Annotated in this window: 80 protein-coding genes, 1 tRNA gene, 4 pseudogenes, 3 riboswitches and 1 other annotated feature (1 of these 89 cut by a window edge); of the genes and pseudogenes, 69 read left to right on the top strand and 16 right to left on the bottom strand. The window is 31.3% G+C overall.

Translation table 11 applies throughout. From position 1 onward, the window contains the following. Window positions 1-95 (top strand): annotated as a pseudogene (locus V7Q02_RS15880) (IS982 family transposase); the annotation flags it as partial. Between the two features lie 189 nt (window positions 96-284). On the opposite strand, the gene V7Q02_RS02205 reads toward V7Q02_RS15880, so the two are convergent. Next, a complete protein-coding gene (locus V7Q02_RS02205; RefSeq protein WP_333859328.1) occupies window positions 285-2,078 on the bottom strand; it encodes a methyl-accepting chemotaxis protein in 1,794 nt (597 codons plus the stop codon). Window positions 2,079-2,249: 171 nt separating this feature from the next. Continuing rightward, a riboswitch (cyclic di-GMP riboswitch) is annotated at window positions 2,250-2,334 on the bottom strand. Window positions 2,335-3,548: 1,214 nt separating this feature from the next. After that, a complete protein-coding gene (locus V7Q02_RS02200) occupies window positions 3,549-3,725 on the bottom strand; it encodes a hypothetical protein (protein WP_333859327.1) in 177 nt (58 codons plus the stop codon). A gap of 337 nt (window positions 3,726-4,062) precedes the next feature. On the opposite strand from V7Q02_RS02200, the gene V7Q02_RS02195 reads away from it, so the two are divergent. The 4 genes from V7Q02_RS02195 (at window position 4,063) to V7Q02_RS02180 (ending at window position 9,906) form a co-directional block, all read left to right on the top strand. Next, window positions 4,063-6,042 (top strand): sigma-54-dependent Fis family transcriptional regulator, encoded by a 1,980-nt coding sequence (locus V7Q02_RS02195; RefSeq protein ID WP_333859326.1) that lies wholly within the window; start codon window positions 4,063-4,065, stop codon window positions 6,040-6,042. A gap of 398 nt (window positions 6,043-6,440) precedes the next feature. Further along, window positions 6,441-8,408, top strand: coding sequence for an oxidoreductase (locus V7Q02_RS02190; RefSeq protein ID WP_333859325.1), 1,968 nt, complete (start codon window positions 6,441-6,443; stop codon window positions 8,406-8,408). 21 nt (window positions 8,409-8,429) lie between these two features. After that, on the top strand, window positions 8,430-9,602 hold the full coding sequence (locus tag V7Q02_RS02185; RefSeq protein WP_333859323.1) for an iron-containing alcohol dehydrogenase: 1,173 nt from the start codon (window positions 8,430-8,432) through the stop codon (window positions 9,600-9,602). Next, window positions 9,592-9,906 (top strand): Fur family transcriptional regulator, encoded by a 315-nt coding sequence (locus tag V7Q02_RS02180; protein ID WP_333859322.1) that lies wholly within the window; start codon window positions 9,592-9,594, stop codon window positions 9,904-9,906. Before V7Q02_RS02185 ends, V7Q02_RS02180 begins: the two co-directional genes overlap by 11 nt. A gap of 36 nt (window positions 9,907-9,942) precedes the next feature. Here V7Q02_RS02180 and V7Q02_RS02175 read toward each other — a convergent pair whose 3' ends face one another. Then, the gene (locus tag V7Q02_RS02175; protein ID WP_333859320.1) at window positions 9,943-10,113 is read right to left on the bottom strand and encodes a hypothetical protein; all 171 of its coding nucleotides are present in this window, start codon (window positions 10,111-10,113) and stop codon (window positions 9,943-9,945) included. Window positions 10,114-10,298: 185 nt separating this feature from the next. Continuing rightward, window positions 10,299-10,550, bottom strand: a pseudogene (locus V7Q02_RS15875) (LmrA/YxaF family transcription factor); the annotation flags it as partial. A gap of 330 nt (window positions 10,551-10,880) precedes the next feature. Here V7Q02_RS15875 and V7Q02_RS02165 point away from each other — a divergent pair. After that, entirely contained in the window at window positions 10,881-11,078 is a 198-nt protein-coding gene (locus V7Q02_RS02165) for an alpha/beta-type small acid-soluble spore protein (protein WP_333859318.1), read from the top strand. A gap of 244 nt (window positions 11,079-11,322) precedes the next feature. Further along, window positions 11,323-11,916 (top strand): superoxide dismutase, encoded by a 594-nt coding sequence (locus V7Q02_RS02160; protein ID WP_333859317.1) that lies wholly within the window; start codon window positions 11,323-11,325, stop codon window positions 11,914-11,916. Between the two features lie 257 nt (window positions 11,917-12,173). Here V7Q02_RS02160 and V7Q02_RS02155 read toward each other — a convergent pair whose 3' ends face one another. Both V7Q02_RS02155 and V7Q02_RS02150 read right to left on the bottom strand, forming a co-directional pair. Next, window positions 12,174-14,183 carry a methyl-accepting chemotaxis protein gene (locus V7Q02_RS02155; RefSeq protein WP_333859316.1) on the bottom strand — a complete coding sequence of 670 codons (2,010 nt, stop codon included), beginning with the start codon at window positions 14,181-14,183 and terminating at the stop codon, window positions 12,174-12,176. An 84-nt stretch (window positions 14,184-14,267) separates the two neighbouring features. Beyond that, window positions 14,268-14,351, bottom strand: a riboswitch (cyclic di-GMP riboswitch). A 158-nt stretch (window positions 14,352-14,509) separates the two neighbouring features. Next, window positions 14,510-15,550 carry a PocR ligand-binding domain-containing protein gene (locus V7Q02_RS02150; RefSeq protein WP_333859315.1) on the bottom strand — a complete coding sequence of 347 codons (1,041 nt, stop codon included), beginning with the start codon at window positions 15,548-15,550 and terminating at the stop codon, window positions 14,510-14,512. Between the two features lie 732 nt (window positions 15,551-16,282). Then, a riboswitch (cobalamin riboswitch) is annotated at window positions 16,283-16,469 on the top strand. Between the two features lie 163 nt (window positions 16,470-16,632). Here V7Q02_RS02150 and V7Q02_RS02145 point away from each other — a divergent pair. The 4 genes from V7Q02_RS02145 to V7Q02_RS02130 are packed head-to-tail and all read left to right on the top strand — an operon-like array spanning window position 16,633 to window position 19,310. Continuing rightward, window positions 16,633-17,373, top strand: a complete 741-nt coding sequence (locus V7Q02_RS02145; RefSeq protein ID WP_333859314.1) for an energy-coupling factor ABC transporter permease — start codon at window positions 16,633-16,635, stop codon at window positions 17,371-17,373. A gap of 4 nt (window positions 17,374-17,377) precedes the next feature. Further along, window positions 17,378-17,695 (top strand): energy-coupling factor ABC transporter substrate-binding protein, encoded by a 318-nt coding sequence (locus V7Q02_RS02140; protein WP_333859313.1) that lies wholly within the window; start codon window positions 17,378-17,380, stop codon window positions 17,693-17,695. Then, window positions 17,692-18,480, top strand: coding sequence for a cobalt ECF transporter T component CbiQ (cbiQ, locus tag V7Q02_RS02135; protein WP_333859312.1), 789 nt, complete (start codon window positions 17,692-17,694; stop codon window positions 18,478-18,480). Before V7Q02_RS02140 ends, cbiQ begins: the two co-directional genes overlap by 4 nt. Further along, entirely contained in the window at window positions 18,477-19,310 is an 834-nt protein-coding gene (locus V7Q02_RS02130; protein WP_333859311.1) for an energy-coupling factor ABC transporter ATP-binding protein, read from the top strand. Before cbiQ ends, V7Q02_RS02130 begins: the two co-directional genes overlap by 4 nt. A 74-nt stretch (window positions 19,311-19,384) precedes the next feature. On the opposite strand, the gene V7Q02_RS02125 is transcribed toward V7Q02_RS02130, so the two are convergent. Beyond that, complete coding sequence (locus V7Q02_RS02125) at window positions 19,385-20,557, bottom strand: iron-containing alcohol dehydrogenase (RefSeq protein ID WP_333859310.1); 1,173 nt, start codon at window positions 20,555-20,557, stop codon at window positions 19,385-19,387. Between the two features lie 201 nt (window positions 20,558-20,758). Here V7Q02_RS02125 and V7Q02_RS02120 point away from each other — a divergent pair. The 4 genes and pseudogenes from V7Q02_RS02120 (at window position 20,759) to V7Q02_RS02105 (ending at window position 24,451) form a co-directional block, all read left to right on the top strand. Beyond that, window positions 20,759-21,869 (top strand): annotated as a pseudogene (locus V7Q02_RS02120) (NAD(P)-binding protein). A 51-nt stretch (window positions 21,870-21,920) separates the two neighbouring features. Then, entirely contained in the window at window positions 21,921-22,829 is a 909-nt protein-coding gene (locus V7Q02_RS02115) for a DMT family transporter (protein WP_333859333.1), read from the top strand. Between the two features lie 508 nt (window positions 22,830-23,337). Next, complete coding sequence (locus tag V7Q02_RS02110) at window positions 23,338-24,006, top strand: TMEM165/GDT1 family protein (RefSeq protein ID WP_333859309.1); 669 nt, start codon at window positions 23,338-23,340, stop codon at window positions 24,004-24,006. 268 nt (window positions 24,007-24,274) lie between these two features. After that, complete coding sequence (locus tag V7Q02_RS02105; RefSeq protein WP_333859308.1) at window positions 24,275-24,451, top strand: hypothetical protein; 177 nt, start codon at window positions 24,275-24,277, stop codon at window positions 24,449-24,451. A gap of 50 nt (window positions 24,452-24,501) precedes the next feature. Here the strand turns inward: V7Q02_RS02105 and V7Q02_RS02100 are convergent, their stop codons facing one another. Further along, window positions 24,502-24,921, bottom strand: a complete 420-nt coding sequence (locus V7Q02_RS02100; RefSeq protein ID WP_333859307.1) for a hypothetical protein — start codon at window positions 24,919-24,921, stop codon at window positions 24,502-24,504. A 220-nt stretch (window positions 24,922-25,141) separates the two neighbouring features. Here V7Q02_RS02100 and eutP point away from each other — a divergent pair, with 220 nt between their 5' ends. The 5 genes from eutP (at window position 25,142) to V7Q02_RS02075 (ending at window position 28,609) form a co-directional block, all read left to right on the top strand. Beyond that, the gene (gene eutP / locus V7Q02_RS02095) at window positions 25,142-25,588 is read left to right on the top strand and encodes a EutP/PduV family microcompartment system protein (protein ID WP_333859306.1); all 447 of its coding nucleotides are present in this window, start codon (window positions 25,142-25,144) and stop codon (window positions 25,586-25,588) included. 195 nt (window positions 25,589-25,783) lie between these two features. Then, a complete protein-coding gene (locus V7Q02_RS02090; protein WP_333859305.1) occupies window positions 25,784-26,770 on the top strand; it encodes a type I phosphomannose isomerase catalytic subunit in 987 nt (328 codons plus the stop codon). A 104-nt stretch (window positions 26,771-26,874) separates the two neighbouring features. Then, window positions 26,875-27,423, top strand: coding sequence for an NADH peroxidase (locus V7Q02_RS02085; RefSeq protein ID WP_333859304.1), 549 nt, complete (start codon window positions 26,875-26,877; stop codon window positions 27,421-27,423). 327 nt (window positions 27,424-27,750) lie between these two features. Further along, window positions 27,751-28,128, top strand: coding sequence for a BMC domain-containing protein (locus tag V7Q02_RS02080; RefSeq protein WP_333859303.1), 378 nt, complete (start codon window positions 27,751-27,753; stop codon window positions 28,126-28,128). Between the two features lie 10 nt (window positions 28,129-28,138). Beyond that, complete coding sequence (locus V7Q02_RS02075; RefSeq protein ID WP_333859302.1) at window positions 28,139-28,609, top strand: EutP/PduV family microcompartment system protein; 471 nt, start codon at window positions 28,139-28,141, stop codon at window positions 28,607-28,609. A 281-nt stretch (window positions 28,610-28,890) separates the two neighbouring features. On the opposite strand, the gene V7Q02_RS02070 is transcribed toward V7Q02_RS02075, so the two are convergent. Beyond that, window positions 28,891-30,255: an Ig-like domain-containing protein gene (locus V7Q02_RS02070; RefSeq protein ID WP_333859301.1), complete on the bottom strand. Its 1,365-nt coding sequence runs from the start codon at window positions 30,253-30,255 to the stop codon at window positions 28,891-28,893. Between the two features lie 209 nt (window positions 30,256-30,464). Here V7Q02_RS02070 and V7Q02_RS02065 point away from each other — a divergent pair, with 209 nt between their 5' ends. The 5 genes from V7Q02_RS02065 to nth all read left to right on the top strand — a co-directional run bounded on the left by V7Q02_RS02065 (window position 30,465) and on the right by nth (window position 34,838). Next, on the top strand, window positions 30,465-31,292 hold the full coding sequence (locus V7Q02_RS02065) for a YihY/virulence factor BrkB family protein (protein ID WP_333859300.1): 828 nt from the start codon (window positions 30,465-30,467) through the stop codon (window positions 31,290-31,292). 115 nt (window positions 31,293-31,407) lie between these two features. Next, window positions 31,408-31,641 (top strand) — a binding site (T-box leader). An 89-nt stretch (window positions 31,642-31,730) separates the two neighbouring features. Continuing rightward, complete coding sequence (cysK, locus tag V7Q02_RS02060; RefSeq protein WP_333859299.1) at window positions 31,731-32,642, top strand: cysteine synthase A; 912 nt, start codon at window positions 31,731-31,733, stop codon at window positions 32,640-32,642. Between the two features lie 55 nt (window positions 32,643-32,697). After that, entirely contained in the window at window positions 32,698-33,291 is a 594-nt protein-coding gene (gene epsC, locus V7Q02_RS02055) for a serine O-acetyltransferase EpsC (protein ID WP_333859297.1), read from the top strand. Window positions 33,292-33,462: 171 nt separating this feature from the next. Then, window positions 33,463-34,182, top strand: coding sequence for a lysophospholipid acyltransferase family protein (locus V7Q02_RS02050; RefSeq protein ID WP_333859296.1), 720 nt, complete (start codon window positions 33,463-33,465; stop codon window positions 34,180-34,182). Then, window positions 34,179-34,838, top strand: a complete 660-nt coding sequence (gene nth, locus V7Q02_RS02045) for an endonuclease III (RefSeq protein WP_333859294.1) — start codon at window positions 34,179-34,181, stop codon at window positions 34,836-34,838. Before V7Q02_RS02050 ends, nth begins: the two co-directional genes overlap by 4 nt. 48 nt (window positions 34,839-34,886) lie before the next feature. Here nth and V7Q02_RS02040 read toward each other — a convergent pair whose 3' ends face one another. Continuing rightward, entirely contained in the window at window positions 34,887-36,119 is a 1,233-nt protein-coding gene (locus V7Q02_RS02040) for a competence/damage-inducible protein A (protein ID WP_333859293.1), read from the bottom strand. Window positions 36,120-36,300: 181 nt separating this feature from the next. Here V7Q02_RS02040 and V7Q02_RS02035 point away from each other — a divergent pair, with 181 nt between their 5' ends. From V7Q02_RS02035 to V7Q02_RS02020, 4 genes and pseudogenes are all read left to right on the top strand, one after another. Further along, window positions 36,301-37,458, top strand: coding sequence for a VanW family protein (locus V7Q02_RS02035; RefSeq protein ID WP_333859292.1), 1,158 nt, complete (start codon window positions 36,301-36,303; stop codon window positions 37,456-37,458). Between the two features lie 106 nt (window positions 37,459-37,564). After that, a tRNA-Leu gene (locus V7Q02_RS02030) sits at window positions 37,565-37,649 on the top strand. A 175-nt stretch (window positions 37,650-37,824) separates the two neighbouring features. Further along, window positions 37,825-38,113: pseudogene (locus V7Q02_RS02025) on the top strand (response regulator); the annotation flags it as partial. Window positions 38,114-38,664: 551 nt separating this feature from the next. Continuing rightward, entirely contained in the window at window positions 38,665-40,029 is a 1,365-nt protein-coding gene (locus tag V7Q02_RS02020) for an APC family permease (protein ID WP_333859291.1), read from the top strand. A gap of 77 nt (window positions 40,030-40,106) precedes the next feature. Here the strand turns inward: V7Q02_RS02020 and V7Q02_RS02015 are convergent, their stop codons facing one another. Beyond that, on the bottom strand, window positions 40,107-40,682 hold the full coding sequence (locus tag V7Q02_RS02015) for a phosphatase PAP2 family protein (RefSeq protein WP_333859290.1): 576 nt from the start codon (window positions 40,680-40,682) through the stop codon (window positions 40,107-40,109). Window positions 40,683-40,817: 135 nt separating this feature from the next. Further along, window positions 40,818-41,090, bottom strand: coding sequence for a DUF1294 domain-containing protein (locus tag V7Q02_RS02010; RefSeq protein WP_333859289.1), 273 nt, complete (start codon window positions 41,088-41,090; stop codon window positions 40,818-40,820). An 815-nt stretch (window positions 41,091-41,905) separates the two neighbouring features. Here V7Q02_RS02010 and V7Q02_RS02005 point away from each other — a divergent pair. From V7Q02_RS02005 to V7Q02_RS01980, 6 genes are all read left to right on the top strand, one after another. After that, on the top strand, window positions 41,906-42,583 hold the full coding sequence (locus V7Q02_RS02005) for a response regulator transcription factor (RefSeq protein WP_333859288.1): 678 nt from the start codon (window positions 41,906-41,908) through the stop codon (window positions 42,581-42,583). Next, on the top strand, window positions 42,580-43,620 hold the full coding sequence (locus V7Q02_RS02000) for a sensor histidine kinase (RefSeq protein ID WP_333859287.1): 1,041 nt from the start codon (window positions 42,580-42,582) through the stop codon (window positions 43,618-43,620). The genes V7Q02_RS02005 and V7Q02_RS02000 overlap by 4 nt, the downstream gene beginning before the upstream one ends. Before the next feature lie 166 nt (window positions 43,621-43,786). Next, on the top strand, window positions 43,787-44,452 hold the full coding sequence (locus V7Q02_RS01995; RefSeq protein WP_333859286.1) for an ABC transporter ATP-binding protein: 666 nt from the start codon (window positions 43,787-43,789) through the stop codon (window positions 44,450-44,452). A 12-nt stretch (window positions 44,453-44,464) separates the two neighbouring features. Beyond that, window positions 44,465-46,951 (top strand): ABC transporter permease, encoded by a 2,487-nt coding sequence (locus tag V7Q02_RS01990; RefSeq protein WP_333859285.1) that lies wholly within the window; start codon window positions 44,465-44,467, stop codon window positions 46,949-46,951. A gap of 253 nt (window positions 46,952-47,204) precedes the next feature. Next, window positions 47,205-47,603: a hypothetical protein gene (locus tag V7Q02_RS01985; protein ID WP_333859284.1), complete on the top strand. Its 399-nt coding sequence runs from the start codon at window positions 47,205-47,207 to the stop codon at window positions 47,601-47,603. A 371-nt stretch (window positions 47,604-47,974) separates the two neighbouring features. Next, a complete protein-coding gene (locus V7Q02_RS01980; protein ID WP_333859283.1) occupies window positions 47,975-48,862 on the top strand; it encodes a DMT family transporter in 888 nt (295 codons plus the stop codon). A 22-nt stretch (window positions 48,863-48,884) separates the two neighbouring features. Here V7Q02_RS01980 and V7Q02_RS01975 read toward each other — a convergent pair whose 3' ends face one another. After that, a complete protein-coding gene (locus tag V7Q02_RS01975; protein WP_333859282.1) occupies window positions 48,885-49,466 on the bottom strand; it encodes a 5' nucleotidase, NT5C type in 582 nt (193 codons plus the stop codon). Window positions 49,467-49,707: 241 nt separating this feature from the next. Between V7Q02_RS01975 and V7Q02_RS01970 the strand changes: the two genes are divergently transcribed. The 19 genes from V7Q02_RS01970 to V7Q02_RS01880 all read left to right on the top strand — a co-directional run bounded on the left by V7Q02_RS01970 (window position 49,708) and on the right by V7Q02_RS01880 (window position 67,918). After that, window positions 49,708-50,415 carry an N-acetylmuramoyl-L-alanine amidase family protein gene (locus V7Q02_RS01970; protein ID WP_333859281.1) on the top strand — a complete coding sequence of 236 codons (708 nt, stop codon included), beginning with the start codon at window positions 49,708-49,710 and terminating at the stop codon, window positions 50,413-50,415. 79 nt (window positions 50,416-50,494) lie between these two features. Further along, entirely contained in the window at window positions 50,495-51,505 is a 1,011-nt protein-coding gene (gene splB / locus V7Q02_RS01965) for a spore photoproduct lyase (RefSeq protein WP_333859280.1), read from the top strand. Between the two features lie 96 nt (window positions 51,506-51,601). Then, complete coding sequence (locus V7Q02_RS01960) at window positions 51,602-52,069, top strand: tRNA (cytidine(34)-2'-O)-methyltransferase (protein WP_333859279.1); 468 nt, start codon at window positions 51,602-51,604, stop codon at window positions 52,067-52,069. A gap of 54 nt (window positions 52,070-52,123) precedes the next feature. Next, window positions 52,124-52,963 (top strand): DegV family protein, encoded by an 840-nt coding sequence (locus tag V7Q02_RS01955; protein WP_333859278.1) that lies wholly within the window; start codon window positions 52,124-52,126, stop codon window positions 52,961-52,963. A gap of 166 nt (window positions 52,964-53,129) precedes the next feature. Further along, window positions 53,130-54,137, top strand: coding sequence for a type I glyceraldehyde-3-phosphate dehydrogenase (gene gap, locus V7Q02_RS01950; protein ID WP_333859277.1), 1,008 nt, complete (start codon window positions 53,130-53,132; stop codon window positions 54,135-54,137). Window positions 54,138-54,256: 119 nt separating this feature from the next. Next, window positions 54,257-55,453: a phosphoglycerate kinase gene (locus V7Q02_RS01945; RefSeq protein WP_333859276.1), complete on the top strand. Its 1,197-nt coding sequence runs from the start codon at window positions 54,257-54,259 to the stop codon at window positions 55,451-55,453. A gap of 22 nt (window positions 55,454-55,475) precedes the next feature. Then, entirely contained in the window at window positions 55,476-56,222 is a 747-nt protein-coding gene (gene tpiA, locus V7Q02_RS01940) for a triose-phosphate isomerase (RefSeq protein WP_333859275.1), read from the top strand. A gap of 18 nt (window positions 56,223-56,240) precedes the next feature. Next, window positions 56,241-57,770: a 2,3-bisphosphoglycerate-independent phosphoglycerate mutase gene (gene gpmI / locus V7Q02_RS01935; RefSeq protein ID WP_333859274.1), complete on the top strand. Its 1,530-nt coding sequence runs from the start codon at window positions 56,241-56,243 to the stop codon at window positions 57,768-57,770. Between the two features lie 93 nt (window positions 57,771-57,863). Continuing rightward, on the top strand, window positions 57,864-59,156 hold the full coding sequence (gene eno, locus V7Q02_RS01930) for a phosphopyruvate hydratase (protein WP_333859273.1): 1,293 nt from the start codon (window positions 57,864-57,866) through the stop codon (window positions 59,154-59,156). A 180-nt stretch (window positions 59,157-59,336) separates the two neighbouring features. Beyond that, window positions 59,337-59,570 (top strand): preprotein translocase subunit SecG, encoded by a 234-nt coding sequence (gene secG / locus V7Q02_RS01925; RefSeq protein WP_333859272.1) that lies wholly within the window; start codon window positions 59,337-59,339, stop codon window positions 59,568-59,570. 231 nt (window positions 59,571-59,801) lie between these two features. Beyond that, window positions 59,802-61,910 carry a ribonuclease R gene (gene rnr / locus V7Q02_RS01920; protein ID WP_333859271.1) on the top strand — a complete coding sequence of 703 codons (2,109 nt, stop codon included), beginning with the start codon at window positions 59,802-59,804 and terminating at the stop codon, window positions 61,908-61,910. A 142-nt stretch (window positions 61,911-62,052) separates the two neighbouring features. Then, window positions 62,053-62,526 carry an SsrA-binding protein SmpB gene (gene smpB, locus V7Q02_RS01915; RefSeq protein WP_333859270.1) on the top strand — a complete coding sequence of 158 codons (474 nt, stop codon included), beginning with the start codon at window positions 62,053-62,055 and terminating at the stop codon, window positions 62,524-62,526. An 81-nt stretch (window positions 62,527-62,607) separates the two neighbouring features. Next, window positions 62,608-62,958, top strand: a complete 351-nt coding sequence (locus tag V7Q02_RS01910; RefSeq protein WP_333859269.1) for a hypothetical protein — start codon at window positions 62,608-62,610, stop codon at window positions 62,956-62,958. 300 nt (window positions 62,959-63,258) lie between these two features. Continuing rightward, complete coding sequence (locus tag V7Q02_RS01905) at window positions 63,259-64,488, top strand: ammonium transporter (protein ID WP_333859268.1); 1,230 nt, start codon at window positions 63,259-63,261, stop codon at window positions 64,486-64,488. A 252-nt stretch (window positions 64,489-64,740) separates the two neighbouring features. Continuing rightward, window positions 64,741-65,109 carry a P-II family nitrogen regulator gene (locus V7Q02_RS01900; protein WP_333859267.1) on the top strand — a complete coding sequence of 123 codons (369 nt, stop codon included), beginning with the start codon at window positions 64,741-64,743 and terminating at the stop codon, window positions 65,107-65,109. 133 nt (window positions 65,110-65,242) lie between these two features. Next, a complete protein-coding gene (locus V7Q02_RS01895) occupies window positions 65,243-65,572 on the top strand; it encodes a hypothetical protein (protein WP_333859266.1) in 330 nt (109 codons plus the stop codon). A gap of 211 nt (window positions 65,573-65,783) precedes the next feature. Beyond that, window positions 65,784-65,927, top strand: a complete 144-nt coding sequence (locus V7Q02_RS01890) for an AgrD family cyclic lactone autoinducer peptide (protein WP_333859264.1) — start codon at window positions 65,784-65,786, stop codon at window positions 65,925-65,927. A gap of 103 nt (window positions 65,928-66,030) precedes the next feature. After that, window positions 66,031-67,359: a sensor histidine kinase gene (locus V7Q02_RS01885; protein WP_333859263.1), complete on the top strand. Its 1,329-nt coding sequence runs from the start codon at window positions 66,031-66,033 to the stop codon at window positions 67,357-67,359. Continuing rightward, on the top strand, window positions 67,352-67,918 hold the full coding sequence (locus V7Q02_RS01880) for an accessory gene regulator B family protein (RefSeq protein WP_333859262.1): 567 nt from the start codon (window positions 67,352-67,354) through the stop codon (window positions 67,916-67,918). The genes V7Q02_RS01885 and V7Q02_RS01880 overlap by 8 nt, the downstream gene beginning before the upstream one ends. Before the next feature lie 115 nt (window positions 67,919-68,033). Here the strand turns inward: V7Q02_RS01880 and V7Q02_RS01875 are convergent, their stop codons facing one another. After that, complete coding sequence (locus V7Q02_RS01875) at window positions 68,034-68,660, bottom strand: flavodoxin family protein (RefSeq protein WP_333859260.1); 627 nt, start codon at window positions 68,658-68,660, stop codon at window positions 68,034-68,036. 229 nt (window positions 68,661-68,889) lie between these two features. Here V7Q02_RS01875 and V7Q02_RS01870 point away from each other — a divergent pair, with 229 nt between their 5' ends. Further along, a complete protein-coding gene (locus V7Q02_RS01870; RefSeq protein ID WP_333859259.1) occupies window positions 68,890-69,249 on the top strand; it encodes a DUF4064 domain-containing protein in 360 nt (119 codons plus the stop codon). Between the two features lie 181 nt (window positions 69,250-69,430). Next, window positions 69,431-69,613 carry an aspartyl-phosphate phosphatase Spo0E family protein gene (locus tag V7Q02_RS01865; RefSeq protein ID WP_333859258.1) on the top strand — a complete coding sequence of 61 codons (183 nt, stop codon included), beginning with the start codon at window positions 69,431-69,433 and terminating at the stop codon, window positions 69,611-69,613. 32 nt (window positions 69,614-69,645) lie between these two features. Here the strand turns inward: V7Q02_RS01865 and galU are convergent, their stop codons facing one another. Together galU and mntR are read right to left on the bottom strand one after the other, a co-directional pair. Next, window positions 69,646-70,527, bottom strand: a complete 882-nt coding sequence (gene galU / locus V7Q02_RS01860) for a UTP--glucose-1-phosphate uridylyltransferase GalU (protein WP_333859257.1) — start codon at window positions 70,525-70,527, stop codon at window positions 69,646-69,648. A gap of 137 nt (window positions 70,528-70,664) precedes the next feature. After that, window positions 70,665-71,153: a transcriptional regulator MntR gene (mntR, locus tag V7Q02_RS01855; RefSeq protein WP_333859256.1), complete on the bottom strand. Its 489-nt coding sequence runs from the start codon at window positions 71,151-71,153 to the stop codon at window positions 70,665-70,667. A gap of 284 nt (window positions 71,154-71,437) precedes the next feature. On the opposite strand from mntR, the gene pyrB reads away from it, so the two are divergent. From pyrB to lon, 13 genes are all read left to right on the top strand, one after another. Further along, window positions 71,438-72,358: an aspartate carbamoyltransferase gene (gene pyrB / locus V7Q02_RS01850; RefSeq protein ID WP_333859255.1), complete on the top strand. Its 921-nt coding sequence runs from the start codon at window positions 71,438-71,440 to the stop codon at window positions 72,356-72,358. A gap of 13 nt (window positions 72,359-72,371) precedes the next feature. Beyond that, the gene (locus V7Q02_RS01845; RefSeq protein WP_333859254.1) at window positions 72,372-72,803 is read left to right on the top strand and encodes an aspartate carbamoyltransferase regulatory subunit; all 432 of its coding nucleotides are present in this window, start codon (window positions 72,372-72,374) and stop codon (window positions 72,801-72,803) included. A gap of 29 nt (window positions 72,804-72,832) precedes the next feature. Then, window positions 72,833-74,014, top strand: coding sequence for a dihydroorotase (locus V7Q02_RS01840; protein WP_333859253.1), 1,182 nt, complete (start codon window positions 72,833-72,835; stop codon window positions 74,012-74,014). A 25-nt stretch (window positions 74,015-74,039) separates the two neighbouring features. After that, on the top strand, window positions 74,040-74,906 hold the full coding sequence (pyrF, locus tag V7Q02_RS01835) for an orotidine-5'-phosphate decarboxylase (protein ID WP_333859252.1): 867 nt from the start codon (window positions 74,040-74,042) through the stop codon (window positions 74,904-74,906). A gap of 44 nt (window positions 74,907-74,950) precedes the next feature. After that, window positions 74,951-75,730 (top strand): dihydroorotate dehydrogenase electron transfer subunit, encoded by a 780-nt coding sequence (locus V7Q02_RS01830; protein WP_333859251.1) that lies wholly within the window; start codon window positions 74,951-74,953, stop codon window positions 75,728-75,730. A 40-nt stretch (window positions 75,731-75,770) separates the two neighbouring features. Continuing rightward, entirely contained in the window at window positions 75,771-76,661 is an 891-nt protein-coding gene (locus tag V7Q02_RS01825; RefSeq protein WP_373844639.1) for a dihydroorotate dehydrogenase, read from the top strand. A 16-nt stretch (window positions 76,662-76,677) separates the two neighbouring features. Further along, complete coding sequence (gene pyrE, locus V7Q02_RS01820) at window positions 76,678-77,250, top strand: orotate phosphoribosyltransferase (protein WP_333859250.1); 573 nt, start codon at window positions 76,678-76,680, stop codon at window positions 77,248-77,250. A gap of 495 nt (window positions 77,251-77,745) precedes the next feature. Further along, window positions 77,746-78,534, top strand: coding sequence for a hypothetical protein (locus V7Q02_RS01815; RefSeq protein WP_333859249.1), 789 nt, complete (start codon window positions 77,746-77,748; stop codon window positions 78,532-78,534). Window positions 78,535-78,572: 38 nt separating this feature from the next. Continuing rightward, window positions 78,573-79,361: a sugar phosphate isomerase/epimerase family protein gene (locus tag V7Q02_RS01810; protein WP_333859248.1), complete on the top strand. Its 789-nt coding sequence runs from the start codon at window positions 78,573-78,575 to the stop codon at window positions 79,359-79,361. Window positions 79,362-79,586: 225 nt separating this feature from the next. Continuing rightward, window positions 79,587-80,879, top strand: coding sequence for a trigger factor (gene tig / locus V7Q02_RS01805; RefSeq protein WP_333859247.1), 1,293 nt, complete (start codon window positions 79,587-79,589; stop codon window positions 80,877-80,879). Between the two features lie 147 nt (window positions 80,880-81,026). Beyond that, complete coding sequence (gene clpP, locus V7Q02_RS01800; protein ID WP_333859246.1) at window positions 81,027-81,611, top strand: ATP-dependent Clp endopeptidase proteolytic subunit ClpP; 585 nt, start codon at window positions 81,027-81,029, stop codon at window positions 81,609-81,611. A 19-nt stretch (window positions 81,612-81,630) separates the two neighbouring features. Next, entirely contained in the window at window positions 81,631-82,923 is a 1,293-nt protein-coding gene (gene clpX / locus V7Q02_RS01795; protein WP_333859245.1) for an ATP-dependent Clp protease ATP-binding subunit ClpX, read from the top strand. Between the two features lie 118 nt (window positions 82,924-83,041). Beyond that, a protein-coding gene (gene lon / locus V7Q02_RS01790; RefSeq protein ID WP_333859244.1) for an endopeptidase La crosses the window boundary here: on the top strand, window positions 83,042-83,508 show its 5' portion. 1,858 nt of this gene lie beyond the right edge of the window; 467 of the gene's 2,325 nt are visible here — the first part of the coding sequence; its start codon is at window positions 83,042-83,044; its stop codon lies off the right edge, out of view.

Raw genomic sequence — 83,508 nt, 5'->3', positions numbered from 1 at the left:
TGCAGGAAGCATTGGTTCCACTACTATTATATATGACAAAGTTTAGAAATGGCAAATGTACAGGAATTTCTTTTATTGATTCCACCACTTTAAGTTAATATAGTTTCAGGTTTAATTGTATACAGCTTTCTTCCTAAAAAACTATCATTAAAGTTATACAAACACACTATTTTAGCTTAATTGAAGTAATTTGGAATAAAATGAAATTCATTAATGAGTATACTTTTTTGCATTTCGCTTATGATAAAATTAACCATAGATAACATGAAATTTTCGAACTTATGTTAATTTAATTTAAATTTTAACATAAGGTTATTTAAATGTTCAACGCTCTCTTTTAAATTATTCGTTTCATTTTTTACACCACTTGCATTATTTTCTATTTTTGATATTTTATCTGCAACCTTATTTGTTTTTATTGTTCCTTCATTATTTGCACTTGCTATTTCATTAATTGATTCTGATACAGTCTTTATAGATGCCAGAAGTTGTTCTGAAGTTGCACTTAAATCTGATATTAGATTATTAATATATAACGCATCCTTATCGTAATTTTCTCCAATTGAAACTGAATTCTTATAATTCTCCAAAACTTTTGTTTCAATATATGTCAAAGTATCTTTAGAAATATTTGTAAGATTATTTACAGCTTCAAATACTATATCGATAGTATTCTGTATTTCATTTACAGTTATTTGAGAATTTTCTGCTAATTTTCTTATTTCTTCGGCTACAACTGCAAAACCCTTTCCTACTTCTCCTGCTCTTGCAGATTCAATACTTGCATTTAAAGCTAACAAGTTAGTTTGAGAAGATATGTCAGAAATTGCACTAGTTAAAATTTTAATTTTTTCCACTTCTTTTATTTTATCTAATGCTTTATCCATTGTCTCTTTAATTTTTAAACATGTATCATTTGCTTCATCTTGAAGTATTATGGAATTTTCTTTTAATGCAATTGCTTTAGCATGTATTTTATCTGCTGATACAGCTCCCTCTTGTGCTTTATTAGCTATATTTTCCACTGCAAGCTCTATTTCTCCTGAAATAGTATTTATTTCTTCTGTTGATGATGATGTTTTTTCAGAAGTTGTAGATAAGTCTTTAATTATCACTGATATTTCCTGTATTTGTGAATTTAAAGAGTATAAATCTTCATTAACAACGTTAATACTGCTGTGAACACTTTTGGATTCTAAAATAACTCCATCGATGAAAGTTTTAACTTGTGATGACATCTCGTTTAATGTATTAGCTAATAAACCAATTTCATCCTTAGAATTAGAATTTAATTCGATTTTTTGTATTCTAATTTGACCATTTTCATCTTTTTTAAAAGCTTCTACTAATTTAACAATAGGATCAGATATTCTTTTACTTAGAATCATGGAAATTAAAAATATTATAATTAATAAAATAATGTTGAAAATAATTGTAATGGTTGTGCTTCTATTTAAATTACCATTAAGTTCTGATTCCTTTGAATCAACAGCCAAATTGATATCGTCAACATAATTCCCCGTACTTATAATCCAATTCCAAGGCTTGAACAACTTAGAATAAGCTCTTTTAGGAGTTACTTTGTTAGTTCCGGTTTCCTGTGGTTTAGCCCACATAAAATTTGTATATCCAGAATTTTTATTATTTACAGATGCACGTATGATTTCTTTTATTAGTTCAACACCATTTGGATCTTTAATGTTAATTCGATTTTTTCCCTCTTGTTCGGGTTGTATAGGATGTGCTTCAAGTATTCCGTTTACATTGTCAATCCAAAAGTAACCATCTTTATTATATCTCAAATTTTTAATGGCTTTCTTAGCTTCTTCCTGTGCTTCTTTTTCACTGACTCTTCCTTCTTTATACAAATTATAATATGTATTTATCACGCTTATTGCTGTTTCAACTTCACTTTTTATCATTTTATCATAACCATCAAATAATGTTTCATGTAAAGTTGATATTTCATTTTTATTTAACTGAATAAGTTTCATTATATTGTAGCTTCCGGTAAATATGATAAATAACGAGGAAGTAATTAAAAATGTTAATAAAATTTTATATCTTATTTTCTTCATACATTAATTCCACCTACCTTAATAATTTTAAGCAGTTATCTGCTGTTAATTCTTCTAATATATAGTATTAATTTATTATTTGACATAGTACTTAAAGCTCACTATGTTTTTAACGTAAATCACTTTTATAATGTTGGAAATAAAAGCCAATAGAATTTGTTCAAACTAACAAATTCTATTGGCCGGTTGCACTATTAGCTCCAAATTCCTAGAGTGCCCAAATAAAAAGGAATGTTTCATTGCTTCCAATTATTATATTTCATTATTTGAATAGTACTATTTCTAAAAATAATTTTATAAACTATCCCATGCTTATTTATCTCTACTTTTAAACTTAGATTCTGATTTTTTACAATCCATTTAATGTTTAGAAAAAAGAAAGCTATATTTTCTTATTATACATAATTATCTTCTTAAATTTAATGGAAAATATCATGTTCTTACACAGATTTTTGTTAGATTTTATTGCATGGAAAATTAGTATATCAAAATTCCTCTTAATTCCAAGAGAAATTTACTGATTTATATTAAATATTTTATTAACAAATGTAAAATCCCCAAGATCAGACTCTTACTTACTAATATTCAATCCCTTTTATTAGTACACTGGAATACCTGTAGAAGGGCATAGGCTTCTTTTAATAAGCTACTGTAATATTGTCGGTATAAAATAAGAGCTTATCCCTAAATAGTTTCTGGTATGATACGATAATAAAGAAAAGGAGATAGGGAGAGTTATACAAATGATACAAAAGCAATCATGGGAGATAACAGATAAGTTTTGAGAAAAAGTACTGAACTCTATAGTTACAGAGCGTCCAGAACCTACAGCTAAAAATCACCAAAACCTTTGTGCGGACAATGGATATACTGGAGAGCCAGCTTTAGAAATTATAGTTCTTAGAGGCTATATTCCTCATGTAGTTTCCAGAAGACAAGAAAAAAAGAATATGGAGAAAAAAGAGATAGGAAAAATATTTTTGTTCATAAAATAATGAAATTTGTTACAGATAGTTAAACGATATGACATTAAACTGTAATAAATACTATATATAATTATAAGTGTCCTAAGGAAATAACCTTAGAGGAAATGAAAAATAATGTGTGTTTACATATAATAAAGAAAGTAATGGTAATTACCAAAGGAGTGTCTGTAGTTGCAGGACACTTAAAATCCAAATGCAACTGCCATGGGATAGTATAAGTTTATACTCCTTTAAAATAATGTTGTATAAAAATAGGAACTCGTCATTTAGAGTGCTTATTTTTTACAATTTTATGGATTTTAAAAAACTTTTCAATAGTGGTATTAATACTTTTGATATATCTATTTCAATGAATTTAGAAATACCTTAAAAAGTGTCAAATTGATAAAAAAGCTGTTAAAGAGTATAAAAAACAGGTAGATGAATTTAATAAAAAGATATAAACCAGGTTCATGTTATTAATAAAAAAGAACCTGATGAAGTTTTATATAAATAATATAATTAATATAATCATAGGGATAGCTGTACATAAAATTAATACTATAGGTGGGATGTCATCTTCAGGCATAGTATCGGTAACTTTATCTAAACTTTCAGGTGGCTGTATTATGTCATTATTGTTTTCTGTTTGTTTTTCCTCTATAGAATCTAAGCCTATCATAAATATACCCCCTTATAATGATTTTATATTTGGATACTCCTAGTAAATAAATATTTAAGCATACGTTTACATTAATGCCTGTACTTTAGCAGGAAGTTGATATAATTTATCTGAAGGCTGCCATTGCTAATACCTCATCTTCTTCAAAGTGTGAGGATGAGCACTGATACCCAATGGATAAGTTCTTTATATAATATAATATGAAATTATTGATATTTTGTGAATATTCTTTATATAATTGACATCAAAAATCCACAATGCTATACTTTGAGAAAAGTATAGCATTGTGGATTTTTTATTATGATGAAGAAATTATTTTGTGAAAGGAGAATTCCTTATGGATAATTATGTTACTTCATTTGATAACAATACATTATATAAGAATGAAAAGGTATGGCTTGATCTACTGGAAAATAAGATAGTTGATAGACATATATTGAGAAATGATATTGCTGCTTCTTGGGAACGATGTATAAATTCTCAGGTTGATCCCCTAAAACGGAATAGTGGTAGTATAATTTATGACTTAAGGGATATACTGGAGCAGGAAAAAAATAATTTACTCTTTAAGATAGCAGAACCATTTATGAAAAATTTATATGAGGTCATAGAACCTCTAGGATTTATTGCTATGTTGGGAAATGAAGACGGTATAAATATTGACATGGGAGGCAATAAAAAAATGATGGCTATTGCTGAAAAAATCAATGCGGTAAAAGGAGCATCCTTTGAAGAAAAATATATTGGTACAAATGCAGCCAGCATATGTGCTGTTGAAAAGAGAGTTACCCAAGTTACTTATTATGAACACTATAAGGCAAATATGCATAATTGGTGTTGCTCCTCAATTCCTATTTTTAATAAAGATAGTGATATCGTAGCGGTACTTAATATCTCTAATATGGATATCAGTAAGCATACACCTTTGATAACCAGTTTAATAACTTCTACTGCAAGATTAATTGAAATGAAATTTAAATTATATAATACTAATGATATATATAATCAAAATTATTGGTTTTTAAAAGAATCCATGAAAAAGAATCCTCGAGCCATGTTATTTCTGGGCAATGATGGATGCATCAATCATATTAATGAAAATGCAGTTGAAATGTTGGGTGTATCCACAAAAGATAGTATAGGAAGGTCTCTTTCCCAGGTACTCGATAAAAAGTATATTAAAAATGATAAAATGGATGTGGGGATTAATGTAAAAAATATCATACTTGAAGATAGAAATAAGAATAAAACATACCTTAAATTGAGCAAAATTTTGTCATCAGATAATTATCATTCAGGCTATGTGGGTATTATTGAACAACCTGTAAAAAATAATAAAAATTATCATAAGGCCAAATATAGATTTGAAGATATAAAATATAATTGTAGTAAAATGGAGAAAGAGATTAAAAAGGCTAAAAGAGCTGCTTGCAATGATATGATCGTTTTTATCAATGGGGAAAGTGGCACCGGAAAAGAACTTTTCGCACAGGCAATTCATAATTATGGAAAACGATGTAATGAACCATTTATAGCAGTTAACTGTGGTGCATTGCCAAGAGAGCTTATTCAAAGCGAGCTTTTTGGATATGCAAAAGGTGCTTTTACTGGAGCGAAAAAAGAAGGACAGATTGGTAAGTTTCAATTAGCTCAAAAGGGTACTATTTTTCTCGATGAAATTGGGGACATGCCCATGGAGTTACAGGCAAATTTATTGAGAATACTTCAGGAAAAAACGGTTACTCCGCTTGGCAGTAATGAAATCATAGAGTTAGATGTACGTGTTATTGCAGCCACTAATAAAAATTTATTATTAGAAGTGGAGAAAGGCAATTTCAGAGAAGACTTATATTATAGAATATCAGGCATTAATATTGATATTCCTCCTTTAAGAGAAAGGGGAAAAGATATAGAAGAATTATTTTATAAATTTCTGGATAAATATGCAGATGATATTTGTGAGTATAAAAATATAAAAGTTACTGATAAATTTATAAAAGCCTTATATGAATATAAATGGCCTGGTAATGTGAGAGAATTAGAAAATATGGTTATATTGGTATTAAATAATTTAGAAGACTCCTGTATAAGGATAGAGGATCTTCCTGTAAAAATATCAAAGTGTATTAAATTGGAAGATCATGCTGAAGAAGAAAGTGATAATGTGTGTTTAAAATCTTTAAATAGTATGGAGATGGATAATATAGAGCAAACTTTAAAAAAATGCAATAATAATATTTCAAAATCGGCAAGATTACTTGGTATAACCAGAGCTACATTATATAGAAAAATTCACAAATACAAAATAAAAATCTAATGGATTTAGATAAAAAAAATTACTTGATAAGAAAGCAATTGACCTTATCCTAGAAATAACTTGAAGAAGGTGTATCTTATCAATACATTCAACTAATATAACGGAATTGTTGTATCAGTATAATACAGTTAATTGTGTTATTTAATTATTGGTATATCATAATGATACATATTCATTAATAGAAAATTGAATAATATTAGTTATTACAAAAGACTTGTGTTGAAAATCACAAGTTTTTTTGTTTCAAACAATGAATTATATAAAATATATTTATCAGATATATTTAAACTATAGATTGCAATTATATGTTTTATAAGTAAAAGTGCAATGTATACTGGCATAGGTTTTGCTTTAAAATATAGCATATGAAATAAATATTTAACTAGGAGGAAATTGTCATGTATGAAAATTTATTTAAAACAGGGAAAATTGGTTCTCTGGAAATAAAAAATAGAGTTGTCATGGAACCTATGGGAAATTTTTATGCCAATGAAGATGGAACGGTATCTGAAAAAGATATTGCCTTTTATGCAGAAAGGGCAAAAGGTGGAGTAGGTCTTATAATTACTGAAGTTGTAAGTGTGAATGGCGAAAATGGCAGGGCGAATAGCCGAAATTTGTTTCTTTCAAAAGATATGCATATACCTGGATATAAAAAATTAGTGGAAGAAATCCATAAGTACGGATCGAAAATTTTTGTGGAACTCTATCATCCAGGGAGACAGGGAGTTTCAGCAGTAAATGGTAATAAACCTATGTTGGCACCAAGTGCCATTGAATGTAAATGTGTTCATCAGCCGGTAAGGGCTATGACTACAGAAGAAGCAGAAGAGTTGGTACAGGATTTTATAAATGCTGCAGTAAGAGCAAAAAAAGCTGGAATTGATGGTGTGGAACTGCATGCTGCCCACGGGTATTTAATAAATCAGTTTTTAAGTCCCTATACAAACAAAAGAAGTGACAAGTATGGAGGAAGTTTTGAAAACAGGGTTAGATTTCTTGAAGAAATAATACTTGGAATTAGAGAAAAGTGTGGAAAAGAATATCCTTTAATTGTCCGTTTGTCTGTGGATGAATTTTTAAGGTTTACCAATATTCAAGAGAAGGGAATAGAACTAAAAGATGGAATTGAAATTGTTAAATATCTGGAGAAGCTTGGCATAGATGCTATTGATGTCAGTGCTGGTATATATGAAACTATGAACACAGCCTGGGAGCCATCTTCCTTTAAACAGGGATGGAAAAAAAACTTAGCTGCATCAGTTAAAAAAGAGGTTAGTATTCCTGTATTTTCTACTGCAGTTATAAGGGATCCAGGCTATGCAGATAACATGATTGCAGAGGGCATATGCGATTTTGTAGGATCTGCAAGACAACATGTAGCAGACCCTGAGTGGGTTAATAAAACAAGACAGGGGGATACAGACAAAATAAGAAAATGTATATCCTGCCTAACCTGTATGGAATCACTTATGTCATCAGATATGACAGGAATACCTATGCAGTGTGCCGTTAACATACAGGCAGGGGATGAACTTAAATATTCAAATTTTAAAGAAGATGGAAATGGAAGAATTGTTGTGATTATAGGGGCCGGGCCTTCGGGTCTTGAAGCTGGAAGAGTATTTGCTCTTAGAAAATTCAAACCAGTTCTGTTCGAACAGAAAAGCCAAATTGGAGGCCAATTGGAATATGCCAATAAACCACCTGAGAAAGATAAAATTACATGGCTTATAGATTATTATAAAAAGCAGTGTAATGATTTAGGTATAGAAATAAGATTAAATAAAAAACCAACAATAGATGAAATAAAGGAGTTGAATCCATATGCAGTGTTTATAGCAGAAGGTTCTACTCCGATAATGCCAAAATCCATTGAAGGTATTAATGGGAAAAATGTATTTTCTACTACAGAAATATTGACTGGCAGTGTGAAAATCTATAATAAGAAAGTAAGTGTGGTTGGCTCGGGAATGACAGGACTTGAAACAGCACATTTATTAGCATCTATGGGAAATGAAGTGACAATATTTGAGATGGCAGAAGACATTGGACCAGGGTTATTTTTTCAGAATCTTATAGATATTCAAGAAAAATTAATGAAATTGAATATAAAACAGTATACAGACCATAAGTTATCAAGAATTTTTGAAAATATTGCAGAATTTGAAGTTGTAAATGAAGGCTCAATTAAGAAATATGACTTCGATTATATAGTAATATCTCTGGGAACACAATCTAATACTTATTTAAAAGATGAATTGAATACAAATTTTAAAATTGTAGAACTTCTGGGAGATTCAAGAAAACCTGGAAGAATCAGAAAAGCTGTAGAAAGTGGGTTTTTAGCAGCATATAATCTATAAAAATTAAGGAGGAAATATAAAATGAGTAAGTATTCAATAACAAATCCAGTGATTTATGGGATAGGAGCAATAAATAGTTTAGGGAAGGAAATAAATAAACTGGTATGTAAAAAAATTATGGTTGTAACAGATGAAGGAGTATCTAAGTCAGGTGTTTTAGATAAGGTAAAGAAAATTCTTGAGACTTCAAATATTGAATATATTGTATATGATAAGGTAATAGAAGATCCGCCGGATTATATAATTAATGAAGGAGGACAATTGGCCAAAGATGAAAAAATAGATGGTATTGTAGCAGTAGGTGGAGGAAGTTCCATGGATGCAGCCAAGGGAATCAATGTATTGTTTAATAATGAGCTTCCTGTTTCAAAATATTTTGGTAATCCCTTTTATAATAAAGGGCTTCCGCTTGTGATGGTGGCAACCACTGCGGGCACAGGAAGTGAAAATACATCCATAGGGGTTATTACAGATACAGAAAATAATAATAAAAATTCTGTTATTGCAACACAGACTCTTGCAATTTTAGATCCAGAACTTACACTTACGGTACCCAGGAAATATACCATAGCAACTGGAATGGATGCATTTTCTCATGCGGTGGAAGCACTTACCGCAAAAGAACCCAATCCTCATTCTGATGTTTTGGCTATTGATGCAATCAAAAAGGTTGTAAAGAGTCTACCTGTTTGTGTAGAGAATGGAAATGATTTAGATGCAAGAAGTGATCTTCTTATAGCAAGTAATTTTGCAGGAATTGCATTTAATGATGCTTTAGTTCATCTTGGACATTCTATTGCCCATTCTATTGGTGCAAAATTTCATGTAGTACATGGAATTGCCTGTGCACTGGCAGAACCGGAAGTGATGAAATACGCTTCAAAATTTGAATCAGATAGAGTTAAAATCATAGGAGAAGCTATGGGGTTGAAGTTTTTAGGTGAAGAAACAGATGAAGAGATAGGAGAAAAAGTGGCTTCTGGCATAAGAGAATTTTCCCAAAAAATTGGAGTTAAATCTATAAAAGAATTAGGAATTAAGAGAGAAGAGTTAATAGGTATTGCAAATATGGTAATAAGTGATGTTACTATTGGGTTTGCACCAAAACCAATTACGGAAAAAGAAGCGGAAAAAATACTTGCCAATATATTTGACAATTATAATTTTGGAGAGAATTGTTTTTATGAAAGATGAATTTCAATATAACAAAAATTTAAAAGAGAAATTTCAAAGAGCTGGATATAAGTATACGAAGCAGCGTCAACAAGTTATGGAGGTTATATTAGAGCACCGGCAATTGCATTTAAGTAGTGATGATACTCGGGCTCATCATCATTTAATATGCTCTAAATGTGGAGGTGTTATAGCTCTTTGTGGTAATCTATTAGTAGAACTAGAAAATCAAATTTGTAGTAAATATAATTTTCATATAAAAAATAGGTGCTTCAAATTTTATGGAAAATGTAAAAAATGCCGTCAACAATCAGAAAATAAATAAGGTTTTGTAAAGAATATATAATATTGCCATGATATTTTAATTTTTTGTTTTACGCAGTAATGACAGAGAAGCAATAAATGCAATTGCAATAATTATAGCTGCTGCAGTTATTGAGTAGCTGAATCCATTATATAGTGCTTCAATTTGAACATGGGCAACAGTTGAAGGATCAGTACTGTTGAGATAATTATTTTTACCGCTTGTCATAAGACCTATAAATAATGGGGTACCAATACAATCATTGAGAAGCCCATGGTTGATAGTAGTATAGATAAATAATCTATTTTAGATTTTGTTATTTCTATTGCATTCTTAAGATAAAGGATATCGTATAGTTTTTATATTGAATTTTTTCTTCTTCATTAGTTTCACAGCTCTTTCTTTAGACTGGTCTATATATTTTGTATAAAAATTATTTCATTAAATGATCTATCAGTTAAATATAATGTTTTTATTAAAATGTTAATTTGTCTGCTTACTGCTAAAAGTGGAAAAGTATATTTTTTGGTGACTGCTGTGGTTATTGCTCCTTCAATCATTAATTGAATTACCATACCCAATTCTCTGGCAGTTTCTTTGGAAAATCCGCTTTCAATCAGTTTTTCAGCATATATATTTTCTAATGTTATAAAGGATTTTTTGCAAGCTTCTCTTAATAGTTAACTTGACAGATAAGTTTCTAAGGCCATTAAGCGTATAGATACATTCTCTAATTTTCCTTCTTCGTCCAAAGCCGCCACCATATCCTTTATAACATTTTCTATGGACAGGGTTGGATCTGAATATTTTTTTAATCCTGTTTTTATTTTGTTCTGTTACTGCGACATTATGATAAAAAATTTTAAAAAAGGTATATAATTTATTTACACAAATATTCTTCCACATATTCATCCAATTACCTAGAGTATTTTTTGTAGAAATGTACAAACTTTAAATGTAAGCAGTAAATATTACTATAAAAAGGAGTGTTCGTTGTGGCATATAACAGTAATAAATTAGTAGTACCAGAAGCGAGAGATGCTTTAAATCAATTTAAAATGGAATCAGCAAAAGAAGTAGGAGTAAATTTAAAAAATGGTTACAATGGAGATCTTACTTCTAGGGAAGCTGGTTCTATAGGTGGAAACATGGTTAAGAAAATGGTTGAAGCTTATGAGCAGGGTTTAAAATAATATGAAGTTTTTAAGATTCATACTTTATTTTCAAAGTCATAAAAACTATTATTGATAATAGAAACTCCAGTTTAGATTTTAAGCTGGAGTTTTTAATATATTTACTGAATTATAAATATATCTGAATTTAAAAATATATGATTTTTTTGGCTAATTATGTATATAATAGTGTTGACAATAATCTTTAGTTGTTATAAAATATTATTATAAAATAATACTTTAACATGGAAAGGGGAAATTAAAAATGAGTCACGTTTTACCAGAATTGCCTTATGATTATAATGCATTGGAACCATATTACGATGAGCAAACAGTAAGATTACATCACGATATACATCATAAAGGATATGTAGATGGTCTAAATACAGCTGAGGCTAAACTTAAGGAAGCAAGAGAAAATGGAGATTATTCACTTGTTAAACATTGGGAAAAAGAATTGGCTTTTCACGGCAGTGGTCACATACTACATAAGATTTTTTGGGAAAATATGAAGCCAAATGGCGGAGGCGCTCCTTCAGGTGAAGTATCTGAAAAGATTAATGAATCTTTTGGAAGTTTTAAAGCATTTAAAGATCAATTTACAAAAGCAGCTGTTGCAGTAGAAGGTTCTGGTTGGTGTGCTCTTGTATGGAATAATATATTTAATAAGTTAGAGATATTGCAGATTGAAAAACATCAGAATTTAACCCAATGGGGCAGTACACCTATACTTGTAGTTGACGTATGGGAACATGCTTATTATTTGAAGTATCAAAATAAGAGAGCAGATTTTGTTAATAATTGGTGGAATCTTATTAATTGGGAAGATGTAAATAAAAAGTTATTAGAAGTTAAATAAGAGATAAAAATATGTTGAGAACTAAATTTTAGAGGTGGAAATTATAATGAAAAGTTATTTTAAATGTATTAATGTTGGTGTAGATTAAGATTTGTATTAATATAAGGTACATCAACATCCGTCCATAAGTATGATAAAGTAAAGTTTTTAACTTATAAAATCCTTATTAAAATGGATTAATATATGAAGTTGACATAGAACATTAAATTATAGGAGCTCAGAAGAGAGCTCCTTATTTAGGTTTGTTTTTACAATAATTATATGATAAATTTTGAAGCAATATTATTTAGTTTATCTGAACTTTCTTTTATTATTTTTGTTTCCATTTTTATTTCATTTGCACCGTTACTTATAACTGATATTTTTTCTGAAATATTGCTAATTTCATAGGAGCCTTGTTGGCTGGCTTTGGAAATGTTTTCTACAGTATCAGAAATACCCTTTATAAATGATAAAAGTTCTTCTGACGTAAAATTTAAATCTGTCACTAAATTTTCTGTAAAATTTGAATCTTTATTATAGCTTTCACCGATTCCTACGAGTTCTTCATAGCCTTTTACTAATTGCTCATCTATAAAATTTAATGATTTGGTGGAATTTTCAGATAAACTGTTAACAGCTTCAAATACGATTTTAATTATATCCTGTATTTCATTTACAGTATCTTTGGAATTTTCAGCTAATGTTCTTATTTGTTCTGCTACTACCGAGAAACCTTTTCCAGATTCACCAGCTCTGGCTGCTTCTATAGCTGCGTTTAATGCCAATAAATTAGTTTGAGATGATATATTTAAAATGGAATCTGCCAATTCCTTTATTTTATCAACTTTTTTTGATTTTATGATTGCATCAGTAACAGCCTTATCTATTTCTTTTTTAATATTATTTGCACTAGAGCGGGATAATTCTGCATTTTCTTTTAGTGAATTTGCTTTTCTGCTGATTTCTTTAACTGATATTGAAGCATCGTGAGTTTTTGAGTTGATTTTATCTATTACAGTACTTATTTCAGTTGTGTTAGCATTTATCTCCTGTGTTGAAGCAGATGTTTCTTCCATGCCAGCTGATAGCTGTTCTAGGTTTTTAGATGTTTCAAATAAATTTTTAGCTAATGTAACTATATTATTATTTGTAATGGAAACAGCATTATTTACATTGTTAATTTGTTTCACCATAGTTTTTATCATATTGTGTACACTATCCATAAATTTATTGAAATACATAGATAATTCACCGATTTCATCCTGTGAAGTTATTGGAATTCTTTTGGTTAAATCTCCAGTACCCTCTGATATCTCTTTAAAACTTGAGGTAAGGTGTGAAATTTTATTAGTAATTAAAAATTTAATAAATGCCAGTACACATATAATTAAAAATATTCCACAAATTAGTAATACAATAACTTGGTTGTATATAAGTTTGTTAACCAAATTATTTATAAAGTCATTTTTTTCTCCAATAAAAATCATACCTGAAGATTTTCCGTTTACGTCAATAATTGGTTCATATCCTCCAATGTAATTTTTGTTATCAATTATACATTTGCCATAATAAGTTTTACCATTATTTAATACACTATCTGTTACAGCAGTATTTTTTATTGTAGTATTTTCAATTCTTTTTCCTTTATTATCTGTTATGGTAGTGGCAATTCTTTTATTGCCGAAAAAAATGGTGAAATCATATCCGAATAACTTTTTTTGCTTATCAATAAATTCTTCATTAGAAAGAACATATCCTAGGGATACCGCACCTATTATATTTCCATTTTTATCTTTTAAAGGTATTCCAGCTCTTATGGAGTATTTTACAACAGTCCCATTTTCAATTCCTACAGATTTTACACCCTGTAAGGCTTTTCTTATGTTTACTTGATTTGATATGTTATCCCCATATTTGTCCGGTTCATGAGCGCGTATAAAAACGTTGCCTTCTTTGTCTGTTACTACTAAATAATCTATGCCAAAAGATTTTAATGCTAGTTTTCCTAATTCTAATGCAGAATTTCTGTTCTGTGTAGTGAAAGCTTCTATAAGTCTGGATGAATTTTCAAACCAATCACAGGCATTTAAAGATTTTTGTTTCAAATCTTCTATATTATTGTTAATGGTGTCGGCTTTTAGTTTTATTTCGTTAAGGTTATTTTTATAAAAGGTATTCTTTACTATGTAATTAGAGCTTACAGATACTATTATAATAAACAGTAATGTAAATATAATTATTATAGAAGATAGCTTGACTGATATGCTGTTAAATTTTTTTAGCAATTGTATTCCCCCTCATATTAATGATAAATATTTTATAATTCAATAAAAAAGACCAATTAAAACTAGTTAATTAAAGATTAACTAGTTTTAATTGGTCGGTTGCATCACTAACTCTGAATTCCCGAGATGCCCAAATAAATGGAATTCTTCATTGTACCCACTTTTGTATTTTATCAAAATTTATTTATTTTTTGTAATTTTATGTCTATGTATGTATATAATATCATCATAATATGAAAAAATCAATATTTAGTGTCAAATTTTTATAAGTTTGTAGAGAATTTATATAATCAACTTTAGTGTAAATGTTAAGTATTTACTACAAATTAGGATGTCAATTTATTAAGGTGATCTGCAATTGATGTAATTTCTTGCAGGTTTGCATTGGTTTCCTGAATAGCAGAAGTTTGTTGTTGTGTGGTATTTAAAGTGGAATTAGAAGATTCTACAGTTTTTTCCACAGAGTTTTGAATTTTACTGGTAAGTTCAGATATTTTTATAGCTGTATCCTTGGAACTTTGAGATAATTTTCTTATTTCTGTGGCAACTACTCCAAAACCTCTTCCAGAATCACCTGCTCTTGCTGCTTCTATGGCAGCATTTAATCCAAGCATTTTAGTTTGATCTGCTATGGACTTTATTCCATCTAATATAGAATTTATTTCCAGAGATATATTTTTAATATTGATAATTTCTTTATTTAATACATGCTGGTTATCTGTAACGTTTATTGAAGATGCAGATAATTCTTCCATAATTGCAGAAACTTGATTTAAGTTGTCAAAAAGTATTTCAGAGGTATTTCTAAGCCTTAGTTCCTGATATCCAATTCTGGAGAGTGCATTTGAAATAATATACAGCACTTCTGCAGCTGCTCTTATATTTTTTTCACTAATAATATTAACTTCATTTACAGCTTGTAGATACCTAGTCTCATCAACCCCTATTTCTTTTGCAGTATTTTTATATGTTGATTTCTCTGGAGAAGAAGTTAAAATTTGACCTCCTAAGATGGAACCTATCTGTATACCCTCTATTAATATGGGAACAGCAAAATCTATTAATCCTGCATGGCAAGTGTAAACATGGGGCTTTCCAGTTTTAGCTGCTTCTATGCCACTTTTCCTATGAGATTCAGCACAGCGATTATTACCTATGTTAGTAGATTGAGTAAGTAAACAAAAGTTTGTATAAGAACTTGGTTTTGTTACAGGGTTCCCGTTCATATCTACAGTTACACTGGCAATATTCATGCTCTCTGCAAAGTTATCCTGAAATTTTTGAAGTAGTTTGATATCTATAACATCTTCTATTTTTAGTGAACTTATATCACCATAAATGTGATTATCGCTAACATTTTTAGTCATATTTCTATGATACCTCCATTAAATTTTAATATAATTTTTGTGGTCAATTTAAAAATCGAGTTCTTTTAAAGTTCAGGTAGATTTTGTCATGGAGAAATGATCATTTCTATCTGAACTTTAGAAAAACTTATCCAAGTACATAGCAAATTTGTCCTCTATTGTAAAGAAGACAATCGGGATAGCAACGTTGGGATATTGATAATGTGACTACAAATATGAATTTACCTGATATATGATATGAATTGAAATTATATATCTATTATTTTATCGGATGATTTTATGTTTTCTAAAATTTCAACTATAATAGTTAGGAGTTTTAGAAAAATATATTTAAGATATTTACCAGGATAAATTGTCTTTAGTAAAAATTTGTTCTGTAAATATTGTAATATTTTATTTAGAACAAAACAAATATTTTGTATTATTATGATAATATATATTTAATATAATTTAAATTAATTAGTATATTTATACATAATTATACTATATTAAGATAAAAAATTCACATATAAGCTTAAAAGTACAAATATTTTATGTAATGTTTGCATGTTTTTACAAAATGTATTATAATAAAATGGAACAAAATATTTGTTTTGTATTATTATCCTGTCTTATTTTATCTAAATATCCACTAAATATTTTTTATAGATTATTTTGAAGTATAATTGTATTCATTGATTTTATAGATTAATAATGATATGCTTATAGTGTTATATATACAATAATAGTAAAATTTAATAGTAGAATATAGGTTTAATCAAAGTTTATTGATTAATTAAAAGGGAATCAGGTGAAATTCCTGGACTATCCCGTAGCTGTATTAGATGAATTTAAATACATTAAACCACTTGGAAACAGGGAAGGAGTATTTAAGTTATGATTCTTGAGTCAGAAGACCTGCCTATATTTTTGACCATGGTCTCTACGAGTGATAGGGGGTGTCAAAGAATGAAATGTACTTATTAAATTCCTTATGAATGAGTATGATTTTTTGTCTTGTCCTTTTAGTGCTTTTGTTTAGAAGGATTATTTATTTTTTGTGTAATAATATTTAAAAATTTTGAAATGGGAGGATTTTATCTATGTCAAAAAAGTATCAAATTTCATTGGGAATTTTTCTTGTATTATTATTTATGCCTGGAAGTGTATTTGCCATGCATATTATGGAAGGATTTCTTCCTGTAAAGTGGTGTATAGCATGGGGAGTCCTATGTATACCTTTTGTTTTAGTGGGGTTGTTTTCTATAAGAGAAAAGATAAGGGTAAACCCTAGAATAAAAATGTTGATAGCTATGGCAGGTGCATTTGCCTTTGTTTTATCTGCTTTAAAAATTCCATCTGTTACTGGAAGCTGTTCCCATCCAACTGGAGTAGGACTTGGAGCCATACTTTTTGGACCTGCAGTTATGAGTGTTTTAGGTCTCATAGTTCTTATATTTCAGGCATTGCTTCTTGCACATGGAGGATTAACTACTCTTGGAGCTAATACTTTTTCCATGGCAGTAATTGGACCCTTGGTATCTTATTTTTTGTACAAGTTATTGAAAAAAATGAATGTATCTCCTTCAATAGCTGTATTCACTGCTGCTATGCTGGGAGATTTAATGACATATGTTACAACCTCGATTCAACTTGGGTTGGCATTTCCTGATGCAACAGGAGGAGTACTATTTTCTGTGACTAAGTTTATGGGCATATTTGCTATAACTCAAATCCCTCTTGCAATAAGTGAGGGAATATTAACTGTTATAGTTTTTAACCTTTTAAATAATTATAATAAGGAAGAACTTGTACAGTTGGATGTAATATCAAAGGAGGTATAATAAAATGAGTATAGAAAATAAAACTAATAATATATTTAAGAAAAACTTAATATTGGCTTTTCTTGTGATATTGATAGCAGTTATTCCATTAGTATTTATGAAAAATGCCGAATTTGCAGGCTCGGATGATAAGGCGGAAAAGGCAATTACTCAAATTGATAAAAATTATAAGCCCTGGTTTTCTTCAGTATGGGAGCCACCAAGTGGTGAAATAGAAAGTCTTTTATTTGCATTACAGGCAGCTATTGGTTCAGGAATAGTATGTTATTATCTGGGATATTTAAAAGGTAAGTCTAAGAGAGTGGAAAAAGATAAATTATGATTTCCATAGACAAACTGGCTTATACATCTAAGTTAAGAGATAATAATCCTATGGAAAAGTTCATATTTAGTATTTTTACGATGATATTATGTATAGCATTAAATAATGTAGTGTATTCAGTGATAATTACAGTGTTTATGGGAAGTATAACTATTCTTAAGGGGAAAATACCAGTCAGACACTATATGGAATTGATGTTAATTCCTATGTTTTTTTTGGTTATTGGAGTTATTACTATAGCTATAAATGTAGTAGGAAATAGCAAAAATGTATTGTTTAGCTTTGCAATATTAAATATTAAGTTTGGATGTACAACAGAAAGTATTGAAATGTCCTCAAAAATATTTTTAAAGGCTCTTGCTGCGGTTTCATGCTTATACTTTCTTGCACTGTCAACACCTATCTTTGAAGTATTGATGGTACTTAAGAGGTTAAAGGTACCTAAATTATTTGTTGAATTAATGGGACTTATATATAGATTTATTTTTGTATTATTAGATACAGCCAATATGATTTTTATTTCACAAAATTCAAGGTTAGGATATTCAACAGTAAAGTCTGGCTATAATTCCCTTGGAAAATTAATTAGCTGTTTATTTATAAGTTCTTATAAACGTTCACAAGATATTTATACTGCAATGGAATCAAGATGTTATAATGGCGAAATAAATTTAATAGAGAATAGTTATAAAGTTTCATATAAGAATATTTTAATAATAATAATTCTACAATTCATAGCAATATATATAAGCTTTAACAAGCATATTTTTGGGGGGATTGTATGAGCAGATACATACTGGAAACAAAAAATTTAAGTTTTCAGTATCCAGATGGTACTAAAGCTTTAAACAATATAAATTTAAAAATAGAAAAAGGAAAAAAAATATCCTTTGTAGGGGTTAATGGATCTGGGAAATCAACGTTATTTTTAAATTTTAATGGGGTTTTAAGACCAACAGAAGGCAGTTTGATATATAAAGGAAATAAGATAAGGTATAATCAAAAGTCTTTATTGCAATTAAGAAAAAATATTGGAATTGTTTTTCAAGATCCAGAAAATCAATTATTTTCAGCAAGTGTATATCAGGAAGTTTCTTTTGGCGCTATGAATTTGAAACTCTCAGAAAGTGAAGTTAGAAAAAAGGTGGATACTGCTTTAAAGAATATAGGTATGTATGACCATAGGGAAAAAGCTGTACACTTTTTGAGTTATGGACAGAAAAAAAGGGTTTCAATTGCGGATATACTTGTTATGAACCCAGAAATAATAGTTTTTGATGAACCTACTTCAAGTCTTGATCCTAAACATGCAAAACAGATTATCAACATATTCAACTATATTAATGAAAAAGGTATTACTATTATACTATCAACTCATGATGTGGAACTTGCATATTCCTGGTCAGATTATGTTTTTGTCATGAGAAGTGGAGAAATAATTAAAGAGGGAACACCCTATGAAATCTTTTCAGACGATAAATTGATAGAGGAATGTTATCTCCAAAAGCCCTTTGTCCTTGAAGTTTTTGAGGCTTTAAGCGATAGTAATAAAATATATTCAAATAGTATTATACCTAAAAATAAAGAGGAACTTTTAAAGATTTTAAGAGAATAGTGTAGAATAAAGAATTAGGGCTCCCAAAAGCCCTTTTTCTTATGAAATGTTTATTGTTTACTTTTTAAGCATTTTTAAATAGCAGCTTTAAAAATATTTATTATATCTTCTATTGTTCCCTTCCGTGGATTTGTGAGGGAACATATATCTTTTTGAGCATTTTTAGACATGAATTCCAAATCATTTTCATTAAATCCAATAGAACTTAGATGATTTGGAAGTTTGATATCTTCACAAAGGTTTTGGATACTGTGCTTAATGTTATTAACTGCATCTTTTTTTGTTTCTGATTCTAGTCCTATAATATCATTGATATGAAAAATTCTTTCATCAGGTATTGAGGGAGAATTAAATTCTAGTACATGAGGCAGTAAAATTCCATTACAAGTTCCGTGAGTTTCATTATAAAGTGCTCCCAATTGATGAGACATGGAGTGAACATATCCAAGTCCTGCATTATTAAAAACCATTCCTGCCATAACACTGGCAAACATCATTTGTTCTCTGGCCTCTAGATCGTTTCCATTTTCGTAGGCCCTTTTTAAATATTTAAAAACTAATCTCATAGACTTAATTGCCAAGCTGTCGGTAATAGGTGAAGCTTCGGTGGATACAAATCCTTCTATTGAGTGGGTTAAAACGTCCATGCCTGAACTGGCAGTTGCATCTGGGGGCATAGTTGACATGAACATAGGATCGTTTACAGATATAGTGGGCATCATTTTAGGATCTCCTATGGTCATTTTTACTTTTCTGCTATCGTCCTTTATGATAGCAAAATTAGATATTTCAGATCCCGAACCAGAAGTAGTATTTATTGATATTACTGGTAGTGCAGGATTTTTCAGTTTTTGATATCCTTCATAATCCTCTATTGAACCACCGTTTGTTGCTATAGTGGCTACAGCTTTTGCACAATCATGGTTGGTTCCGCCTCCTATAGATACTATAATATGGTAACTTCGTTTTAATATATTAATTCCCTTTTTGAAATAGGTAAGGGCATCTTCCACAAATGAAATAGTACAATCTGGATGTAAAATACCATCAAATATATCATAAGATATAAATAGACTTTTTAATATTTTTTCTATTGTTTCCACATAGCCCAGTTTTATCATATTTTTATCTGTAATAATTAAAGCTTTACTTAGTTTGTAAGGCATTAGTTCTAATGTCAAATCCTTGATGGAGCCAATTCCAATGAGATTTACTGTAGGTGAATGAAAATCATGTGTATTTTCCAATATAAATCCCTCCAAATTTAAAATATATATTAATTATTTTTTCTGTTTGTAGTTATACTTATGTATAAAATACAAATTATATATATAGGAAAATTTACCTTTAGATTTAAAGGTAAAAATTTATACAAGAATATGATATTTATTAAATGGGAATAACAAATATAGATATAAAAAATATATGAATCTTAAGAGGTGTTTGGTGTGGAAGTTGCAATTATGGGGGCTGGAATGTCAGGATTGTCCTGTGCTATTGTATTAGAAAAAAAGGGAATATATCCCGCTATTTTTGAAAAACGAAGCAGTGTTGGAGATAAATTTGTTAATGGAGAAGCTACGTTTAGCATATTGAACAGACCTATTGGAGATGAATTAAAATATCTAAAAGATACCTACCATATATATTTAAAACCCACGGATAGAGTTGAAAAATTGGTTTTTCATTCACCAAATTACAAGGGAAACATTCAAGGGGCTTTAGGTTACTTGAATATCAGGGGAAGACATGATAACTCTTATGAAAGGCAATTGGTCAAACAGGTAAATTCCAAAATAAATTTTAATTCCACTTATGAATATGAGTAGCTTTGTAAAGAGTTTGAATATGTAGTTTTAGCACCTGGAGATGGAGATTATGCTGTAAAACTTGGCAATTACAGATGTGATCTTACTTGTAGTATAAAGGGCGTTACAGTTGAAGGGGAATTTTGTACAAATACCCCCATGTATGGTTTAACTATGATATAATACCAATGGGATATGCATGGCTGCTGCCCTTTTCTGAAAAAGAAGCTAATCTAGTCATTGCCTATCCGGGATATCCAAGCAATATAAAATTAGATATAAATGATATAAGGGATAGATTTTACAGTAGTGCCTGCAGAGATTTAAAGCAAAATTTTAAAATAACTGATAATTTTCAAATTGCAAGATATATGATGGGTATATGCAATAAACCTAAAGTTGATAATACATATTTTGTAGGAAATTGTTTTGGGTCAATGTCTCCAGGTCTTGGATTCGGGCAATTTACCTCCATAGTAACAGGATTTATTCAGTCTATGATCTATGTAATCTAGGCAAGTATGAGGAACTTATAAAACCTCTATTTCAAAATTATAATAATTCATTATCTTTAAGAAGATTTTTAGAGAATTTAAGTAATGATAATTTAGATTTTATAATTAAAAATTTAGATAATAAATTATTGGATAAATTTATTCATAAAATAACTGGTAATACAAGCAAAATTGATTTGCTTGAAATTTTTACTCCTATGATGAAGTTGTGGAATTTTTTCAAGAAAGATAGTTGAGGGGAGTATTTATAAATTTTATTAATTGTCATGAAGAAAGTAGGTAAGGACATGCTTGTTGAAGGTGCAGCAAAAAGTCAATCCCGATCAAAGGGAATAGCACTTGTAGTATTTGCAGCTATGTTGTGGGGAGTATCGGGTACAGTTGCCCAGTATCTGTTCCAAAGAAAATTTACTCCGGAATGGCTGGTAGTAATTAGATTATTACTATCAGGAATAATTTTATTATTCTATGCTTTTATAAAATTAAAGAAAGATATATGGGGAATATGGAAATATAAACATCATAGATTCAATCTTATTTTATTTAGTATTATAGGTATGCTGGGAGTACAATATACATATTTTGCTGCCATTAAACATTCAAATGCTGCTACAGCTACAATATTGCAGTATTTATCAATGGTTGTAATTACTTGTTATCTCGCCGTATTTCTAAGAAAGATTCCAAGTTTGAGACAAGCAGTGGCTATTGTTTTAGCTATAGTAGGAACCTTTTTTATAATTACCCATGGAAATGTTCATGCTTTATCTATTTCAAAACAAGGGTTGTTTTGGGGTCTTAGTTCTGCTTTTGCATTAGCTTTTTATACATTACAACCTTGTTCTCTTCTGCGTAAATGGGATTCTATTGTTATAGTTGGATGGGGTATGCTTGTGGGAGGAATGGTATTTGCGATATTTTACCATTCATGGAATTTCACAGGCCAGTGGTCCGGGGTTTCCATATCTGGAGTTATTTTTGTAGTGATATTTGGAACGTTGATTCCATTTTGGTGTTATATGGAAAGTATAAATTATATTAAACCTTCAGAAACAAATGTATTGGCCTGTATTGAACCGTTATCTTCTGTGCTTTTATCTGTATTTTGGCTTCATATAAGCTTTGGAATAACGGAATGGATAGGAGCCATATGCATTATAACAACTGTAATTATTTTGTCAGGCCAAAAAACATAGATGAATTTTGTGAAAGTTATATAAAAAAATGTTTTACTGTATATAAAAGTTATGATAAAATTTAAAAAAGATTATGAAGTGATTCTTAGGTTCAGGTGGAGTTTTCTATATAGAAATACTTTTATCTCCATCTGAAGCCTTATTAACAGTATTCTTAGTGTCTTTAGCACTTAGAATACGTTATCCTTTAGGGAAGAACTTATCCAGGCGTGTAGCAGTGCTTATCTCACACTTTGAAGAAGATGGGAGTGTTAGCAATGGTAGCGTTCGGATAAAATTTAGATGTTAAGAGGGAGTAACTACCCTTTAGTGGAGATAAAGTCAACACACTGACCTTTTTGGTCTGGCTTTATCGTGACCCGTGTGGGTCAAGTGAGACTTTTAACACAGTGTTTTTTCATATAGTTAAAATTTTTCAGTATAAATTTATATTTATGGTGGAGAAATTTCAACTCTAGTAAAATCACATTGTGGTAAAAGTCTCTTTATTTTTTAGGAGGTAGAATTGATGAATACATTTGTACAAGCACTGTTACTAGTAGTTATTGCAGAAATGGGGGATAAGACTCAATTACTTGCCATGGCTATGGCAAGCAAGTATAAAGTAAAGGAGGTGTTATTAGGTGTACTTATAGCTACTATTTTTAATCATGGACTAGCAGTGGCAGTGGGAAGTTATTTAAGTTCTCTCATATCTATGAAGGCAGTAAATATAGCAGCTGCAATATCATTTTTGATTTTCGGATTCTGGACTTTAAGGGGAGATAAAATTGATGAGGAAAATAGTAACAAGAGCAGATTTGGACCTGTTATTACAGTTATTATAGCTTTTTTTCTAGCGGAGATGGGAGACAAAACCCAACTTATGACTATAACCATATCTGCCAAGGGAAATGAGCCTATATTCACATTTTTAGGAACTACTCTTGGAATGATTATTGCAGATGGTATAGGGATTATAGGTGGAGCTTGGATGTACAAACATATTCCAGATAAATATATAAAGTGGGCAGCTGCAGGTATATTTATATTTTTTGGAACTCTATCTATTTATAACAGCCTTTCTTTGTGGATGCTTAAACCCGTATATATTATAATGTATATAGTAGTTCTTAGCATATTTGTGTATTTATTTGGAGTGAAATATTCGTATAGCAATAAAGCTGATAATCAATAAAATATTTGATAGAGAAGATTGTGAATGATTCATTGAAATTATTAAATTAAGATGTTAACATAAGATAAATATATATTAATACACTGGTAGGAGAACTTAAAAGGATATTTATGCTGGGGATGGGAGTTTTGGTAATAGGATGGGCAACATATTTCTACCTGAAAGTTAATTTGGGGGCAGATCCAAGAGATAGTTTGATGGAAGGTTTGGTAAAGAAAACAGATAAGCCTGTGTATGGATGATAAGGACATTTATATAAGGAATTGTATTGATAGTAGGGTATTTTTTAGGAGGACCTGTTGGTATAGGAACTTTATTAATTGCACTGACACTGGGACTTTCTATACAACTTGCTTTTAAAATAGGAGGATATAGTTCTGAAAGTGTACAACATGCAAGTTTAATGGATTTGTATAGAGAGCTTCATATACAAAAAGATATTTGACTTGATATAAATGAGAGAATCAACAGGGACATTTAAGTCCCTGTTGATTGTTAACATATAAAACCTTCTATTTGTCTTATGCTCATACCAAAATAGGTCCATCTATTTCTATACCATCTATAACCGGAAATACTATTTCTGTCTACATGGGTAATCCACGCCCAAAATGGGTTACCTCTTTTTGGCCATATGTGAGTATATTTAAATAAACAGGGTCTTAAGGATGATTTTGTTGTACTGGCATTTTTCTTTGAAGGAGTATGAGCTGGAGGAGGTCCTGGTGGAAGTCTGTGAGGATTTTGCTGCCTTGGCATACTAGGTATATACATAGGCGGGTGGAATGCATAAAATTGAATATAAGGGCAATAAAATTCATTCATAGAATCTGGTATTTCCGGCATATCATCATAAGTAATATCTTCATCGTACATGGGATCCTCTTCAAATCTTAAGTAGTCATAATCGTACATATATACAACTCCTATTTTTTTACTGTTAATTAAATTATATGTATTTGCAAAGTATATAGTTACAAGTTATATGAAGTAAGATTGTTATAGTATTGACAAATATTCATTACAAGCATAAAATTAATAATGGGATGGTTTATATAAAATGGCTTATTTAAAAAGAATATGGAGTAAAGTATTCGTAATATTTTATTTAATATAGTCAAATAGGGGAGTTATGATGAAAATTGTAATGGTAATAGGTAAAACAGGTTCGGGAAAAACCACTTTATGTAAAGCTATAAGTGGGCAGGATGTAAGTATTGGAGAAATGAATTATAGAAGTACTCAAACCACAGATATTATAAATGGTACATTTATAGATACTCCAGGTCAATACATAGAAAACAAGTGGTATGGTTCACTTACAATTATTTCGGCTGATTGCGATATTATGGCTATTTGTCAGGATTGTACAAATATGGAAAATGTATTTCCGCCTAGTTTTGCAGGTATATTTGCAAAGCCTGTTATAGGCATAATAACTAAAATGGATCTTTGTGAGGATATGAACAGTATTAAAATGGTAGAAGAAATGTTGAGTATGGCAGGAGCAGAAACGATATTTAAAGTTAGCAGTTTAAGCAAATTTGGCTTTGAAGAAATAAAGAAATATATTAAAAATTAAATATGGTGTTTTGAAATTGTTGTTTGATAAGATTTTATTAAAATGGATCTCCTGGCAAATTAATTGTCAGAAGGTTTTTTATTTTTTGTCATATAAGAACTTAATCCTATAAGCCTTTAATTATGTAATAATAGTATCTTAAATTTTATAAGTATATAACATGATCATTAAATCTTAAATATAAGGAGATGAATTATGTTATATCCAATTAAGTTTGAAAACTTATATTACAGTAAAGTTTGGGGAGGGAGAGATTTAGAACTCTTTAGAAATAATCTGCCAGAGGGGAAAATAGGGGAAAGCTGGGATATAGCATGTCACAAAAATGGTATGGGGATAGTGGCAAATGGAAAGCTAAAGGGCATTAGGTTTGATGAACTTATTTCAAATGAAGGAAAAAAACTTTTAGGGAGAAAAATAAAAACAGATAGATTTCCACTTCTTGTAAAACTAATTAATGCCAGAGATAAGCTTTCCATACAGGTTCATCCTGATAATATATACGCCAATAATGTGGAAAAAGATTGGGGAAAATCAGAAATTTGGTATGTGATGGAAGCAGCTAAAGGGGCTAGTTTGATATTAGGTACTAAAAATATAATAAGTGGAACAGAACTTAAAAGTGCTGTCAGAAAAGGAGTTCTGGAAAAACATTTAAATAAGGTGTATGTAAATAAAGGAGATGTATATTTTATAAAAAGTGGATTAGTTCATGCTATAGGGGCAGGAGTAATTGTAGCAGAAATTCAACAAAATAGTGATATAACTTATAGAATTTATGACTATGGAAGAGAAAGGGAGCTTCATATTAAAAAGGCTTTGCATGTAATAGATTTTAATTTAAGGGGAGAAAAAATCAGAGGGATTACACTGAAAAAAAGAGGTTATGAAAAAACCTATTTATGCCTCTGCAGAGAATTTTCATTGGAATTATATAATATTCATACAGAAGTAATAGAGGAAAGTGATGAGGAAAGATTTTATATATTTACATGTGTTCGGGGTTTTGGAAACCTAATATATGAAGAAGGGGCGCTCTCTATATTTATAGGAGATAGTATACTTATTCCTGCCTTTTTGGGGAGATATATATTAAGAGGGAACATGGATATATTAAAAAGCTATGTACCTGATTGCAGCAAAGTGGAAAAAGAAATATTAAAAGAAATAAAAAAATTTTAAAAACCTCTTGCAATACAATAATATATATTATATAATAATAATTGTTAAGAGAAACTTATAAAAATAATTATATAATATAAATATATATATAGGGAGGAATTATAATGAAAAAATTTGTTTGTACAGTATGTGGTTATGTTCATGAGGGAGATGCACCTCCAGCAAAATGTCCTGTTTGTGGTGCACCAGCAGAAAAGTTTATTGAAAAGAAGGAAACTGGAGCAATCAGTTGGGCAGATGAGCATGTAATAGGGGTTGCTAAAGATGTAGATCCAAAGGTAGTAGAAGAATTAAGAGCTAATTTTACAGGAGAATGTTCAGAAGTTGGAATGTATTTGGCTATGAGCCGTCAGGCAGATAGGGAAGGATATCCAGAAGTTGCAGAAGCATATAAGAGAATAGCTTTTGAAGAAGCAGAACATGCTGCTAAATTTGCTGAATTGTTAGGAGAAGTTGTAGTAGCGGATACAAAGAAAAATTTACAGATGAGAGTAGATGCAGAAGAAGGAGCCTGTAAGGGGAAAAAGGATTTAGCAACTCTTGCTAAACAATTAAACTATGATGCAATTCACGACACAGTGCATGAAATGTGTAAAGACGAAGCAAGACATGGAAGTGCATTCCAAGGATTATTAAATAGATATTTTAAATAGACATTAACAAAATTATTGATATATTAAAGTAACATAACAAAGTTACTCCTTTTAAAAATATGGTAAAAGAACTTGGGTATCCAGGTTCTTTTGCTATGTGATATATAAAATATATTTTTAAATACTATTATAAGGATATTTATATGCAAAATTTTATAGGCAAATTAAAATATAAGGAAATTTTGCAAAACCTTATTTTGTTTATAGAGCTATAAATTTTCACCTAGTTATACGGCTATAACTTCCTCTCCATAGTTGACAAATATGCGTTAGTAGCGTATTATTAACTTAAATTAATATCGAAAAAGTCGAAAAGGAGATTGTGACATGGATTTACAAAATATACTGGCACAAGAAGGTAAAGTGAGAATTATTCAGGAAACTGTTCCAGGTAAGCAAATCACAATTGCACACATAATTGCCAGTCCTGATGATATTATATATAAAAAATTAGGATTAAATCCTACCATTGATTATGGGAAGGCAGCTATTGGAATTGTATGTATGAGTCCTAGTGAAACTGCAATTATCACAGGGGATATCGCTTCCAAGGCAGCTAACATAGACATTGGTTTTGTAGACAGATTTAGTGGAACGCTTATTATAACAGGAGGAGTTGCAGAAGTTGAATCTGCCATGAAAGCAGTTACAAATTATTGTAGGGACAAGCTTTTTTTTACAGTATGTGAAATAACAAGAACGTAGGTGAGGTTGTATGAGGAAAATAATATTATTTGGTAGAAGTGGATGTGGAAAAACTACTTTGACCCAGGCATTAAGAGGACAGGATATAGTTTATCATAAGACCCAGTATATTAATCACTATGATGCAGTTATTGATACTCCGGGAGAATATGCAGAAAATAGATCACTTGGAAGTGCACTTGCTATATATTCCTATGAGGCAGATGTAGTAGGTCTTTTGCTTAGTGCCATAGAACCTTATTCTATATTTCCACCCAATATTGCACCTTCTGTAAACAGAGAGGTTGTGGGTATAGTAACACAGATAGACAGGTCTGACGCTAATGCTAATCAAGCTGAATATTGGCTGAAGCTTGCAGGTTGTAAAACAATTTTCCGTGTAAGTTCTTATACTAGAGAGGGAATAGGCAAAGTTTTGAATCACCTTAGAGAAGATGGAGAAAATGTGTGCTGGGATGATAATGGCACACTGAGTAACTGATTAGGTTGCTGTGTAATAAAAATGAAGGTGGGGTTTATATCTTAATGACAACGTCTACAATTTGCAGTATAATTGTTTTATTTATAGGTGTAATGCCACTATTTCTTTTTTTAAAAAAGTTTTAACTATCATTGAGTTTTATTGAAATATAAGTTTTTATCGCGGATTACAAGCCTGTGTGTATTAAAAACACATGGGCTTGATTTGTTTTCAGAAAAAAGCAAAATACTGCTGACAATTATATTTGTCAGCAGTATGAAGTTCAAGAATCACTTGATATTTTAAACTGTATACATAAAATACCATGTAGCGTCTTTTGTTGGTGTAGCGATACTTACATTTCTTATATGGTAGTCATTATATCCATAATCATAACCTTGATTATCACAGACATAAGCATATTCGTAACTACCTTCACTAACCCATCCCATAAATGTATAGGCGTGAGTTGGACCATTTCCATAAGAAGTTGTAAAACATATGTCTCCAGGCAGAAGTATGGAAAAATCTTTAGAACTATACCATCCTCTGTCTTCTAATTGAGATGTCAGTGTAACAGTATTCGCTACGTAATTTGGAAGATCAGTTAGTCCTGCCCTACGGAGTCCTTCACTGGCAAAATATACACAGTTATTACTGGTGATTCCATTGTGGAGTTCAATAGCTCTGTTTAAAACAGATTGTCTGTTGTCATAGTTCATGAAATAATTATAGAGGTTTGTCCCAATTTTAGATTGGGTTCTATAGTCATTTAAAATAGATTCTACAGGTTCAAAAGGTTTTATAGTCAAATTCAGGGTCACCGGTTTGTCATAACCCTCTACTGTACCTGTGTAAGTATAGTTACCAGGGATACTTGTCCTGTCTACGGATTTATCCCAGCATATACCTACAGAAGCAGTTGAATTATTTGACATTGTAGCTGTTACTTCTGTTGGCAAGTTGTAGGAAGCCTCCTGATCTATAGTTACATTTATGTCATCAACAGATGCTATAGCAGGTGATGTCTTGAATTCCACTGTAGTTGGATTTTTAAGTTTTTTGTTATACATAGATACTATATCTTTTCCTACAGTTAAGACATATTCTGATTCGGCACCATATGCGTTTTCAGGAGTTACAACAACGGATGTTCCATTATCTTCTAGGGACAAAGTTATGGGAACTTCTGTATTGTTTTTATCAATTAATTTTATGTTCTTTTCTAAAGAGTTCAAATCCACTGGTTGATTAAATATTATTTTCCATTTTTTAGTTAAAGACACATCGTATTTAACTAATGTATTATACTCTACATCTTTGTTTTCATCATCGGATGTAGTAGTTTTTTTTGCAATACTTTCGCTATATGTATTACTAGCTGATGAATCTTCGTCATAATATGTATCGGTTTGGGATTTAGTATCCTGAGAAGAGGTCTCTTTATTTGAATCAATATTATCTTTATTCTGAGTGTCTACATTGGTATCTTCTGATAAATTGTCAGAATTTTGATTTTGATTTAAATCAGATTCATCAGGAACACTGTAAGTAATTGAGGAAGAGGTGCTCTCATCATTTGCTGCAAACACAATTTTATGATAAAAACCTTGACAAATTACATAAACCATACACAATATTACAAAATTTTTGATAAACTTTTTCACTTTTACCCTCCTTTCTTCATATAAAATATCTTCATAGTTAAGTTTAATTGTTTTAAAAAGCATATTCAATACATTTATTTATAATTTAACATACTAAAATAAAAAATTATAATAATATAATGATAATATAATATAATATAAATATAATTTTAAAATATAAAATCTTGGATTTAAACCAGATAAGACTGACAATTGGTGGAGGTGTATATGTGAAAAAAAATTCATTATCATTTAATGGACTAAAGGCCTTTATCTTTAGATTTATAGAGGATGATGTGTTGGCACTAGCCTCCCAACTGGCTTACAGCCTGATATTTTCTTTTTTCCCTTTTTTAATATTTATTATAAGTATTATAGGATATAGTGATATAAGCAGTAGTGATATACTTGGCAGTTTAAGTTATATATTACCTAAAAATATATTGGAACTTGTAAAAACCACTATAGTGAGAATTACTGATACGAGAGATATAAAATTATTATTTAGTAGTCTCATTCTTACCATATGGTCTTCATCAGGAGGATTTCATTCAGTAATAAAAGGGCTTAATAAGGCCTACAATAAAAAAGAGAACAGGTCTGTGATAAAAATTTATGCTATATCCATGTTATGTACACTGGGAATAACAGTTATAATAATAATTACCATATTGTTATTGGTATTTGGACGAATTATGGGAAGTTTTCTGGCATTTAATTTGGGGCTTTCCAAAGAATTTAATTTTATATGGAATATATTCAGGTATTTAATGATTCTTTTTTCGACTATATGCATTTTTGCGGCAGTATATCGTTATACCCCCAATATAAAGCTTAAATGGAGGGAAGTAATGCCAGGGGCATTTTTTTCCACCCTTGGTATCGTAATAGCATCTATGGGTTTTGCATTTTATGTAAATAATTTTGCTAATTATTCTATAATATATGGAAGTATAGGAGCAGCTATAGTGCTTATGACATGGCTTTTCATATTATCTGTTGTAATTATTCTGGGAGGGGAAATCAATTCCGTACTGTTTACCCATAAAGTGAAGTAATCTATATATTTGAGCAAAAGGCTGTAAAATATATTTTATAATAAAAATATAAAAAAAAGTTGACAAAAGACCAGGTAGTTGTATAATATAATATATAAATCATAGTAAAATAGTCAGAAATACTTTGAAAAAGAAAAGTAGTTTAAATAAAGTTTCACAGAGAGGAAGCTGCAGGTTGAAAAGCTTCTAAATGGAATTTAAATGAAGTGCTCTTTGGAGTTATTGATCGAACTTGTAGTAGGTTGTATCGGGTTCACCCGTTATAGTGATAGAACATAGTGTTGTGTTTGATGAGTGAGGTCAAAAGATCTAAAAAGAGTGGGACCACGGAGTATACTTCGTCTCTATAAGTTATAGAGAAGGAGTTTTTTTTACGTTAAAATTCAAAATATTTTACTAAAATGTGAGATAATTAAAAATTATTAGGAGGAATGAAAAATGATATTTAATAATGCCATAGATATGATAGGAGCTACACCTTTATTTAAATTGGATAATTTTAAAAATGAAAACTCGGCTGAAATATATATTAAACTTGAAAAGTATAATCCAGGGGGAAGTATTAAAGATAGAGCTGCCCTTGGAATGATTGAAGAAGCGGAAAAAGATGGAGGCATAGAAAGAGGAGGAACCATAGTTGAACCTACTAGTGGCAATACAGGAATAGCTCTTGCCATGATAGGAAAATTGAAGGGTTATAAGGTTATAATAGTTATGCCTGAAACTATGAGTATAGAGAGAAGGAACATGATAAAGGCCTACGGTGCAGAATTAATACTTACAGATGGTACCAAGGGCATGAAAGGTGCTATAGAAAAAGCTTATGAAATAGCTAAAAATAAAAGAGGATATTTTATACCGCAGCAATTTATTAATAAAGCAAACCCTAAAAAACATTATGAAACCACTGCAGAGGAAATATTAAAAGATCTACAACAAGTGGATGCATTTGTAGCAGGAGTTGGTACAGGGGGAACACTTATAGGAGTGGGAGAAAATTTAAAAGGACGTCATAAAAATGTAAAGATTATTGGAGTGGAACCGGCATCTTCACCAGTATTATCAGGGGGACAAACAGGAGCACATAAAATACAAGGGATAGGTGCAGGGTTTGTACCGGATATATATAAACCTGAACTTGTAGACAAAATAATCACTGTAAAAGATGATATGGCCTTTAAATATGCTAGGCTCATGGGAAAAGAAGAGGGAATATTAGTTGGAATATCTTCAGGGGCCAATATAGCTGCAGCAATACAGGTAGCGGAGGAGCTTGGAAAGGATAAAAAAGTAGTAACAGTAGCCCCAGATGGAGGAGAAAAATATTTGTCTATGGGACTGTATGATTAATTTTTTATAGAGTGTTATGGGATTTAATCTAAAAAGTTTAAGAGGAGAGATAGTAATGAAGAATCCATTTAAATTATTGGCTTATGATGTTAAAAATGCCATGAAAAATGATCCTGCTGCTAGAAATCCATTAGAAGTATTTTTGCTGTATTCTTTTATACATGCTTTAATATGGTATAGAGTGGCTCACTTTTTTTACAAGAGAAAATGTTTTTTCATTGCCCGTTTCATATCCCAGGTAGCTAGAGCTTTAACCGGTATAGAGATACATCCTGGGGCGAAAATAGGGAAAGGATTGTTTATAGATCATGGAATGGGGGTTGTAATAGGGGAAACTGCTGAGGTAGGAGACAATGTTACACTATATCATGGAGTTACACTTGGAGGTACCGGAAAAGATACAGGCAAAAGACATCCCACAGTTGGAAATAATGTATTTATAGGCAGTGGAGCTAAATTACTTGGACCAATAGTTATAGGGGATAATGTTAAAGTAGGGGCAAATGCAGTAGTTCTTAAAGATATACCTTCAAATTGCACTGCTGTAGGAATACCAGCAAGAACCATATATAAAACTACAGCCCAGGTTATAGAAATAAAAGACTATGAGGGAAAAAGAAGAAAAATATATAATGAAATGGTTATATAACTTTTACTATAATTCCATAGATACAGGAAAAGACAATAGCGATGTTGTCTTTTCTTATATTTTTAAATTATTATAGTAATAGACTTTTAAAGATTTTAAAATTATAATTTATTATAGCAGTATTTAATTTTAAAAACATAAGGCAGTATGAAAGGAAAGGTGATTTTATCTATGATTTCTCCATGGATGGCTAAATTGATAGGATATCTTCCTAAAAGATGTATAAGTTATATTTCAAATAAAATATTATTTGGATATTTAGAAAAATATGCAGATATAAAGGTAGAAGGTATTGAAAATTTAAATAATGTAAAAAAACCTGCAATATTTATTTGTAATCATTTAAGCAATTCCGATGCACTTGTACTCGGTAGTGTACTTAAATCTGAAAATTTAACCTTTGTGGCAGGAGCAAAACTGAACCAGAATCCTTTAACCCAATTGGGGATGAGTATGACAAAGACCATAACTATAAAACCTAACAGTGCAGACAAGGAAGCTATATCCAAAATTGTAAAAACTTTAAAAGCAGGAGAAAGTATACTTATATTTCCAGAGGGTACAAGGAGTAGAACAGGAGCCATGGGAAAGGCACGAAAGGGTGTAGTTTTAATACAGAAATTGACTAGAGCTTCAATTGTACCTATTGGCATTTATGGTACTGAAAAGCTTTTACCTATAAGCGGCAAGGACATGGCATTAGAAGATTTTTACCATGCAAAGGTTTATGTAAATATAGGAAGGCAAGTGGATATTCCTCTTAGAGAAAAAGGTGAAAATAAACACGATTATGAGGATAGAACAGCCGATTTTTTTATGTTTAAAATATCTGAACTGCTTCCCAAACAATATAGGGGCGTTTATAGTTTGAATGAAGGTGATGAAATTTGAATAGAAAAGATATAGATATTATATTGAAGGTACTAAGTGAAACATATCCACAGGCAAAATGTGCATTGAATTTCAATTCACCCTACGAACTTTTGGTATCAACCATATTGTCTGCTCAATGTACAGACGTAAGGGTAAATAAGGTTACCCAGGAACTATATAGGAAATATAATACTCCTGAAGAGATGCTTTCTTTAACTGAAGAAGAATTGGGAGAGAAGATAAAAAGTTGTGGCTTTTTTAGAAGCAAAAGCAAACATATATTAGAAACCAGTAGAGCGATTATTGAAAATTATAAAGGGGAAGTTCCAAAAACTATGGAAGATCTGATAAAACTGCCAGGGGTGGGACGCAAAACTGCAAATGTAGTACTGTCAAATGCTTTTGGCATACCTGCTATTGCTGTAGATACCCATGTTTTTAGAGTATCCAACAGACTGGGGATTGCAATAGGAAATACGCCAGATAAAGTGGAAAAAGAACTTATGAAAAATGTACCTGAATCCATGTGGAGTGATACCCATCATTATCTCATATGGCATGGACGAATCACGTGTAAATCCAGAAAGCCAGATTGTGAAAACTGCCCTTTAGCACCCTGGTGTGAATACTTTAATCATCCTGAAGAATATGAAAAGATATCTAAGAATAAGTAACTGAAATTCTGTTACTTATTCTTAGATATCTAAAAATTTGAAATATATTTATAGTATTTGTCGTCTTATCCAATCAAGAGCATTCATGGTGGTTCTTTTTCTTATCATCTCTCTTGTTCCGGCATGACGGAGTTCTTTTACTTTAATTTCCCCCCTGTTATAAAGACCAAGGTATACAAGGCCTACAGGTTTTTCAGGGGTTCCGCCATCAGGCCCTGCAATTCCTGTGGTAGATATACCTATGTCAGTATTTAAAGTTTTAGCTGCACCAATAGCCATTTCTTTTGCAACCTCAGGGCTTACAGCTCCATATTTATCTAGAGTGTCTTTTTTTACCCCAAGCCTTGTAATTTTAGATTCATTACTATAAGCTATAATTCCTTCTTTAAAAGCTTTGGATATGCCAGGATAATTTATGAGTTTTGCGGCAATTAATCCACCAGTACAGGATTCGGCACAGGACAGGGTATATCCTTTATCTATAAGCAGCTTTCCTAGTACTTCTTCCATCTTAATATCATCTTCTCCATATACATTGATTCCTAAAATTTTCTTTAGTTGGGCTTCCACAGGTTCTATGAGGCTTAAGGCTTCCTTTTCCTCTGCTGCTCTTGCAGTAATTCTAAGTATTATGTCTTCTTCCTTAGCATAAGGAGCTACAGTAGGATTTATACTATTTTCTATAAAATCCGATACTCTTTCTGCCATGGCACTTTCTCCAAGTCCATATATTCTGAGAATTTTGGATTTTATTATACCACTGCTGTATTTTTTTAGAAGAGGTATTACATAGTTTTTAAACATGGGTTTTGTTTCTCTTGGGGGACCTGGCAGAACTATTAAAATTTTACCTTTATCTTCAATGGCACATCCTGGAGCAGTACCATTGGGATTTGGAAATATTGTAGAACCTTCGGGAAAGTAAGCTTGCTTTATATTATTGCCATCTGAATAGGATTTTCCCATTCTATTGAAATGTTCTTTTAATTCATTTAAAGATTTTTCATCTAACACAAGCTTTTTATTGAAAAATTTAGCACCGGTTTCTTTGGTTAAATCATCTTGGGTAGGGCCAAGTCCTCCTGTAGTAATTATAATATCGGATCTTTCAAATCCAAGCTTCAATTCGTCTAGAAGTCTTTGGGGATTATCTCCTACTACAGATTGATGGTACACTTCTATGCCTAAGTTTGCTAGTTCCTTGGAAATGAATTGGGAGTTAGTATTTACTATATCTCCCAATAAAATTTCAGTGCCTACACATAATATTTCAGATTTCATGGCTTAACTACCTCCGTATTTTAAGTATTTAAATAATTTGCAGTTGAATTATTATGATTTTATAATATCATAAAATTACATCTGTTTTCAGGGAATAATACAATTTAAATAATACTTTTTACATACCCAAAATTATAACTGTATAGTATAATAATTATGTAAAAATAAAGAGGTGGTCAAAATGAGTAGAAAAGATGAAACTAATAAGTCAAAACAATTACTAAAAAAAAGATTATCGGTAGCAATTGTGTGTGCTCTAGCTGTCTTTGTAAGTATAAGTTGTGGATTTATAGTGTATCACTATAATGATATAAAATACTGGGATAATTTAATTTATCCTAAGGTGTCTATAAACAATATAGATCTTTCTGGAAAAACCAAGACAGAAGCTGAAAATATGGTAAAAGCCGCCTATTCAGATGAAATAAAAAACAAGAAAGTTATTGTAACTGCAGGAGATAAAGAGTATGAACTGTCTTATTCAAATATAAGTCCCAGGTATAATGTAAGCCAGGTAGTAGAACAGGCTTATTCTTATGGAAGAAATAGTAATATATTTAAAAAATATAAAGTTTTGAATTATCCTAAAGCAGTAGATTATACATTAAAATTTACTTACGATGAAAAACCTGTAGAAACATTTATAGATAACATTGAAGAACAGGTTAACCTAGATCCTATAAACGCATCTTTGAAGATGGAAGGAGTGGGATTTACAGTAATACCTGAACAAAGTGGAGTTAAATTGAATAAAGATGGGTTGAAAAAAGAGTTGGTGTCTAAAATAGATGGCAGTGTGGGTAAGGATTTAATTGTAAAGGCAGAACTACAGTCTGTAGAAGCTGCAATAAAAGGTGAAGAATTGAATTCGGTTGATACGTTAATATCTAGTTTTAGTACAAACTATGGGAGTATATCTTCATATCAGAGAGCAAATAACATAAGACTTGCCACAGGGAGCATAAATGGGTATATAGTAATGCCTGGAGATACTTTTAGTTTTAATGGAGTTGTAGGAGAGAGAACTGCAGCAAAAGGGTATCAGGCAGCTCCTGTTATTATTGGAGATAAACTGGAGGATGGATTAGGAGGGGGGATATGTCAGGTATCTACCACTCTTTATAATGCAGTGAATAAAGCAGGCTTGCCCTCTGTTGAGAGAACTCATCACACTCTTCCAGTACATTATGTGAAAGAAGGTATGGATGCTACTGTAGATTATGGAAATATAGATTATAAATTTAGGAATGATTTTAAATATCCTATATATATAGAGGGATATACATCAGGGGGAAATGTAGTATTTAATTTATATTCAAACTCTGCTGTGGTTAATTAGTAAAAATATTTATTGAATTTTAAAGTTGGTTTTATAATTTTAATAAAAATAGAAGTTTATATATTAACTTAATTAGAAAAGTATGATATAATAAATAGGTGATTTTGCGGATATGGCGGAATTGGCAGACGCGCTAGATTCAGGTTCTAGTGGATAACACCGTGCAGGTTCAAGTCCTGTTATCCGCACCAGAAGATTAGGTAAAAATAGATGCAGGGCTTAAAAGCCAGTGTTTATACGGCCTGACTAGGGTTTTGAATGAAAAATTCAAAACCCTAGTTTTTTATATATGCACCCTGCTTTTTAATGAGAAAGCGGGGTGCTTCTCTTTTTCAGGGTATGCTTTAAGGAATAAATATGAGGAGGATGAACTTGAAGTACACTATTTTAGTGATTGATGATGATAAAGAATTGTGTGCCCTAATCACGCAAAGTGTATTAAAAGAAAAAATAAATGCTGATTATTGTTATTCTGGTACAGAGGGATGGGAACTTCTTGAAAAAAATGATTACCAACGTATTCTTTTAGATGTGATGATGCCGGGAATGGACGGATTTCAAACCATGAAGAAAATAAGGGTGCAAAGTAGCTATACCCATTCTTATGTTAACTTCTAAAAATGACAGCATGTCAAAAGTGCAAGGACTTCGTTCCGTATAATAGGAATTATAGACTCGGGTTCAGCTGTGCTGTCAAAAAAATCATAGATTCTAGGCTTTTCTTCAATTCTGTAATAATATATTCTTGAGTATTTAACATACTTGTTAACCGACTTCCATTTATATTGGTTGCAACTGTATTTTATAGGATTTTAAGGCGGTTTTTTATATAATTTTATCCTTATTAACAGTATTCTTAGTGTCTTTAAGCACTTAGAATACGTTATCCTTTAAGGGGAAACTTATCTAGGAACCTCCACTTTAAAAAAGATGGGGTATTGGCAATGCTGCGTATAACGCATACTTTTTTCTTGTAAAGCCCAAAAACAAATGATATACTAACTTTTGTCGAAATGATGTAAAGGTATTCTATTTTTTGTCTAAAAACTCATTAAAGGGAAAACACTTTTAAGAAATATAAGTAAGAAGGTTCAGGCTGGCTTTTAGTTTCAATTGATATTTCTTACATAGAAGTACAAGCTTTCTATTTGTAGGTAATGAGTTATTGACAACAATGGAAAGAAAGTTATAAAGGGGATTAAAAAAATGGGAAATGGATTAAAAAAGAAGTATGGGCTATTTACAGCGGTGGCCATGGTAGTGGGTATTGTTATAGGCAGTGGAGTTTTTTTCAAGGCAGAAGCTGTGCTTAAAGCAACAGGTGGAAATATGCCCCTTGGAATTGCAGCTTGGGCTATTGTAGGTCTAATTATGATTATATGTTCTTATTCTTTTGCAACAATGGCTACAAAGTATGAAAGGGTTAACGGCGTAGTGGATTATGCTGAAGTGTCCGTAGGTAAAAAATATGGATATTATGTAGGGTGGTTTATGGCAGTTATTTATCAACCCACTATTACATCTGTATTGGCCTGGGTATCTGCAAGATATACCTGTGTGCTTATTGGATGGGATATTACGGGTGGAGCTTGCATGACTATTGCATGTTTTTATCTTGTTGCTAGTTTTGCAATAAATTCGCTTTCTCCTGTTATTGCAGGAAAATTTCAGGTGGCTACTACGGTTATTAAACTTATACCCCTCCTGCTTATGGCGGTTATAGGCACTGTAATTGGATTGTCAAATGGCATGACTGTAAATAATTTTTCTCATGCAGTGGATTCTAGTGTAAGTTTAGGTGGAGGCTTATTTGCTTCTGTGGTGGCAGTTGCTTTTGCTTATGAAGGATGGATTATTGCAACTTCAATAAACTCGGAGATTAAAGATTCTAAAAAAAATTTGCCAAAGGCACTTATACTGGGAGCTTTTATAGTAGTGGCAGTATATATTTTCTATTATATAGGACTTGCAGGTGTGGTTAGTACAAAAACACTGATGAAAAGCGGTGAGGCAGGTGCAAAACTGGCTTTCCAGAATATTTTTGGTTCGGTAGGAGGAGATCTAGTATTTGTATTTGTTATTATATCCTGTCTTGGCACGCTAAATGGTCTTATGCTTGGGTGCAGCAGGGGATTGTATTCACTGGCTATTAGAGATTCAGGGCCAAGGCCTGATATTTTTAAACAGGTAGATTCAATTACCGATATGCCAACTAACTCTTCTGTTTTTGGATTACTTCTCTGTGGATTTTGGCTACTTTATTTTTATGGAGCAAATCTTACTTCACCTTGGTTTGGAGTATTCTGTTTTGATACATCGGAACTACCTATAATAACTCTTTATGCGGCATACATTCCAATCTTTATCATGTTTATGATGAAGGAAAAAGATTTAGGTTCATTTAAAAGATTCGTAATGCCTGTGCTTTCAGTTGTAGGCTGTATATTTATGGTGGTAGCGGCTTATCTGGCTCATGGAATGTCTGTAGTGTATTATCTTATTGTTTTTGCAGTGATAATGATTATAGGAAGTGCCTTTTCTGATAAAAAATCAAAAAGTGAATTTATATAATTTCAGTAAATGATTTGAAAAATAATAGGAATACCAGAGAGTAAAGTCATGATTTTTATATGTACTCCCTGGTATTTTTAAAATAGACCCTGAAAACTATTTATAATATATGAAATGTAGTCTTCATTAAAAATAACAAGCACTAATTTTGAACATAGTATACCAAGTATGGTTCCAGATATAATATCTGTAGGATAATGGACATATAGGTATACTCTTGATAAGGCTATCAAAATCGCTATGGCAATAAATATGAATTTATACTGCAGAAAATATACAGACAGAGTATGTGCTGCAGCAAAGGATGATAAAGTATGTCCCGATGGAAAAGAATAGGATTTAGGTTTTGTTATGAGCAAGTTTAAATAGGATCTCCTATGAAATGGTCTATTTCGTTTTACTATATTCTTTATAATTCCCTCTCCTAAAATGGTACCTGCAATTAGAGTTATCAATACCAAAATACCAATTTCTCTGTAGGGCTTGCGTATTATCAATAAAAAGGCTATTGCCACCCAAATTGAACCTAAATTTCCAGTAGTAGTTATTACACGCATTATAGCATCCAAATATTTATTCTGTACATATTTTTTTATAAGAAACAAAATATAATTATCAAATACATATATTGCCTTTAAAATGATCATGCCCATAGAAAGTATACCCCTCTGTAAAAGTGAATTAATTCTTATCATTATCCTATCATATATTGGAGATTTAAACATTAGAATTGGATTAAGAAGGGTTTATAATTACGTAAAAAATCAAGTGGGAAAAATTCATTTGTTTTATGGCAGCAGATTAGTTAGATATTTAAAATATAAAAATAGTTGTAATAGTATAATAATAGGAATACCTATAACAAATTTTAGATGTTTGGTTTTATGCCTAAAAGCATGCATACCAAAAAATATACCCAAACTCCCGAATAAAATAGCTGTAATAAAAAGTTTGTTTTCAGGTATTCTCCAGCGGCCCTTTTTGGATTTGTTTTTATCAATATACATTAATACAAAGCCATATATGTTTACCAGTAAAACATAATATAAAAATATTTTCATAATGTTATAAGTCCTCTTTTTTCTAATAGATTATACTTGTAAAGAGCATATAATATATTTTTTTAAGTTATGAGATTATTTTATCAAGTGAATGTATTTGGGTCAAGGGTATGGGGTATAATTGTGAAAAGGCGTTAAATTTGTGTTTCATGGTATAAAGAAAAAGAGAAAGAAAAATATCAATTTTTATATTTAAACTTGTAGTGTATGATATAGATCATAAAGAGTTTAAACATTTAAATCTCAACTTTATAAAAACTGCTAAGTATGGTGTAGCCTAATGTTATACTAAATATTAAATAAAGGAATAGGCTATTTCCATATAGATTAATTACAAGAATATTAAAAAAATATGGTAGTAAATTTTTAAAATAAAATATTAATATAAAAGAAAAAAATAACATTGGCAAACCTAATATAATGATTTTAGGATAATTAATTTTCCAACTTCCAGTTTTTCTGAATTCGATAATAAATTTTTCCATTCCTAATAATAAACCTATAACTATACCTAAAATAATAGAAATAATAAAATATGAAATGTTGTAGTTTAAATTCTGTTTCTTATAATTGAAAATAACATTTTGCATATATGCAACAAGAAAAATAATAAAAAGAAAACTAAGTAGATATAACAAATAGAATCTAATTTTTTTCAACATAATCACTTCCCTTTCACATTTTTATGTAAATTTTTGCAATAATATATAAATATTCAACAAAAAAAGCAAAAATCCTCTATTTTTATGGTTTGACAGTAAAATTAATTAAGGTTACCATGTGTTTAAAAGATTTATTCAAAAGGGGTGATTTTATTGAAGCGAATCCTTGTAGTGGAAGATGACATAATTTTAAATTCCGGCCTTTGTTATAATCTTCAATTGGATAATCATGAAGCTGTTCCCGCATATAATATATCCTCTGCAGAAGAAAATATAAAGGAGGGCAGTTTTGATTTAATTGTGTTGGATGTAAGTTTGCCAGAAGGCAGTGGCTTTGATTTTTACAGGAAAATAAAATCGGGTGGAGATACTCCTGTAGTATTTTTAACTGCTAGGGATATGGAAGAAGATGTTATGAAAGGATTTGAACTGGGAGCTGAGGATTATATAACAAAGCCTTTTAACATAAATATATTCAGAAAAAAAGTAGAAGCTATTTTAAGACGGTGCAGCAAACAGCCCACAGAAAGTATTTACATACAAGGTAGTTTTATTATAGACTTTAATAAGTTTACAGCTTCTCTGGAAGGAAAACAAATTACATTGACTCCCACAGAATATAAGATGTTAAAGATTTTTACAGAGAACCCCAATCAGATACTTACAAGGCAGGTATTACTTGAAAAGTTATGGGATTTTCATGGAAATTTTGTGGATGAACATGCCCTCACCGTTAATATCAACCGCCTTCGTGGAAAAATTGAATGGAAAGATAAAAAATATATAAAAACCGTTTATGGAATGGGCTATATGTGGGTAGAGGAAAAATGATTAAAAAGAAAGTGTCCATGGGAAATGTCTATAAGGGAATTGGTATTTCATTTTTTATAATGGCGGTATGTTTTATTACAATTGTGTTTTTTTATTTCAAGCACTGGATCATAAGAATTGCTGCAATTTTGTTTATTCTGTATTTTGTACTGGTGGTTTTTATATTTATTTTGCTTGTGAGAAAAAAAGTGGTTGATTTTTCAGATTCAATAGGCCAGTACATTGAAGATATGATAAATGGCAAGGAGAAAATTATATTTCCTGTAGAATCTGAAGATTTGATTGATAAAATTTATATAAAATTAAGACGTCTCTATAAAATTATGATGGAAAACAGCAGCAGGAATAAAAAAGAAAAACAGGCCATACAGGAAATGGTATCAGATATTTCACATCAGGTAAAGACTCCGGTGGCAAATCTTAAAATGTATAATTCAACTCTGCTTCAGTCCAGATTTGACCTGGAGAAGGAAAGGGAATTCTTACTTATTATGGAGTCTCAAATCAATAAACTGGATTTTTTAATGCAGTCTCTGGTGAAAATGTCCAGACTAGAAACAGGGGCTATCACACTTTATATTAAATGTATACCTTTATATGATACTCTGGCTCTGGCTTTAAACAGTATAGTTCTGCCAGCAGAAAAGAAAAATATAAAATTGGCTGTAAAATGTGATACCCATATTAAAGTATTCCATGACAGAAAATGGACAGCTGAAGCTCTCTTTAATATTTTAGATAATGCAGTGAAGTATACACAAAAAGGAGGGAGCATTTCTGTTGAAGTGATTTCCTGGGAAATGTATACAAAAATTGATATTAGAGATACAGGCAGAGGTATTGCAAAGCAGAATATAAATAATATATTCAAAAGATTTTACCGTGAAAAAGAAGTTCATAACATATATGGGGTTGGCATAGGACTTTATCTTTCCCGTCAGATTATTTGCCGTCAGAGGGGATATATAAAAGTAAATTCCAGGGTAGGAGAAGGTTCAACTTTTTCAATATTTCTTCCAAATGAAGGGCAGTTTTGAAAGCTGCTTTTTTTGTGAGGTGATTTAGAAGTATCTTGGCACAAATATCTCAATACTGTGATATCCAATTTTGAAATTGAGAGATTTATGATATATTTTCACTGTAGTATGTTAAGTATAATGTGATGAAAATATTAAACTTAACAGTAATCTGGAAGGAGGAAATATGGATATATTAAAGGCAGATAAGTTGAAAAAGTATTATGGAAGTGGAGATAATGTGGTAAAAGCTTTAGATGGAGTGAGCATAACTGTGGAAGATGGTGAGTTTGTTTCTATTGTAGGTACATCAGGCAGCGGAAAATCTACCCTGCTGCATATGCTTGGGGGATTGGATAAACCCACTTCAGGCAGTGTAATAGTGGATGGAAAGGAATTATCCCTTATGAATGATGAATCCCTTACTGTTTTCAGACGGAGAAACATTGGATTTATCTTTCAAAATTATAATCTGGTGCCTATATTGAATGTTTACGAAAATATTGTTCTCCCCATTGAACTTGATGGCAGCAAGGTGGATAAAGACTTTATAGACAGTATTGTGAAAATGTTAAAACTTGAGGAAAAGTTGAATGTACTTCCAAACAACCTGTCTGGAGGGCAGCAGCAGAGAGTGGCTATTGCTAGGGCATTGGCTGCAAAACCTGCTATCATACTGGCAGATGAACCTACAGGAAATTTAGACAGCAGAACAAGTCAGGATGTAATTGGACTTTTAAAGGCTACAAGTAACGAGTTTCATCAAACCATAGTAATGATAACTCATAACGAAGAAATAGCACAGCTTTCGGACAAAATTATTCATATTGAAGATGGCAAAATTGTGGAGTAGGGAGGGGATATTTTGTTTCAAAATAATAATAATGCAGTAGTAAAAAAGCTTACAAAAAGAATGGTACAGACAAATAGGTCCCGGAATACCTATATAATTGCTGCAATTGCCCTTACTGCCCTTTTGATTACTTTTGTATTTAGTATAGGTATGAGTTTTTTAAAGTCATATAAAATGCAGCAGATACGACTTATGGGTTCTAAAGCCCATGTTTTAGTTACAAGGGTTACCCAGAATCAAATTAAAAAACTAAAATCTTTGGATTATGTAAAAGATGTAGGACTTATGAGTTATGTGGCAGAGGTAAAAAACACCTCCAAAATGAAAAATATGTCTGCTAGGTTATACTGGTATGATAAAAGTGAGTGGGAACAGTTCAGGTCACCTGCGAATACAAACATAGTAGGAAATTATCCTGAAAAATACAATGAAATTATGGTACCTCTATGGATGCTTGAAAATATGGGTATTAAAAATCCTGTAGTAGGAATGAAAATATCTTTGGATTTTTTTATGGATGAAGATAATAATGAATTCAAAAGTGAAGCTTTTGTGTTATCAGGTTATTTTAAGGATTATGTAAATATTCGCTCTGGAAATATAGATGCAATGCTTGTGTCTTATAAATTTGCAGAGAAAAATGTAGATGTTGAAAAAAATAGGGTTGCATCTGTAATTTATAAAGACAGCAGAAATATTAATAAATATAATGATAAGCTTACTAAAGATTTATCTATTACTGGAGAACAAAAAATTAAAACTTCTCCTATGTATGATGAAAGAGATAATGAGGATTTGCCCTATACTTTACTTGCTTTTGGAATTATTATATGTTTTATTATGTTTACTGGTTATTTACTTATTTATAATGTACTCTATATTTCAATTTCAAAGGATACTAAATTCTATGGCCTTTTAAAAACCATAGGTACTACTCCTAAACAATTAAGCAGCATAGTAAAAGGTCAGGCACTTAGATTATCTGCAGTAGGGATTCCTCTGGGACTTTTATTTGGAGCGGTTCTCTCTTTTTGGGCAGTGCCTGTGGCCCTTAGCATAGTTACTCTTGATACTGGAATTGAAATATCTTTTAATCCTTTGATTTTCATGGGGGGAGCATTTTTTGCATTGATTACTACACTGATTGGAGCCTATAAGCCGGCGAAAATAGCGGGAAGAATAACTCCCATTGAATCTATAAATTATACTGGCATAAATTTAAAAGGAAAGATAAAACGGTCTGTAAATGGAGGGAAATTATATAAAATGGCATGGCGTAATATCTTTCGTAATAGGAAACGTGCTATTATAGTGTTTACATCCTTATTTTTAGGAATTACTACTTTTATGGCAGTTACCTGTCTAATTTCCAGTATGAATGTGGATAATTTTATTGCATCTTATATGGATAATGATTTTACTCTTGAAAATAATACTTTAGATATTGGTACTACTGCTGGGAAAAAACAAAAATTTAATGAAGATTTCCTGAAAAAAATTAAATCTATAGAGGGAATAACTTCACTTCATACCACCTCTATTGAGGAAATGCATATGAAATACAGTAAAGAGCAGTTTGGAAAACATGTAAAATGGTTCAGAGAAAGATTTAATATCAAAGGGGATATCACAGAAGAAAATATACGCCAGGGATTCTTTGGATACATAATAGGTATTGACAGCAGTTATATTGAAGAATTCAATAAAAATAGAAAAAAACCTATAAACATTGAAGCTTTTAAAAAGGGACAATTGGCACTGATTGGAACGGATAATCCAGAAAATTATTCGAAGGTGGATAAAATGGAGGTTACTGTTGAATCTACAAAAGCAACTTTTAAAATATCTTTAGGTGGATTCATTCCATGGGGAGTTCAGTATGCAGGAGGGGGAATGGCTCCTAATATTTATATGTCAAATGAAGCTATTAAAAAATTAGTAGGTGATCCTTATATATACAAGGTAAATATTAATGTAGAGAAAAATTTTCAAAAGCAGATCCTGGAGAAAATAAAATCTCTTACAGATAAAGATAATGAAATTACCCGTATTTCTAAAATAGAGCAGCAGCAAATGATGCATGATGTTAAGATGGCCATGTATATTTTAGGTGGGGGAGTTGCTTTAATATTAGCACTTATTGGAGTGATGAACTTTGTCAATGTTATGTCAACTGGTATTAGGGTACGAAAGAATGAATTTGCCATAATGGAAAGCATGGGTATGACTAAAAGACAGATGAGAAAAATGTTAAGATTTGAAGGGTTGGCATATGCAGGTATTACTATGGTTTTAGTTGGATCTTTTGGAAGTCTCATTACTTTTGCCTTGTTTAAATTATTTCAGCAGCAGGCAGATTATGCAGTATTCTCATATCCCTATTTTCAGCTGTTCTGCAGCATTGTAATAGTATTTTTAATATGTATTATTACTCATGAAATTCAATATAGGATATCTACAAATTCAAGTGTTGTGGAGAGACTTAGAGAAATAGAGTAATCATGGATTGTATACCATTTATTAAATGCACATATTTCAGTACAAAAATTTTTGTATTAAAATATGTGCATTTTTTAACGAAATTTTATAAATAAATTACAAAATTAGATGGACATATTCCTATTATAGTAGTATAATTAAATCAAAGAATGATAATAATTTAACAAACTTACGAGCTATTAAAGTTAAGAATATTAAAAAATATAAAAGATAACTTATCAAAAATAAATTTTAATTTAAGGAGGAAATTTTTATGAGCAATTCTATAACAAAATACAAGGATTTTAATACAGTAGATGAAATTTTAAACAAATGGTTTAATAAATCGAACAATTTAACGGACGATTGCGGAAGTAAAGATATCTATCCTAGTCGTTGGGAAGAAGCTCCAAATGGTTATAAAGCTGTTTGTAGAACTGTAGGAATAAGACCTGAAGATGTTAGTGTTGTTTTGAAAAATGACTATGTACAAGTAAGTGGTAAGAGTGTTGTAGATTCTCATGATTATTCTGTTAGTTGTAATTTACCTATAGGTTTAAAAATGAGAGATAGAATTGAAAGTATAGATTATAGAGCACAGGATGGAATAACTATTATTTACCTTAATGTAAAGAAAGAATCAAAAGAAGGCATTAATATAAGAAGAATTTAAATTATAGAGAAATGCCTATACTTTATTACACGCCTAAAAACTTATATTTATTATAGAAAAGAGCTTATAGAAATATAAGTTCTTTTTTTTGATGGAAAGCTTGACTTTTACTTATCTAAGGAAATATTATTATATCAAGTGATTCAGAGGTTACGATGGAGTTTTATCATAGAAATGCTTTTCTCCATCTTAATCTTAGAAGAACTTATTAATTTTAAGGGGGCTTTTAAGGCATGTATTATTTAAACTTGTTTGAAAATGATCAACCATCCTTTCATTCTTAATCTGAGATGAGGATGGACAGTTATTATGGCGGGGCACCTCATTTTAGGTATTAATGCTATTAAATGAAAAGACGGAGGATATTTAAAATGAAGGAAAAATTATTAGGATCTTTGTATTTGTTTCTTGCAGCTTCTATATGGGGATCAATGTATGTACTTAGCAAATATATTTTAGAATTTGTATCTCCAATTACATTACTTTGGATTAGGTATGTTATTGCTTTTGTTGTGTTATTTATAATACTTAGGGTTTTTCAATATAAAAAAGGGAATAAAGTGGTTGTAAAAAAAAGGGACTGGCTTTTGATAGCGTGGATAGGTTTTATAGGATACTTTATATCCATATTTATGCAGTTTTTAGGCACTCAACTGTCTGATGCGCATACTGGAGCTTTGATTACAGCATCTACACCGGTTTTTGTGGTTTTATTCGCCAGGTTCATATTGAGAGAAGCTTTTACTGCAAAAAAAATAATATCTCTAGTACTTGCCACTTTAGGTGTTATTATAGTTATAGGACTTGATAGGATGTTTCTAAAGCATTTATTAGGTAATATAGTATTAGTAGGGGCAGCTGTGACTTGGGCACTTTTATCTGTCTATGTTAAAGTGGCATCAAAGCGTTTTGATTCTTTAACTATAACCACCTATGCAATGTTGTTTGCACTGATATTTACTACTCCTTTTATGTTTTTACAGCATGAAAACATTTCTCTTATATTATATAACAGGCAGTTTTTGCTTGGAATATTGTATCTTGGAGTTATATCCACAGCAGCAGCATTTTTCCTTTGGAACAAAGGTATTGAATTAATGGATGCAGGAATAGGATCTTTATTTTTGTTTTTTCAGCCTGTCACAGGTTCTATTTTAGGATGGCTTTGTCTGGGGGAGCAATTGAACACCAGCTTTTTTATAGGTGGAATACTAATAATAATTGGTGTGTTTATAGCTTCAAAAGATGAAATACACTAAAACTTAGTTTGTGAAAATGCTATTATATGACTTTTCTCTGTAATAGCATTTTTTCTAAGATATTGTATATGTCATTCCAACTAAATACTCTTGTAATATTTTTATTCAATGGAAAGCGGTTATAATTGGTATCTATTAATAGTGTTTTAAATCCGCTGTCGGATAACTGCAGGGCATTTTCATAACAGTCTTCTATAAATACATCACATTTTAAGTCTATGGCAGTATCCACCTTATAAGAAGTACCAAGTACAAAAACATCATCATAGGGTATGTTGTGTTTATTTAAATAGTGATAAGTGAGAATTTCCAGGTCTTTTTCTCTGGCAGTTACAAAGTAGATATTATTTGTGCTTATAAGTTTTTTAATAATTCTTTTTACATCTTTTCTTAGAGGTTCTTTTCCACTGTGAAGTTCAAATTTATTTTTATTGTAAAAGTCTATATATTCATCTCTTGTCACTCCCATAACTTTATCAACTCTATACTGGGTCACTTCTTCAATGGATATATTTTTTTTAAAGTATTTATTAGCTGCGTTAAGCCAGAAGTAAGGGTCTGTAATTGTTCCGTCAATATCTATACATATATTTAAAAAATTCATTTTATCAGCTCCTTTTGATAATTATATTAGTATATAAATGTTAATGATATATTAAAATTATATAAAATATAATTTACTAAAAGTATAATGGATGAAAAATATCTTTCTTCGTCTGACATTTAACTAAATAAAATTTAAATTCATATGGAAAATTAAGTAAATAAATGGTATACTTACTATAAAATACTAAATTGAAAAAGAGAGTAGTGATAGTATGCTATTTAATAGCAAGAAAAAAGTCATGTTTTCTTGTGTTTTTTTTACTCTAGTAATGCTAATTTTTGCTAAGAGTGTTGGTCTGTTCAATGGGAATGGGAAAAATTCAATTAATATAACTGCTGCTCCCGGGGCTAATACATCAGGAAAAACTTGTTATAGGAATACTCAATCAAAAAAATACTATATAATTCTTGATCCAGGGCATGGGGGTATAGATAAAGGTACCAGTTATGGAAGCATGGAGGAAAAGAATATAAATTTAAAGATAGCAAAGTATGCTAGGGCATATTTGAATAGTAAAGGAAGCGTGGTATTTCTTACCCGGGAAGAGGACAAGCTGTTGGCACTTAATGAAATAGGGGATAAAGTGAATTCTTCCTGTGCAGATGTTTTTGTTTCAATACATGTAAATTCATTAAATGACAAGGATTTTAAAGGTATAACTACATTATACTATGATGTAAATCGATATCAGGAAAAAGAGAGGATAAAACTGGCTAACTCTATAGAGAGGGAATGTATAAAAGATGACGGGTGGGAAAATAGAGGTGTAAGAAAACAAAATCTGGCGGTACTAAGGTACAGTAGAATTCCAGGGGTATTGGTAGAATGTGGATTCATAACTAATGAAGAAGATAGAAAGAGATTGTCTGATGAAAAAGTATTGAAGACACTTGCCAAAAATATCTCAAATGGAATAATTAATTATTTGGATGAAAATAAAGAGTAAAAGGACTTTTTAGGGTATTTATTCTTACTTTTTGTAGAATGATATATTAAAATGATATATCAGTAAAGGGTGATTATTTGTGTTTGTGCCAAAGAGAGTAATATTTGAAGAGAAGTCTTTAGAATATGCTTTAGGAAATAATATCTTGGAATATTTTAGTCATAAAAATAATGTGGAGATACTTTATTCCAAGAGTGGAAGAATAGTTGGAATACCTGGAAAAAGCCCAGAAGATATGTATCTTCAAGGTAAAAATACTTTAGTGGTGGGTGTAAGAAAAATTTCCAATTTTCAGTCCTGCAAGCCTTCTGCGAATTATCAGCTGCCTCTGTGCAGTGGGTGTATGGGAATGTGTGAATATTGTTATTTAAATACTCAGATGGGGAAAAAACCTTATATAAAGGTATATGTTAATTTGGATGAAATATTTAATAAGGCTGAAGAATACGAAATGGAAAGATATCCAGATAACACTGTATTTGAGGGAGCCGCAACTTCAGATCCTGTTCCTGTAGAGTTTTACACTGGAGCTTTAAAAAAAGCCATAGAATTTTTTGGTTCCAGGAATAATTCTTACTTTAGATTTGTTACAAAATTTACAGATATAAATAGTTTGCTTAATTTAAATCATAATGGTAAAACCACTATAAGGTTCAGCATTAATACAGATAGGGTAATAACTCAGTTTGAACATAGGACTCCAAAGGTGGAAGAAAGGTTAAGGGCGGCTTTTAAGGTGATAAGGGCTGGGTACAAGCTTGGGTTTATAATTGCTCCTGTTTTTTTATATTCTAATTGGAAAGAAGAGTATAAGGAGCTCTTGGAAAAGATAAATAATATTTTTCAAGGAGAGGAGATTTCCTTTGAAATAATATCTCATAGATTTACTAAAAGGGCCAAAGAAAATATATTAAAAGTATATTCTAAAACCAATCTTCCTATGGAAGAAGAAAATAGAAAATTCAAATATGGTCAATTTGGCTACGGTAAATACATATATAAACAGGAAGAATTAAAAGATATGAAAGAGTTTTTTACAGAAAATATAGTAATGAATTTTGGAAATGGTGCTATAAATTATATTATATGATTTTTAGAGATGAGTAATTATGTGTTATAATAAAAAATAATACTCAAGGATGGATTTAAAAAGACTAAAGTATAATACGTTTGGGAGGAAATTACATTGAGTTTAAATATAGTTCTGTTTGAACCCGAAATACCTCAGAATACTGGAAATATTGCAAGAACTTGTGTTCTTACAGGTTCAAGACTTCATCTTATAAAGCCATTAGGCTTTAGTCTGGATGAAAAACACTTAAAAAGGGCAGGTCTTGATTATTGGAAGTATTTGGATTTAACCTTATATGACTGCTACGAAGAAATTAGAGAAAAATATAAAAATGGAACCTTTTATTTTTCTACTACCCATGGAGGGAATTTTTATCATTGTGCAAAATTTAAAGATGAAGATTTTATAGTTTTTGGAAAAGAAAGCTGTGGATTGCCTGATAAAATAAGAAATAGCCATCCAGAGAAAAATATAAGGATACCTATGATAAAAGCAACTACACGTTCTTTGAATTTATCTAATGCTGTAGCAATAGTCGCCTATGAGGCCTTAAGACAACTTGATTTTCCAAATATGAAATGACAAATTCCGGTTTGATATGTATATTTACATACCTTAGGAAGGAGCTATCTTCAAATGGAGAAAATAAAAATAATAACAGATAGTACTGCAGATTTACCAGACAGTATATTGAAAAAATACAATATAGAGGTACTGCCTCTTCTTATTAATTTTAAGGAAAATTCTTATAGGGATGGAATTGATATGGATATTCATACTCTTTTACATAAAATGGATAAAAGTGATGTGTTTCCATCTACTACCCAGGTAAATCCCCAAACCTTCCTGGAATGCTACGGCTCCTATATAAAAGAGGGATATAAAATAGTATCTATTCACCTTTCATCCAAAATGAGCGGTACATATCAATCAGCGCGTATTGCAAAAGAAATGCTTAAAACAGAGGATATAATTGTAATAGATGGAGTGAATGTAACCTCTGGATTAGGGCTTCAGGTTATTAAAGCTGCAAAATTGAAGGAACAAGGTTTTGGAATAAAAGATATAGAAAGTAAGATAAGTGAAATGTCACCTCATATAAAGAGTACTCTTGCTTTTAATAGTTTAGACAATCTTGTAAAGGGAGGAAGGCTTTCTAAAACAGCTGGCATTATAGGAAATATCCTGGGAATAAAAATAATAGTGACAGTGAAAGAGGGGGAAATGGCAGTAGTTGACAAGGTAAGAGGAAGTAAAAGAACTCTCAGAAATATGGTGGATTATATAGACAAAAAGGGTATAAAAGAGGGGGAAGTATCTATATTGCTTCATGTGGGAGAATCAGATATATTGGATATATTGAGAAATCATTTAAAGGAAAAGAAGATAGAATTTATAGAATGTGAAGTAGGGTGTACAGTGGGAGTACATTCAGGTTCCCCAGCTTGTGGATTATTTTTTGTAGAAAATTATTAATAGGAATTATATATAGTTAAGTATCTAAATATAAGGCATATAAAAATACCCGGTATTTTTATATGCCTTATATTTATGAATATTTTTAGAGAAACTGCGATAAAATATAAATTAGTAGGGGCAATAATAGGATTCAGTGATTTTTAATACAAGGAGGAAATTAGAAATGACTAAAGTTGGTATTAATGGTTTCGGTAGAATAGGGAGAAATGTATTTAAGGCATTGGTAAAAAACTATGGCGACAATTTGCAGGTTGTGGGTATTAATGATTTGACTGATGCAAATACCTTGGCTCATTTGTTAAAGTATGATTCATTGTATGGAAAATTTCAGGGAAGCTTGGATGCAGGGGAAGACTCAATAATTGTAAATGGAAAAAAGGTAAAAATATTTGCAGAAAGGGATCCTAAAAATATAGATTGGAGTTCTTTAGGGGTAGAAATAGTTATAGAATGTACAGGATTGTTTACAGATGCCACAAAAGCTAGTGCCCATATGGCAGGACAGGTAAAAAAAGTATTAATATCAGCTCCAGCTAAAAATGAAGACATTACTATAGTCATGGGAGTTAATGAAGAAAGTTACGATGCTTCAAGGCACAATATAATTTCAAACGCATCTTGTACCACAAACTGTCTTGCACCTTTTGCTAAAGTACTTCACAAGGAATTTGGTATAGTAAAAGGACTGATTACTACAGTTCATTCCTATACGGGAGATCAGAGATTGCTTGATGCTCCACATAAGGATATGAGAAGAGCTAGAGCTGCAATAGAGTCCATGGTACCCACTACTACCGGGGCTGCGAAGGCCGTTGCATTGGTACTTCCAGAGTTAAAAGGAAAGTTGAATGGATTTTCACTGAGGGTTCCTACTCCCACAGTATCTTGTACGGATTTAGTTGCAGAGCTTTCAAAAGACATTACTGCAGAGAAGGTAAATGAAGCATTTAAGAAGGCTGCGGAAGGAGATATGAAAGGAATACTTGGCTATAGTGAAGAACCTTTGGTATCCATAGATTACAGGGGAGATGACAGATCCTGTATAATAGATGCCCTTTCAACTATGGCAATAGGAGGAAATATGATAAAGGTTATTGCCTGGTACGATAATGAATTCGGATACTCAAATAGACTTGCAGATTTAACTAAATATGTCGCTGATAGGCTATAGACAGTATAAGGTTCCTGATTTTGTAGTTTTGCTATAAGACAGGGATTTTTTACTATAATATTTTCTAAATCAGTTGTATAATATTAAATAGAGTGTTTATAAAGGAGATGAAAAGATAGATGGTTTTTAATAAAAAGACAATTGAAGATATAGACGTGAAAGGAAAAAGGGTGCTTGTAAGATGTGATTTTAATGTGCCCCTGAAGGAGGGACGGATTACAGATGAGAATAGACTCATAGGTTCTCTTCCTACTATAAAATATTTAATAGAGAACAATGCTAAAATTATACTGTGTTCACATCTTGGAAAGCCAAAGGGAGAAGCAAAACCGGAAATGTCACTTTCTCCCGTTGCAAAAAGGCTTTCAGAACTTTTAAAGAAAGAAGTGGTATTTGCAGCAGATGATAATGTAGTAGGAGAAAATGCCAAAACTGCTGTTAAAAATATGAAAGATGGAGATGTAATACTGCTTCAAAATACAAGATATAGGGTAGAAGAAACTAAAAATCAGGATAACTTTTCAAAAGAACTGGCATCCCTTGGAGAAATTTTTGTAAATGATGCTTTTGGTACCGCTCATAGAGCACATTGTTCTACTGTAGGAGTTACTAAATTTCTTTCTACAGCCGTATGTGGGTATTTAATACAAAAAGAACTTGAATTCTTGGGAAATGTCATAGAAAATCCATCCAGACCTTTTACAGCCATACTTGGGGGAGTAAAGGTTTCCGATAAGATAAATGTAATAAATAATTTATTGGAAAAAGTAGACACTTTAATAATTGGAGGAGGAATGAGCTATACCTTTGCAAAAGCACAAGGATATACCATAGGAACCTCTGTAGTGGAAGAAGATAAAATAGAGTATGCAAAAGAGATGATAGAAAAGGCAAAAGAAAAGGGTATAAAATTACTGCTGCCTATAGATAGAGTAGTTACAGATAAATTTGATGAAAATGCAAAGCCTATATTAGAGGATAATAAAGATATAAAAGAGGGTTTTATGGGCATGGATATTGGTCCTAAGACTGCTAAAGTATATGAGGATGCCATAAAAAATTCCAAAACAATAATCTGGAATGGCCCCATGGGGGTATTTGAGTTTAAAAATTTTGCAAAAGGAACTTTTGCAGTGGCCAAAGCCATGGCAGAATCAGGTGCCACTACCATCATAGGGGGAGGCGATAGTGCGGCAGCCGTAAATCAGCTGGGTTTTGGAGATAAAATGACTCATATATCTACAGGAGGGGGAGCCTCTCTTGAGTTTTTAGGAGGAGAAGAATTGCCAGGGATATCTGCTTTAAATGATAAATAACTTTAAATAGGGGGAATTATTTATGAGAAAAGCAATAATAGCAGGAAATTGGAAAATGAATAAAAACATGGAGGAAGCTTTAAAACTGGTTGAAGAACTGAAGCCTCTTGTAAAGGGTGCAAAGTGCGATGTGGTTTTGTGTCCACCTTATATTTGCCTTGATGCAGTGGTTAAAGCGGTAAGTGGAACCAACATAAAAGTTGGAGCACAGAACATGCATTATGAAGAAAATGGTGCCTACACAGGAGAAATTTCTCCAGGAATGTTAAAGTCTCTTAAGGTAGATTATGTTATAATTGGACATAGTGAAAGAAGACAGTACTTTAACGAACAAGATGAAATCATAAATAAAAAGATAAAAAAAGCTTTGGAACATAATATAATCCCTATAGTTTGCTGTGGGGAAAGTCTTTTAGAAAGAGAAAATGGTATAACAGAGGAAGTGCTTGGCAGACAGATAAAATTGGCACTTAAAGATTTAAAAGATGAACAGGTAGAAAAACTTGTTATAGCCTATGAACCCATATGGGCTATAGGAACAGGTAGAACTGCCACGGATAAACAGGCAAATGATACAATAGCTTATATACGAGGAGCAGTTTCAAAAATTTATGGAGAAACTGCGGCAGAGGCAGTGAGAATTCAATATGGAGGCTCTGTAAAACCTTCTACAATTAAAGCTCAGATGGAACAGCCCCATATAGATGGAGCGTTAGTTGGAGGAGCCAGTTTAAAGCCAGAAGATTTTGCAGCTATAGTAAATTATTAAATTTTTTTGGAGGAAAACATGGAAAAAAGGCCAGTAATGCTTATGATACTAGATGGTTTTGGAATTTCAAAAATAGATAATGGAAATGCTGTGAAAGCAGCATATAAACCTAATTTAGACAAATATTTCAGGAAATACCCCCATACTGAACTTGGAGCCAGTGGCTTAAGTGTAGGATTGCCGGAAGGGCAAATGGGTAATTCAGAGGTTGGACACTTAAATATAGGGGCAGGGAGAATAGTATATCAAGCCCTTACCAGAATTACAAAGTCTATAAATGAAGGGGAATTTTTTAAAAATAAAGTTTTAAATAGTGCTGTAGATAACGCTGTGAAAACCAATTCAGACTTACATCTTTTAGGACTTGTATCTCCAGGAGGAGTACATTCTCATACGGATCACTTAAAGGGACTCTTGCAGTTGGCTAAACAAAAAGGAGCAGGCAGGGTTTATATTCATGCCTTTACAGATGGAAGGGATGTTCCTCCAAGTTCTGCCTATATGTATATAGATGATATGGAAAAATACATAGAAAAAATAGGAGTAGGAAAAATAGCAACAGTGTCTGGAAGATATTATGCTATGGATAGGGATAAGAGATGGGATAGGGTGGAACTTGCATATAATGTCCTAGTTTATGGCAGGGGAAATAAGGCAGGCAGTGCTTGTGAGGCAGTGACAAATTCTTATGACAATGGAAAAACGGATGAATTTATAGTTCCAACAGTAATCGAAGAAAATAATAAACCTGTGGCTACCATAAAAAGTGGGGATTCTGTAATATTTTTTAACTTCAGACCAGATAGGGCAAGACAGCTTACCAGAGCTTTAAATGATAATATATTTAAAGGTTTTAAAAGGGAAAAGCTTAATTTGAAGTTTGTAACCATGACTGAATATGATGCAACCCTTGAAAATGTATATGTTGCCTTTAAGAATGAAGTGTATAAAAACACTTTAGGAGAATATGTGAGTAAAATGGGAAAAAGTCAATTGAGGATAGCAGAAACAGAAAAATATGCCCATGTAACTTTTTTCTTTAATGGTGGAGTTGAGACACCAAATAAAAATGAAGACAGGGAGCTTATTCCATCTCCCAAAGTAGCAACTTATGATTTAAAGCCTGAAATGAGTGCAAGAGAAGTAACTTCTAAGGTTTTAGATAGATTAGATTGGAATAAATATGATATGATAGTATTAAATTTTGCAAATCCGGATATGGTAGGACATACAGGAATATTTCAGGCTGCTAAAAAAGCAATAGAAGTGGTGGATGAGTGCTTAGGCAAAATTGTGAGCAAGATATTAGAAAAGGATGGTACAGTATTTATAACTGCAGACCATGGAAATTCTGAACAGATGGTAGATTATTCTACAGGAACTCCTATGACAGCCCATACTACAAATTCAGTACCATTTTTGTACATATCAAAAAATTCCACTGAGTTAAGAAAAGATGGTATATTAGCAGATATTTCCCCTACTATACTCCAGGTTATGGGACTTGAAAAACCTAAAGAAATGACAGGAAAAAGTCTTATCAGATAGCAAAATTTTGTATTAATTTTCGGAGACAGTATCAAAATAAAGTATTGAGAGGAGTTGAAAAATCGTCATAGACTTGTATGACGGTGAGTATTCATGAGAAATTATGTAGAGATAGTAGATGTAACAGCAAGACAAATTCTTGATTCTAGAGCAAATCCAACTGTGGAGGTAGAAGTGGTACTGGAAGATGGTACAGAGGCAAGGGCAGCAGTGCCTTCTGGGGCATCTACTGGTGCATTTGAAGCTGTGGAGCTTAGAGATGGAGATAAGGAAAACTATAAGGGAAAAGGTGTTTTGAAGGCTGTAGAAAATGTAAATAATTATATAGCAGAAGAACTTATTGGAATGAATGTATTTGATCAGGTGTTAATAGATAAAACCATGTTAGAACTTGATGGTACTGATAATAAGGCTAAATTAGGAGCTAATGCCACTTTAGGGGTATCTCTTGCTTGTGCAAGGGCTGCTGCTAAATATCTGGGACTTAGTTTATACCAATATATAGGTGGAGTAAATGCCAAGGTTCTGCCTGTTCCTATGATGAATATAGTAAATGGAGGAAAACATGCAGATAATAATGTGGATCTTCAGGAATTTATGATAATGCCTGTTGGTGCCCCAAGCTTTACAGAAGCACTTAGAATGAGTTCAGAAGTATACCATACATTAAAGGCACTTTTAAAATCTAAGGGACAGGATACAGGTGTAGGTGATGAAGGTGGTTTTGCTCCAAATTTAAATTCTAATGAAGAGGCTATACAAATAATAGTTGAAGCTATAGAAAAAAGTGGATATGTGCCAGGAAAGGATATATTCATAGCTTTGGATCCTGCTTCTACAGAGATATATGAAGATGGAAAATATAATTTAAAGAGTGAGGGGAAAATTTTAAATTCAGAAGAAATGGTAGACTATTACGTTACTCTTGTAAATAAATATCCTATAATTTCTATAGAAGATGCCATGGCAGAAGAAGATTGGGAAGGATGGAGCATACTTACTAAAAAGCTGGGAGATAAAGTACAGCTTGTAGGAGATGATTTATTTGTTACCAATACGGAAAGATTGAAAAAAGGCATAGATAAAAAAGTGGCAAATTCCATACTTATAAAATTAAACCAGATAGGAACTCTTACAGAAACATTAAATGCTATAGAAATGGCAGAAAGAGCAGGATACACTGCAGTAGTATCCCATAGATCAGGGGAAACAGAAGATACTACCATAGCTGATTTGGTTGTAGCAGTAAATGCAGGACAGATAAAGACTGGTGCTCCGGCTAGAAGTGAAAGAGTGGCAAAATATAATCAGCTTTTAAGAATAGAGGAAGAACTTGGCGAAACAGCTGAATATAGAGGCATGGATACCTTCTATAATATTAAATAACCAAATTTAGATTAGATACTATTGCAATTTTTAAAGATTTTTTTAAAATCTTTAAAAATTGCAATTCTAATATATATGTGCTACAATGAGGTAGCTAAAAAGGAATGTAATGATGCATATACCATATGTGAAATCAATTTAGGTTAATTATTTCCTATGTAATGGCAGGAGGTGGAGTCTGTGCATATTTTTTTAATAATTGCACAACTTATAATAGGAGTTATACTTATAGGAGTTATATTGATGCAGCCAGGTAAAACCAATGGATTAAGTGGATTTATATCAGGGGGACCTTCTGAAAGTTTTTATTCAAAAAATAAATCCAGAACTTCAGAAGCAATGCTGTCCAGAACAACTGTTCTTTTGGCTGTGTTATTTGCAGTTATATGTATAGTACAGAACATGGTAAAATAATTTGAATAAAGTTTACAATAAATAGGGTAAGTTTATGCTCTATTTATTTTTTTAGCATTTAATAAGGCATATGTTATAAAATATTTTACAGTTGAGGGAATATATTGACTTATAACATGGACATAATATATCATTAGGATATATAAAATACAGAAAATACGTAAAAATGTTTTTATAATAAGAAATATTGTTTTATTTCTAATATCAATATATATAGAAGGTGGTGAAAAAATGAACATAAAAGAAGCTATTGTAGATTTTATGAAAGAACAGGCTTATAAGCCCATGAATATAAAAGAATTAGAGAGAGTATTTTGTATAAAAAAAACAGATACTAAAAATTTTAAAAAAATAGTAGACGAAATAGAAAGAGAGGGAAACATAGTCAAGACACGTACCAACAGGTATGGAATACCGGATAGGATGGGTCTTGTAACCGGAAAATTCCAGGGTCATCAAAAAGGATATGGATTTGTAATACCCTATGATGGAGATAAGGATATATTTGTACCATCATCCTCATTAAATGGAGCTATGAACGGAGATAAGGTAGTAGTAAAAATAACAAAGCAGGGAAATACGGAAAAAAAATGTGAAGGGGAAATAATAAGGGTACTTGAAAGAGCAAACAGCAAAGTTATAGGAACTTTTGAAAACAGCAGAAATTTTGGATTTGTTGTACCGGAGGAAAAGCGTATATATCAAGATATATTTATACCCAAGAATTGTAAAAAAGAGGCTGAAACAGGGGATATTGTAATTGCAGAAATTACCCAGTGGCCTGACAAGAGAAGGAACCCAGAGGGAAAAATAGTTGACGTGCTAGGGAAAAAAGGAGAAAAAGGTATAGATATATTAACTATAATAAAAAAGAATAACCTTCCAGAGGAATTTCCAAAAAAAGTTGAATCCTATGCAGAGGGTATACCAGAGAGAATACCGGATAAAGAGTATGAAAGAAGAATGGATCTAAGGAATATACTCACTGTTACAATAGACGGAGAAGATGCCAAGGATTTAGATGATGCAGTATCCCTGGAAAAACTTCCTGATGGCAGTTATTACTTGGGAGTACATATAGCAGATGTATCCTATTATGTAAAGGAAAAAAATCCTCTGGATAAGGAGGCATTAAAAAGAGGAACTTCGGTGTATCTCATAGATAGGGTTATACCTATGCTACCTAAAAAGTTATCCAATGGAATTTGCAGTTTAAATCCAGATACAGATAGATTAACTTTAAGTTGTTTTATGAAAATAGATGGAAATGGCAAAGTCATAGAACATAATATTGTAGAAAGTGTGATAAGAAGCAACGAAAGAATGACGTATACTGATGTTACAAAAATACTTCAGGGTCACCAGGAAACTATAGAAAAGTATGGAAAACTTGTGGATACCTTTAAGCTTATGGAAGAACTTTGTATAATTTTAAATAAAAAAAGAATGATGCGGGGGGCCATAGATTTTGACTTTGAGGAGTGTAAGATAACTCTTGATGAACTTGGGGTACCTGTAAAGATTGAACCTTATGAAAGAGGAATATCAAACAGAATAATAGAAGAATTTATGCTGGTATGTAATGAGACTATAGCAGAGCATATGTTCTGGACTTCTTTACCCTTTGTATTTAGGGTACATGAAAATCCTGATGAAGAAAAGTTAATGCATTTTAATGAATTTATTCATAACCTGGGATATGTGGTGAGATGGGGAAAAGATGTTCATCCAAAAACATTTCAGGATATAATAGAAAAAGTGAAGGGAAAGAAGGAGGAAACTGTAGTAAGTACCTTGATGCTTCGTTCTATGAAACAGGCTAGGTATTCTCCTGAATGTATAGGACATTTTGGATTGGCAGCAAAGTACTATTGTCATTTTACCTCTCCTATAAGGAGATATCCTGACCTTATTATCCATAGAATAATTAAAGAATTTATAAATGGCCAATTAACGGATAATAGGATAAAGAGATTAATAAAGGAAGTGGATTATGCTGCAAGGCAGTCTTCTGATATGGAAAGATTGGCTCAGGAGGCGGAAAGAGAAGTAGATGACTTGAAAAAGGCTGAATATATGAGTAAAAGAATAGGGGAAGAATTTAATGGCATTATATCTTCAGTGACTAACTTTGGAATGTTTGTAGAAATTCCAAATACTATAGAAGGATTGGTTCATATAAGTACCCTGGAAGATGACTATTATGTATACGATGAAAAGCACTTGAGTCTTATAGGGGAAAGGACCAGAAATATCTATAAACTGGGGGATGAGGTTAGAATTAACGTATCAAAGGTTGATTTGGATGCCCACGAGATATATTTTGAAGTAATCAAGTAGGGTAAGAACTTATCCAGGGGTACAGCAGCGCTCATCCTCCACTTTGAAGAAGAGGGGATATTAGCAATGGTAGCCTTTGGACAAAAGAAAAAGGTAGTGGAGGGAATAAAGTCATTCTTATATTAAGGGGGGATAAAAAACTATGTCAGCTAAAAATAAATCCACTAATAGGACTCTTGCGGAAAATAGAAAGGCAAGACATGATTATTTCATTGAAGAATCAATGGAAGCTGGAATACAATTAGTTGGAACGGAAGTTAAATCTATAAGAGCGGGAAAGTCCAATTTAAAAGACAGTTATGGAGAAATAAGAAATGGAGAGATATTTATACGCAATATGCATATAAGTCCCTATGAAAAGGGAAATATTTTTAATAAAGATCCTCTAAGGGACAGAAAATTACTTCTTCATAAGAAAGAGATAGCCAGACTGCTTGGATACACTTCGCAACAAGGCTACACTATTGTGCCTCTCTCTCTTTATCTTAAAAATGGCAGAGTAAAAGTAAATTTAGCAGTGGCAAAAGGGAAGAAGAACTATGATAAAAGGGATTCAATGCTTGAAAAAGCTGCAAAAAGAGATATAGAAAGACAGATGAAGGAGAGATTTAGGTAACTATATAGAAAGCCTAAAATAAAAGGATACAGTGGTGTTACCCCATTTCCAGGAAGTTGGGGGTGGTATGGTAGATGCCATTTGGATAAAAGTTTTCATTGCCGCTGTTATCCATTGTTTGGTGGGTCTGCTCCATTCATAATGGGAGTTATTGCAGTAGCTCTCTGTATATGTACTTATCTTATGGTAGTTGGAGCAACTTCACGAATGAGTGCCATTCGTGCAGCAAGAAATAGACTGCCGGTATATCTTTCACATCTGAATAAAAATGAAAGTCCGGTGAATGCAGTTATAACCCTTGTTATTATACATTCTTTGGTAATTCTTCTCACAGATAATGGAATTTTACTTTTAATCACAGTTTTTCTTCTGTCTTTATATAACAGCAGGAAATTAGGTATAATTAGTACTTCAGAAAAAACTGTATTATAAAAATTTAAAATAATATTCATCTAATTAAGAAAAATTATACTTATAAAATTTAAAAATAATAAAATTATATGTTTTAAATTAACAAATGATGAATATTAGATTTCTTTTAGGTTAATATATGAATTGAATTTTGCAATTATCAATAAAAATAAAAAATAATTAGTGAATCAATAAAAATTTTACTATAACTATAGATAATTTGCACAAAAATTAGTATTATATAAATAGTTTTTTAAAAGGCCTTTAAAAACTATTTATATAATACTTTATTTTTTTATTTTATTTTTAGGAGGTATTTTTATGAGTGGAGTGAATGGAGCAGATACTGTATTTGTGATTATGAGTACAGTTCTGGTAATGATTATGACTCCGGGACTAGCTTTGTTTTATGGAGGTATGGTTAGAGGCAAGAATACGTTAAATAGCACTCTTCACAGTTATTCGGCTCTGGCAGTAATCTCTGTTCAATGGATATTTATAGGATATACATTGTGTTTTGGAACAGATATTGGAGGATTAATAGGAGGATTAAATTTTGCAGGTTTGAAGGGAGTTGGAATTGCACCAAATGCAGATTATTCCAGTACAATTCCACAGCAGGCCTTTATGATGTTTCAGCTTATGTTTGCAATAATAACTTCAGCAGTTATATCGGGTTCTATTGCAGAGAGAATGAAATTTATTCATTGGGTTTTATTCCTATTTCTTTGGACGACAGTAGTATATGATCCTATTGCTCACTGGGTATGGGGAGCAGGAGGATGGCTTAAAAACCTTGGAGCTTTGGATTTTGCAGGGGGTAATGTGGTGGAAATAAGTTCGGGTGTGTCGGGACTTGTTGCGGCATTGATGCTTGGAAAAAGAAAAAACGTGGGTAAACCCAGCAGTCTTCCATTAACCTGTTTAGGAGCTGGATTACTCTGGTTTGGGTGGTATGGATTTAATGCAGGAAGTGCACTGGCTGTAAACGGTGTAGCACTAAATGCTTTTATAACTACCAATACTTCTGCTGCAACTTCTGTTGTAAGTTGGACCATTTGCGAATACATATATAGAAGAAAAGTAACTTCCCTTGGTGTTGTCAGCGGCATAGTTGCAGGTCTCGTAGCCATAACTCCTGCAGCGGGTTTTGTAAGTCCTATGGCTTCAGTAGTTATTGGACTGGTGGCAGGAACCGTATGCTATATAGCTATTACTTTTGTTAAAGCTAAACTTGGATATGATGACGCACTAGATGTATTCGGATGTCATGGCATAGGGGGAATATGGGGCGGAATAGCCACAGGAATATTTGCTTGGAAATCCATAAATCCAGCAGGTGCCAATGGGTTGATACATGGAAATCCAAGATTGATAGGGATTCAGCTCATAGCTATTTTATCAAGTATGGCATATTCAGCTGTAGGCACATTTGTAGTAATTAAAATAATTAATGCTTTAAGTGGTATGAGAGCTAGTGATAGAAATGAACAGACGGGTCTTGATGTAACAGAACATGGAGAAGAGGCTTATGGAGGACTTGGTCTATAAAAAATAATTTAAATGTGTAAATATAGTTGAAAAGCTTTTGTAAAATAGTATAAAATCTATTTATAGAATATAAATATATACTTTCAGATAATGTTTTCATTAAAGTTAAGAATATTAATAATTTTTACAATATTACTTATTTGATTATAATTATGGAGGACTATACTCTTGAATACAGCATATGTTATTTATATATCATTATTTTAAATTATGGTAAAAACTGAAGTATATATTTAAAAGGGAGGTAAAACAATGGCTGACAAACTTACAAAAATAGATATTATTACTTCTAAAGCTAGGTTAGATGAATTGAAGGATGCATTAAATGAAATTGGTATTGCAGGAATGACTGTTACAAATGTTTTAGGTTGCGGGGTGCAGAAGGGTCATAAGGAGTATTATAGGGGATTGACCATGGACATTAATCTACTTCCCAAAGTAAAGGTGGAAGTGGTGGTTTGTGAAGTGCCTGTGGAACTTGTTGTTGAAACTGCAAGAAAAGTTCTTCACACAGGAGAAATGGGTGACGGAAAAATATTTATTTATAATGTGGAAAATGTTATACGCATAAGTACTGGAGATGAAGGTAGAGAAGCTCTGCAATATAATACCAAGTCTTAGAAAGAGTTTAAATATTATGTAGGTTTATTAGGGAATGAAGTTATTTTAATAGTATAATGGAAAAGAGATACTTTAACGAAGGTATCTCTTTTTATTGAAGTGGTTTAAAAGGATAATAAAAGGAGATGAATATATGAAATTTAAAGGACTATGGGATGTTTATGAAATAAAAATAATTAATAGTGATGTTATAAATATGGAAATGCAATCTTTCATAAGAATTAATGAGAATAGAAGAGGACAGCTTCAACTTGGGGCTCTTACAGGGGATTTAACAGGGGAAATTATATATCAGGGCAGTAGTAAAAAATTCACATTTAGATGGCTTGGAATGGATAAGATTAAAATGGTAAATGGCAGTGGATGGATTGAAATTGTGAAAGAGGATTTCATAGAAGGAGAAGTTACATTTTATAATGGACAAAAATGGAGAATTTTAGCTAAAAAAAATAAATTTGTATAACATATGTTTAATTATACAATATCAGCATAACGGATTATTTAAATATAAGCCAGTATATTTAATAAGTGAGCAGAATTTCGCAGTATTTATTTAATTCGAATAATTTTAATTTTTTTTAATAATTAAGAAGGAAAAAATAAAATATTGTAGAATGTATACAGTAAAATGCTTAAAATTGCTTAAATTACAAATTATTTAAGGAGGAGTAAAAATGAAGTTTTTAAAAGGGAAATTATTAAGGAATAGTTTGAAGGTACTTGGAAATGTGTCTTTATTTTTGTCCGCAGTTGTTGTGGTTGTGACCTCAGGAGGAGGAGTTCACCAACCTAAATGTCCTGAAGAACTTTTGAAATAATAAATTATAGGAATTTTTGTAAAAGTATGATTAAGAGTTTTCACAAAAAATGATTGCTAATCATATTTTTTACAAAAATTTCTACAAACAAAGGAGGGCAACTATGGAGGGTATAAGAGAGATAATAGTGGATCTTATAGAGGCTATGCTCATTTTAGGAATCTTTCAGGCATTATATAATGACAAAAGATTTGTAGTAAAAAATAAAATTAGATCAGTATTATTTTGTATATTTTATATATGTATAACTTATTGGAGTACATTTAATATGTCCATGGCATCTCATACACCAGTTGTTTTGATTGGCGGTATTTTATTGTTAAGCTATATTATGAAAATAAAAATGATTGATTCTTCAATAATTCTTTGTTTATTTTTCACAATAATTTTTATTACAGAAAATTTTGTTGAAGTAATTGAAATGTCTATATTTTGTGTGAGTTTGGAACAAATTTTTTCAATTTCTAATTACTTTTGGATTTTAGCAATATGTACTAAGATATTACAAATAATAATTGTGGCTTTGGTTTTGAAATTTAATTATTATTTTATAAAACTCAAATTATTTGAAGAAGAAGGAAAAATTTTTGCTAATCTAATAATTGAATTAGGAGTATTTAGTGTCTTTATGTTTTGTGCTAATTCTAGTATTTTTAATATAGAAAATATTCAAACCTATAATATCTTTATTTTCATGTTGTATTTTATATTTTTAATAGCAAAATTCAAAGGACTAAGAGAAAAAGAAATGCTTGTAAATATAAATAATACTTACAAGGTGCAGAAACAGCAAATTAAAAATATGGAGGAAATAATAAGCATAATAAGACAGGAAAAGCATGATTTTGCCAACCACATAAATGTTATACAGGGACTTTGCTTGCTCAACAAACCCAATACTGTGGAGAGAATAAACGATTATGTAAAGAAAATCTCCCACACAATACATGCTTCTTTCAGGTATCTAGACACAGGGAACGATTACATAGATGGTATGTTGTCCATAAAGAACAATTATGCCATGAAAAACAACATTGATTTTAAAGTTATAATTGAAGAACCCTTTAGTCTAATAAAAATTAGAGAAGATGAATTGATAAGTATTGTAAGTAATCTTGTAGATAATGCCTTTGAAGCTTTTGATGAATCTTCTGTAAAAAATAAAGAAATATCAATCACTACTTTTAAAGAGGACATGAATTTTTGTATTGAAATAGCTGATAATGGAAATGAAGTACCAGAAAGCATAAAGACAAAGATTTTTGAAAAAGGTTTTTCTACAAAAAAGGAACAAAAAGATGGACATGTTTTTGGACTATATATTATCAAACAGTTGGTTGAGAAGAATAAGGGCAGTATATTCTTAGAGAGCACTCCCCAAAGGACCAAATTTACAGTAAAATTTAAAATGGAGGATTGGCTAAATGGATAGATTTATAACCTGCGTGGTAAATAAAATTGCTGATACTAATCCAGAGTTTTCAGAGTTGGAACTAAAAAAAATAGCTTATGGACTGGAGTGTATCATTGATGAGATAACAAAAATTATCCCTTATTTTATAATATTCTGGATATTTTCTCTTCACAAATACTATTTAGTAATTCTTCTATTTTTTTGCCCTATTAGATTATTTACTGGTGGATACCATGCCAAAACTTATTGGGGATGTTTTTTTATTACGTTTATTACATTCACAGCTATAATTTTTATGGGTAAATATATTTTAATTAATAAAATGGTTTTAATAGCTTTGCTTGGTATATCCTTTATACTTGTGTGTATTTTTGCTCCTGTAGATAATGTTAATAAGAGGATAAAAAGTGATCAGTGGAGAAGAAAAGTAAAACGTATTTCTATAGCGATTACTTTTTCTTTAAGTGTATTGTGTTATTTTTTGCCTCAGGCATTTTTAAATACTGCTGTGGTTTCTATTACTTTTTCAGCAGCACTTATGGTGCTTGGTAAAATAATAGATTTAAAAATATCTTAATATAAATAAATATATGGTTATCTCACATAATACAAGGGATATTTTTCTCTATGATAAATTTTACTTGTTAAATAGTTTTGTAAGCCAGGTATTATGTGAAATATTTGTTATGTGATTATCTTATAAAATTAGTAATTGCCATTGGTTCTTTTTCAGGTAATAAAATTCCCGCCTTTTTTCCTGCCTGGATACATTTTAAAAGCCAGGCCATATTTTTCCCCAGTGTTCTCATTGTCTGCATTCCTTCTAAATCCTGTTTTACCTCTTCTGGAGTGTTTCCATGGACCATATTCCAATATTGAGAGGATACCACAGGCATATTTGAAATGGTAAAATATTTATTCAACTGTTCAAAGGCAGCTGTTGCGCCTCCTCTTCTGCAGCTTACAATTGCAGCTCCTGGCTTATATTGGAAACAATCTCCTGCATAAAAAAATCTGTCAAGGAAAGATGTTATAAGACCAGATGCAGATGCATAATGTACGGGAGAACCAAATATAAAACCATCTGCTTCTTTAGCCTTTTCTAAGGCCACATTTACAGTATCATCATCAAATACACACTTACCGGATTTAGTTTTAAAGCAATTGTTACAGGCTGTACAACCTATAATAGGTTTATTTCCTATGTGGAAAATTTCTGCTTCAATCTTTTCTTTTTCCAGTTCTTTTGCTATTTCACATAAAGCAGTATAAGTACATCCTCTTGCTTTTGGGCTTCCATTTATAAGTAATACTTTCATAATTAACACCTCATTTTAATTTATTATTAATAATATTACCACATAATTTAATAATATGGTTAAAAGGTAAAAATCCTTTTTATAGTGTTTTTAAATTCTGTGCAGTAAGAGAGTCAGAAGGTTAGGATAGCATTATTTTATTTAGAATATATATTTTTTATGGATAAAATAGACAAAAAGTAAATTATTTGATATAATGTAATAAAATATATATGAAAGGAGAGTTGTTATGGAAAACAAAAAGACAGTGGAATTGGTTTTGGGACTTATTGGAGGTATTTTAGGAATCATAGCAAGTATATATTCAATGAACATTGGAGGATTGGCATCTGTATTTCATGTTGACAGAGCAGTTACAGTGAACAATTTTGGCATAGGAGCTATAGTTTTATCCATACTGGGGATCATAGGCGCTTTAATTGTAAAAGATAAAAGAAAACTTGGAGGAGCGTTTATGATTGTTGCAGCTTTAGGAGGACTTTTATGTATAACTTATCTTTATATTCCGGCAGGTATACTTTTGATAATTCCTGGTTTAATGAGTGTTATAAAGAAAAAAGATGAAAGTAAACCTAAAGCAGCTGTATAAAGGGTACTTCAAACACATATGTAAACCTTGGCTTGATTTTCAAGTCAGGGTTTTTATTTTTTTGTATTTGGATAGAAATATCTTTGATTTTCATATTTCATGTTAATTAAACTTAATATAAATAAAAAAACTCATCCTTTTTATGATAGTTTATACTGATTCCGAAAGGAGGTGTTTTTTTATGGGTAAAATTGAAGACATATTAAGGGAAATAGAAGCATTAAGAGTCGAATTAGTAAAAACCATTGAAAGCAAGAAAAATTTGCTTGATCCGGATATAGTCAGAGAAAGTCAAAGATTAGATTTGATTTTAAATGAGTATAACAAGATGATTGAGCAAAAAATACATGATGTGAAAGACTAGCAAAAAGAGAGGCTTTTAGCCTCTCTCGCAGTTTAAAAATTTAATCCTAATTTTTTATTGATGTCTAAAATATAAGAAACAAGATTTTCCCTTAAGTCCGTGCGTTTTAAGGCATATTCTATATTAGCTTCGATAAATCCTAGCTTGTCACCTATATCATATCTTTTGCCCTCAAAGGAATAGGAATATATAGCTTCTTGTTTAAGTAATTCTTTTAATGCATCTGTAAGCTGAATTTCGTTACCTTTTCCGGGCTTAGTTCTCTCAAGTATATCAAATATCTCAGGGGTTATTATATATCTCCCAAGTATAGCAATGTTGGAGGGAGCTTCTTCTTTTTTAGGTTTTTCTATCATATTTTTTATTTTATGAACTCTATCATCTATTTGGATGCCTTCAATAATTCCATATTTAGATACATCTTTTTTATTCACAGATTGTACGCCTATAATGGAAGTATTGTAATTATTATAGCAGTTAATCAACTGTTTCAGGCAGGGTACTTTACTATCTACTATATCATCCCCTAGTATAACTGCAAAAGCTTCATTGCCTACAAAGGCTTTGGCAAGACTTATAGCGTGACCTAATCCTTTTGGCTCTTTTTGGCGTACATAATATATATTCACCATATTACTTATATTCTGAATTAATTTAAGCAGTCCATCTTTATGGCTGTTTTTTAATTCATCTTCAAGTTCTACGGATTTGTCAAAATGATCTTCTATAGACTTTTTATTTTTACCTAAGATTATCAATATCTCTTCAATACCGGAATTAACGGCTTCCTCTACTACATATTGAATTGTAGGCTTATCTACTATTGGCAACATTTCTTTAGGCTGAGCCTTTGTAGCAGGTAAAAATCTTGTTCCTAAACCGGCAGCGGGAATTACTGCTTTTTTTATACTCATATCAGCGTACCACCTTTTTATTTTGATTATTTAACGTGAGAATGTCACTCTATTTTTAATGTTCTCTTTGATCTTATATCAAATTATATCTTCCCTTTGTTGTATAAATATCAAAAATTTGTGTGAAATTTATGTGATTATAATTCTTTTCCATGACTTTCCCTTTGATATTGAATAAATTTCTCTAGTATGGTTGAATTGCTTTTGAAAAAATTATTTAGTGTTTCAATTTTTTTTAATGCATTTGAAGTTATATTATGTTCTATGAGTTCCACATTTATCAATATGTCTTTTTCAACTCCTATTATATTTAAAAATTGTTCAATTATAATATGGCGATTTAAAAGAAATTCTCCCACCTTTGTACCTTTTTCCGTAAGTTGTATAATTCCATATTTTTCATAATTAACAAATCCTAATTTGGTTAATTTTTGAACCATTTTAGTTGCAGAAGATGCTTTTACGTTTAATAATTCTGACAGGTTATTTGTACGGGCATAACCTTCTTCTAGGTAGCATCTATAGATCATTTCCAGGTAATCTTCCATACTGTGAGTAAGACTGTTTTTTTCTTTTTCTAAAATTTCATATCCTCTTACAGTATGAAAGGATTGATTATTATCCATAAACAACACTTCCTAAATATAAACTTGGTGTTCTTCTAAAGGTATATGTTAAATAGTTGTGTATAATTACTTTTAATGTGGGTATTGACTTTAAATTTAATTTATGATAATATGGGCAAGACAAAATTTAGTACTGAACCTTTAAGACTAGTTCCGTGAAGCTAGGAAGGCAGGATAAAATTATGTTGTTATTATATTTATGGTATAATAATGCCTTCCAAAAGAGGAAGGCATTTTTTTAAGCCTTTAAATTTAGCACAGAGATGCTGACAAGGAGGAACAAAATGTTAAAAGGAAGACATTTAATTGACGTAATGGATTTTTCCATAGAAGAATTAGAAGAAATATTTAAACTTTCAAATGAAATAATATCAAAGGAAAAGGAATTTTCACATATTTGTCAGGGAAAGCTTCTGGCCACCTTGTTTTATGAACCAAGTACCAGAACCAGATTAAGTTTTGAGTCAGCTATGTTGAGATTAGGCGGAAAAGTGATGGGATTTTCAGAACCAGGATCCAGTTCAGCCTCAAAAGGTGAGAGTATAGCAGATACAATAAGGATAATTGGCTGTTATGCGGATATAGCTGCTATGAGGCATCCTAAAGAAGGAGCTCCAAAAATTGCGGCTATGTATTCTCCTATACCTGTTATAAATGCGGGAGATGGTGGGCACCAGCATCCTACCCAAACTCTTACAGATCTTTTAACTATTAAGTCCATAAAGGAAAAGTTATCCAATCTAAAAATAGGCTGTTGTGGTGATTTGAAATTTGGAAGAACAGTTCATTCACTTATCAAGGCCATGTCAAGATATGAAAACAATAGTTTTACACTAATATCCCCAGAAGAATTAAAAATTCCTAATTATTTAAAAAAAGAATTAAATAGTAAAAATGTTAAATATGAAGAAACTAAAAATTTGGAAGATTCCATAGAATCTTTGGACATATTATATATGACTAGAGTTCAGAAAGAAAGGTTTTTCAATGAAGAAGATTATATAAGACTTAAGGATAGTTATATACTTGATAAGAGAAAAATGTCCAGGGCATCAAAGGACATGATAGTTCTTCATCCACTACCTAGGGTTAATGAAATTTCCTATGAAATAGACAAGGATCCGAGAGCATATTACTTTAAACAAGCTAAATATGGTATGTATGTTAGAATGGCTTTAATGACAAAATTACTTGGAATTCAGTAGGAGGGATTATATAATGCTTACAATTAATAGTATAAAAAATGGAATTGTAATTGATCATATAAAAGCAGGATACGGAATGAAAATATATGAATATTTGGATCTTAATAAAGCTGATTATTCTGTAGCCCTTATAATGAATGCGGAAAGTAAGAAGCTGAAGAAGAAAGATATAATTAAAATAGAAAATAATATAGAATTGGATTTGGCTGTACTTGGATTTATAGACCCTAATATAACAATTGATATTATAAAAGATGAAGTAATATATGAAAAGATAAAGTTAAAGCTGCCAAACAGGGTGGAAAACATTATTACCTGTAAAAATCCAAGGTGTGTAACTTCTGTAGAAAAAAACATACCTCACATTTTTAAACTGGTAGATGAAAATACAGGAGAATATAGATGTGAGTACTGTGACCAGATATATGAGAATTTATTGTTATAAAATGGTTTAAGATTAGGAGAGGATTAAATATGGAACTTCTAATAAAGGAAGCTAGAATAGTTGATTATTATCATGACTTTATAGGAGATATTTATATAGCTGATGGAATTATAAATAAAATAGGGGTAAACTTAAATGAGAGATGTCTTAAAATAGATGGAGAAGGATTGGTAGTTATGCCCTCTTTTGTGGATCTCCACGTACATTTTAGAGAACCTGGGTTTACCAGAAAAGAGGATATAGAAAGTGGAAGCAGGGCTGCAGTTAAGGGAGGATATACCATGGTTAATCTTATGGCAAATACAAACCCTGTTTGCAGCAGTATGGATATTGTAGACTATGTTTTAAACAGAGCAAGGCAGTTGGGACTTATAGATGTACATCAGTGTGTATCTATAACTGACAATTTTGGAGGAAAAGATATAAGTCATTTGGATAAGTTGGATAACAGGGTTAAGATAATATCCGAAGATGGAAAAGATGTAGCAGACAGCAGTGTTATGCTTCAAGCTATGGTAAAGGCTAGGGAGTTAGGGAAGATAGTTATGTGTCATTCAGAGGATCACTCTCTTTCGAATATAGATATGAGATTAGCTGAAAATATAATGACCTGGAGAAATATTGCATTGTCCCAATTTACAGGCTGTGCTGTGCATATAGCCCATGTAAGTACAAAGGAGGCTATGGAATATATAATAGAAGGTAAAATTAAGGGATTTAATATAACCTGTGAAGCTACACCACATCATATAGTACTCTATGAAAATGACTATAGGGTAAATCCACCTATCAGGACAAAAGAAGACAGGGATTTTTTAATAGAAGCCATTAAAGATGGCTGGGTCGATACCATAAGTACGGATCATGCTCCTCATACTAGTGAAGACAAAATGCAGGGAGCACCAGGCATATCGGGAATAGAAACTGCCTTTAGTCTATGTTATACAAACCTTGTGAAGGGTGGACATATAACTTTGAACAGACTTTCAGAGATAATGTCTAAAAATCCTTCTGATATATTAGGTGTGAAAAAAGGAAGGATAACTGTAGGCTATGATGGAGATTTGGTATTACTTGATTTAAATAGAGAACACAATATACAAAAAGATAAATTTTTATCCAAGGGCAAGAATACTCCTTTTGAAGGATATAGGGTCTTTGGCGATGTAGTTAAAACAATAAAGGCGGGAAAGGTTGTATTTGAAAGATAAATCCATCTGATTGGAGTTGAAGGATATGATTATAGATGAGTTGTATGAAACTGTAAATAAAAAAGGAAATGTATGTGTAGGTTTGGATACATCATTTTTTTATATACCAGAAGGTATAAGAGAGAAACATGAAAATGTAGAAGATTCTATATTTGAATTTAACAGAACCATAATAGACAGCACTTTAGATGTGGCTGCCTGTTATAAGGTTCAGATTGCATATTATGAAGCTCTTGGTATTGAGGGACTTAGAGCCTACAGTAAAACTTTAAAATATATAAAGGATAAAAAGGCTCTTTCCATTGCAGATATTAAAAGAGGAGATATAGCAAAAACAGCTGAAATGTATGCAAAGGCTCATTTTGAAGGGGAATTTGAAAGTGACTTTGTAACCCTGAACCCATACATGGGTTTTGATACTATAGATCCTTATTTACCCTATGTAAAAAATAATAATAAAGGATTATTTATATTGATAAGAACCTCTAATAGGGGAGCTAGGGATCTCCAATATATAAGTACTAGAAAAAATACAAAAGTATATAATATTGTAGGGGAGAGGGTAAGTTCTCTTGGAGAGAAGTATATGGGAGATTGCGGGTATAGTTCTCTTGGAGGGGTAATGGGCTGTACTCATCAGGAAGAAGGCATAAAACTTAGAAAAAAGTTAAAAAATGTGTTTTTTTTAATACCGGGATATGGAGCACAAGGAGGTACTGCAGAGGATATAGCAGCCTATCTTAAAAAGGGAAATGGGGGAATAGTAAATTCCTCAAGAGGCATACTACTTGCTTATAAGAAGGAAGAGGATGGATTTAAAAATTATGGACAGTGTGCAAGACAGGAATGTATTAAAATAAGAGATGATATTTTTAAAATATCACAAAAATAATAATTCTTAAAGTTAGAATATTTTAGAATGGAGAAAAAATTACATTGAATAGTAAATTGGATTATACTGTTGAAAGAGTATTTGAAAATAGAAAAATAACTGAAAATTTATATGAACTTGAAATACAAGGTGATTTCGAGGGAATACCAGGACAGTTTTATATGTTGCGATGCTGGGATATGGAGCCTGTACTTTGGAGACCTTTAAGTATACATCATCTAGATAATAAAAGAATAGTTTTTTTATACCATGTAACAGGAAGAGGAACCAAAAAGCTCAGCAATTTAAAATCAGGAGATGAAATTAAAATTTTAGGACCTCTTGGAAATGGTTTTTATATAGAAAATATAATGAAAAAAAATATTGCTGTAATAACAGGTGGAATAGGTATTGCTCCTATGTTTTACATAGCAGAGAATATAAGAGAGAAAATTAAAAAAGATGAACTCCTTTATAAGGATTGTAAATTGGATTTGTATGCAGGATTTAAAGATAATGCATATTGTATGGAAAAATTCAAGCCCCTGGTGGACAATATCTACGTTTCCACGGAAAGGGGAATAGAAGGCAAAAGGGGATATATAACAGATATATTTGAACCGGAAAAATATGATGTGGTATTATGCTGTGGGCCCCAGATAATGATGAAAAAGGTAATAAATATGTGTAGAGAAAAACAGGTGACCCTATATGTATCTATGGAAAATCGAATGGCCTGTGGAATTGGGGCTTGTCTTGTATGCACCTGTAATACTGTTGATGGAAATAAAAGGGTATGTAAAGATGGGCCGGTTTTTTTAGGTACAGATATAGTTATAGAATAAGATATATTTAAAAGTTAAGAAGAAGGGAAGATTAATTATATTGATAGATATATGTGGTGTGAAGTTTAAAAATCCTGTAATTGCCGCTTCTGGAACTTTTGCTTTTGGAATGGAGTACAATGAAATTTATGATGTATCCAAATTGGGAGGCATATGTTCTAAAGGGCTTACACTGAATAAAAAAGAAGGTAACCTTGGCATAAGGAGTTTTGAAACCAGAGGGGGAATGTTAAATAGTGTAGGACTTCAAAATCCTGGAGTGGAACATTTTATAAAAGTGGAACTCCAAGCCATGAAAAAATTTAACACGGTTGTTATAGCCAATTTGGGAGGAAATAGTGAAGAGGAATACATAAAGGGAGTGGAAAAATTAAATGACTCTGCAGTGGACATCATAGAGCTTAATATATCTTGTCCTAATGTAAAAAGTGGGGGTATGGCTTTTGGAATAAAGTCTGAAGTGGCTGGTAGAATTGTGGATGTTGTAAAGAGGGTGTGCAGAAAGCCTCTTATGGTAAAACTTTCTCCTAATGCGGAAGATATTGTAGATATGGCTTATACCTGCTGTGAAGCAGGGGCAGATGCACTTTCTCTTGTAAATACATTTAAAGCTATGGCTGTGGATATAGAAGATAGAAAAGCTGTATTTGACAATATAACTGCAGGACTTTCAGGGCCTGCAATAAAGCCTATAGCTCTTAGAATGGTGTATGAAGTTTCAAAGGTTGTGAATATTCCTGTGGTGGGAATAGGTGGAATATGCAGCGGTCAGGATGCATTGGAATTTATAATGGCGGGAGCCAGTGCCGTACAGGTTGGAACAGCTAATTTTATAAAGCCGGATATTTGTTTGGATATAATAAGCGGCATAGAAAAATACATGGAAAAAGAGAAGATTAAAAATTTGGATGAAATAAGAGGAATAATATAAGGGGTGAGGTTGTATTATGGATAATTTAGTTATAAAGGAGTTAAAAGAGGTAGGTGCACTTTTAGAGGGACATTTTTTACTTTCTTCAGGAAAGCATAGTGATAAATATTGTCAGTGTGCAAAACTTTTACAATACCCTTCTAGAGCAGAGAAGGTAATAAAAGTTATTGCGGATAAATTGAAAGATGTGGATTTTGATAAAATAGTAGGTCCTGCCATGGGAGGAATTCTGGTTTCCTATGAACTTGCAAGACAAACAGGAAAACCTGGTATATTTGCGGAAAGACAGGATGGAAACATGATTGTAAAAAGAGGATTTGAAATAAATAAAAGAGAAAAAATAATAATATCAGAGGATGTAGTTACTACAGGCAAATCTTCTTTAGAAGTTGCAAGGGTAATAGAGGGACTGGGAGGAGAAGTTGTAGGCATATGTTGTATAGCAGACAGAAGGGCAAAAGATATTAATATACCTTATCCCATTTATAGTGCGCTAGAACTGGATATAAATACTTATGACCAAAAGGATTGTCCTATGTGCAAGGAAGGACTTAAATATATAAAACCTGGAAGCAGAGGGATTAAGTGACAATTTACAATGCACAGTTCACGATGCACGACGCACAATTCATAGTGCACGATTCACAATGCACAGTTTACGGGATTCATAGTTTGTAATGTACAGTTATAGTATGCATTGAGTATGATTTAAAATAAGTTTATAGAAAATTTATATGGAATTCATTTCTTTAATAGTAAATTAACTATTTATAAAACTTAAAGGATTTATATTATAATTAATTGAATTTTTAGAAATGAATTTAATTTTTGGTGCGGAAACTTAAGGTTGTTTTTAAAGTATCATATTTATACTATGAAAATTTTATGTTTGGCAATTTTAATATGTTTATAAAAAATTATTACTATTTATCTCATTTTTGAGGTATAATAAGTAATAATTTTTAACATAGTATGTTATTATATACATGGAGAATTTGAATAATTTCCTTGAAAATATGAGCTTGATATTATATATTTTTAATTTCTGTTTCTACTAAATATGGAGTATAGGAGGAGTTTTTTAGTGGGTAAACCAAGTATTTTTAGCAAAGAGTATGGAAAAAAGATGAGACGACGAAGGAGAAATGTAGTTATATTGGTTATACTATGTTTACTGGTGATAAGTCTAGGTATAATTTATATAAGAGGAGCATTTAAAGATGTGATAAATACCAAAAATGCAAAGGTTAATAATTCAACTGTGAAGGAACAGATTAAAGATGACAGTAAAAATGTACCTCAATCCAGTAACAAAACTGAAAGTAAGGAAAAAGACACGAAAAAAGAAAATTCCTATAAAGTACAACTAAGTGATGGCAGAGATGTTACATTAACTTATGAAGGGGATGGCAGTAATAAGGTATTTAAAAGTGTTGCTGCAGCATCCGGGGATTTGACTTATGATATTAGCCCATCACACAAGAATGTGACTTTATTTGATAATACAGCTCAAAATATATTATTAGTTGATATAGATGGTAATAAACAGGATATAACAAATCAACAATATGTTTCTACTTCGGGAGATGTTATACAGAAAAGTTCTCAAGTAGCAAGTAATCCATCCTATATATGGTGTTCTTCTCCAAAATTCTTAGATGAAAATAATGTTGCATATATAAGTCAACTTCCTTGGATTGGAAAAACCACAAAATATATTTGGATAGAAAGCATTCAAAATAAAAATCATGTTATGGTGCAGGGTGTACAGGGAGAAAATGTACAATTGGGTGAACTTACAGAAAAAGGACTTACTGTAACTGCAGATGGAGCCACCTTTTATATAACGGCTTCCGGTGCTGTAAGTCAATAGGAAGTATCTTAAGTTAGATAATATTTTTTGGAGGCATTATGAACATAGGATTGTCTTCCGCCAGTTTTTATCCCAATATAAATACAGAAGACAGTATAACTTTGATGAAGAAGCTGGGATTTGATTGTGGGGAAGTATTTTTAAACAGCACTAGTGAATATGAGGAGGATTTTGCAAATATAATTTTGGAACAAAGTTTGGAGAATAATTTTAAGATTAATTCTGTACATGGTTTTTCTTCTTCTTTTGAACCCTATTTATTTGATAAGTATAAAAGAAGAAGAGATGATTCCTTCTTTCAATTTCAAAAAATATGTAAATTCACCAAGATTGCGGGAGCTGATTGCTACACTTTTCATGGAATGAGAAATAAAAAATTAAATGAAATTTCAAAAGAATTTGTATTTGATATATATGATAAATTGTTATATATATCGAAGGAGAAGGGTATAAAGCTTTGTCAGGAAAATGTATTTTGGTGTATGTCGGGTAATATTGATTTTTTATATATGCTGAAGGAAAGGTATGAAGGCTCCATATATTTTACCCTAGATATAAAACAGGCGTATAGAGCAGGAAAGATTCCTGAAGAATATATAGAGGTTATGGGAAATTCTATAGAAAATCTACATATAAATGACAGGGATGGAAAAAATTCTTGTTTGATTCCGGGAAAAGGAGATGTAAATTTTAAAAAAATATTTTGTAAATTAAAGGAAATAGGGTATAATAAGATAGGGGTAATTGAAGTATATAGGGATAATTATAAGGAGTATAAGGAACTAAGTGCTGCGGGAGAGTATATTAAAAGTTGCTTTACATATTAAAAAAAACTATAAAAGTTATGTTTTTTGATATATAATTATAATACTACTGTTTTTTAGTATTATGCGAGAAATATGTAATTTTAATATAAATATGAGGGATTCATATCAAATAAACTGTAGAGTAAGTAATATACTAGGCATATAGGAATGTTTATAAATATATGGTATAATGGCATAGTTGAATATAAGAGTGTAGAGTAACTAGTTAGTAGGAGGAATTTTATAATGAATGTTAAAATGGAAAAAATAGAAGAGAATGTTGTAAAATTAGAGATAACTGTAGAAGCAGAAAAATTTAATGAATCTATGAAAAAGGCCTTTGCTAAAAATGCAAAGAAATTTAATATACCAGGATTTAGGAAAGGCAAGGCACCTATGAATATAATCAAAAAATATTATGGTGAAGGTGTATTTTATGAAGATGCAATGAGTTTTTGCTGTGAAAGTACATATCCAGAGGCATTAAAAGAAAATAATGTAAATCCAGTAGACTATCCTAAAATTGAGGTGGTTCAAATTGGAGAGGGAAAAGAATTTATATATACAGCAAAAGTGACAGTATTTCCAGAGGTTAAGCTTGGAGAATACAAAGGACTTGAAGTAAAGAAAAATACATATGAAGTTAAAGAAGAGGATATAGAACAAGAATTGAAAAATATGCAGCAAAAGGATGCCAGAATAGAAACAAAAGAGGATGGAAGTATAGAAAATGGAAATATAGCTATAATAGATTTTAAAGGCTTTGTAGATGGCAAGGAATTTGAAGGTGGAGAAGGACAGAATTATCAGCTGGAAATTGGTTCTGGAACCTTTATAGATAACTTTGAAGAACAGTTAATAGGATTGAAGACAGGTGACTCAAAGGAAGTTAATGTGAAATTCCCTGAAGAGTATGGAATAGATGATTTAAATGGAAAAGAAGCTGTGTTTAAGGTAACAGTGAAAGAAATAAAAGTTAAAGAAGTTCCTGAATTGGACGATGAATTTGCAAAAGAGGTATCAGAATTTGATACATTGGAGGAAGTTAAAGAGGATATAAGAAATAAAAAGCAAGAGGCAAACAAATTGAGAGAGGAAAGGGAACTTGAAGAAGCAGTTTTAGAAGGAGTTTGTTCAAATACAGAAATAAATATTCCTGAAGTAATGGTAGAAAAAGAAGTTGATAATATGATTAGAGATTTGGAAACTAGGTTAAAATATCAGGGACTGGATCTTGAAACATATTATAAATATACTAATAATGATGAGCAAAAAGTGAGAGAATATATGAGAGAAACTTCTCAGAAAAAGGTAAAGGCAGATCTTGTAATTACGGAAATAGCAAAAGTGGAAAAAGTAGAAGCAACGGATGATGAAATTAAGGAGAAGTCCACTGAAATAGCTAAGCAGTATGGTAGTGATGATGTGGAAAAAATGGCAAAGATAATTTTCGATGGACAGAAAGAATATTTGAAAATGCAGATAGTTAATGAAAAAGTAATAAAAATGCTAGTAGACAGCAGTAAAATAATAGCATAATATTATAAAGTATAAAAATTAATTGTCAGAAGGTTTTCTGGCAATTAATTTCAAATATATAGATAATTGCACTTTAATGTTGAAGTTTTGATTATTGGATTTTTGCAAGGATCTATAAAAATTATTATGTAAAAGGAGGAAAGTTTTATGAGTTTAGTACCAGTAGTTGTAGAACAGACTAATAGAGGGGAAAGATCTTATGATATTTATTCTAGACTTTTAAAGGATAGAATAGTAATGTTAAGTGAGGAGGTAAATGATGTTACTGCAAGTCTCATAGTAGCACAGCTGTTGTTCTTAGAAGCAGAGAATCCTGATAAAGATATATACTTTTACATAAATAGTCCAGGGGGTTCAATAACAGCAGGAATGGCAATTTATGATACAATGCAATATATAAAATCAGACGTATCTACTATATGTATAGGAATGGCGGCATCTATGGGTGCATTTTTGCTTACAGCCGGGGAGAAAGGTAAGAGATTTGCTCTTCCAAATTCTGAAATAATGATACATCAGCCTCTTGGAGGATTCCAGGGTCAGGCAACTGATATTGGAATTCATGCGGACAGAATACTTAGAATAAAGAAAAAATTAAATGCTATAATTAGCGAAAAGACAGGTCAGTCAATTGAAAAAATTGAAAGAGACACAGAAAGAGACAATTTTATGACGGCAGAGGAAGCTAAGGAATATGGATTGATAGATGAGGTTTTTACAAAAAAGAAATAACCTTTAGTGAGGTGTGAAAATGGCCAAAAATGATGATAAGAAACAGCTTAAATGTTCATTCTGTGGTAAAACACAGGATCAGGTAAGAAGATTAATTGCAGGTCCAGGAGTATATATTTGTGATGAATGTATAGAACTTTGTTCTGAGATAATAAGTGATGAATTTGAAGAAGATATTCAAATAGATATGACGTCTATTCCCAAACCTGTGGAGATAAAAAACTATCTTGATCAGTATGTAATAGGTCAGGAGGATTCAAAAAAATCACTTTCAGTAGCGGTATATAATCATTATAAAAGAATAAATTCTAATAACAATTCAAATGATGATGTAGAACTACAAAAAAGTAATATACTTTTACTGGGACCTACAGGTTCCGGAAAAACCCTTTTAGCCCAGACTCTGGCAAGATTTCTAAATGTACCTTTTGCAATTGCAGATGCTACCACTTTAACAGAGGCTGGATATGTAGGTGAAGATGTAGAGAATATACTGCTTAAGTTGATACAAAATGCAGATTATGATGTAGAAAGAGCAGAACATGGAATAGTTTATATAGACGAGATAGATAAGATAGCAAGAAAATCGGAGAATCCATCCATAACTAGAGATGTGTCAGGAGAAGGAGTGCAGCAGGCTCTTTTGAAAATATTGGAAGGTACAGTGGCTTCAGTTCCTCCACAGGGAGGAAGAAAACATCCCCATCAGGAATTTATTCAGATAAATACCACTAATATATTATTCATTTGTGGGGGAGCTTTTGATGGAATAGACAGCATAATAGAACGTAGAACCAGAGTCAGTACTTTGGGATTTGGAGCAGAAATACAATCTAAAAAAGATAAGGATATAGGGAAACTTTTAAAGCAAATAATGCCGGGAGATCTGTTGAAATTTGGACTTATACCGGAATTTGTAGGAAGGATTCCTATTATAGTTACTCTAGAAGCGTTGGATAGGGCGGCATTAATAAGTATATTAAAAGAACCTAAAAATGCACTTGTGAAACAATATAAAAAACTTTTTGAACTTGACGATGTAGAACTTGAATTTAAAGATGAGGCCTTAGAGGCAATAGCAGATGAAGCTTTAAAGAGAAATACTGGTGCAAGGGGTCTAAGAGCTATTATAGAAGAAACTATGAAGGATGTAATGTTTGATATCCCTTCAAAAGAAGAGATAGCTAAAGTTATAATTAATAAGGATGCGGTTAGTACGAAAATGCCAGAACTTATAGAGGCAGAAAATGGAAAAAGGACTCCTATCAAATTGAAAAAATCGAGAACACGAAAAGGGCCTGAAACTGCATAATCTTATTTTAAAAAAGAGTACTGGTGTCGGTACTCTTTTTTAAGTAAATTATTGGTTATACATAAATTCCCCTTATATTGTTAAGAATATCTAAGAAAATATTAAAGGAGAGAGAAATATGGATAAAAGCTTTAGAGAACTTCCTCTGATCCCATTAAGAGGTATTACTATATTTCCATATATGGTTTTACATTTTGACGTAGGAAGGGAAAAATCAATACTTGCCTTAGAAAAAGCCATGCTTGAGGAGCAAAAAGTATTTTTGACTGCACAGAGACAAGCAAAAACTGAGGAACCAGGTAAGGAGGATATCTTTAAAACAGGGACTATTTGTAATGTTAAGCAAATATTAAAACTTCCAGGTGATACGGTAAGAGTATTGGTAGAGGGTGAAACAAGGGCTTTGCTGGAAGAATATATTAGCGAGGAACCTTTTTTCAAAGTAAGAGTTCAGGTTTTAGAAGATGAAAAAGATTGTGATGAAAGTAAGGATTGTGAAGCACTTGTACGTGCTATAAAAAAGAATTTTAACGAATATGTAAAGTTGTCGGGCAATATACCTGCAGAAACTATAATAACATTAGA

Source organism: Clostridium sp. (assembly GCF_036781005.1).
Lineage (GTDB): Bacteria > Bacillota > Clostridia > Clostridiales > Clostridiaceae > Clostridium_B.
This window is presented reverse-complemented; position numbering and strand designations above follow the sequence as displayed.

Coding starts and splice junctions, on each gene's coding strand:
- V7Q02_RS01840 (WP_333859253.1), top strand. CDS start 72,833: ATGGAACTTCTAATAAAGGAAGCTAGAATAGTTGATTATTATCATGAC.
- V7Q02_RS01975 (WP_333859282.1), bottom strand. CDS start 49,466: ATGAATTTTTTAAATATATGTATAGATATTGACGGAACAATTACAGAC.
- V7Q02_RS02050 (WP_333859296.1), top strand. CDS start 33,463: ATGATTTCTCCATGGATGGCTAAATTGATAGGATATCTTCCTAAAAGA.
- V7Q02_RS01890 (WP_333859264.1), top strand. CDS start 65,784: ATGAAGTTTTTAAAAGGGAAATTATTAAGGAATAGTTTGAAGGTACTT.
- V7Q02_RS01810 (WP_333859248.1), top strand. CDS start 78,573: ATGAACATAGGATTGTCTTCCGCCAGTTTTTATCCCAATATAAATACA.
- V7Q02_RS01900 (WP_333859267.1), top strand. CDS start 64,741: ATGGCTGACAAACTTACAAAAATAGATATTATTACTTCTAAAGCTAGG.
- clpP (WP_333859246.1), top strand. CDS start 81,027: ATGAGTTTAGTACCAGTAGTTGTAGAACAGACTAATAGAGGGGAAAGA.
- V7Q02_RS02090 (WP_333859305.1), top strand. CDS start 25,784: ATGTTATATCCAATTAAGTTTGAAAACTTATATTACAGTAAAGTTTGG.
- V7Q02_RS01955 (WP_333859278.1), top strand. CDS start 52,124: ATGGAGAAAATAAAAATAATAACAGATAGTACTGCAGATTTACCAGAC.
- V7Q02_RS01880 (WP_333859262.1), top strand. CDS start 67,352: ATGGATAGATTTATAACCTGCGTGGTAAATAAAATTGCTGATACTAAT.
- V7Q02_RS02185 (WP_333859323.1), top strand. CDS start 8,430: ATGAGTAAGTATTCAATAACAAATCCAGTGATTTATGGGATAGGAGCA.
- V7Q02_RS01995 (WP_333859286.1), top strand. CDS start 43,787: ATGGATATATTAAAGGCAGATAAGTTGAAAAAGTATTATGGAAGTGGA.
- eutP (WP_333859306.1), top strand. CDS start 25,142: ATGAAAATTGTAATGGTAATAGGTAAAACAGGTTCGGGAAAAACCACT.
- cbiQ (WP_333859312.1), top strand. CDS start 17,692: ATGATTTCCATAGACAAACTGGCTTATACATCTAAGTTAAGAGATAAT.
- V7Q02_RS02205 (WP_333859328.1), bottom strand. CDS start 2,078: ATGAAGAAAATAAGATATAAAATTTTATTAACATTTTTAATTACTTCC.
- gap (WP_333859277.1), top strand. CDS start 53,130: ATGACTAAAGTTGGTATTAATGGTTTCGGTAGAATAGGGAGAAATGTA.
- V7Q02_RS01895 (WP_333859266.1), top strand. CDS start 65,243: ATGAAATTTAAAGGACTATGGGATGTTTATGAAATAAAAATAATTAAT.
- eno (WP_333859273.1), top strand. CDS start 57,864: ATGAGAAATTATGTAGAGATAGTAGATGTAACAGCAAGACAAATTCTT.
- V7Q02_RS01870 (WP_333859259.1), top strand. CDS start 68,890: ATGGAAAACAAAAAGACAGTGGAATTGGTTTTGGGACTTATTGGAGGT.
- smpB (WP_333859270.1), top strand. CDS start 62,053: ATGTCAGCTAAAAATAAATCCACTAATAGGACTCTTGCGGAAAATAGA.
- V7Q02_RS02195 (WP_333859326.1), top strand. CDS start 4,063: ATGGATAATTATGTTACTTCATTTGATAACAATACATTATATAAGAAT.
- epsC (WP_333859297.1), top strand. CDS start 32,698: ATGAAGAATCCATTTAAATTATTGGCTTATGATGTTAAAAATGCCATG.
- V7Q02_RS02180 (WP_333859322.1), top strand. CDS start 9,592: ATGAAAGATGAATTTCAATATAACAAAAATTTAAAAGAGAAATTTCAA.
- tpiA (WP_333859275.1), top strand. CDS start 55,476: ATGAGAAAAGCAATAATAGCAGGAAATTGGAAAATGAATAAAAACATG.
- V7Q02_RS02075 (WP_333859302.1), top strand. CDS start 28,139: ATGAGGAAAATAATATTATTTGGTAGAAGTGGATGTGGAAAAACTACT.
- V7Q02_RS02010 (WP_333859289.1), bottom strand. CDS start 41,090: ATGAAAATATTTTTATATTATGTTTTACTGGTAAACATATATGGCTTT.
- V7Q02_RS02175 (WP_333859320.1), bottom strand. CDS start 10,113: ATGACAAGCGGTAAAAATAATTATCTCAACAGTACTGATCCTTCAACT.
- V7Q02_RS01945 (WP_333859276.1), top strand. CDS start 54,257: ATGGTTTTTAATAAAAAGACAATTGAAGATATAGACGTGAAAGGAAAA.
- clpX (WP_333859245.1), top strand. CDS start 81,631: ATGGCCAAAAATGATGATAAGAAACAGCTTAAATGTTCATTCTGTGGT.
- V7Q02_RS02085 (WP_333859304.1), top strand. CDS start 26,875: ATGAAAAAATTTGTTTGTACAGTATGTGGTTATGTTCATGAGGGAGAT.
- tig (WP_333859247.1), top strand. CDS start 79,587: ATGAATGTTAAAATGGAAAAAATAGAAGAGAATGTTGTAAAATTAGAG.
- V7Q02_RS02020 (WP_333859291.1), top strand. CDS start 38,665: ATGGGAAATGGATTAAAAAAGAAGTATGGGCTATTTACAGCGGTGGCC.
- V7Q02_RS02145 (WP_333859314.1), top strand. CDS start 16,633: ATGTCAAAAAAGTATCAAATTTCATTGGGAATTTTTCTTGTATTATTA.
- V7Q02_RS01875 (WP_333859260.1), bottom strand. CDS start 68,660: ATGAAAGTATTACTTATAAATGGAAGCCCAAAAGCAAGAGGATGTACT.
- V7Q02_RS02200 (WP_333859327.1), bottom strand. CDS start 3,725: ATGATAGGCTTAGATTCTATAGAGGAAAAACAAACAGAAAACAATAAT.
- V7Q02_RS02140 (WP_333859313.1), top strand. CDS start 17,378: ATGAGTATAGAAAATAAAACTAATAATATATTTAAGAAAAACTTAATA.
- V7Q02_RS01980 (WP_333859283.1), top strand. CDS start 47,975: ATGAAGGAAAAATTATTAGGATCTTTGTATTTGTTTCTTGCAGCTTCT.
- gpmI (WP_333859274.1), top strand. CDS start 56,241: ATGGAAAAAAGGCCAGTAATGCTTATGATACTAGATGGTTTTGGAATT.
- V7Q02_RS02100 (WP_333859307.1), bottom strand. CDS start 24,921: ATGTACGATTATGACTACTTAAGATTTGAAGAGGATCCCATGTACGAT.
- V7Q02_RS02130 (WP_333859311.1), top strand. CDS start 18,477: ATGAGCAGATACATACTGGAAACAAAAAATTTAAGTTTTCAGTATCCA.
- pyrB (WP_333859255.1), top strand. CDS start 71,438: ATGTTAAAAGGAAGACATTTAATTGACGTAATGGATTTTTCCATAGAA.
- V7Q02_RS02015 (WP_333859290.1), bottom strand. CDS start 40,682: ATGGGCATGATCATTTTAAAGGCAATATATGTATTTGATAATTATATT.
- V7Q02_RS02080 (WP_333859303.1), top strand. CDS start 27,751: ATGGATTTACAAAATATACTGGCACAAGAAGGTAAAGTGAGAATTATT.
- V7Q02_RS01985 (WP_333859284.1), top strand. CDS start 47,205: ATGAGCAATTCTATAACAAAATACAAGGATTTTAATACAGTAGATGAA.
- cysK (WP_333859299.1), top strand. CDS start 31,731: ATGATATTTAATAATGCCATAGATATGATAGGAGCTACACCTTTATTT.
- mntR (WP_333859256.1), bottom strand. CDS start 71,153: ATGGATAATAATCAATCCTTTCATACTGTAAGAGGATATGAAATTTTA.
- V7Q02_RS02190 (WP_333859325.1), top strand. CDS start 6,441: ATGTATGAAAATTTATTTAAAACAGGGAAAATTGGTTCTCTGGAAATA.
- V7Q02_RS01845 (WP_333859254.1), top strand. CDS start 72,372: ATGCTTACAATTAATAGTATAAAAAATGGAATTGTAATTGATCATATA.
- V7Q02_RS01905 (WP_333859268.1), top strand. CDS start 63,259: ATGAGTGGAGTGAATGGAGCAGATACTGTATTTGTGATTATGAGTACA.
- pyrE (WP_333859250.1), top strand. CDS start 76,678: ATGGATAATTTAGTTATAAAGGAGTTAAAAGAGGTAGGTGCACTTTTA.
- V7Q02_RS02160 (WP_333859317.1), top strand. CDS start 11,323: ATGAGTCACGTTTTACCAGAATTGCCTTATGATTATAATGCATTGGAA.
- pyrF (WP_333859252.1), top strand. CDS start 74,040: ATGATTATAGATGAGTTGTATGAAACTGTAAATAAAAAAGGAAATGTA.
- V7Q02_RS02115 (WP_333859333.1), top strand. CDS start 21,921: ATGCTTGTTGAAGGTGCAGCAAAAAGTCAATCCCGATCAAAGGGAATA.
- V7Q02_RS01970 (WP_333859281.1), top strand. CDS start 49,708: ATGTTTTCTTGTGTTTTTTTTACTCTAGTAATGCTAATTTTTGCTAAG.
- V7Q02_RS02000 (WP_333859287.1), top strand. CDS start 42,580: ATGATTAAAAAGAAAGTGTCCATGGGAAATGTCTATAAGGGAATTGGT.
- V7Q02_RS02040 (WP_333859293.1), bottom strand. CDS start 36,119: ATGAAATCTGAAATATTATGTGTAGGCACTGAAATTTTATTGGGAGAT.
- V7Q02_RS02150 (WP_333859315.1), bottom strand. CDS start 15,550: ATGACTAAAAATGTTAGCGATAATCACATTTATGGTGATATAAGTTCA.
- V7Q02_RS02035 (WP_333859292.1), top strand. CDS start 36,301: ATGAGTAGAAAAGATGAAACTAATAAGTCAAAACAATTACTAAAAAAA.
- V7Q02_RS01885 (WP_333859263.1), top strand. CDS start 66,031: ATGGAGGGTATAAGAGAGATAATAGTGGATCTTATAGAGGCTATGCTC.
- V7Q02_RS01865 (WP_333859258.1), top strand. CDS start 69,431: ATGGGTAAAATTGAAGACATATTAAGGGAAATAGAAGCATTAAGAGTC.
- V7Q02_RS02110 (WP_333859309.1), top strand. CDS start 23,338: ATGAATACATTTGTACAAGCACTGTTACTAGTAGTTATTGCAGAAATG.
- rnr (WP_333859271.1), top strand. CDS start 59,802: ATGAACATAAAAGAAGCTATTGTAGATTTTATGAAAGAACAGGCTTAT.
- galU (WP_333859257.1), bottom strand. CDS start 70,527: ATGAGTATAAAAAAAGCAGTAATTCCCGCTGCCGGTTTAGGAACAAGA.